At 58.7% G+C, this 111,689-nt stretch carries 113 protein-coding genes, 1 tRNA gene and 1 pseudogene (2 of these 115 running past the window's edge); 68 read left to right on the top strand and 47 right to left on the bottom strand.

The annotated features are described in order from the left end of the window. Positions 1–157, top strand: the end of a protein-coding gene (locus tag I9185_RS08510; RefSeq protein ID WP_152459074.1) for an ABC transporter ATP-binding protein. Its footprint begins 599 nt before the window's first position; 157 of the gene's 756 nt are visible here — the last part of the coding sequence; the start codon falls outside the window, past its left edge; the stop codon is at positions 155–157. Positions 158–166: 9 nt separating this feature from the next. Then, positions 167–922 (top strand): ABC transporter ATP-binding protein, encoded by a 756-nt coding sequence (locus I9185_RS08505; RefSeq protein ID WP_171634599.1) that lies wholly within the window; start codon positions 167–169, stop codon positions 920–922. A 492-nt stretch (positions 923–1,414) separates the two neighbouring features. On the opposite strand, the gene I9185_RS08500 is transcribed toward I9185_RS08505, so the two are convergent. The 4 genes from I9185_RS08500 to I9185_RS08485 are packed head-to-tail and all read right to left on the bottom strand — an operon-like array spanning position 1,415 to position 4,574. Next, complete coding sequence (locus I9185_RS08500) at positions 1,415–2,212, bottom strand: ABC transporter permease subunit (protein ID WP_209832236.1); 798 nt, start codon at positions 2,210–2,212, stop codon at positions 1,415–1,417. Further along, on the bottom strand, positions 2,209–2,961 hold the full coding sequence (locus I9185_RS08495) for an ABC transporter permease (RefSeq protein WP_152459071.1): 753 nt from the start codon (positions 2,959–2,961) through the stop codon (positions 2,209–2,211). The genes I9185_RS08500 and I9185_RS08495 overlap by 4 nt, the downstream gene beginning before the upstream one ends. A gap of 9 nt (positions 2,962–2,970) precedes the next feature. Beyond that, the gene (locus tag I9185_RS08490; RefSeq protein WP_171634594.1) at positions 2,971–3,735 is read right to left on the bottom strand and encodes a transporter substrate-binding domain-containing protein; all 765 of its coding nucleotides are present in this window, start codon (positions 3,733–3,735) and stop codon (positions 2,971–2,973) included. A gap of 41 nt (positions 3,736–3,776) precedes the next feature. Continuing rightward, entirely contained in the window at positions 3,777–4,574 is a 798-nt protein-coding gene (locus I9185_RS08485) for an ATP-binding cassette domain-containing protein (RefSeq protein WP_171634592.1), read from the bottom strand. 77 nt (positions 4,575–4,651) lie between these two features. On the opposite strand from I9185_RS08485, the gene I9185_RS08480 reads away from it, so the two are divergent. From I9185_RS08480 to I9185_RS08465, 4 genes are read left to right on the top strand one after another with little or no spacing between them, the layout of a single operon-like run. Then, entirely contained in the window at positions 4,652–5,308 is a 657-nt protein-coding gene (locus I9185_RS08480) for a TetR family transcriptional regulator C-terminal domain-containing protein (protein ID WP_216598219.1), read from the top strand. Further along, positions 5,305–6,489 (top strand): pyridoxal phosphate-dependent aminotransferase, encoded by a 1,185-nt coding sequence (locus tag I9185_RS08475; RefSeq protein ID WP_210092771.1) that lies wholly within the window; start codon positions 5,305–5,307, stop codon positions 6,487–6,489. The genes I9185_RS08480 and I9185_RS08475 overlap by 4 nt, the downstream gene beginning before the upstream one ends. Then, a complete protein-coding gene (locus I9185_RS08470; RefSeq protein ID WP_210092770.1) occupies positions 6,486–8,090 on the top strand; it encodes a 5-guanidino-2-oxopentanoate decarboxylase in 1,605 nt (534 codons plus the stop codon). The genes I9185_RS08475 and I9185_RS08470 overlap by 4 nt, the downstream gene beginning before the upstream one ends. 3 nt (positions 8,091–8,093) lie before the next feature. Then, complete coding sequence (locus I9185_RS08465; RefSeq protein ID WP_210092769.1) at positions 8,094–8,876, top strand: arginine deiminase family protein; 783 nt, start codon at positions 8,094–8,096, stop codon at positions 8,874–8,876. A 265-nt stretch (positions 8,877–9,141) separates the two neighbouring features. Here I9185_RS08465 and I9185_RS08460 read toward each other — a convergent pair whose 3' ends face one another. Genes I9185_RS08460 through I9185_RS08450 form a run of 3 tightly spaced genes read right to left on the bottom strand, consistent with a single transcriptional unit; the run spans position 9,142 to position 10,803 of the window. Further along, positions 9,142–10,017, bottom strand: a complete 876-nt coding sequence (locus tag I9185_RS08460; protein ID WP_210092768.1) for a CopD family protein — start codon at positions 10,015–10,017, stop codon at positions 9,142–9,144. A gap of 2 nt (positions 10,018–10,019) precedes the next feature. Next, complete coding sequence (locus tag I9185_RS08455) at positions 10,020–10,361, bottom strand: copper resistance CopC family protein (protein WP_210092767.1); 342 nt, start codon at positions 10,359–10,361, stop codon at positions 10,020–10,022. Between the two features lie 10 nt (positions 10,362–10,371). Beyond that, entirely contained in the window at positions 10,372–10,803 is a 432-nt protein-coding gene (locus I9185_RS08450) for a cytochrome c (RefSeq protein ID WP_210092766.1), read from the bottom strand. 1,606 nt (positions 10,804–12,409) lie between these two features. On the opposite strand from I9185_RS08450, the gene I9185_RS08445 reads away from it, so the two are divergent. Continuing rightward, positions 12,410–13,870, top strand: coding sequence for an RNA-directed DNA polymerase (locus I9185_RS08445; RefSeq protein WP_210092765.1), 1,461 nt, complete (start codon positions 12,410–12,412; stop codon positions 13,868–13,870). A gap of 27 nt (positions 13,871–13,897) precedes the next feature. Here I9185_RS08445 and I9185_RS08440 read toward each other — a convergent pair whose 3' ends face one another. The 3 genes from I9185_RS08440 to I9185_RS08430 form a co-directional block, all read right to left on the bottom strand. Then, positions 13,898–15,436 (bottom strand): site-specific integrase, encoded by a 1,539-nt coding sequence (locus I9185_RS08440; RefSeq protein WP_210092764.1) that lies wholly within the window; start codon positions 15,434–15,436, stop codon positions 13,898–13,900. 282 nt (positions 15,437–15,718) lie between these two features. Continuing rightward, positions 15,719–15,794, bottom strand: a tRNA-Ala gene (locus tag I9185_RS08435). A 143-nt stretch (positions 15,795–15,937) separates the two neighbouring features. Further along, on the bottom strand, positions 15,938–16,264 hold the full coding sequence (locus tag I9185_RS08430) for a TIGR02300 family protein (protein WP_171634574.1): 327 nt from the start codon (positions 16,262–16,264) through the stop codon (positions 15,938–15,940). A 100-nt stretch (positions 16,265–16,364) separates the two neighbouring features. Between I9185_RS08430 and I9185_RS08425 the strand changes: the two genes are divergently transcribed. The 3 genes from I9185_RS08425 (at position 16,365) to I9185_RS08415 (ending at position 18,982) form a co-directional block, all read left to right on the top strand. Then, positions 16,365–17,060, top strand: coding sequence for a SprT family zinc-dependent metalloprotease (locus I9185_RS08425; RefSeq protein ID WP_245217951.1), 696 nt, complete (start codon positions 16,365–16,367; stop codon positions 17,058–17,060). Positions 17,061–17,090: 30 nt separating this feature from the next. Next, positions 17,091–17,738: a GntR family transcriptional regulator gene (locus tag I9185_RS08420; protein ID WP_170346010.1), complete on the top strand. Its 648-nt coding sequence runs from the start codon at positions 17,091–17,093 to the stop codon at positions 17,736–17,738. 113 nt (positions 17,739–17,851) lie between these two features. Further along, positions 17,852–18,982 (top strand): lytic murein transglycosylase, encoded by a 1,131-nt coding sequence (locus I9185_RS08415; RefSeq protein ID WP_210092763.1) that lies wholly within the window; start codon positions 17,852–17,854, stop codon positions 18,980–18,982. 3 nt (positions 18,983–18,985) lie between these two features. Here I9185_RS08415 and I9185_RS08410 read toward each other — a convergent pair whose 3' ends face one another. Further along, positions 18,986–19,948, bottom strand: coding sequence for an acetyl-CoA carboxylase carboxyltransferase subunit alpha (locus tag I9185_RS08410; protein ID WP_210092762.1), 963 nt, complete (start codon positions 19,946–19,948; stop codon positions 18,986–18,988). 103 nt (positions 19,949–20,051) lie between these two features. Here I9185_RS08410 and I9185_RS08405 point away from each other — a divergent pair, with 103 nt between their 5' ends. Beyond that, positions 20,052–20,222, top strand: coding sequence for a hypothetical protein (locus I9185_RS08405; protein WP_210092761.1), 171 nt, complete (start codon positions 20,052–20,054; stop codon positions 20,220–20,222). On the opposite strand, the gene I9185_RS08400 is transcribed toward I9185_RS08405, so the two are convergent. Next, positions 20,198–20,794, bottom strand: coding sequence for a LysE family translocator (locus tag I9185_RS08400; protein WP_210092760.1), 597 nt, complete (start codon positions 20,792–20,794; stop codon positions 20,198–20,200). The two genes, I9185_RS08405 and I9185_RS08400, sit on opposite strands and share 25 nt — an antisense overlap. Before the next feature lie 73 nt (positions 20,795–20,867). Here I9185_RS08400 and I9185_RS08395 point away from each other — a divergent pair, with 73 nt between their 5' ends. Both I9185_RS08395 and I9185_RS08390 read left to right on the top strand, forming a co-directional pair. Then, complete coding sequence (locus I9185_RS08395; RefSeq protein ID WP_171634561.1) at positions 20,868–21,320, top strand: Lrp/AsnC family transcriptional regulator; 453 nt, start codon at positions 20,868–20,870, stop codon at positions 21,318–21,320. 119 nt (positions 21,321–21,439) lie between these two features. After that, entirely contained in the window at positions 21,440–22,018 is a 579-nt protein-coding gene (locus tag I9185_RS08390; protein WP_210092759.1) for a PA14 domain-containing protein, read from the top strand. Positions 22,019–22,060: 42 nt separating this feature from the next. On the opposite strand, the gene I9185_RS08385 is transcribed toward I9185_RS08390, so the two are convergent. Beyond that, positions 22,061–23,023: an L-malyl-CoA/beta-methylmalyl-CoA lyase gene (locus I9185_RS08385; protein WP_171722722.1), complete on the bottom strand. Its 963-nt coding sequence runs from the start codon at positions 23,021–23,023 to the stop codon at positions 22,061–22,063. A gap of 295 nt (positions 23,024–23,318) precedes the next feature. Between I9185_RS08385 and dgcN the strand changes: the two genes are divergently transcribed. The 3 genes from dgcN (at position 23,319) to I9185_RS08370 (ending at position 26,232) form a co-directional block, all read left to right on the top strand. Beyond that, positions 23,319–24,320, top strand: coding sequence for an N-acetyltransferase DgcN (gene dgcN / locus I9185_RS08380; protein ID WP_210092758.1), 1,002 nt, complete (start codon positions 23,319–23,321; stop codon positions 24,318–24,320). Between the two features lie 75 nt (positions 24,321–24,395). Further along, on the top strand, positions 24,396–25,361 hold the full coding sequence (dgcA, locus tag I9185_RS08375) for an N-acetyl-D-Glu racemase DgcA (RefSeq protein WP_210092757.1): 966 nt from the start codon (positions 24,396–24,398) through the stop codon (positions 25,359–25,361). Positions 25,362–25,371: 10 nt separating this feature from the next. After that, complete coding sequence (locus tag I9185_RS08370) at positions 25,372–26,232, top strand: D-amino-acid transaminase (protein WP_152459035.1); 861 nt, start codon at positions 25,372–25,374, stop codon at positions 26,230–26,232. A 223-nt stretch (positions 26,233–26,455) separates the two neighbouring features. On the opposite strand, the gene I9185_RS08365 is transcribed toward I9185_RS08370, so the two are convergent. Then, the gene (locus tag I9185_RS08365; protein WP_210092756.1) at positions 26,456–27,358 is read right to left on the bottom strand and encodes a LysR substrate-binding domain-containing protein; all 903 of its coding nucleotides are present in this window, start codon (positions 27,356–27,358) and stop codon (positions 26,456–26,458) included. A gap of 172 nt (positions 27,359–27,530) precedes the next feature. Here I9185_RS08365 and ugpB point away from each other — a divergent pair, with 172 nt between their 5' ends. The 7 genes from ugpB to rpsD all read left to right on the top strand — a co-directional run bounded on the left by ugpB (position 27,531) and on the right by rpsD (position 34,422). Continuing rightward, a complete protein-coding gene (ugpB, locus tag I9185_RS08360) occupies positions 27,531–28,841 on the top strand; it encodes a sn-glycerol-3-phosphate ABC transporter substrate-binding protein UgpB (RefSeq protein ID WP_171722726.1) in 1,311 nt (436 codons plus the stop codon). Between the two features lie 61 nt (positions 28,842–28,902). Further along, a complete protein-coding gene (gene ugpA, locus I9185_RS08355) occupies positions 28,903–29,784 on the top strand; it encodes a sn-glycerol-3-phosphate ABC transporter permease UgpA (protein ID WP_152459032.1) in 882 nt (293 codons plus the stop codon). A 20-nt stretch (positions 29,785–29,804) separates the two neighbouring features. Next, positions 29,805–30,641, top strand: coding sequence for a sn-glycerol-3-phosphate ABC transporter permease UgpE (gene ugpE / locus I9185_RS08350; protein WP_152459916.1), 837 nt, complete (start codon positions 29,805–29,807; stop codon positions 30,639–30,641). A gap of 3 nt (positions 30,642–30,644) precedes the next feature. Next, positions 30,645–31,700: a sn-glycerol-3-phosphate import ATP-binding protein UgpC gene (locus I9185_RS08345; protein ID WP_171722727.1), complete on the top strand. Its 1,056-nt coding sequence runs from the start codon at positions 30,645–30,647 to the stop codon at positions 31,698–31,700. Next, entirely contained in the window at positions 31,700–32,635 is a 936-nt protein-coding gene (locus I9185_RS08340) for a glycerophosphodiester phosphodiesterase family protein (RefSeq protein WP_210092755.1), read from the top strand. The genes I9185_RS08345 and I9185_RS08340 overlap by 1 nt, the downstream gene beginning before the upstream one ends. A 624-nt stretch (positions 32,636–33,259) precedes the next feature. Then, on the top strand, positions 33,260–33,580 hold the full coding sequence (locus I9185_RS08335; RefSeq protein ID WP_171634541.1) for a hypothetical protein: 321 nt from the start codon (positions 33,260–33,262) through the stop codon (positions 33,578–33,580). 221 nt (positions 33,581–33,801) lie between these two features. Continuing rightward, a complete protein-coding gene (gene rpsD, locus I9185_RS08330; protein WP_152459028.1) occupies positions 33,802–34,422 on the top strand; it encodes a 30S ribosomal protein S4 in 621 nt (206 codons plus the stop codon). Positions 34,423–34,551: 129 nt separating this feature from the next. Here rpsD and I9185_RS08325 read toward each other — a convergent pair whose 3' ends face one another. Continuing rightward, entirely contained in the window at positions 34,552–35,013 is a 462-nt protein-coding gene (locus tag I9185_RS08325) for an Lrp/AsnC family transcriptional regulator (protein ID WP_171634539.1), read from the bottom strand. Between the two features lie 102 nt (positions 35,014–35,115). Between I9185_RS08325 and I9185_RS08320 the strand changes: the two genes are divergently transcribed. From I9185_RS08320 to I9185_RS08305, 4 genes are all read left to right on the top strand, one after another. Then, positions 35,116–36,531 (top strand): aminotransferase class V-fold PLP-dependent enzyme, encoded by a 1,416-nt coding sequence (locus tag I9185_RS08320; protein WP_210092754.1) that lies wholly within the window; start codon positions 35,116–35,118, stop codon positions 36,529–36,531. A gap of 64 nt (positions 36,532–36,595) precedes the next feature. Further along, the gene (gene hisC / locus I9185_RS08315; protein ID WP_210092753.1) at positions 36,596–37,681 is read left to right on the top strand and encodes a histidinol-phosphate transaminase; all 1,086 of its coding nucleotides are present in this window, start codon (positions 36,596–36,598) and stop codon (positions 37,679–37,681) included. Next, positions 37,678–38,598, top strand: coding sequence for a prephenate/arogenate dehydrogenase family protein (locus tag I9185_RS08310; RefSeq protein ID WP_171634530.1), 921 nt, complete (start codon positions 37,678–37,680; stop codon positions 38,596–38,598). Before hisC ends, I9185_RS08310 begins: the two co-directional genes overlap by 4 nt. After that, positions 38,595–39,428: an extensin family protein gene (locus tag I9185_RS08305; protein WP_171634528.1), complete on the top strand. Its 834-nt coding sequence runs from the start codon at positions 38,595–38,597 to the stop codon at positions 39,426–39,428. Before I9185_RS08310 ends, I9185_RS08305 begins: the two co-directional genes overlap by 4 nt. Here the strand turns inward: I9185_RS08305 and I9185_RS08300 are convergent. After that, positions 39,425–40,423: a DUF2125 domain-containing protein gene (locus I9185_RS08300; protein ID WP_210092752.1), complete on the bottom strand. Its 999-nt coding sequence runs from the start codon at positions 40,421–40,423 to the stop codon at positions 39,425–39,427. The genes I9185_RS08305 and I9185_RS08300 overlap by 4 nt on opposite strands. Before the next feature lie 66 nt (positions 40,424–40,489). Between I9185_RS08300 and I9185_RS08295 the strand changes: the two genes are divergently transcribed. The 3 genes from I9185_RS08295 (at position 40,490) to I9185_RS08285 (ending at position 44,014) form a co-directional block, all read left to right on the top strand. Next, positions 40,490–41,020, top strand: a complete 531-nt coding sequence (locus I9185_RS08295; RefSeq protein ID WP_152459021.1) for a gamma-glutamylcyclotransferase — start codon at positions 40,490–40,492, stop codon at positions 41,018–41,020. A 69-nt stretch (positions 41,021–41,089) separates the two neighbouring features. Further along, complete coding sequence (locus I9185_RS08290) at positions 41,090–42,268, top strand: biopolymer transporter ExbB (protein ID WP_152459020.1); 1,179 nt, start codon at positions 41,090–41,092, stop codon at positions 42,266–42,268. A 3-nt stretch (positions 42,269–42,271) separates the two neighbouring features. Next, positions 42,272–44,014, top strand: a complete 1,743-nt coding sequence (locus I9185_RS08285) for a peptidoglycan -binding protein (RefSeq protein WP_210092751.1) — start codon at positions 42,272–42,274, stop codon at positions 44,012–44,014. Between the two features lie 48 nt (positions 44,015–44,062). Here the strand turns inward: I9185_RS08285 and I9185_RS20375 are convergent, their stop codons facing one another. The 3 genes from I9185_RS20375 to gloB all read right to left on the bottom strand — a co-directional run bounded on the left by I9185_RS20375 (position 44,063) and on the right by gloB (position 48,355). Further along, positions 44,063–44,950: a YHYH protein gene (locus I9185_RS20375; RefSeq protein WP_210092750.1), complete on the bottom strand. Its 888-nt coding sequence runs from the start codon at positions 44,948–44,950 to the stop codon at positions 44,063–44,065. Between the two features lie 138 nt (positions 44,951–45,088). Beyond that, positions 45,089–47,413, bottom strand: a complete 2,325-nt coding sequence (gene clpA, locus I9185_RS08275) for an ATP-dependent Clp protease ATP-binding subunit ClpA (protein ID WP_171168952.1) — start codon at positions 47,411–47,413, stop codon at positions 45,089–45,091. A 174-nt stretch (positions 47,414–47,587) separates the two neighbouring features. Beyond that, positions 47,588–48,355 (bottom strand): hydroxyacylglutathione hydrolase, encoded by a 768-nt coding sequence (gene gloB, locus I9185_RS08270; protein WP_210092749.1) that lies wholly within the window; start codon positions 48,353–48,355, stop codon positions 47,588–47,590. Positions 48,356–48,416: 61 nt separating this feature from the next. Here gloB and I9185_RS08265 point away from each other — a divergent pair, with 61 nt between their 5' ends. From I9185_RS08265 to I9185_RS08235, 7 genes are all read left to right on the top strand, one after another. Beyond that, entirely contained in the window at positions 48,417–49,151 is a 735-nt protein-coding gene (locus I9185_RS08265; protein ID WP_171634510.1) for a class I SAM-dependent methyltransferase, read from the top strand. Between the two features lie 300 nt (positions 49,152–49,451). After that, the gene (locus I9185_RS08260; protein ID WP_171722736.1) at positions 49,452–50,012 is read left to right on the top strand and encodes a F0F1 ATP synthase subunit delta; all 561 of its coding nucleotides are present in this window, start codon (positions 49,452–49,454) and stop codon (positions 50,010–50,012) included. After that, positions 50,013–51,551, top strand: a complete 1,539-nt coding sequence (gene atpA, locus I9185_RS08255; RefSeq protein WP_152459013.1) for a F0F1 ATP synthase subunit alpha — start codon at positions 50,013–50,015, stop codon at positions 51,549–51,551. A gap of 15 nt (positions 51,552–51,566) precedes the next feature. Continuing rightward, positions 51,567–52,445 carry a F0F1 ATP synthase subunit gamma gene (locus I9185_RS08250; protein ID WP_171634503.1) on the top strand — a complete coding sequence of 293 codons (879 nt, stop codon included), beginning with the start codon at positions 51,567–51,569 and terminating at the stop codon, positions 52,443–52,445. An 18-nt stretch (positions 52,446–52,463) separates the two neighbouring features. Continuing rightward, positions 52,464–53,888 carry a F0F1 ATP synthase subunit beta gene (gene atpD / locus I9185_RS08245; protein WP_152459011.1) on the top strand — a complete coding sequence of 475 codons (1,425 nt, stop codon included), beginning with the start codon at positions 52,464–52,466 and terminating at the stop codon, positions 53,886–53,888. A 12-nt stretch (positions 53,889–53,900) separates the two neighbouring features. Next, the gene (locus I9185_RS08240) at positions 53,901–54,311 is read left to right on the top strand and encodes a F0F1 ATP synthase subunit epsilon (protein ID WP_171168948.1); all 411 of its coding nucleotides are present in this window, start codon (positions 53,901–53,903) and stop codon (positions 54,309–54,311) included. 114 nt (positions 54,312–54,425) lie between these two features. Continuing rightward, on the top strand, positions 54,426–54,776 hold the full coding sequence (locus I9185_RS08235) for an H-type lectin domain-containing protein (RefSeq protein ID WP_171634501.1): 351 nt from the start codon (positions 54,426–54,428) through the stop codon (positions 54,774–54,776). A 44-nt stretch (positions 54,777–54,820) separates the two neighbouring features. On the opposite strand, the gene rpiB is transcribed toward I9185_RS08235, so the two are convergent. Both rpiB and I9185_RS08225 read right to left on the bottom strand, forming a co-directional pair. After that, entirely contained in the window at positions 54,821–55,270 is a 450-nt protein-coding gene (gene rpiB / locus I9185_RS08230; protein WP_171634498.1) for a ribose 5-phosphate isomerase B, read from the bottom strand. A gap of 103 nt (positions 55,271–55,373) precedes the next feature. Then, on the bottom strand, positions 55,374–56,393 hold the full coding sequence (locus tag I9185_RS08225; RefSeq protein WP_117872500.1) for a ribose-phosphate pyrophosphokinase: 1,020 nt from the start codon (positions 56,391–56,393) through the stop codon (positions 55,374–55,376). 107 nt (positions 56,394–56,500) lie between these two features. Here I9185_RS08225 and I9185_RS08220 point away from each other — a divergent pair, with 107 nt between their 5' ends. Both I9185_RS08220 and I9185_RS08215 read left to right on the top strand, forming a co-directional pair. Further along, complete coding sequence (locus I9185_RS08220; protein ID WP_210092748.1) at positions 56,501–57,103, top strand: 2-hydroxychromene-2-carboxylate isomerase; 603 nt, start codon at positions 56,501–56,503, stop codon at positions 57,101–57,103. Continuing rightward, positions 57,100–57,933, top strand: a complete 834-nt coding sequence (locus I9185_RS08215; RefSeq protein ID WP_210092747.1) for an alpha/beta hydrolase — start codon at positions 57,100–57,102, stop codon at positions 57,931–57,933. Before I9185_RS08220 ends, I9185_RS08215 begins: the two co-directional genes overlap by 4 nt. Here the strand turns inward: I9185_RS08215 and I9185_RS08210 are convergent. From I9185_RS08210 to I9185_RS08200, 3 genes are read right to left on the bottom strand one after another with little or no spacing between them, the layout of a single operon-like run. Next, positions 57,920–58,954: a beta-eliminating lyase-related protein gene (locus I9185_RS08210; RefSeq protein WP_210092746.1), complete on the bottom strand. Its 1,035-nt coding sequence runs from the start codon at positions 58,952–58,954 to the stop codon at positions 57,920–57,922. The two genes, I9185_RS08215 and I9185_RS08210, sit on opposite strands and share 14 nt — an antisense overlap. Beyond that, positions 58,954–59,427 carry a YcgN family cysteine cluster protein gene (locus I9185_RS08205; protein WP_210092745.1) on the bottom strand — a complete coding sequence of 158 codons (474 nt, stop codon included), beginning with the start codon at positions 59,425–59,427 and terminating at the stop codon, positions 58,954–58,956. The genes I9185_RS08210 and I9185_RS08205 overlap by 1 nt, the downstream gene beginning before the upstream one ends. Then, entirely contained in the window at positions 59,424–60,356 is a 933-nt protein-coding gene (locus tag I9185_RS08200) for a bifunctional riboflavin kinase/FAD synthetase (protein WP_210092744.1), read from the bottom strand. The genes I9185_RS08205 and I9185_RS08200 overlap by 4 nt, the downstream gene beginning before the upstream one ends. A 260-nt stretch (positions 60,357–60,616) precedes the next feature. Here I9185_RS08200 and I9185_RS08195 point away from each other — a divergent pair, with 260 nt between their 5' ends. Both I9185_RS08195 and I9185_RS08190 read left to right on the top strand, forming a co-directional pair. Next, the gene (locus tag I9185_RS08195) at positions 60,617–61,198 is read left to right on the top strand and encodes a methylenetetrahydrofolate reductase C-terminal domain-containing protein (protein WP_171634484.1); all 582 of its coding nucleotides are present in this window, start codon (positions 60,617–60,619) and stop codon (positions 61,196–61,198) included. Then, a complete protein-coding gene (locus I9185_RS08190) occupies positions 61,195–62,184 on the top strand; it encodes a methylenetetrahydrofolate reductase (RefSeq protein WP_152459000.1) in 990 nt (329 codons plus the stop codon). Before I9185_RS08195 ends, I9185_RS08190 begins: the two co-directional genes overlap by 4 nt. A 75-nt stretch (positions 62,185–62,259) precedes the next feature. Here I9185_RS08190 and I9185_RS08185 read toward each other — a convergent pair whose 3' ends face one another. The 5 genes from I9185_RS08185 to I9185_RS08165 form a co-directional block, all read right to left on the bottom strand. Beyond that, positions 62,260–62,703 (bottom strand): MaoC family dehydratase, encoded by a 444-nt coding sequence (locus tag I9185_RS08185; RefSeq protein ID WP_117872517.1) that lies wholly within the window; start codon positions 62,701–62,703, stop codon positions 62,260–62,262. Between the two features lie 101 nt (positions 62,704–62,804). After that, positions 62,805–63,680 carry a TIGR01459 family HAD-type hydrolase gene (locus I9185_RS08180; protein ID WP_210092743.1) on the bottom strand — a complete coding sequence of 292 codons (876 nt, stop codon included), beginning with the start codon at positions 63,678–63,680 and terminating at the stop codon, positions 62,805–62,807. Between the two features lie 102 nt (positions 63,681–63,782). Beyond that, complete coding sequence (locus I9185_RS08175) at positions 63,783–64,859, bottom strand: DUF389 domain-containing protein (protein ID WP_171634479.1); 1,077 nt, start codon at positions 64,857–64,859, stop codon at positions 63,783–63,785. A 132-nt stretch (positions 64,860–64,991) separates the two neighbouring features. Continuing rightward, a complete protein-coding gene (locus tag I9185_RS08170; protein WP_171634476.1) occupies positions 64,992–65,912 on the bottom strand; it encodes a manganese-dependent inorganic pyrophosphatase in 921 nt (306 codons plus the stop codon). 110 nt (positions 65,913–66,022) lie between these two features. Then, positions 66,023–67,003: a TraB/GumN family protein gene (locus I9185_RS08165; protein WP_171634473.1), complete on the bottom strand. Its 981-nt coding sequence runs from the start codon at positions 67,001–67,003 to the stop codon at positions 66,023–66,025. A 110-nt stretch (positions 67,004–67,113) separates the two neighbouring features. Here I9185_RS08165 and I9185_RS08160 point away from each other — a divergent pair, with 110 nt between their 5' ends. From I9185_RS08160 to I9185_RS08135, 6 genes are all read left to right on the top strand, one after another. Then, a complete protein-coding gene (locus tag I9185_RS08160; RefSeq protein ID WP_171118784.1) occupies positions 67,114–67,788 on the top strand; it encodes a DUF2161 family putative PD-(D/E)XK-type phosphodiesterase in 675 nt (224 codons plus the stop codon). Between the two features lie 152 nt (positions 67,789–67,940). After that, positions 67,941–68,228: a co-chaperone GroES gene (groES, locus tag I9185_RS08155; RefSeq protein ID WP_010441779.1), complete on the top strand. Its 288-nt coding sequence runs from the start codon at positions 67,941–67,943 to the stop codon at positions 68,226–68,228. A gap of 53 nt (positions 68,229–68,281) precedes the next feature. Then, a complete protein-coding gene (gene groL / locus I9185_RS08150; RefSeq protein ID WP_171634470.1) occupies positions 68,282–69,925 on the top strand; it encodes a chaperonin GroEL in 1,644 nt (547 codons plus the stop codon). 243 nt (positions 69,926–70,168) lie between these two features. Further along, on the top strand, positions 70,169–71,011 hold the full coding sequence (locus tag I9185_RS08145) for a DMT family transporter (protein ID WP_210092742.1): 843 nt from the start codon (positions 70,169–70,171) through the stop codon (positions 71,009–71,011). Positions 71,012–71,049: 38 nt separating this feature from the next. Beyond that, entirely contained in the window at positions 71,050–71,823 is a 774-nt protein-coding gene (locus tag I9185_RS08140; RefSeq protein WP_171722746.1) for an alpha/beta fold hydrolase, read from the top strand. Then, positions 71,820–72,971 carry an alpha-D-ribose 1-methylphosphonate 5-triphosphate diphosphatase gene (locus I9185_RS08135; RefSeq protein ID WP_210092741.1) on the top strand — a complete coding sequence of 384 codons (1,152 nt, stop codon included), beginning with the start codon at positions 71,820–71,822 and terminating at the stop codon, positions 72,969–72,971. The genes I9185_RS08140 and I9185_RS08135 overlap by 4 nt, the downstream gene beginning before the upstream one ends. Positions 72,972–73,038: 67 nt before the next feature. On the opposite strand, the gene I9185_RS08130 is transcribed toward I9185_RS08135, so the two are convergent. From I9185_RS08130 to I9185_RS08115, 4 genes are all read right to left on the bottom strand, one after another. Further along, positions 73,039–74,106 carry a 5-(carboxyamino)imidazole ribonucleotide synthase gene (locus tag I9185_RS08130; protein WP_210092740.1) on the bottom strand — a complete coding sequence of 356 codons (1,068 nt, stop codon included), beginning with the start codon at positions 74,104–74,106 and terminating at the stop codon, positions 73,039–73,041. A 2-nt stretch (positions 74,107–74,108) separates the two neighbouring features. Beyond that, positions 74,109–74,864, bottom strand: a complete 756-nt coding sequence (locus I9185_RS08125; protein ID WP_210092739.1) for an NAD(P)-binding domain-containing protein — start codon at positions 74,862–74,864, stop codon at positions 74,109–74,111. After that, positions 74,861–75,346 (bottom strand): 5-(carboxyamino)imidazole ribonucleotide mutase, encoded by a 486-nt coding sequence (gene purE, locus I9185_RS08120; protein ID WP_152458987.1) that lies wholly within the window; start codon positions 75,344–75,346, stop codon positions 74,861–74,863. Before purE ends, I9185_RS08125 begins: the two co-directional genes overlap by 4 nt. A gap of 76 nt (positions 75,347–75,422) precedes the next feature. Beyond that, positions 75,423–75,647 carry a DUF465 domain-containing protein gene (locus I9185_RS08115; protein WP_152458986.1) on the bottom strand — a complete coding sequence of 75 codons (225 nt, stop codon included), beginning with the start codon at positions 75,645–75,647 and terminating at the stop codon, positions 75,423–75,425. A 163-nt stretch (positions 75,648–75,810) separates the two neighbouring features. Between I9185_RS08115 and I9185_RS08110 the strand changes: the two genes are divergently transcribed. The 3 genes and pseudogenes from I9185_RS08110 to I9185_RS08100 all read left to right on the top strand — a co-directional run bounded on the left by I9185_RS08110 (position 75,811) and on the right by I9185_RS08100 (position 77,428). Continuing rightward, the gene (locus I9185_RS08110) at positions 75,811–76,224 is read left to right on the top strand and encodes an Hsp20 family protein (RefSeq protein WP_058275530.1); all 414 of its coding nucleotides are present in this window, start codon (positions 75,811–75,813) and stop codon (positions 76,222–76,224) included. Between the two features lie 5 nt (positions 76,225–76,229). Then, the gene (locus I9185_RS08105; protein ID WP_171168916.1) at positions 76,230–76,454 is read left to right on the top strand and encodes a DUF1150 family protein; all 225 of its coding nucleotides are present in this window, start codon (positions 76,230–76,232) and stop codon (positions 76,452–76,454) included. Between the two features lie 84 nt (positions 76,455–76,538). Beyond that, positions 76,539–77,428, top strand: a pseudogene (locus tag I9185_RS08100) (PhzF family phenazine biosynthesis protein). Between the two features lie 51 nt (positions 77,429–77,479). On the opposite strand, the gene I9185_RS08095 reads toward I9185_RS08100, so the two are convergent. The 4 genes from I9185_RS08095 to trxB all read right to left on the bottom strand — a co-directional run bounded on the left by I9185_RS08095 (position 77,480) and on the right by trxB (position 83,209). After that, a complete protein-coding gene (locus I9185_RS08095; RefSeq protein ID WP_210092738.1) occupies positions 77,480–78,316 on the bottom strand; it encodes a hypothetical protein in 837 nt (278 codons plus the stop codon). Between the two features lie 126 nt (positions 78,317–78,442). Beyond that, complete coding sequence (locus tag I9185_RS08090) at positions 78,443–80,164, bottom strand: bifunctional sulfate adenylyltransferase/adenylylsulfate kinase (protein WP_210092737.1); 1,722 nt, start codon at positions 80,162–80,164, stop codon at positions 78,443–78,445. 196 nt (positions 80,165–80,360) lie between these two features. Next, on the bottom strand, positions 80,361–82,052 hold the full coding sequence (locus I9185_RS08085; RefSeq protein WP_210092736.1) for an adenylate/guanylate cyclase domain-containing protein: 1,692 nt from the start codon (positions 82,050–82,052) through the stop codon (positions 80,361–80,363). Positions 82,053–82,267: 215 nt separating this feature from the next. Further along, on the bottom strand, positions 82,268–83,209 hold the full coding sequence (gene trxB, locus I9185_RS08080) for a thioredoxin-disulfide reductase (RefSeq protein WP_210092735.1): 942 nt from the start codon (positions 83,207–83,209) through the stop codon (positions 82,268–82,270). Between the two features lie 227 nt (positions 83,210–83,436). On the opposite strand from trxB, the gene I9185_RS08075 reads away from it, so the two are divergent. Beyond that, positions 83,437–83,937 (top strand): Lrp/AsnC family transcriptional regulator, encoded by a 501-nt coding sequence (locus I9185_RS08075; protein ID WP_152458979.1) that lies wholly within the window; start codon positions 83,437–83,439, stop codon positions 83,935–83,937. Positions 83,938–84,056: 119 nt separating this feature from the next. On the opposite strand, the gene I9185_RS08070 is transcribed toward I9185_RS08075, so the two are convergent. The 5 genes from I9185_RS08070 to lgt all read right to left on the bottom strand — a co-directional run bounded on the left by I9185_RS08070 (position 84,057) and on the right by lgt (position 88,278). Then, positions 84,057–84,839 (bottom strand): Hint domain-containing protein, encoded by a 783-nt coding sequence (locus tag I9185_RS08070; protein WP_171722752.1) that lies wholly within the window; start codon positions 84,837–84,839, stop codon positions 84,057–84,059. Between the two features lie 336 nt (positions 84,840–85,175). After that, entirely contained in the window at positions 85,176–85,304 is a 129-nt protein-coding gene (locus I9185_RS20540; RefSeq protein ID WP_256367481.1) for a hypothetical protein, read from the bottom strand. Between the two features lie 267 nt (positions 85,305–85,571). Continuing rightward, entirely contained in the window at positions 85,572–86,330 is a 759-nt protein-coding gene (pgeF, locus tag I9185_RS08065) for a peptidoglycan editing factor PgeF (RefSeq protein ID WP_171722753.1), read from the bottom strand. Further along, positions 86,327–87,394 (bottom strand): SAM-dependent methyltransferase, encoded by a 1,068-nt coding sequence (locus I9185_RS08060; protein ID WP_210092734.1) that lies wholly within the window; start codon positions 87,392–87,394, stop codon positions 86,327–86,329. The genes pgeF and I9185_RS08060 overlap by 4 nt, the downstream gene beginning before the upstream one ends. Continuing rightward, positions 87,391–88,278, bottom strand: a complete 888-nt coding sequence (gene lgt, locus I9185_RS08055; protein ID WP_210092733.1) for a prolipoprotein diacylglyceryl transferase — start codon at positions 88,276–88,278, stop codon at positions 87,391–87,393. Before lgt ends, I9185_RS08060 begins: the two co-directional genes overlap by 4 nt. Positions 88,279–88,375: 97 nt before the next feature. On the opposite strand from lgt, the gene I9185_RS08050 reads away from it, so the two are divergent. From I9185_RS08050 to I9185_RS08030, 5 genes are all read left to right on the top strand, one after another. Then, complete coding sequence (locus I9185_RS08050; protein WP_152458974.1) at positions 88,376–88,624, top strand: accessory factor UbiK family protein; 249 nt, start codon at positions 88,376–88,378, stop codon at positions 88,622–88,624. 321 nt (positions 88,625–88,945) lie between these two features. After that, the gene (locus I9185_RS08045) at positions 88,946–89,446 is read left to right on the top strand and encodes a YbjN domain-containing protein (protein WP_152458973.1); all 501 of its coding nucleotides are present in this window, start codon (positions 88,946–88,948) and stop codon (positions 89,444–89,446) included. Between the two features lie 39 nt (positions 89,447–89,485). Continuing rightward, positions 89,486–90,301, top strand: coding sequence for a pyrroline-5-carboxylate reductase (gene proC / locus I9185_RS08040; protein WP_209832278.1), 816 nt, complete (start codon positions 89,486–89,488; stop codon positions 90,299–90,301). After that, positions 90,294–90,632 carry a tRNA-binding protein gene (locus tag I9185_RS08035; protein ID WP_171634415.1) on the top strand — a complete coding sequence of 113 codons (339 nt, stop codon included), beginning with the start codon at positions 90,294–90,296 and terminating at the stop codon, positions 90,630–90,632. The genes proC and I9185_RS08035 overlap by 8 nt, the downstream gene beginning before the upstream one ends. Further along, positions 90,632–91,582, top strand: a complete 951-nt coding sequence (locus I9185_RS08030) for a D-glycerate dehydrogenase (protein ID WP_210092732.1) — start codon at positions 90,632–90,634, stop codon at positions 91,580–91,582. Before I9185_RS08035 ends, I9185_RS08030 begins: the two co-directional genes overlap by 1 nt. Here I9185_RS08030 and I9185_RS08025 read toward each other — a convergent pair. Next, on the bottom strand, positions 91,579–92,157 hold the full coding sequence (locus I9185_RS08025; protein ID WP_152458970.1) for a thymidine kinase: 579 nt from the start codon (positions 92,155–92,157) through the stop codon (positions 91,579–91,581). The genes I9185_RS08030 and I9185_RS08025 overlap by 4 nt on opposite strands. Before the next feature lie 354 nt (positions 92,158–92,511). Here I9185_RS08025 and I9185_RS08020 point away from each other — a divergent pair, with 354 nt between their 5' ends. Further along, a complete protein-coding gene (locus I9185_RS08020; RefSeq protein WP_152458969.1) occupies positions 92,512–92,973 on the top strand; it encodes a hypothetical protein in 462 nt (153 codons plus the stop codon). A gap of 166 nt (positions 92,974–93,139) precedes the next feature. Beyond that, positions 93,140–94,942: a hypothetical protein gene (locus I9185_RS08015; protein WP_210092731.1), complete on the top strand. Its 1,803-nt coding sequence runs from the start codon at positions 93,140–93,142 to the stop codon at positions 94,940–94,942. A gap of 18 nt (positions 94,943–94,960) precedes the next feature. On the opposite strand, the gene I9185_RS08010 is transcribed toward I9185_RS08015, so the two are convergent. Then, positions 94,961–96,085: a beta-ketoacyl-ACP synthase III gene (locus tag I9185_RS08010; protein WP_210092730.1), complete on the bottom strand. Its 1,125-nt coding sequence runs from the start codon at positions 96,083–96,085 to the stop codon at positions 94,961–94,963. Positions 96,086–96,244: 159 nt separating this feature from the next. On the opposite strand from I9185_RS08010, the gene I9185_RS08005 reads away from it, so the two are divergent. From I9185_RS08005 to I9185_RS07990, 4 genes are all read left to right on the top strand, one after another. Further along, positions 96,245–96,712, top strand: coding sequence for a MarR family transcriptional regulator (locus I9185_RS08005; RefSeq protein ID WP_171634400.1), 468 nt, complete (start codon positions 96,245–96,247; stop codon positions 96,710–96,712). Next, on the top strand, positions 96,709–97,746 hold the full coding sequence (locus tag I9185_RS08000; protein ID WP_210092729.1) for an efflux RND transporter periplasmic adaptor subunit: 1,038 nt from the start codon (positions 96,709–96,711) through the stop codon (positions 97,744–97,746). The genes I9185_RS08005 and I9185_RS08000 overlap by 4 nt, the downstream gene beginning before the upstream one ends. A gap of 11 nt (positions 97,747–97,757) precedes the next feature. Beyond that, positions 97,758–100,799 carry an efflux RND transporter permease subunit gene (locus tag I9185_RS07995; protein WP_210092728.1) on the top strand — a complete coding sequence of 1,014 codons (3,042 nt, stop codon included), beginning with the start codon at positions 97,758–97,760 and terminating at the stop codon, positions 100,797–100,799. A 248-nt stretch (positions 100,800–101,047) separates the two neighbouring features. Continuing rightward, on the top strand, positions 101,048–101,908 hold the full coding sequence (locus tag I9185_RS07990) for a hypothetical protein (RefSeq protein WP_171634393.1): 861 nt from the start codon (positions 101,048–101,050) through the stop codon (positions 101,906–101,908). 53 nt (positions 101,909–101,961) lie between these two features. On the opposite strand, the gene carB is transcribed toward I9185_RS07990, so the two are convergent. Then, complete coding sequence (gene carB / locus I9185_RS07985) at positions 101,962–105,306, bottom strand: carbamoyl-phosphate synthase large subunit (protein WP_171634390.1); 3,345 nt, start codon at positions 105,304–105,306, stop codon at positions 101,962–101,964. Positions 105,307–105,483: 177 nt separating this feature from the next. Between carB and I9185_RS07980 the strand changes: the two genes are divergently transcribed. The 4 genes from I9185_RS07980 (at position 105,484) to aspS (ending at position 109,737) form a co-directional block, all read left to right on the top strand. Then, positions 105,484–106,611 carry an aminodeoxychorismate synthase component I gene (locus I9185_RS07980; RefSeq protein ID WP_210092727.1) on the top strand — a complete coding sequence of 376 codons (1,128 nt, stop codon included), beginning with the start codon at positions 105,484–105,486 and terminating at the stop codon, positions 106,609–106,611. Continuing rightward, on the top strand, positions 106,566–107,213 hold the full coding sequence (locus I9185_RS07975) for an aminotransferase class IV family protein (RefSeq protein WP_171722764.1): 648 nt from the start codon (positions 106,566–106,568) through the stop codon (positions 107,211–107,213). Before I9185_RS07980 ends, I9185_RS07975 begins: the two co-directional genes overlap by 46 nt. Further along, positions 107,210–107,881: a CPBP family intramembrane glutamic endopeptidase gene (locus tag I9185_RS07970; protein WP_348539720.1), complete on the top strand. Its 672-nt coding sequence runs from the start codon at positions 107,210–107,212 to the stop codon at positions 107,879–107,881. The genes I9185_RS07975 and I9185_RS07970 overlap by 4 nt, the downstream gene beginning before the upstream one ends. A gap of 77 nt (positions 107,882–107,958) precedes the next feature. After that, the gene (gene aspS / locus I9185_RS07965) at positions 107,959–109,737 is read left to right on the top strand and encodes an aspartate--tRNA ligase (protein WP_209832290.1); all 1,779 of its coding nucleotides are present in this window, start codon (positions 107,959–107,961) and stop codon (positions 109,735–109,737) included. A gap of 172 nt (positions 109,738–109,909) precedes the next feature. Here the strand turns inward: aspS and I9185_RS07960 are convergent, their stop codons facing one another. Beyond that, positions 109,910–110,629, bottom strand: a complete 720-nt coding sequence (locus I9185_RS07960; protein ID WP_171634374.1) for a response regulator — start codon at positions 110,627–110,629, stop codon at positions 109,910–109,912. A gap of 136 nt (positions 110,630–110,765) precedes the next feature. On the opposite strand from I9185_RS07960, the gene mce reads away from it, so the two are divergent. Both mce and I9185_RS07950 read left to right on the top strand, forming a co-directional pair. Next, positions 110,766–111,170, top strand: a complete 405-nt coding sequence (gene mce, locus I9185_RS07955; RefSeq protein ID WP_170346086.1) for a methylmalonyl-CoA epimerase — start codon at positions 110,766–110,768, stop codon at positions 111,168–111,170. Between the two features lie 24 nt (positions 111,171–111,194). After that, the gene (locus I9185_RS07950) at positions 111,195–111,467 is read left to right on the top strand and encodes a DUF1467 family protein (RefSeq protein WP_117867937.1); all 273 of its coding nucleotides are present in this window, start codon (positions 111,195–111,197) and stop codon (positions 111,465–111,467) included. 6 nt (positions 111,468–111,473) lie between these two features. On the opposite strand, the gene I9185_RS07945 is transcribed toward I9185_RS07950, so the two are convergent. After that, positions 111,474–111,689 carry the final stretch of an EI24 domain-containing protein gene (locus I9185_RS07945; RefSeq protein ID WP_171634371.1) on the bottom strand. 483 nt of this gene lie beyond the right edge of the window, so the window shows 216 of its 699 coding nt (coding positions 484–699); the start codon falls outside the window, past its right edge — the gene reads right to left on this strand; the stop codon is at positions 111,474–111,476.

The following is a 111,689-nucleotide window of genomic DNA, read 5'->3' as shown; positions in this document are numbered from 1 at the left end:
CACCATCGCGATCATCGAGCATGACATGCATGTTGTCTTCAGCCTTGCCGAACGCATCACTGTTCTGGCCCAGGGGACACCCCTGGTTGAAGATACTCCTGAAAACATCCGCGGAAACCCAAAGGTTCGCGAAGCCTATCTGGGCGAGGCTGCGTAAGGAAACGCTATGAACGAGAAACCTGACTTTTCGAAAAACGCCAATCTGGCCAGCACCGCCCCTGCGTTTCTTTCCGTTTGGGATATGCACTCCTATTACGGAGAAAGCTATATCGTGCAGGGTGTCAGCTTCAATGTGCATGAAGGCGAGATTCTTGCTCTTCTTGGGCGAAACGGTGCGGGCAAAACCTCGACACTGCGCTCGATTGCAAGGGTCGCAGAACCCGAAGTAAGACATGGCGAAATCTGGTTGGACCACAAACCGCTGCACAACATGACAAGCTATGAAGCAGCAGCGGCTGGCCTTGGCCTTGTACCGGAAGACAGGCGCATTATTCCCGGCCTGACAGTCGAAGAAAATCTGCAACTTGCACAGATTGCTCCTCCGATCGGATGGTCCCTTGAACGGCTTTACGAGCTGTTTCCGCGTCTCGGTGAGCGCAGGAAGCAGGAAGGGATTACATTGTCGGGTGGCGAACAGCAGATGCTGTCAATCGCCAGAGCGCTTGCCAGGGACATCAAGGTACTGCTTTTGGATGAGCCGTATGAAGGTTTGGCGCCTGTCATCGTCGACGAAATCGAAAAAACCCTCATACATGTCAAGCAGCAGGGTATGACCACGATCATCGTTGAACAGAACGCTGTGCGCGCATTGGAACTGGCGGACCGCGCGATCATTCTTGACACCGGTACCATCGTGTTCGACGGAACGGCAAAAGAAGTGCTTGAGGACACCAGTCTTCGTGAGGAGTATCTGGCGATCTGAGCGTTGTTCTGATTGGCAAACAGACCCGATGGGTATGACCAGTTCGTGGCTCACCATGACCCGCGTTCAGGGCAGATACTGCCCATTCGCGCGATCAAAGGTGTTTCACCCCAAAAAATGATGATCGTCGGCTCAAACCCGAATGCGGGTTTGCGGCATTAGGTTCTGTCGGGCCTGCGCTGAATGCGCGCCTCATGCAACGCGCCCCAAAGGACGAGGGGGCAAGTTTGCAATGCTTCGCGACATCCGCCACTGCGCCGACCAGACGATTGCGCCGCGCTGTTCCAGGTTGTTGCGCAATGGATAAGAAAGTCAGGCTCTGCCCCTGGGCTGCCAGTGCCTTCGCCGCAGGGGCCTGCAAGCCGAACCTTCCCCAAATCATTTCGGGCAACCGTTTGATCGTGTGCCCATGGTTTCGATCGATCTGCAAACGCGCCGACGAAATCTGTGCCCGGAATAGGCCAGTGTGTCTCGCTTTACTTCCGGCTTGTACTATCCGGCTGGCCCATTTCGGCTTCCGGTTCCCAGCACCTTCACTTCCAGCCAGTGGAACATCAGGGCAATAATACCGGCAACGAGAATGTAGAATACGGCCAGCAGGATGAGCGGCTCGTAGATTATGAACGTGTCGGACCGCACCCGCGATGACACGGCATAGATATCAACCACCGTAATCGTGGCGACCAAGGGCGTCGCCTTCAACTGGAGGATGGTTTCACCGCCCAGGGTCGGCAGAACGTTGCGGATTGCCTGCGGCAGCCAGATGCGGCGGAACATTGTCAGCCTGGGCATGCCAAACGCCTTTGCCGCCTCCAGCTGACCTTTGGCGACGCCTTTGAAGGCTCCGCGCATTACCTCACCTTCGTAGCCGGCATAGGAAAGCGTTAGTGCCAGCACCGCATAAGGCCAGGCCTGACGCAGATACGGCCAAAGCTCGGACGATCGTATCCAGGGGAATTGAGGGAACAATGAGCCGAGGCCATAATACAGCAACCAAAGCTGCAAAAGCAGGGGTGTGCCCCGAATGATGGTGCAAAACGCCTTGGCGGGGGCCGCAAGGTACCAGGGTCCAACGGCTTGGGCCAACCCGAGTGGTACGGCCAGCAGAAATCCGAGAACGACGGTGACAACAAGCAGCCAGAGCGTGGTCCAGATTCCCTGCAAGGCAAGCGGGGCGTATTTTGGCAACCAGTCCCATCGCAAAGACATGGCACACCAGATCACGATCCCGGCAAAGATCAGCATCATCACGATGCGATGGGGTTGCATCAAAGACCTGAGATCGATCATCTGCCACCTCCTTTCAGAGAAGGTTGACCGCGACGCGCCCATTTTTCGATCCGCGCGAAGATGGCACCCGAAAACAGGGTGACCATGAGATAGAGAAAACCCGCCGCCAGAAAGAAGGTGAAATAGGCGCGTGTGCTGCTGGCGGCCTGCCGGGTTTCCAGTGTCAGTTCGTTGAATCCCACGACCGCGAGCAGGGCGGTGTCCTTGGTGGCGATCAGCCACAAGTTGGCCAGGCCGGGTACGGCAAAGCTCATCATGGCGGGGATCGTCACGCGGCGCATGGTCATGAAGGCGGGCATCCCGTAGGATTTGGCGGCCTCGATCTGTCCGGGTGGAACCGCCTGTATGGCTCCGCGCAGGATCTCGGTTGCATATGCGCCCTGTACAACGCCCAGAACCCAAATGCCCGCAGCGACGCCATTGACCTCGACCCGACCTCCGCCCATTGCAGCAGAGATTTTGTTGATGATGTCAGATCCCACGTAATACAGGATCAGGATCAGGACCAGTTCCGGCACGGCCCGGATCACGGTCGTGTAGATGGCAAGAAGATCGCGCGTGACCTTCCCGCCATAAAGCTTGCCATAGGCTCCGAACAATCCGATCACGAGGCCGAGCGCATATGCACCAAAAGCGATCTGCAATGAGTGGGACAATCCGCGCAGCAGATTGCCCCCCCAACCCGGTGGCGACAGCGACAGAAGCTCTGCGCTCTGCGCCAATCCAAGCGATTCCAACAGTCCGGTCACGGCAGCCGCTTAGTAGATGCTGGCCGAGAAATAGTTCGAAGTGATCTTCTCGTGCGTTCCATCGGCAAGAATTGCCGCGATGCCCTTGTTCAGCGCTGCAAGCAGGTCATCGTCGCCCTTGCGAACACCCGCACCAACACCCCGGCCCAGGATGGCCGGATCATCTGCGACGGCGCCTTTGATTTCACAGCATGCCCCGGCATCCGAGTTCACGAAGTCCGCCATGGCAATACTGTCGGCCTGAGTGGCGTCAATACGACCTGCGAACAGGTCCTGGTTGGCCTCATCCTGAGTTTGATAAACCTTCAGTTCGGAATCCTTGAAATATTCCTGCGCATAAGCCTGGTGGATGGTCGACGCCTGAACGCCGACAACCTTACCGGCCAGCGACTCGGGGGTCGCTTCGATATCCATCGATTTGTCCGCGACGATGACGGCAGGTGTGTTGTAGTAAGGATCGCTGAAATCAATGGTTTTCAGCCGCTCTTCGGTGATCGACATAGACGCCATGATGGCGTCGATCTGCTGTCCGGTCAGCGACGGGATGATACCGTCCCAGGCGACTGGCGTGATAACGCAGTCGAGTTCCGCGGCAGCGCAAACAGCGTTGATGACATCGATTTCCCAACCGACCCAGTTGCCGGAACTGTCCAGCGAGGCGAATGGCGGATAGGGCTCGGCTGCGATGCCGATCTTGACCTCTTCTGCACTGGCGATACCAGCCGAAAGGACAGCGGCGGCAAGGCCGGACGCGAGCAGTTTCTTGACGTTCATTTTGATACTCCCTTTTGGTTTATTTGTTTTGTTATTCCGATTCAGGCGACCGAGCTGAGGAACTGCTTCAGGCGCTCTGATTTTGGGTTTCCGAAGACCTCGGCAGGTGGGCCCTGCTCTTCGATGCGGCCCTCGAAGAGATAGACAACGTGGTCTGCGACTTCGCGTGCGAATTTCATTTCATGGGTGACAAGCAGCATTGTGCGCCCTTCGGCGGCAAGATCGCGGATCACGGTCAGAACTTCGCCAACAAGCTCGGGATCAAGCGCCGACGTCGGTTCATCGAAAAGCATCACCGAAGGATCGACCGCAAGCGCCCGGGCAATGGCGGCGCGCTGTTGCTGACCACCCGAAAGATAGGCCGGATAGGTGTCAGCCTTGTCGCCAAGGCCCACCCGCGTCAGCAATTCATGCGCCCGTGCGATCGCCTGGGCCTTTGGCACCCTGAGCACATGCACTGGCACTTCGATCACGTTTTCCAGAAGCGTGCGGTGTGTCCACAGATTGAACTGCTGGAAAACCATGGCCAGACGCGTGCGGATACGTTCGATCTGGCGGCGGTTGGAGGGGCTGCCATCGGTGTGCATTTCAACGGGTTCCCCGCCGATGGTTATCTTTCCGGAACTCGGCGTTTCCAAAAAGTTGATGCAGCGCAGCATGGTGGATTTTCCAGAGCCTGACCCCCCGATAATGGCAACAACATCCCCCTTGTTTGCGGTCAGGGATACGCCTTTCAAAACCTCCAGCGTGCCAAAGGACTTGTGCAGATCCTCAACCTTGATCGCTTCGTCGGGCGTGGTTGTTTCGGGTGCGGGTGAAACTGCTTTGGCTGTGTCCATATCCAAGAATCTTCTGATTTCAGCTTGCAGTAAGCCCCGAATCTCGCAATTATGCAAGTGTATAATAACTCCGTGCCATGGATGACACTGACGTGCAGGACGAAAGCCGCAAATTCAAACGTGAGTCTGCCGAGGTTCGCCGCGAGGCGCTGATTCTGGCGACTTTGGACCTGATCGCCGAGATGGGCGTTCGGGGTGCCACGGTGCGCGAGATCGCAGCCCGTGCGAATGTGACCCAAGGTTTGATCCGGCACTATTTCTCATCCAAGGACGAACTGGTTCAGGCGGCGTATGAGCACCACATGAATACGCTGACGGACCAGACAGCGGCGTCATCAGGAACCGGAAGCGCGGTTTCTCAGTTGACCAACTTCGTCGACGCGTCACTGCGACAGCCGATCGTCGATCCAAGCGCCGTGGCGTTGTGGGCGGGTTTCCTGAACAAGGTGCAGCATGACCCGAAAATGCAGCGCATTCACCAGCGAACCTATGACTATTTCCGGGATCACCTCGAGAAGCTGATCGTCGCGGCATTGCAGGAAGCCGGGCGTTCGGTTGACGCGTCAGAGGCAATGCAACTGGCCATCGCCTGCAACGCGGTGATCGACGGCCTGTGGCTGGAAGGGGGCGCGCTTCCGGATGCGTTTTCCGAAGGCCAGCTGGCGCGGATCGGTTTGGATTCCGTCAGCGCCATCGTCGGGATTCCATTGACCAAAGGGGTGGAGCAGTCATGAAGACCACATCGGTGACAGAACGGTTGGCGGGCTTGGGTGGCGCCAAATGGGGCGTACATCTGAAAGCCCGCGACCTTATCAAGGCCGGAGCGGACATCGTCGAAATGACGATAGGAGAACCGGACGTTCCGGTGCCGGACGTGCTGGTCGAAGCCACCGTTGCATCATTGCGGGCGCAGCGGACAGGGTACTCCAACGGGCGCGGTGAAGCAGGGCTGCTTGACGCTCTGGCTGCGCGCTATTCTGCCTCTCGCTGGCGGGCTTTCGAGCCCGGGAATTTTCTGTGCTTTCCCGGCACGCAAACCGCCCTTTTCGCAGCCATGGCCGGGGTCGCCGAGGCGGGCGACGAAGTTCTGGTCGGCGATCCGATGTACGCGACCTATGAAGGTGTCATTCGTGCATCCGGGGCCGAGATAGTACCCGTACCGCTGCGGCCCGAGAAAGGGTTTCGCATGCAGGCCGCAGATATCGCGGCCCGCATCACTCCGCGCAGCCGCGCCATTCTTCTGACAACACCGCATAACCCGACTGGCGCGATCCTGACCGCCGCGGACATTGCCGAGATCGGGCAGCTGGCGATTGCGCGTGATTTGTGGATCATCTCGGACGAGGTCTATGAAGAACTGATCTTTGACGGTGCACGATTTGTTTCACCATTGGCAGATCCGGAACTGGCGGATCGTGTCATTGGCGTATCATCCATCTCGAAGTCTCATGCCGCTCCGGGGTTCCGCAGTGGCTGGTGCGTCGGGCCCGCCGCGTTCTGCGAAGCGCTGCTGCCCTATTCCGAGACCATGCTTTTTGGCAATCAGCCGTTCATCGCGGACATGACCGAAAAAGCGATCCGTGACGGGTCCGAGGTTGCCCCCGGGATGGCCGCCCGCTTTTCTGGCCGCGCCACCCTGTTGGCCGATCGTCTTGAAGCTGAAACGGATCTGATTGTTCACCGGCCCGAAGCGGGAATGTTCGCACTCATCAATGTCTCTGCCACCGGGCTGGATGGCGAAGCCTATGCCTGGGATCTGCTACAGGCCGGGGTGGCCGTCATGCCGGGATCCGCCTTTGGTGACAGCCTGAAGGACTGGGTGCGGGTCGCTTTGACTATCAATGACACGGATTTTGGTACTGCGGTTTCCCGTATCATCGATCACGCCAACAGCAAATCACGCGAGGTCGCATGAGCAGTATGACAGTTGGCGAAGCTCTGGTTGCCGGGCTGCGCCAGCGGGATGTGACCTGCGTCTTCGGAATTCCGGGCGTTCACACGGTGGAACTGTACCGAGGGCTTGCGGCTTCGGGCATACGACATGTGACGCCCAGACACGAACAGGGGGCGGGTTTCATGGCCGATGGCTATGCCCGTGTGTCGGGCAAACCGGGTGTTGCCTTTGTGATCACCGGCCCCGGATTGACCAATACGCTGACGCCGATGGCGCAGGCGCGGGCCGATTCAATACCGATGCTGGTGGTGTCCGGCGTCAACAAAACCGGATCGCTTGGCAAGGGCTTGGGGCATCTGCACGAATTGCCGGACCAAATCGGGTTGGCGAAAACGGTTGCGTTGGTGTCCGAACAGGTCACCGGCCCCAGCGCTCTGGCCCCGGTTTTGGACCGCGTTTTTCACGGCCTCAGCAATGGTCGCCGCGGGCCGACGCATATCGAGGTTCCGTTGGATGTCGCAGCGGCGGACTATCAGGAAACAGCAGTCGAGACGCCTGACCCTGATCCTCCGGTCAGCCCGGAATTGATCAGACAGGCTGCAGGGCAATTGGCTGAGGCAAAGAAAGTCGTCATTCTGGCGGGCGGCGGCGCAAAACGTGCCGAGGCGGGATTGCAAGCACTGGCCGAAGCTCTGGGTGCCCCTGTTGTGCAAACCGTCAACGCGCGCGGCCTGATGCACGGACATGCCCTGACCGTTCCGGCCAGCCCCAGCCTGAACGCGGTGCGCGCATTGTTGGAAAGCGCCGATTGCGTTCTGGCCTTGGGAACCGAGCTGGGGCCGACCGATTATGACATGTATGCCACCGGCCAGTTTGCGAAACTGCCAAACCTGATACGGGTTGATCGGTGCAGCGATCAGCTTTCGCGGCACGAGGCAGCGATTGCCATTCAAGGTGACGTAGGCTTGGTTGTGCCAGCGCTGTGTAAGGCCTTGCCGCAGAGGGCACGGCACAGCGACGGTGCGGACCGTGCCAGAAAAACGCGCGATGCGGCCTGGCAGGAGATTGGTCCGGATTATCGCCAACAGGTGGAGATACTGAATGCGATGCGCTCGGCGTCTCCGGATGCTCTGATGGTCGGGGATTCCACCCAGCCAATTTATGCCGGCAATCTTTACTATGACCACGACCGGGCTGGCGGCTGGTTCAATGCGGCAACGGGCTATGGTGCGCTTGGTTATGGCATACCAGCAGCCATCGGTGCGTCGATTGCCGATCCAACGGCGCGGGTAATATGCATCGTCGGCGATGGCGGGGCGCAGTTTTCTATGCCGGAAGCAATGGCCGCAGTAGACGAAAACCTGCCGGTCACGTTCGTGATCTGGAACAATCGCGGGTACCGGGAAATCGCCACATCGATGCAGGATGCAGGCGTGACGGTCATAGGATGTGACCCCACACCCCCCGATTTTGCAGCAACGGCCAGATCCTTTGGCATTCCACACACCAGGGTTCCCGATAAGCCGCAGTCCATCGCGCAAGCGTTACGCGAAACGGCGTCCATGGGCGGGCCCGCGATGATCGAAGTCACCGCCCGAAAATTCGAACCTCAGAGAGATTAAAGCATGTCAGACCCAACTTTTGAGTTTTCCCGCGCCATCACCCGCCGCCCGGCCCCGACCATCGCTGACGGATTGCGCGCAGAAGATATCGGAAACCCGGATTTCGATGGGATGACGGCCGCGCATGGGGCATACGTGGCAGCACTGAAAAGCACCGGGGCCGAGGTGATCGAGCTTGATCCCCTGGATGCGTTCCCTGACGCGCAGTTTGTGGAAGATACGGCCCTGTGCCTGCCGCAGGGTGCTGTGTTGATGCGGCCGGGCGCGCCTTCGCGAATGGGGGAAGTGGCCGAGATCGCCCCGGCACTGCGGACCTGCTATGAAACGGTCACACAGATCAATGGTCCCGGCCATATCGAGGGTGGAGACATCCTTGTAACCGGCCGCGAAATTCTTGTGGGCCGGTCAGACCGCACTGACGCGGAAGGTGTTCAGGAACTGGCGAAAATCACCTCGGAATGGGGTCACAAACTGCGGGAAGTGTTCACACCCGAGGGCGTTTTGCACTTCAAAACGGATTGTTCGCTGATGGATGCCGAGACGATCCTTGCGACCCGGCGATTGGACGCTTCGGGCTGTTTTGAAGGCTACCGGGTGCTGCATGTAGCTGACGGCGAGGAGGCGGCGGCAAACGCGATTAGGTTCAACAACCTGGTGCTGATGGCCGCTGGGTTTCCGCGCACCGCAGAGATGCTGGACCGCGAAGGCTATGAGGTCGTTGAAATTGACAATACCGATTGTGCAAAGCTTGATGGTGGCATGTCCTGTCTTTCATTAAGGTTCTGAGGGGCAGCTGCAGGGTTCAGACCCCAGTGAATTCGGCAGGTCGCGTGTTGATGGTTCGAAAGACAGGCGGTGAGCAAGCTTGATTTCTTACGGTTGACAGGCGGGCAGGTGGCACTGTTTGAACCCTGTTTGCTAAAGCCCAATGGCTAGGCACCGCGGCAAGGGTCGGCGGGCCCTGAGTGGGATTGTCTTCCTTGTTCGCATCGGATCGTGCACCGCCGCTGCCGTTGCTGCACACTGCGCGCGCACCGGTGTCTGGCCCGCTCTAATGGCCCGAATTCGGAAGCGCCAGAACACTCGTGAGTGTTGCCGTTGTTGCCAGCACCACCAACACCATCAATGCCTCAACCTCGATAGAGCGGGCGAGGCGTTGCGCTGCCTTGACCTCTCCACCTTGCATGGCCGGAACAAATCGGAGCTTGTTTGCGGCGGCAAGAAACAACAGCAGCGCCACAAAAAACACTTTGAGCAACAACGCCTGCCCGTAGCCAGTGAACAGCAGCTCTTGGAGATTGCCGACAAGCAACCAGGCCATCCAAAGGCCCGCCACGATCAACGCCGGCACAAGCCAAGTGGCAGCTTGCCCAAAGACATGACCGAGTTCAGCAGCATCCTTCAGGTGTTCAGGAGCAAGGGCCATATTCCGCAGCGGGCTGAAGATGCCCACCCAGAAAGCTACACACAACAGGTGCAGCAGGAGCAGGAGCTGGATACCAAAGCTCTCTAGTTCCGGCACGTGCCCGATCTGCGCAAACGACCACAGAGCGATCGTGCCACCCAACAGCGCGATCCACTGACCAAAGCGAGGAACGGACAGCCCCACAAGGATCAACACTGCGCCAGAAAGGCGATAAACAAGTGCGTCGCCCACGGATGTCTGCCACAGCAGGCCAAGCATCTTCGGATCGACCATGCCGTCAAGCCCGCCTGTCAAGGCGGCCCCACGAAGCAAGAAGCCAACTGCTGTCGCGACAAGAGCAAGCCATGCCAAGGCCCTGGCCTGACGCGTCATCGCAAGGTTCACCGGCGCGACAAGGCCGGAATAGAGGCATCCAACAATCACAAGCCCGGCGGAGCCCGCAAAGCCGATGTAGAGCACCAGCTTTGCGAGGATCGCGCCAATCGCCCAGATGTCTGGCATGCTCAATCCACGGTAAAGGAAAACGCGCCCTGCATCGCATGGCCGTCTTCACCCAAACCGCGCCATTCGATGACATAGGTGCCCGTTCCATTGCTCGGCAGTGGGATCGTGAACGCCTGACCAAAATTTGTCTGGTCACCTAAATCCAAGCTTACTGCCGAGTGTTCTTCATGGGCCATCTCTATCCGTGTCAGCCGGATGTTTTTTGAGAAGTTGAGGCCAATTTCAGCAGGCACATCCGCTATTCTGGAGCCGTTGGCAGGGGTTGTTTCTTCGACCTTGGAATGCGCCAGTGCGCCGTTGGCAAGCGCAACCATAAGCGCAAATGTCATGATCTTCTTCATTGGGTTACCCTCAGTTTATTCCGTTGGCACGCTGGATTTCGCGAATGTAGGCGATCACCATGGCAACGTCACCTCGTGTCAGCCCCTCCACGGGCGGCATGTCGCCAAACTGCCAATGGTGGCTTCTTACACCTTGTGAAACCGCCCTCTGAAAGGCTTCATCCGCATGGTGACTGGGTTCGTATATTTTGTGGATCAGGGGCGGCCCCGCACCCTCTACACCGACCGCGTTGGCGCCGTGGCACGACGCGCAGGAGACCTCAAAAACACGCTGGCCGATTGCGGCATTGCCTTCGATGGTCGGCATCCGAATTGCGACCATGGCGTCGCCTATGGGTGTTTCATGCGGTGTGGCTTCTTCGATTCCGCCGGGGCGAAGAGTTATGAAAGCGGCGACCGCAGCGACAGCGCATGCGCCGATTAGAAAGTGACTTTTATTCATGGATTGGTCCTGACATTTAGGAAGCTGGTAACGCTGCGGCACATCGCGAACAGCCGCACGTGCTGGTCGCGTACATCCGCAGGGATTCGTGCTGCTTCAAAGGTCAGGGGGCCTGTAGATTGCGCCCGGTTCACTCAGCTTGACTTGGGTTCCAGCATGGAGCTCCGGGTCAGTATCACGCCGACCCTTGGCATCTTCACTGACTTGGAACGGCAATGCAACGGCTTGGCAGATAAAGGGATTGCACTCTCCGGTTTCGGAACTCTCCGGATCATGATGATGACCTGAAGCCGAGACGTCTTCGCTCGTTGCCAATGCAGAGTGTTCGGAAGGTTGCGTATGGTGCTCACAGTGAAGGCCCACGCAGCCCTTCGACAGCGCGTGCGCAACACCGCCAATGCCGGTCAGGATGACCAGAACGCCAACCAATAGAACAAGTGAATATCGCCGGATGACCATGGTGCAGGACGCTAATGCACGGGAGCGCCCGTGACAACGCCATACAGTTCATCCCCCCGGAACAAGATCGCTTACTGGTGGTCTGAGATGCAAAAAAGCAAACCGTGTCTGCGATGCGGTTTTGTGCGCTGCATTCTCACCTTAGTCTTCATGGCCCAATTCGCAGTATCGAATGGTATCAATCATGCGCTCCCTCTGAGACTCATTGAAAAGGCTGAATTTATCCCACGCGCCTTTGTCCTTGCCAAAGCACTCTTGAGCCCCCGGGCATCATTGTGCGTAGTTCATGCCCGACTGTTATTTGTGCTTTTTGTCTGACGTCAGCGCCAATGGGACAGTTTAGGTCGATTTGATAAGAGAGGGTTTCTGGCACATCGTAACCACCAAGGAGTGGAGATGAGACAGAAACCCGGAACCAAGCAAAGCCACGGTGAGAAGGTCGTCAAAGACATCCGTCGCGCCACACGCAAACAGTATTCAGCGGAGGAGAAGATCAGGGCCTAGCGAGACGATGGAGTTCTCCGCACGCCTTAGTGACTATGAATGCGTGACCAAGTTTTGCGACCGTGCCCACGCTAAGATACGGCGGCCATGGAGTGAGGCAACATGGGGGTGCGGGGGCAGTTCTTCTTGTTTAATAATTAGATAGGGGCAAACAAAAATTCGCTAAAAATTCTTGTTGGGCTTCACTGCGCTCCCTCTCAGGGCTACATTGCACCTATTACGGGTGAACGCATATTCGGTTTCCCTCAAATATTTTGCGAGCATTTAGATGCGATCACCTAAGTTTGTTTTCTCGGAGCCAAGTATTCAGAGCTGTACAAGCCCTAAATTGATAAAAAATGCTTGGAAAAAGAAGGTCAAACCTCAACTGAGAAAACAGGTTCTATGGGACCTCATTGAGTTTCGTGACATAGACGCGGACTTAGACAGCTTAGCTCAGCGAGCCTCAAGAGAGATCGCGGGTGCCGCGTATAGGCCAAGTAGACCACAAACCTACCTTGTCGAAAAGTCGCGTGGATTATGCAGGCAAATGATGGTGGTGCAGCCACAGGACCTGATTGTTCTTCAATGCCTTTCCACTCGACTGCACTCCCAGATTGTAAAAAGTTCACCCTCAAAAGCGGCCTTTTTTGAGCCCGGAGACATGAAGTGGTCTTCAGGCAAAATGACAATATCGGACAGCGACTATGGCGCGGTTGCATCATGGAAGAGGTTTCAGAAGCAGGTCCTGAAGTTTTCTCGTGAAAACAAATATGTAGTGGTTACAGACGTCGCAAACTTTTACGACTTCATCAACTTTAAGCACCTGAGGAACATAGTAGCCTCAATCTGCGATGTAGAAGAAGCGCTTCTCGATCTCCTAATCCATTTGTTGAATGAGTTGGCTTGGGTGCCGGACTATATGCCGCGCCAAGAAATGGGCATGCCACAAATAGAAACCGAAGCACCACGAGTATTGGCGAATGCAATGCTTTTTGAGCTCGACCGGGTGGTTGAGAAGCACTCGTACCGGAACTACGCGCGCTTCATGGACGATATAGATTTTGGTGTTAGAACAATCGTTGAGGCCAAAACGGTTGTGCGAGACATTGATTTGACCCTGCAAGCTAGACAGTTGCGGCTCAACTCAGCAAAGACAAAGATACTAACTCAACAGGACGCCTTTAAGCACTTTTGTGTGAAAGAGAATGGTGACCTCGACCGCTACGCTAGGCTCATCGAACTGACTGCATCGTTTAGCACACTTAAGCCGCGTATAGGCCAGTCAGTATTGAGGGTGTACGAAAAGTGGCTCAACCGTACACCGAAAGGCGGACCATCAAAGAGCTCGCCCTTCTCTCAAGGCAATGGATCGAAGATACACAAGCGAACATTCACTTTGCTGCGCAAGTGCGAGGTGCAGCCCCCAGTAGACGACTTAGTATGGTTGGTTAGAAATTCACCGGGAATGCGCTCCTCGGCGTTCAGAACGCTAGTACACACAAACCGTCCAAATGATGCTTTCAACAAGCTACTACGCATTCTCAAGGCGGGGGTTTTTGTGGACGATGTGGCATACATAGAGTTCGCCAACTTTTGCGTTCACGCTAAGCTGAAAAAGACCACTAAGCTAAACAATGGCATTCAAGAAGCTGTGGGCTTCATGAAGCAAAGAGGTATGATAGGAGCCTATGCGGCAACTCTGTTGTTTGGCAGGCATGGCACACCTGACCAGATATTGTCCCACGCAAAGGAGTTACTGCCAATGTGGAAGGGCGACTATTGGTTAGGGCGAACTTTTGCTGGGCTGTACCCCAGACTGCATGGAGCAGGAGGCACTACAGGAATAGAATATCTTCAATTGTTGCGGTCGACGGACAACAACGCATGTCAAAGCGTGTTGGATTATCATTTCGCGCTTATTCACGACGTGGCCTTTGTCAAACAGTGTTCTAACTACCTCAAAAACGACAACTTCTCTTTTCCATCAAAGCTATACTTCCCGAAAGCCCTGCAAATCCTGAGTGTTAGGCACAACACCGCCGCATCTAAGACTTACGCAGCTATAAAGAGTAAACATGCTGCGCTTACTAAAGACCCCTTTTTCAAAACTTGGGGTTTCTGACGTAGAGCGGATAACGTGAATTAAGTGTTAGGCACACTCGGCCTCAAATCCGGTGATGTGGCATAGCGAAAGGCTTGCGTGCGTTACCTTGCAATTGGCTTCGTGGAGCACCTGCAAAGGTACGTTTCCGTCGCCATAGCGCCCAGCCATACCGGGCAACGCATGACCCAAGAGGATGTCATTGATGTCAGGTTGTACACCGGCATTACGGCAAGCGTCTTTGAAGTTATGGCGGAAAGAGTGGAACGAGGTCTTGCCTGTCTTCGCACCAATTCTGTCGATGTAGCGACTTAAGTCTTTGCTGGCCTGATCTGAGTAGTAGCCTGTTGCTCCTAGCTTTAGTTCAGGGAATACCCGCTCTTGGCCTGCCTGCCGTTGCGCCTTTATGAAGTGTAGGAAGCCAACTTCGATTAACTCGGGGTGTATAGGAACAAGCCTGCTCTTACCAAACTTGACGCGCTGATCCTCATTGCCTTCGTGGACACGAATGAAGGGCACACCTTCCTCTTGGTCGATATCGTCAACGTGTAATTGGCACAGTTCGTTCAGTCTTGCGCCTGTCCATAGGCCAAGTAGAGGAAGCCAATACCAACTGGTATCGTTTAGGTTTGTATCTCCCGGCACTGTGCGGAGCCGCCTAGATTTGCACCCGGTGTACAGTGGGCTGTTAAAGATGGTGTGCAGTTGCTCTTTGCTAAACGGGTCGTGTTGGTTTCTGGCTTTATTGTTTTCATCTACCTTCATCGGTCCAAAGATGTCTGCGACCTCTACGTCCAGCTGTTTATCTGCCCACTTCCATATCCCCTGCAGCCTTCCCAAGGCTTTGTTAACTGTACCTGCAGATAAAGTAGGCAGGCAGTGGTCTTTGGCTGCTTTTATAGCGTCTCTGGGAGGTAGGCCAATCGTTTGCGGTAGTTTGTTCCTGTTACTGGGAAGCTCAAGCAGGACAGTCTTAAAGTCGCGTGCGTCAGCTTTTTTGTAGTCGAGAATTGGACGGTCGCCTTGCAATTCGGTGAACAGGTCTATCCAAGCCTGATAGTCGTTCAACAGCTTGGCTGACCATCGGCCTATCTGTTCCACCTCAGCTTTTTTCTCGGCAAACAGAACGGACAGTAGCGGACCAGAAGACGCCTCTGGGGGCTTCATTGGAACTTTGACTGGGGCACTGCTGGAAGTGGGTTGGGCGCTTTCTGGTGCGCTCACAGCCGCGCTGGGCTTCGTGCTGAAATCGTATTTCTCGAAGGTCTTGTCGTGTTCCAGTAGAGCGTTGTAAAAACTGGCTTGTGCTTTTCGAATTTCATCAAGGATAGCCCACCGTGTCTCGACAGGCTGGGCTTGGGCTACGTCAGTTGCATCGCAGAATTTTTGGTATTCCCGCGTGGCGTATTCCTTGCCCATCAAGTCCCAGTAGTCTTCATTATCCATCTCATAGTATTGGAGGGTATCAATAATGCGCTCTTTTTCACCCTCGGTGTATGGGCCGAGTTCATCCCTGCGCGCCTTTGCCCTTTCCAACACTCTCTTGAAATGCCCATGCACCTTTGTTCGTAGTTCGCCGTAGTTCATGCCCGATTGTTCTATGTGCTTTGTTATTGTGTCGCCGCACACTGCAAGACGCCGTGCCAGAGTACCAGCCTCTTTAGGGCATCTTGTACGCAACGACACCCGAAGGGTCCTACGTGTGGTGCTTGGTCTAGACCGGGGTTTTGGTGTTGTGTCGGGTAGGGGCCAACGGAAGTAGTAGATGCCATGTCGGGACAGTGAGAGATACGCATGCAGCTTCATTTTGTGTCACACCTGTGTGTCACACCGCTCTAATGCTTGCTATCTAGTTGTATTGTTAGGTTTTGGTGGAGCCTAGGGGAGTCGAACCCCTGACCTCTTGCATGCCATGCAAGCGCTCTCCCAACTGAGCTAAGGCCCCATCTAGGTACCGCTGATGCGGTGGACGGACGTTTAGGAGACAGTGACGACGAGTGCAAGTCCAAAAATGGAATCGAACGCGAATTTCCGCACTAAGCTGTCCGTGGAACGAAAAAGGCGACCCTGTGGTCGCCTTTGACTTGATCAGTTTTCGTCTTCCGAAGACATGTCGGTGATATCATCCAGCGACACGTCATCACTGGTGTCATCATCGTCATCCAGCAGATCGTCATCCAGTTCGACGTCGACAGAGTCGTCGTCATCCAGAACCAGGTCCTCTTCCGACGCGTTTTCACGCGCTTTGACCGAGGCGGCATCTTCTGCATCCGCCGCGATCATGCGGCTTTTGGATGTTTCAAGCTCCACGATCTCGCCAGTGTAGGGGCTGATGATCGGGTCCTTGTTCAGGTCGTAGAATCGCTTACCGGTGGTCGGGCAAACGCGCTTTACGCCCCATTCTTCCTTGGGCATGTCAAATCCCCTTGATATCAGGTGAGTCGTCTAAATGATTCAGCTCACCTGCCACAGGCAGAGAGCACTGTCAAAGTCTTTGCGCAAGAGAGGTCGCGATATGGGAGAGCATGCACTGCCAGGGACACCACCGGTGCCGCTGAGGCTGCGCAAATCCGCCCGGGCGCGGCGCATCAGTTTGCGAATTTCTCAACTGGATGGCAGGGTTACGCTGACCTATCCGGTCGGTGTGCCTGAATCCGAGGCGCTGAGTTTCGCACGTACCAAGGAAGAGTGGATTCGCCAGCATTTGCAGGACAGGCCGGAAACGGCCGTGGTGCAGTTCGGACAGAAGATACCGATTGAAGGCGTTGTCCGGCGAATCGTGCCCGCCAAGGGTCGGCGTGTTCAGTTGATGGCGGATGAGGTCGCAGTGCCCGAAGGGGCCGAGGCACGCAGATTGGCCCGGTTTCTGAAGGAATTGGCGCGGGACCGATTGATTGGCGCGTGTGATGATTACGCGGCAATGCTGGGGCGGTCGTACAGCACGCTCGGCCTGCGCGACACGCGGTCACGTTGGGGATCATGCAGTTCACAGGGTGGATTGATGTTCTCGTGGCGGCTCATTCTCGCGCCGTCCGAGGTGCTGCACTATGTGGCCGCGCATGAAGTGGCGCATCTTGTCGAGATGAACCACTCGCCCGCGTTCTGGGAACAGGTGGAAAGCATTTTCGGCCCCTGCCAGCAACCCCGCCGCTGGTTGCGTGACAATGGGGCAGAGCTGCATCGTTACAGGTTTGACGCAAAGCCGAGTTGACCTTGCACTGTTTTGTGATCACATAAGCGGATGTTGAGCACACGCCCGTCTGACACCCAAACTGCCACTCATGACCGGGTGTACCGAGCCCTGAGGTCTCGAATCATGCATGGTGAGATGGCGCCGGGACAGGCGCTGACCTTGCGTGGCATCGGCAAGGAATTCGGCGTCTCGATGACCCCGGCGCGAGAGGCCGTGCGCCGTCTGGCCGCCGAGGGGGCTTTGTTCCTGTCCAATTCCGGCCGAGTCTCGACACCTGAGTTGACCAACGACCGGATAGAAGAATTGGCGGCGTTGCGCGCGTTGCTGGAAGTCGAGCTGGCCAGCCGGGCTTTGCCCCGGGCGCATATTGCGCTGATCGACCGCTTGCAGACCATCAACATGACCGTTGCCGAGATGGTGACCAAGCGGGACGCGGTTGGGTACATCCGTTCAAATCTGGAATTTCACCGCACCCTTTACCTGCGCGCTCAGGCGCCCGCGATGTTGGCCATTGCCGAAACGGTCTGGCTGCAACTCGGGCCGACGATGAGGGCGCTTTACGGGCGTCTCAGGCGCACTGAGCCACCGCATTATCACAAGCTGATCATTGCGGCCCTCAAGGCCGGGGACGAACCGGGCTTGCGCCTGGCGGTCCGTTCGGACGTGACGCAGGGATTGCGCTTGCTGGTGAGCTGAGCGGCATCCCGCCGACATTCCCGCGCCTACTGCTCAAGGTTTCACCGTTCTGGCCTGTTCAGTCCGACTGGGTTACTCTTGAGGCAAATCACAAACAAGAGCAGACCACAGCCATGATCACTCGACGGACTTTTTCCATTTGCCTTGGATCAACATTGTTGGCCGCCTGCACGGGTGGCGGTGCGCCATCCAGCGCGCCTGCATCGCGTATGCGGGCTGTTCCCAATGCGGGTTGGGATGCCTGGGTTGCCGGGTTCAAGGGCAGGGCGGCATCGCAAGGTATTTCACAATCCACGATTGACCGCGCCTTTCAGGGGGCAGGGTATCTGCCCGATGTGATCGAGCGCGACCGCAATCAGGTAGAGTTCAAACGCTCGCTCGAAGACTACCTGGCCATTGCCGCCTCGGACGAGCGGATCAGCACCGGCCAGAAGATGCTGCGGCAATACAACGGGACGCTGTCGCAGATCGAGGCGCAGTACGGGGTGGACAAGGAAATCGTCGTTGCAGTGTGGGGGCTGGAAAGCCGCTATGGCGCGCGTCGCGGCGATGTGCCCGTTGTGTCAGCCCTGTCGACGCTGGCCTATGACGGGCGGCGTGGTCAGTTCTTTGAAAGCCAGTTGATCGCGGCGCTCAAGATCCTTCAGAATGGTGACACCACGCCAGACAGGATGACCGGCAGCTGGGCCGGTGCGATGGGGCACACGCAGTTCATTCCAACCTCTTACCTGGCCTATGCCGTGGATTTCACCGGCGACGGGCGGCGCGATATCTGGTCGGACGATCCGACGGATTCGCTGGCTTCGACTGCTGCTTACCTGTCGCGCGCAGGCTGGGTGCGGGGGCAGCCCTGGGGGGGCGAGGTCGGAACCGTTTCCGGCACGCCGGTCGCCGTGCTGCAACCGCAGAAACCCGGGCCGCGCATTGTCGTCTTCCGCAATTTTCAGGTCATCAAGCGCTATAACAATTCGGACAGTTACGCGATCGGGGTCGGTCATCTGGCGGACAGAATCGCCGGTGGCGCGCCGTTTCAGGCCTCGTTCGGGCCAGATGCAAACGGTCTGACATTGGACGACCGCAAGGAATTGCAACGGCGGCTGACATCCCAAGGGTATGATACGAAAGGCGCGGACGGGGTGATCGGCAAAAACACGACGTCTGCCATCAGCGCGTATCAAAGCGCCAATGGCCTGGCGGTCACCGGAGAACCCTCGGTTGCGTTGTTGCGCAGGTTGGGCGGCTGACGGTTACGCCGCCAACCCTTTCGAGCCGATATCGAGGAATTTTTGACGGCGGTCCTGTATCAGGGTCGCCGCGTCTTTGCCGTCCAGTTCCGCCAGCATATCGGTGAGAGCCGCGCGTACAGCCTCGACAGCGGCCGGACGATCGCGATGCGCGCCGCCCTTGGGTTCAGGGATGATCCGGTCGCAAACGCCAAGCTTGTGAAGATCCTGAGCGGTCAGACGCAGCGCCTCGGCCGCTTCACGCATCTTTTCTGCATCTTTCCAAAGAATCGATGCGCAACCTTCCGGCGAGATCACCGAATAGACCGAGTGTTCCAGCATTGCCACGCGGTTGGCGGAGGCAAAGGCCACGGCCCCGCCCGAGCCGCCTTCGCCGATGATGACCGACACCAGGGGCACGCCGATCTTCAGACACATCTGGGTCGAGCGGGCAATCGCTTCGGACTGACCGCGTTCCTCGGCGCCTTTGCCGGGATAAGCGCCCGCGGTGTCGATCAGGGTGATCACTGGCAGGCCGAACCGCCCGGCCATCTCCATCAGCCGGACCGCCTTGCGATAGCCTTCGGGGCGGGCCATGCCGAAATTTCGTTCGATCCGCGATTTGGTGTCGCTGCCTTTTTCATGGCCGATCACCATGACGGGTTGATCGTTGAAACGTGCAAGCCCGCCGATCACCGCCAGATCATCGGCAAAATTGCGATCTCCGGCCAGAGGGGTGAATTCGGTAAACAGGGCATTGACGTAATCGTTGCAATGCGGGCGTTCCGGGTGTCGGGCGACCTGGCATTTCCGCCATGGGGTCAGGTCGGCATAAAGCTCATCCAGAAGCTTGGCGGCTTTGGCGTCCAGCGCGGCGGCTTCTTCGGTTACGTCCATCTCTTCGTTGGTGCGGGCCAACGCACGCAGTTCTTCAGCCTTGCCTTCAATTTCAGCCAGCGGTTTTTCGAAATCCAGATACTGGGTCATGACGCCTCTCAACGCGAAAGTTCCATGCTATATGGCCTGACGGTGCTCCGGATGCAACTCGGCAAGATCCGAGTGGTGAAGATGTTCGATTTCAGATGGGTGAATGGAAAACCGGATACTGATGGCCACCGCCAAGAAAGACCCCGCGCTGCGCGCTCTGGCCTGCACCCACGACAAACTAACGCGGCGTCTGACCCTGTACCCACCCGACACCGCGCCCGAGGATGTGCTGGCCGAAACCTGTCTGGGTCAACTGGGCCAGAGAATGGGATAGAGCGAGGCCACAAGCAGCACCGCCATTGTCCAGTTGAACGCAACCAGCCTGCGCGGGTTCGTCAGCACCCGCGACATCTGCTGCCCGAGAAAGGTCCATGTGCTCACCGATGGCAGGTTGACCGCCCCGAAAACCAACGCCACAAGCGCAATCGCATGCAGGGTCTGACTGGGCGTGTAAGCGGTTGTGGCGGTCAGGGCCATGGCCCAGGCTTTGGGGTTCACCCACTGAAAGGCGGCGGCTTGCAGAAACGTCATGGGTGTCCCCGCTGCCAAATCGCCTGCGGCTGGCGCGGCATGCGCGATCTTCCATGCCAGATAAAGCAGATAGATCACCGATACGACCTTCAGCACTGAATAGCTGACCGGGTACCGGTCAAAGACCTGAACCAGCCCTGCACCGACCAGCAGCACCATGAGCGTGAAGCCAAGGCCAATGCCCAGCATATGCGGGATCGAACGCCGAAAGCCGAAATTCGCACCCGATGCCATCAGCATCAGATTGTTCGGCCCGGGCGTAATGGATGTCACGAAGGCAAAAGCGATGAGCGCCAGAAGGATGTCGTAAGTCATGCTGCGAAGTATCGTCTGACCGGCAGCAAATGAAATTGCTTTTTCGTGCGCATTTCCGCTATTTCTGCAACTTATGATGAAGAATGATCGGATAAATCGCCAGATATTGCACGAACTGACCCGTGATGGGCGCATCAGCAATCTGGAGTTGGCCGAACGGGTCGGGCTGTCTCCGTCCGCCTGCCTGCGTCGCGTTCAAGAGCTTGAGAAGGCCGGCGTAATCACAGGCTATCGTGCGGTTCTGAAACCGGCCGCGATGGGTGTCGGCTTTGTCGCCTATATCGGGGTCGGTCTTGGTGAACACACGAAAGCGGCGCAAGAGGGGTTCGAGCGGGCCCTGCAACAAGCCCCCGAAGTGGTCGAATGCCACAACATAACCGGTACAATCGAATACCTGCTGCGTGTCGAATGCGCCGATCTGCCGTCCTACAAGACCTTCCATACCGAGGTGCTGGGAACGCTGCCTCATGTCACGTCGATCACATCCTATGTGGTCATGGGGTCACCCAAGGATCTGCGTGCTTAACCACTGGAAATGTGAAGCCACACTCTCTTGCAGCGCAAATTTTCAGGGCCTAGTGTCATTGTAATGACGTTGCCAGGGGAAACGCCCAGCCAAAACGGTACGCAAACAGGGAGATTACGATGAAACTCGTTCGAACAGTGGCGATCGCAGTTGCCATCTCGGTCATTGCCGGGGCTGCTTTGTCTGCCCCGTTGAAACTGCAACCTGCCAATCCACAGCCATCTCCGAAGGCGGGGTTGAATGTCAAATACTCTGGTACAGGCAATCAACACAAGAAGATCCGGGATCTGAGTCAGGCAAAAAGCATGCTGTCTACGGCGAAGCCCGGAAAGCCGTTGCGCGGGTTGGACTACAGGGACACCAGCAAGGGTGAGGATGTCTTGACCTTCGACCAAGCCTACAACGTTGCCGCCGAGGTCACAGGCTATATGCGCTTTGACTCACCTGGCGTTTACGAGCTGGAAACCTGGTCGAATGACGGGATAGAGGCTTGGGTTGGCGGTCAGCAGATTGGCCGGGTAAATGGCATTCAGGGCTGTGAAGCCAATCAACGCACCGAAGTGGAAGTGCCCAAGGCGGGCTGGTATCCATTGAAGATCGTCTATTTCCAGAAACTGGGAACCTCTTGCCTGATGATGAAGTCAGGAAAGAAGGGGGAACGCTTCACATGGACGCCCAATGACGTTTTTGGCCGTTGAAGAATTTGAAAGGGGCGCTCGATGGAGCGCCCTTTTTATGGCTTAGCAGCCCGCCGCAATCAGTTCGGCCTGCGCCACGATGACTTCGGCCTGCTTGATTGAGGCGATGTCGACAAGGCGGCCTTTATAGACGGTTGCACCCTCACCGTTGGCTTTGGCCTGTTCCATTGCGGCCAGGATTTCGCGCGCCTCGGAAACGGCCTCATCCGACGGGGTAAAGACCTGATTGGCCAGTGCAATCTGCTTGGGGTGGATCGCCCATTTGCCGACCATGCCCAGCGTGGCCGAGCGTTTCGCCTGAGCGATGTATCCCTCATCATCGCTGAAATCCCCGAATGGCCCATCCACTGGCAGCACCCCATGGGTGCGGCAGGCGGCAACGATGGCGGCTTGGGCCCAGTGCCACGGATCGGACCAGTGTTTTTCACCCTCGCGCAGCATGTAATAGTTTTCCTGTGTGCCGCCGATGCCCGTGGTCTGCATTCCCATCGAGGCCGCAAAATCTGCGGCTCCAAGGCTCATGGCCTGCAAGCGGGGAGAGGAGGCTGCGATCTCTTCCACATGCGCGATACCGGCTGCGGATTCGATAATGACCTCGAAGCTGATCGGTTTGGTCCGGCCCCTGGCGCGTTCAATGGCGGTGACAAGGGCATCCACGGCATAGACATCCGATGCGCAGCCGACTTTGGGAATCATGATCTGGTCCAGACGGTCGCCTGCCTGCTCCAACACGTCGACAACGTCACGATACCAATAGGGGGTATCCAATCCGTTGATGCGAACGGACATGTATTTGTTGCCCCAATCAACAGTGTTCAGGGCTTCGATAACATTGGCGCGGGCTATGTCCTTGTCCGAAGGAGCAACCGAATCCTCAAGGTCAAGGTTGATCACATCCGCAGCAGAAGCTGCCATTTTCGGGAACAGTTTGGTATTCGATCCCGGACCAAACAGTTGGCAGCGATTGGGTCGTGCAGGCGCGGCGGGTTGGATGCGAAAGCTCATCTGGACCTCGTGTGGGTAATGAAATTGCGATATTCTCGCCCAATGAGGTATTAAATTGCGCAACCTGGCGCAAGGGAGATTGTGCATCTGCGGCAATGCGGGTGCAGAATGCTGCGTGTCAGCAGCTGGGAAGTGGTGATTAAAGTTTAATCATTTTAAAAACTTCGAAGAATTTTGCGTCTTTTGTGTCCGTGGCGCAAGAATGTCGCGTACCTGCCGTGTTTGGCGGACCAAAACGCGAAACGCTCGTTTAAACGCTTCTCTAGCTTAGGCCGGAATCAAAGGAGTGACCGCAATGATCGAGACACCGTACCTGCTGTTTTTGGGCGATGCGCCCGACCAATTGGCGGCCAAAGTGGCTGTGGGCATCAAGGATTGGCGCCCGGAAAACGCCGTCGGCCAATATCGTATGGACGGCTGCAAGGCTGATCTGGGTCTGAAGGATATGACCCTGACCGAGGCCAAAGCGGCCGGCGCTAAAACGCTGGTTATCGGTGTCGCCAACCGTGGCGGTGTGATCAGCAATGCCTGGAAAGAAGTTTTGATTGAAGCGCTGGAAATGGGCTTTGATCTGGCTTCGGGCTTGCACAACCTGCTGCGCGATGAAGGTGATCTTGTTGCCGCGGCACAAACGCATGGTTGCACCTTGCATGACGTGCGTGTGCCGACTGTCGGATACCCGATCGCAAATGGCCGCAAGCGCACTGGCAAGCGTTGCCTCGCAGTCGGAACCGATTGCTCGGCAGGCAAGATGTACACGGCGATGTCGATGGATGCCGAGATGCGCAAGCGCGGCATGAAATCCACATTCCGTGCCACAGGCCAGACAGGCATCTTGATCACCGGGCAGGGTGTTCCGCTGGACGCGGTCATTGCAGACTTCATGGCTGGCTCGGTCGAATATCTGACACCGGACAATGACGAGGATCACTGGGACCACATTGAAGGGCAGGGGTCGCTGTTCCATGTCTCTTATTCGGGTGTGACCATGGCGCTGATCCATGGCGGGCAGCCCGACGCACTGATCCTGTGCCACGAACCGACCCGGACCCATATGCGTGGTCTGCCCGAGTATTCCCTGCCGACACTGGCGCAATTGCGTGACACGGCCCTGCCGCTGGCGCGGATTGCAAATCCGGCCTGTCAGGTTGCGGGTGTGTCGGTCAACACGCAGAACCTGAGCGAAGACGACGCCAAGGCTTATCTGGCCAAGGTCGAGGAAGAGCTGGGTCTGCCCGCAACCGACCCGTTCCGCTTCGGTGCCGGTAAGCTGGTGGACGCGCTGGCCGCAATGTGATCTGAACAATGCGCCGGTGGCGGGGGTGTTTCGCCTCCGGCGTGAGTATTCCGGAAAAGATGAAGGAGCGGGTGCGTGCAGATAGAGGTCTCTCGCGATGTGTTTCCGTTGGCGCAGGTGTTTACCATCTCGCGCGGGTCACGGACCGAAGCAAAGGTGCTGACGGTGCAGGTGTCGGACGGAACGCATCAGGGCTGGGGCGAATGCGTCCCTTATGCGCGTTATGACGAAACGCTCGAGTCGGTCGAGGCCGAGATCGCCGGTCTGCCTGCTGAGTTTAGCCGTCGGTCGCTGATGGACCTGCTGCCTGCCGGTGCCGCCCGGAACGCCGTGGATTGTGCTTTGTGGGATCTGGAAAGCAAGCGCGCAGGAAAACGCGCCTGGGATTTGGCGGGCCTGCCGGTGCCCGGACCCGAGATCACGGCCTATACTCTGTCGTTGGATGCTCCGGAGGCAATGCAGTCTCAGGCGGCCGAGAACGCGCACCGCCCGCTTCTGAAGATCAAGCTGGGCACGCCAGATGACATGCCCCGGCTCGAGGCCGTGCGCGCAGGTGCTCCGAACGCCAGGATCATCGTGGATGCGAACGAAGGCTGGTCGGCCGAGGTTTACGCCGACCTCGCCCCGCATCTTGTGCGTTTGGGCGTGGCACTGGTCGAGCAGCCATTGCCGGCCGGTGACGACGACGCTTTGATCGGTATGGACCGCCCGGTGCCCGTCTGCGCCGACGAGTCCTGCCATGATCGCGCCAGCCTGCCCGGGCTTAAGGGGAAATACGATGTCATCAACATCAAACTCGACAAGACCGGTGGCCTGACCGAGGCGCTTGAACTGCGCAAAGCCGCAATCGCGGAAGGGTATGACATCATGGTCGGCTGCATGGTTGGCAGTTCGCTTGCCATGGCACCCGCGACACTGTTGGCGCAGGGTGCGGTGGTGACGGACCTTGACGGCCCGCTTCTGTTGGCCGAAGACCGCGACACCCCGCTGATTTTTGACGACGCCGGAGTTCACCCGCCCGAAGCGGCGCTCTGGGGCTGAGGAGACAAACATGACCCGAACCGTTTATGTAAATGGCGAATACCTGCCCGAGACCGAGGCCAAGGTATCCATCTTTGACCGTGGCTTCCTGTTTGCAGACGCGGTTTACGAAGTGACCAGTGTGCTGGATGGCAAGCTGATCGATTTCGAGGGTCACGCGGTGCGCCTGAAGCGGTCTCTGGACGAGCTGGAGATGGCCGAGCCCTGCACCAAGGAAGAGCTGCTGGAAATCCACCGCAAGCTGGTTGATCTGAATGGCATCGAAGAGGGCCTGGTTTACCTTCAGGTTTCGCGCGGCAGTGACGGCGACCGGGATTTTGTCTTCCCTTCGGCCGATACCAAGCCAAGCCTCGTTCTGTTCACCCAGAACAAGCCCGGGCTGGCTGACAGCCCGGCGGCACGGAAAGGTGCCAAGATCATCTCTATCGAGGACATCCGTTGGGGCCGCCGCGACATCAAAACCGTGCAACTGCTTTACCCTTCGATGGGCAAGATGATGGCCAAGAAAGCGGGGTGCGACGATGCATGGCTGGTCGAGGACGGCTTTGTAACCGAGGGCACCAGCAACAACGCCTATTTCGTCAAGAACGGCAAGATCGTGACTCGCCCGCTGTCCAACGACATCCTGCACGGGATCACTCGCAAGGCCGTGCTGCGCATGGCAGCCGAAGCACAGATGGAAGTTGAAGAGCGGCTGTTTACCATCGACGAAGCCAAAGAGGCTGATGAGGCCTTCACGACCTCGGCCAGTGCTTTCGTGATGCCGGTGGTTGAAATTGACGGAGTCACGCTGGGTGATGGTACACCCGGTCCGATTGCCAAACGCCTTCGTGAAATTTACCTGGATGAAAGCCGAAAGGCCGCGATCTGAAGAAATACCACGTTGGACGGCGTTGCGGTAAATTGCTGCGGCGCCGTGTCGACATCAGTCGGGTCCAAGGGGCCGTGAATTTCGCTGTAAATCCCGCCAAGCATGAGCAGTTCACATACGGCTTTCGGCCGAAAGGCAGGTCACTTACAAGGTTGAGCCGGAACACTGGTATTATCGTCGGACCAGTTCCTGCTGTGTCACAGGAATATGGTTGAAGGCGGGGTTACCCGACCTTGAAAGGGCTCAGGCTTTCCTGAAACTGTTCGATGAATTCCAGTGTTACCAATGACGGTTGCTTCAAAATTGGACGCACCAACGAGAGGGTATGCGTCAAGGACGGCTTGAACGGCCGATAACTCAATCCCCACGACGTGTATTGGACAGCATCCAGTTCGCTAACGACCGAGACACCAACACCTTCCAGCGCCAATTCACATGCTGCCGTGAACTGCCTGACCTCGATATGCGAGTTCAATTCGACATTGGCATGTTGAAACACTTTTGAAAGCCGCCCGAAAAAGTCGCTGTCGCGTCGGGTGTGGATGATTTTGCTGTGTGCAAGATCCGCCGGAGTAATTTCGGACAGGCCTTCCAACTCGTGCCCAGTGGGGAACACGCACACCGTGCGAACGTCGATGTTCCTGCTTTCTACGGCCGGATGACCGTGAAAGCTGTCAGTGATTCCGAAATCATACTGCTCGCCGATCATCCATTCCAGAATGCGTTCAGGTCTGTCAGGTTCGATCGTCAGGGTGACACCGGGCCGATCCTTCAGGAAACCGGCGACGACTTTGGGCAAATGGCTGGTGGCAAATCCCGGCAGGCACGCGACACGGATGTGCCCTGCTTTGCGTTGCGTGATATCCTGGCTGACATCCGAAATCTGTCTCATCAATTCGAGAACGCGCTCGACACTTGGCAAGAGATAGCGAACCTCCTGCGTTGGCACCAATCGGCCTTCCCGGCGGTCAAAAAGCTGAAACCCAAGCGATTTTTCAAGATCGGACAGCAATCTGCTGACAGCTGGCTGGGTCACGCCCAGATCAGCCGCTGCGGCCGTGACAGACCCGTTGGTGGTCACGGCCATCAGGGCCTCCAACTGCCGAACTCTCAGAATTTGACTCATTGCTGATCCCGATCTGCTGTGCCATTTCATAACACTATGTTATTTTTTCACCAAGTAGATAGGCCTTGAATTATATTTTTGTAACGTTAACGTCGTGAAATCGTCATGTGGGCCGTTTACGCGTTGCGGTCGGTATACAACGAAGCATCAACCCTGATGCATGGGAGGAATCATGAAAAAGAATCTGCTTGGCGCTCTTGCCATCACCACGGCCTTGTCCCCCTTGGCGGCAATGGCGCAAACCGAAGTCCAGTTCTGGCATGCCTTCACCGGTCGCCTTGGGGAACTTGTCAAAGGACAGGTTGAAGAATTCAACGCCAGTCAGGATGAGTTCGTCGTGGTCGAAAGCCACAAGGGCAACTACTCGGAAACCCTGAATGCCGGGATTGCTGCATTCCGGGCCGGTGAACAACCACATATTCTGATGGTGTTCGAAGTCGGCACAGCGACAATGATGTCAGCCAAAGGGGCGATCAAGCCGGTCTATGAAGTGATGGCCGAAAGCGGCGCGTCTTTTGATCCCGACGCGTATATTGGCGCCGTCAAAGGCTACTACACAACCACTGACGGAGAGATGCTGTCGCTTCCCTTCAACTCCTCGACGCCGGTCCTGTGGGTCAACCGCGATGCCATGCAAGCGGCAGGCGTTGATCCGGACACGGATCTGTCCACTTGGGAAAAAGTCGGCGAAGTGCTCGAGCAGCTGAAGGCAGGTGGCGCGGATTGCCCGCTGGTGACAGCATGGCAAAGCTGGATTCACCTTGAAAACCTTTCAGCCTATCACGATGTTCCCTTTGCCTCACGTGACAACGGATTTGCCGGTCTGGATACCGAGCTGATGCTGAACGGTCCGGTGCAGGTCGCACACCTGACCGCGATGGGTGACTGGGCCAAGGATGGCAAGTTCATCTATACCGGCCGCAGAAACGAAGGTGGTGCGAACTTCCGGTCAGGCGAGTGCGCATTGTTCACCGAAAGTTCGGCCGGATACGCCGGCATCAAGGCAGAGGCTGAGTTTGATTTCGACGTGCGTCCGCTGCCCTATTGGGAATCCGTAACCAGTGAGCCGCAAAACACCATCATCGGTGGCGCGTCTCTTTGGGTAATGGAGGGTCATGAGCCGGAAGAGTACAAGGGCGTCGGAGAGTTCCTGAGCTTCCTGTCATCACCTGACGTACAAGCGGCCTGGCACCAGAACACCGGTTACCTTCCAATCACGACAGAAGCGGGTGAGGTTACGCGTGCCGCCGGTTTTTATGACGAAAACCCGGGCACCGACGTCGCAGTGATCCAGATGACCACGAAAGAGCCGACCGCAAATTCGAAAGGCTTGCGCTTGGGATCGTTCGACCAGATCCGGGGCATCATCGACGAAGAGCTTGAGGCGATCTGGTCCGGTGAGAAGACCGCTCAGGAAGCGATGGACAGCGCGAAGGAGCGCGGCGATGCGTTGCTGCGCCGGTTCGAATCCGCCAATCAATAAGTCGTAACGTCATGCGGGCCCTTTCGGGGCCCGCATTTTCTTTCTTCGGTGGGTTTTCAGGATGGAAAAACGCGTCACCTTTCGCGGCTGGCTGTTGCCATTGGCGTTGATCGCCCCTCAGGTCATCATTTCCGCTGTTTTCTTTTTCTATCCCGCCGGTCAGGCCATCTGGCAGTCGCTGTTCATACCTGACCCGTTCGGGCTGTCGTCCCAGTTCGTGGGGCTCGGCAACTTTGAATTCCTGCTGAGTGACAAGTTTTATCGCGCCTCCTTCGTGACGACGGCGGTGTTTTCCACGCTGGTCACGTTGTGCTCGATGATCCCTGCCTTGTTTCTTGCGGTCATTGCGGATCGATTGATCAAAGGGTCCGGGGTCTATCGGACGTTGCTGATCTGGCCCTACGCTGTTGCCCCTGCGGTTGCGGGCGTTCTGTGGCTGTTCATGTTCAACACGCGCGTCGGCGTCGTGTCATGGTATCTTGGCCAGCTTGGATATGACTGGAACCACGTTCTGAACGGCACCGAAGCCATGGGGCTGGTGGTCGTTGCCTCTGCCTGGGGGCGCATAAGCTATAACTTCCTGTTCTTTTTCGCTGCCCTGCAATCCGTTCCAAGATCCGTGATCGAGGCGGCGGCGATTGACGGCGCGCATTTCTGGCGCCGATTCTTCACGATCGTGCTGCCGCTGCTGTCGCCGACGGCGTTCTTCTTGCTGGTGGTGAACGTCGTTTATGCCTTCTTCGAGACCTTTGGCGTGATCCACACGATCACCGGCGGCGGGCCGCAACAGTCGACAACAATTCTTGTCTACAAGGTATTCTCGGACGGGTTTGTGGGGCAGGACCTCGGCTCGTCTTCGGCGCAATCGGTCATCTTGCTGATCGTCGTCGGCCTGTTGACGGTCATCCAGTTCAAATACGTGGAAAAGAGGGTGCATTACTAATGGCGGCCCAACAGCACGGAATGGTCGAAAAACGCGGCGCGGGCATCTGGTTGTCCCATGCCCTCATGATCCTCGGTGTCCTGATCATATTTTTCCCGATATGGCTTGCCTTCGTGGCTTCGACCGTGACCCAGGCCGAGATCGTCTCGCCACCGATGCCTGTCGTGCCCGGCGATCAGTTCTGGGTGAACTACAAGGCGGCGCTGTTCTCGGGGGTAAATGTGCCCGTTGCCACGATGCTGTTCAACAGCCTGGTGATGGCAATCGGAATTGCAGTCGGCAAAATCATCATCTCTCTGCTGTCGGCTTTCGCGATTGTCTATTTCCGCTTTCCCGGGCGAACGACGTTCTTCTGGCTGATCTTCCTGACCCTGATGCTGCCGGTCGAAGTCCGCATCGTTCCGACGTTCGAAGTTGTCGCCGGGTTCGGCATGCTCAACAGCTATTACGGGCTGATCTTTCCCCTGATCGCCTCGGCCACGGCAACCTTCCTGTTCCGTCAGTTCTTTCTGACCATCCCCGATGAGCTTGCCGAGGCAGCCCGGGTCGACGGCGCGCGACCGATGCGGTTTTTCATCGATATCGTCGTCCCCATGAGCCGGACCAACATCGCCGCACTGTTCGTGATCCTGTTCATCTATGGGTGGAACCAATATCTTTGGCCGCTGCTGATCACGACCGATCCCGAAATGAATACCATCGTGATGGGTATCAAGCAGATGTTCCCGTCCGGTGACGACTTTGCGCATTGGCCGACGATCATGGCGACGTCCATTCTGGCGATGATCCCACCGGTCATCGTGGTGGTGTCGATGCAAAAGCTCTTTGTCCGTGGCCTTGTCGATAGCGAGAAGTAAGAAATGGCAACAGTTACCCTAGAGAATGTCAAAAAGAGCTTTGGCCCGACGGATGTGATCCACGGCGTTGATGTCGATATCGCCGATGGAGAGTTCATCGTGATCGTCGGCCCGTCAGGCTGCGGCAAGTCCACATTGTTGCGGATGGTGGCGGGGCTGGAAACGGTCACGTCCGGGGAAATCCGGATCGGCGGTGAACGCGCCAATGACAAAGAGCCCATGGATCGCGACATCGCCATGGTGTTCCAGAACTACGCGCTCTATCCACATATGTCCGTGCGTCAGAACATGGGGTATGGCCTGAAGATCGCGGGGCTGCCCAAGGCTCAGATCGATCAAAAGGTGACCCAGGCGGCCAAGCTGTTGCAGCTTGAACCTTTGCTGGATCGCAAGCCCAGGCAATTGTCCGGCGGTCAGCGCCAGAGGGTCGCGATGGGCCGGGCCATTGTCCGCGAGCCCGCTGTTTTCCTGTTTGACGAGCCGCTCTCGAATCTGGATGCCAAGCTTCGTGTTCAGATGCGTCTGGAAATACGCGAACTTCAGGAAAAACTTGGGATCACGTCACTTTACGTCACGCATGACCAGGTCGAAGCAATGACGATGGCGGACAGGATGATCGTGATGAACGGCGGCATCGCCGAACAGATAGGCACGCCGCTCGAGGTCTATGAAACTCCACAAACGCTGTTTGCCGCGCAATTCATCGGCAGCCCGGCAATGAACATATTCGAAGCACGGCGCCAAAACGGGGCGGTCAAGATCGGAGAAATCGAAGTCGGCCCCTCTGGGGGTCCGGACTGCGCCGTGAAGCTTGGCATAAGACCGGAGCACCTGTTGTCGGATGACAACGGCCCGCTTGAAGCCGCGATTCAGATGGCTGAACCGCTTGGGGCCAACACGTTGCTGCACGGTCACCTGTCGGGCTCTGAAAGCGCGATCACGGCAAGCCTTCCCGGTGTCCACCCGATCGAAGGACGCCATCCGATTATGCGGTTCTCGGTGGCACCTGAGAACATGCATTTGTTTGACCACGCGACAGGCAAAAGGCTGGAAGGCTGATGGCGTCTCAACAGGTTGAGGCCTTTCGCGGCGGGGAGAACCTGATCCGGGTCGTGGGGCATCGAGGGGCACGGGGCGTGTTGCCTGAAAACAGCATGATCGGCTTCGACTTTTCACTTTCCATCGGCGTCCCGCTTCTTGAATTTGACGTTGTCCTGACAGCCGATGATGTGCCGGTCATTACGCACAATCATCGTCTGCATTCGGCCAGTTTCCGTGATTGCAATGGCCTGTTTCTGACCGGGGAAGAGCCAAAAGTTTCCTCGCTGACTTACGAACAGATCCGACAATTCGATATTGGGCGTCTGGACGGCCATTCCGCCTATGGCCAACGCTTCCCGGATCAGGCGCAAATAGACGATGTTCGTGTTCCAAGGCTGTTGGATCTGCTCGATTTGGTCAATGACCCGAATTACAGTGATGCCCATTTGATGCTCGAGCTGAAGTCGGACCCCGACGTGGCCCATGATGCGCTTTACCGGGAAAACTTTGTCCGCAGAGTACTTCGGGATGTTCGCGGCAAGGGTTTATCTTCGCGCGCGGTGCTTCACAGTTTTGATTGGAACCTGTTGGCGGAGTGTCAGAGGCAAGCTCCGGAAATACCTTCATCCTACCTAACGCAACTTCCGGATAATGCCGACGATGTTGGCGAGGATTCCTCAAAATCCGTTTGCCCGGACTTTCGTGGCCGTCGCGACGAAATTCCAAACTTGGTAAAGCAGGCTGGCGGTTTGCTTTGGTGCCCGTACTTTGCGGATGTAACACCCGAAAACGTCAAGCGCGCAAAAGAGCTGGGCCTGTGCGTCGTCGTGTGGACAGTTAATGAACACGAAGATATCGGCAGGATGATCGATCTGGGAGTGGACGCAATCGTATCCGACTATCCCGGGCGGGTTCAAAGACAACTGTCGGAGTCAGGCTTCCGTTGGCAGTAGCGTACCGGTGATCCCGGCACCCCGAGGGTGACGTGGATGAATTTCTTGCGCCGATTGAAAATTGCCTCAAACAAAGGCCCTTCAGCCCGTTATCGCTCAGGATCAGTATGTTTTTTCAACATGATTTGATGAGAGCCTTTGCTCAGGACACCGTTCTTGGGCCCGCGGCTGACGGAAATCCGGAACGCTGCCCCCATTTCTCTGAGCGTCACGCTTGCGGTTGTCGGGATAGTGTTCCGTACCTTTGGGCGATGAAGAAGAATTGATACCTGCACATCAGTTCGTTCAATGCCATCAGGTTTTTTTGGTATTGGTTTCGGCCATCGCTGGTCACAACCGTCATCGACGGGCCGGCGCCCCTGACGAACAGCGCCAAAAATTGAGTCACATTAACAACAATCTTGGGTTTGCTACAGTTCTGTCTCTTTTCCGCCGGAATTTGTGCTGATAAGGAAAAAATTGAGTGTTGGGGTGTTGGTAAGTGCGAGTGGGCAGATGAGAGCCGGAACAAACGGTCAAATAGCTATTACTTGGTGTCAGACGGAAATTGATGGGCTAGAAGACGCGCCCCTTTCCTGTATGACGGTCGGAGCAGCATGGTCATGGCGTGGACAAGCAATCGTCATGAGTGAGACTGCCGAGCAAAGCATCGGAAAAATCGGAAATGTCGGGGGCGTTTCCAGCCCGGTGACCAGCCACTTTCCTATTGTCCGTGAGATTTCGGGCGATGTGACCGGAACCCTTACCCTTACCAACGGTGCGCAGAAGTTCTCTGCCAAGCTTGTTGCCGATGGCAACGATACGTCGCGGGCTCTTGTGTTCGAAGGCGCTTGCCCGCCACGGGACGAAGAGTTCTGGATTGTCGATGTGACCGAGCTTGCGATGATCCCAAACCCCGCCGCGAAAAGCGGCGCGACAGTAGTTTCTTTTCCGGCCTCAAACTAGGATTTCAAGGCGCCGCCTGGCGGTTTGGGTGCGGAGCCCGGTCCGCTGGTTGTCTGCCCTGATCGTTTTTCTGAACTTTGCGGGATGTTGTGTTGACTCCGCCAGCATTGCGGATATAAGCGCGGCTTCATTGGTGTTGGTGGCCCCCGCAAGGGGATGCCTGTCATGGGGGAGACCTCAAGAGGACAACGCCCTTCATAGTGTAACGAAGGAGATCAGCCGTGACCAAACGCACGTCTGCCAAGTACAAAATCGACCGCCGGATGGGCGAAAACATCTGGGGTCGTCCGAAATCCCCGGTCAACCGTCGCGAATACGGCCCCGGCCAGCATGGCCAGCGCCGCAAGGGCAAACTGTCTGACTTCGGTCTGCAACTGCGCGCCAAGCAGAAGCTGAAAGGCTACTATGGCGACCTAACCGAGAAGCAGTTCCGCCGCATCTACGCTGAAGCCGAGCGTGTGAAGGGCGACACTGGTGAGAACCTGATCGGCCTGCTGGAGCGCCGCCTGGACGCTGTGGTCTACCGCGCCAAGTTTGTCGCAACTGTTTTTGCCGCGCGCCAGTTCGTGAACCACGGCCACGTCAAAGTGAACGGCAAGCGTGTCAACATCCCGTCCTACCGCGTCAAAGAAGGTGACGTGATCGAGGTGCGTGACAAATCCAAACAACTGGCTGTTGTCCTGGAAGCCGTCGCACTGGCCGAGCGTGACGTTCCTGACTACATCGACGCCGATCACTCGAAAATGACCGCGACGTTCGTGCGCGCGCCGGGCCTCAGCGATGTGCCTTACCCGGTCGTCATGGAACCGAACCTGGTCGTCGAATTCTACGCGAAGAACTGATCTTCGCCGAAATCGAATTCCGAAAGGCCGCGCTTTTGCGCGGTCTTTTTTTGGTTTGCCCATGGCGCAGCCGTCATCGCGACATTGCCTGCGACTCCTTAGGGTGTTTTTGGGCAAATGTAGTGCGTGTCAGATCGGCAGGGGCCTGCCTTCGGCGATCGCTTCCATCGCGAAATACGAGGTCACGCTGTCCAGCTCGACCTTTTCGATCAATCGTTGATAGACCTTGTCATATGATGACATGTCCTGCGTTACGACTTTCAGCTGATAGTCGTAATCCCCTCCGATCCGATGAAAATCCACGACTTCCGGGATTGTCAGAACATGGCTCCGAAACGCCTGAAGCCACTGGGCAGAGTGGTGTCGGGTGCGGAGCATGACGAAGACCACAAGGCTCAACCCCAGTTCTTCTCGTGCTATGCGGGCCGTGGATCCGATCAGCACACCGTTTTCGTTCAGGGCCTTCAAGCGCCGCCAGCAGGCATTTTGGGACAGGCCAACCCGATCCGCCAATTCCCGCTGTGACAGGGTGGCGTCCTTTTGCAGCTCTTTCAGTATGCGTGTATCAATTTGATCTATTTTTGATGCCATAATTGATCATATGACACAAAAATTCAAAAATCCACGCAAAGATATGTGAAGTTTCCTCGGGTCAGAAATATCACATTGGTATGGCAGTAAGGAGCCAATGCCATGACCCTGTCCAAATTCCGTGCGGAACTCTGTTCCACCGCTCACAATTCAAATCTGCGCGATGGGCTGATCGGCGAGAACGTTCTGATCCCGGGTCTGCTTGGAGACGTGCCGCTTGTCTATGCGGATTACGTCGCTTCGGGCCGCGCGTTGCGGCAGGTCGAGGATTTTGTGGCGCAGGACGTTTTGCCGTTTTACGCAAACAGTCACACCGAGGCCTCCTACTGTGGGTCCTACATGACACGTCTGCGCCGCGAAGCGCGGGCGGAAATAGCCCGCATTGTTGGTGCTCGGGAAGAGGACGCGGTGATCTTTACCGGGTCCGGCGCCACTGCGGGGCTCAATCGGTTGGTCAGCCTGCTAGGGGTGGCAGAGGCTGACCAGCCGATTGTCTTGATCGGCCCGTATGAACATCACTCAAACATTCTGCCGTGGCGCGAAAGCAAGGCACGTGTCATCGAAATCCCCGAGGCCGAGGGCGGTGGCGTGGACTTGCATGCACTGAAAGCCGCGCTGGAGGCCCATGTGGATGCCGATTTGGTGGTCGGATCGTTTTCTGCCGCGTCCAACGTAACGGGCATTGTTACCGATCCTGATCCGGTCACGCGGATGCTCAAGGCGTATGGTGCCTTGGCCGTTTGGGACTATGCCGGTGGTGGGCCTTATCTGCCGATGGACATGGGGTCCGAAGGGGCCCGCAAGGACGCGATCGTGGTTTCGCCGCACAAGTTTCCCGGTGGCCCGGGCGCATCAGGCGTTTTGGTGGTGAGCCAATCGGCCGTTAAACGGACGTGCCCCAGCTGGCCCGGCGGTGGAACCGTAAGTTTCGTTTCACCGTGGCGGCATGACTACAGCACCGATCTGTCCACCCGGGAAGAGGCCGGGACGCCCAACGTGATCGGAGACATTCGTGCGGCGCTGGCCTTCATCGTCAAGGATGTCGTCGGAACGGACGAAATCGCCCGGCGTGAAGCGCAGTACAATCAAATGGCGCTGGACGGCTGGAAGAACAACCCGAACCTGACCCTGCTTGGGGTCGAAAAAGCGCACCGTCTGCCGATCTTTTCCTTCCTGGTGAGCGACAATGCGGGCCAGCCCGTGCACCAGCAGCTGTTTACGCGGATGCTCAGCGATATCTACGGCATTCAGGCGCGGGGCGGCTGTGCCTGTGCCGGACCCTACGCCCACCGCTTGCTGGGGATCGATCAGGCAACGTCAGAGGCGCTGCACGCTGCCTTGTCCGCTGGGGAAGAAATGAAAAAACCCGGCTGGGTGCGCCTGAATTTCTCATATCTGATGAGCGAAGAGACGGTTCAGTTCATCATCGACAGCGTCAATGACCTGTCGCACCGGACCGAAGAATTCACGCCTTACTACAACGCTGACCCGGCAACAGCGCGCTTCAAGGCCGCATGAGGGAATTGCCGCTTTTCTCAACCCTTTGAGACAGGTATGAGAGGCCCATTCAACGGAGCCTCTCATGACCAAGATCACCCCACAACCCGGCATTATGGACATCGCGCTGTATCAGGGCGGTCAGTCGCATGTGGCGGGAGTGGAGCATGTGATCAAGCTGAGCTCGAACGAGAACCCGTTTGGACCCAGCCCCAAGGCCATAGAGGCGGTGCGCGACAGCGCGGCCACTCTGCATCGTTATCCCAGCACCGACCACGCGAGCCTGCGCGCGGCCATCGGCGCACGCCATGGGCTGGACCCGGCGCGGATCATCTGCGGTGTCGGCAGCGACGAGGTATTGCAATTCGTCGCCCAGGCCTACGCGGGGCCGGGGGACGAGGTGATCTATACCGAGCACGGGTTTTCCATGTACCCGATCATCGCCCGCATGGCCGGCGCGACGCCGGTCATGGTGGCCGAACGTGACCGCAAGGTGGATGTGGATGCCATTCTCGCCGCGGTGACGGGGCGGACGCGGATCGTGTTTGTCACAAACCCCGGCAATCCAACCTCGACCATGATCCCGAACGACGAACTGGAACGTCTGGCGCTGGGTCTGCCCGACACCTGCCTGATGGTTCTTGATGGCGCTTATGCGGAGTTTGTCGATGGGTTCGATGGCGGGGCGTCGCTGGTTGACGCCCATGAGAATGCAATCATGACGCGCACCTTCTCAAAAGTGTACGGGCTGGGCGGTATGCGTGTCGGATGGGGCTATGCGCACCGCCCGATCATCGACGTGCTGAACCGGGTGCGCCAGCCCTTCAACCTGTCAATGACCGCATTGGCGGCGGCTGAAGCTGCGGTAAACGATGTGGAATTCCTGACCTTCTGTCAGGCCGAAAACGCGCGCCTTCGTGTGTGGCTGGCCGATCAATTGGCCAAGACAGGCGTGCCGTCGGACCCGTCCTGCACCAACTTCATCCTAGCGCGTTTCGCCGATCAGGCCGAGGCCGAGGCCTGCGATGACTACCTGAAAACGCAGGGTTTGATTGTCCGCCGGGTTGCAGGCTACAACCTGCCGAACGCCTTGCGGATCACCGTGGGCGACGAAGAAGCCTGCCGCCGTGTGGTTGCGGCGATCACTGCATTCAAAGAGGGCGCAGCATGAGCCAGATTTACGACCGCGTTGCGCTGATCGGGCTGGGCCTGATTGCTTCGTCCATGTTCTGGGCGATGAAACGTGCAGGGCTGGCCGGGGAAGTGACGGGTTATGCCCGGTCTGAAAAGTCCCGTGAAACCGCGCGCAGGATCGGATTGTGTGACCGTGTTTGCGACACGGCACGCGAGGCGGTTGAAGGCGCCGATCTTGTCGTGCTCTGCGTGCCTGTGGGGGCTATGGGCGCAGTTGCAGAAGAAATTGCACCCGTGCTGAAACCCGGTGCCACCGTTACGGATGTGGGTTCGGTCAAGCGGGGCGTCATTCGGGCGGTACAGCCTCATATCCCCGACGGAGTGCATTTCGTTCCCGCGCATCCCTTGGCAGGGACCGAGCATTCCGGCCCTGAATCCGGGTTTGCCGAACTGTTTGACAATCGCTGGTGCCTGTTGGTCCCGGTCGAGGGTTCGGACCCGGATGCCATTGCCCGTCTGCGCGCGCTCTGGGAGGGCATGGGGTCGAATGTCGATGAGATGGATGCGGATCACCACGATCTGGTCCTCGCCGTAACGTCCCATGCGCCGCACCTGATTGCCTACACGATGGTTGGCGTGGCCGACGATCTGCGACGGGTAACCGACAGCGAAGTCATCAAATATTCGGCCGCCGGCTTCCGCGACTTCACCCGGATTGCCGCGTCCGACCCGATCATGTGGCGGGATGTGTTCCTGTCCAACAAGGATGCGACGCTGGAAATCCTGGGCCGGTTCACCGAAGAGCTTTTTGCCCTGCAACGCGCCATACGCACTGGCGACGGCGATCATTTGTTTGACTACTTCACCCGCACCCGTGCTATTCGTCGCGGCATCATCGATGCCGGGCAGGATACGGATGCGCCGGACTTTGGGCGGGGAAAGGCAAGTTCATGAGACTGCGCTGGGGGCATATTCTGATCGGGGTCGTGGCTTTGAGCGCCGCGCCGGTTCATGCCGCGCCCCTTGACCAGTCTTTGGTGCCCCTCATGCGCCCTTTGACTGTTCAGCAGGCTGTCAGCGCGCCTGCCCCTTCTGACATTGCCAACCTGCGTCCGGTTTCGCGTCCGGTTTCGCCGCAAGTCACGGCTGCGGCGGCGCGCCCGTCGGAGCTGCCACTTCTGGGGCCGGACACATCCTTGATGCCTTATTTGCGACCCGAGTCTGTCGAGCAGCAGGTGTTGTTCAAAAGGCGCAAGCTGCGCAAAGGGTCTGTTTGCGGGGATATTGCCATTCAAGGCAAACCTGTTGGCCGTGTGGGCAGCAAGAATTCAGCCTGTGGTGTCAAGGATGCGGTGCAGATCACCTCGGTTTCGGGTGTGATGCTCAGCCGCCCCTCGACGATGGATTGCGGCACCGCCATTGCGTTGAACAAGTGGGTCGACAAGACCGTCAAACCCACCTTCAAACGCCGCGGGCCCGTGGTCGAGCTGCAAATCGCCGCCCATTATGCCTGCCGAACCCGCAACAACCGCAAAGGTGCGCGGATATCCGAACATGGCAAGGGTCGTGCGATCGATATCTCAGGTTTCAAAATGGCTGACGGTGAGGTGGTGACCGTCCTGAACGGGTGGCGCAAGAACCCGTCTCAGAAACAGCTCAAGAAGATCTGGCGCGGGGCGTGCGGCCCGTTTGGTACCGTGCTGGGGCCGAATTCCGATCGCTATCACAAGGATCATTTCCACCTTGATACGGCCCGCTATCGCAGCGGACCTTACTGCCGTTAACGCAGGATCAGGCGCGGGGCAGGGCCCAAAGGCAATGGCCCGAGCGCCACGAAACCATCGCGGAAATTCAGTTGCAGATCCAGCGCGTTGGGGTTTCCGCCCAGCCCTGCCAGAAAGTTCAGCCCTCGGGTGACGGGATCAACGGCCTGATCGGGCAGGGCACCCGCCGCGTTTGCCATTGCGATCATATCCCGCCAGTTTTCGGCTTTGACGGCAATCTCTCCGGTCGGGATACCTTGGGCGTCCACATCCAAATCGCCGGTCGCGAACAGGCGCAGCTCACCCCATTTGATCTCGGCCAGACGCAGATCGATGGCCACGGGCTGCGGACGGCTGTCTTCGAGGGCGGACCGGCTCCAAACCTTGTCGAAAGTGGTGACCATATCCAGTTCCAGCGTCTCAAAGCTCTGCGGTAACGAACTTGCGGAATGCATCAGGGCCCGCAGTTTTTCCCCCGGTGTAAACCCATCCGCGCGGGCCGTGATGGAATAGGCTTCTGAAATTGGCGTTTGTTCCATGATCAGGCTCAGCGTGTCGCCCGAGGCCAGCGTGGTGGAGTTTTCCGTCACCGACCAGGCCTCGGCCGTCAAAGCCATTTTCTCCAGCACGAGTGAGACGCCGGGCTGCAATTGCAGCTCGGCCAGCAATTCGTCGGCCACGATTGTTGATGTCTGGTCGAAATATGACAGGCGTTGCGGTGTGTCCGCGAACCGCAATATCTGACGGCCGGGCCAGATGGCGGGGCTTTTGAATTCGATCCAATCCGCGCTCCATGCCGTGCCGTTCACCGGATCCGCCAGCGCCGGATTGTTCAGACGGGTCATGTGGTGGGTCGGATAGCCCGCTGTCGCGACATTCGAGAAATCCGCTTGCCAGCCGCGCGCCTCCTGCTGTTCGAACCAGCCAGTGATCGCAGAGCGCAGGCCATACCCGGCCACGAACCAATAGGCGCTCCATGCCAGGGAAACAAAAATCAACACTCGTATTATACGCATTCGAAAGGCCCTTTTTCCCGCCTTGGAATTGATGTTTATAGGCCGAAACAGGCGAGGACCAGTGCAATGACGATGTGGGTATTCGGATATGGATCGCTGCTGTGGAATCCGGGCTTTCCGGTGGCACGCAGTGAACGCGCGACACTTCATGGTTATTCCCGCTCCTTCTGCATGAGCTCGATCCACCACCGCGGGACCGAAGAAAAACCGGGCCTGGTGCTGGCACTGGACGAACAGGAGAACGCAAGTTGCACCGGTTTGGCCCTTGCGGTCGAGGCGGGTCACGAAGACCGTACGCTGCACGAGCTGCGCGAGCGCGAGCTGATTTCCTCGGCCTATGTTGAACGTATGCTGGATGTGCACCTGGAAAACGGCGAAATCGTCAATGCCGTTACCTATGTGATCGATGCCGACCACGTCCAGTATTGCGGCGGGATGCCGTTGGAGGAACAGGCCCGGATCATCGCTCATGCGGTTGGCGGGCGCGGTCCGAATGATGAATATCTTTACAACACCGTAGAACATCTGGCCGAGATCGGGCTGCGTGACCATGATCTTGAGTGGTTGGCGCAACGGGTGCGCGACATTACCGCATAAACTCTTGGCGTCACGCGCGGAATCCCGCTAGATTCGACGCAAAGCAGGCAAATACCGGGAACCACGCGCATGGCGCAGGCACATCAGGGCGCGAGACCCCATTTCTCGCATCCCATTCGACAAATTCTGTTGATGTTGATGGCGATCGGCTTGTCCGGGCTGGGCGTGTTTCTGGCACTGCCTTACGTATTGCCGGTTTTCTATGCCAATCCGTATCTGAATGGTTTCATTCTGATCGTATTTCTTATCGGCGTCCTCGCTTGTTTTTATCAGGTCACGCAACTGATCGGGTCCGTGCGCTGGATCGAGGCCTTTGTCGGGGGCGTCGTTCGCGAAGATGCGCGTACACCGCAATTGCTGGCGCCTTTGGCTTCGCTGCTGCGGGAGAGAGGCGCGCGCTCACAGATCAGTTCCACCTCAACCCGGTCCATTCTGGACTCCGTGGCCGAGCGTGTCGAAGAAGAACGGGAAATCACGCGTTATATAACCAATGTTCTGATCTATTTGGGTCTGCTGGGTACGTTCTTTGGCCTGGCGACAACCGTTCCAGCCATTGTCGACACCATCCGCAGCCTGAACCCGCAAGAAGGCGAAGAGGGGCTGGCCGTCTTCAATCGCCTGATGACCGGACTCGAGGCGCAGTTGCAGGGGATGGGCGTTGCGTTCGGGTCCTCTCTGCTGGGTTTGGCGGGATCGCTGATCGTTGGTCTGCTCGAAGTGTTTGCCGGGCACGGGCAGAACCGCTTTTATCGCGAGCTCGAAGAATGGCTGTCCTCGATCACCCGCGTCGGATTTGCCGGTGGTGAAGAGGGCGGGGCAGAGATCGCCGTACTGACACCTGTGCTGGATGCCATGTCCGAACAGATGGATGCGTTGCAGGATCTGTTTGCCGCTCAGGAAAGCGAGCGGGCTGAGGTTTCGGCCAAGCTGGGGCAACTGGTCGATGTGATTGCCGAGATGAACAATCGCCAGGCCAATACCGAAAGCGTCACTTCGGCTCTGGAGCGTGTTGCGCTGGGGCAGGATGCGTTGCTTGACCACATGCGCGAACACGGTGCAGGCGATGGCATCGATGCCGAAAGCCGGATGCGCCTGCGCTCGATGGACGTGCAGTTGCTGCGCATTCTCGAAGAGATTTCGGCGGGTCGTCAGGAAAGCATGAACGAATTCCGCAAGGATATCGAACTGCTGGTCAAGGCCCTGACCCTGCCGCGGGGCGCGGTGCGCACCACGCCGGAAGGAGAGTAACCCATGGCGCTGTCCCGCCGCACCGGTCAACGCTTCCAGGGCTCGGTCTGGCCCGGATTCGTGGACGCGATGACCGGGCTGCTGATGGTGCTGACATTCGTTTTGACCATCTTCATGGTGATTCAGTTCGTTCTGCGCGAAACCATTTCGGGTCAGGAAGACGAACTGACGACGCTGGCAGACGAGGTTGCTGCGCTTGCGGGCGCGCTGGGTTTGGAAGAGCGTGAAAACAGCCGCTTGCAGGCAAGGCTGGGTGCGTTGAACACGACGCTGTCGCAGGCCGAAGACGATCTGGCGCAAGCGCAGTCGCTGATCGCCTCTCTGACCACCGAACGCGACCGTCAGGCCGCCGCGTTGGATCAGGCGCAGACCCGTATCACGAATTTCGAAGCACAGGTTGCGGCGCTGCTTGCCGAGCAGGAACAGGCTTTGGGCGACATCGCAGCGCTTGAGACTGTGCGCGAGCAATTGCTGACGGAACAAGAGGCGCTGAACCTTGCCCTTGCACAAAGTCGCGCGGAAATCGATGCGAAGACGGAAGCTGCCCGATTGGCAGCCGCCCGCCGCGAGGCACTGGAAGCATTGGTTGCGGATCTGGAGCAAAGCGGCGATGAACGCGCGGCGGAAATCGCCACCCTTGAACAGCAACTGAGCGATGAAGAAGCCGCCCGCCTGGCCGAAGCCGCTGCTGCCGAGGCATTGCGAAACCGCCTTCAGGATGCGGATGCCGAGCTGACGGCCATGACGCTCGCGTTGGAGGCACAACGCAAAGAGGCCGAAGATACGCTGACCCTTCTGGCCGCCGCGCAAGCCGCGCGGGCCGAGCTTGAGCGACAATTCGGCGACGTGAATCCTGATGAATTGCGCGCCGAACTTGAAGCCGCCCTGGAGGCGCAAACGCAAGCGCAGGCGGATGCTGATGAACAACGCACCCTGGCCGAACAAAGGCAGGCTTTGCTGGCTCTGGCAGAATCGACATTGTCGGAAGAGAAAGAAATCTCAGCCGAGGCCCAGCGTGAGGCGGCTCTTCTCAACCAGCAGATTGCCGCGCTGCGCGGGCAGTTGGGGTCCTTGCAGGCCCTGCTGGACGATTTCGAAGAGCGCAACGAGGCCGCCGAGATCCAAATCCAGACTTTGGGTCAGGACCTGAATGCCGCGCTGGCCCGTGCCGCTTCGGAAGAACGCCGCCGCCGCCTGCTGGAAGAAGCCGAGCGCCTGCGTCTCGAGGCCGAGGCCGAAGCACTGGCCGGTCAAAATGAGGAACTGGCAGCGCAGGCGGAAGATCTGCAACGCTATCGTTCGGAATTTTTCGGACGTCTCCGGGATGTCCTTGGCGATCAGGAAGGTGTGCGGATTGAAGGTGACCGCTTTGTCTTTTCATCCGAGGTTTTGTTTCCGACAGGATCAGCCGTGCTGTCCGCGGAAGGGCAGCAGGAGGTTGCGAAAGTTGCGAACATCCTGCGCAGTGTCGCCGCTGAAATTCCGCCCGGTCTGAACTGGGTGATCCGGGTCGACGGCCATACCGACAACGTTCCGCTGGCCGGTTCGGGCCGATACCGGGACAACTGGGAACTCAGCCAGGGTCGCGCGTTGTCTGTTGTGCGCTATATGGTCGACGCGCTGGGCATCCCACCCAATCGTCTGGCGGCAAACGGGTTTGGTGAATTCCAGCCGGTCAATCCGGCTGACACGCCCGAGGCGCGGGCACAGAACCGCCGGATCGAGCTGAAACTCACGGAAAGATAGCAAACCTTGCCTCTTGCCTCGGTAATCTGCGTGATGGGGTCAAACCGATTACCGTCTGCCAAAGCGAAAGCTTTGATCCGGAGTGCCCATGAAGCAGCGGGGTACCACGGGGTAATCTTCGGTCAGAAAATACGCATAGGTTCCTGAAGGGTATTCTGCTGAAACGGTGAAGGCGCCGTTGCATTGGTCCAAATTGCCGTGACCCTGAACAAAAACGTAGTCCTCGTTGAAGGTGCCGTCATGCCGCCCGCCCGGCGCAGCGCCACCCGGCCGGTTGCCGGGTTTCAGACGATAGGACGACGTCATTTCGGTCACTTTGCCCCCTACGACGCCAGTGACGGCATATATCGGGAAACCATCTGCGGCATAGCCGATCAAGGGTGAATGCTCGGACGGTGACCATCCCAGCAGCTTGACCAACCCTGTCGGTACACCGTGATAGTGATACTTTCCATTCGGCTGTACATGGGCATAATTGGCGTCCAACCCCAAGGAAACAGCGCCACCCAAGGCATTGTAGGACCACCCGGACCTGGGGTCGCCATGCCAGAACTCGGCCGCCTGCGGGTCGAACACAACCCCGTTGAGTGACACGCCAAAGTTCCACCCCATTTGCAGCGGCGTGATTGCACCTTTGGTCGTTGGATTTGCAGGCAATTTCAACTTGACCTTCTGCTGTTCGATCTGGTGCGGATTGCCTTGGTTTGGAAACCGGCCAACCAGATGATCAGGAATGCCGTTGCCCGTCACTTTGATTTTTCCGCCTTTTTCTTTCACCGAGGCGCTGCTTTTCCCGGGGTTTTCGGTTGCTGGCACCAACCTCAGCGTTTCTGCGGTCGTTTCGTCGTGATAGCGAAACCTGTGCTGTGCAGTTGCCACAGCGGCAACGGTGGATAGGGCAAAGGCGGCGCCCCAGAGAATTGAAATTTTGCTCACGTGTCGATCCCTGTCTTGCGTTCATCATTGAAGATGACACGCGGCAGAAGTCTTTTTCCGTCGCACTTTATGCTGTCAGCAGAGAAAAAGCCCGGCGATGGGGATCGCCGGGCTTTGAAGGAGTTGTCTGTATTTTGGTCAGTCTGCCGTCAACAGAGGTGGTTTGTCTCCTGAAATGCGCCGTTGGTCCGGGCCAAGAATTTCAAGATCCAGTTCGCCCTTCTTGACCGAGACACGAACCACGCCGCCCTTGGCCAGCTTGCCGAACAACAGCTCTTCGGCCAGCGGCTTCTTAATGTGCTCCTGAATCACGCGACCCAGCGGGCGTGCACCCATCTTGTCGTCATATCCCTTGTCGGCCAGCCACTCGGCAGCTTTTGGGGTCAGGTCGATGGTCACGCCACGATCCAGCAGTTGTGCCTCAAGCTGTAGGACGAATTTCTCGACCACCTGCAAAATGACCTCTTTCGGCAGCGGTGCGAAGGAGATCACGGCATCCAGACGGTTGCGGAATTCCGGTGTGAACATGCGTTCGATCGCGGCCGTGTCTTCGCCTTCGCGCCGATCGCGACCGAAGCCGATGGCGGCCTTGGCCTGTTCCTGCGCGCCCGCATTCGAGGTCATGATCAGCACTACGTTGCGGAAATTCACCGTGCGACCGTTGTGATCGGTCAGCTCGCCATGGTCCATCACCTGCAGCAGGATGTTGAACACGTCCGGGTGGGCCTTTTCTATCTCATCCAGCAACAACACGCAGTGCGGATGCTGGTCAACACCGTCGGTCAGCAAACCACCCTGATCAAACCCGACATAGCCCGGAGGGGCACCGATCAGGCGGCTGACGGCATGTTTCTCCATGTATTCCGACATGTCGAAACGCAGCAGTTCCACACCCAGGGTATCTGCAAGCTGTTTCGCCACCTCGGTCTTGCCAACCCCCGTCGGACCGGCAAACAGATAGTTGCCGATGGGTTTTTCAGGTTCGCGCAGACCGGCGCGGGCCAGTTTGATCGCGCTGGACAGCGCCTCGATTGCCAGATCCTGACCAAACACCACCCGTTTCAGCGATGCTTCGAGGTCTTTCAGCACCAACGCATCATCCTTGGTGACGTTCTTGGGCGGAATGCGCGCGATCTTGGCGACAACCGCCTCGATCTCTTTGACGCCAATGGTCTTGCGCCGCTTGCTTTCCGCGACCAGATGCTGCGCCGCGCCGGCCTCGTCGATCACATCGATGGCCTTGTCGGGCAGCTTGCGGTCGTTGATGTAACGCGCCGACAGTTCGACCGCCGTCTTGATCGCATCGGCGGTGTATTTGATGTCATGATGCTCTTCGAAATAAGGCTTCAGCCCGCGCAAGATCTTTACGCTGTCTTCTACCGAAGGCTCGTTCACGTCGATCTTCTGGAACCGGCGGCTCAGCGCACGGTCCTTCTCGAAGTGCTGACGGAACTCTTTGTAGGTGGTCGAGCCCATGGTGCGCAGTTTGCCGCCCTGAAGCGCAGGCTTCAGCAGGTTCGAGGCATCCATAGCCCCACCCGAGGTCGCCCCGGCACCGATCACGGTATGGATTTCGTCGATGAACAACACCGCGTCCGGGTGATCCTCCAGTTCGGTCACAACCGCTTTCAGACGTTCTTCGAAATCACCGCGATAGCGAGTTCCGGCCAGCAGCGCGCCCATGTCCAAGGAATAGATCGTGGTATTGGCCAGCACATCGGGGGCCTCGCCACCGACGATCTTGTGCGCAAGGCCTTCTGCGATGGCGGTCTTGCCCACACCTGGATCCCCCACCAGCAGCGGGTTGTTCTTGCGGCGGCGGCACAGCACCTGGATGCAGCGTTCCACCTCATCCGAGCGTCCGATCAGCGGATCGACATCGCCAGCTCGAGCCTTGGCGTTCAGATCCACGCAGTATTTTCCCAGCGCGCTTTCTTTCTGTTCCGCTTCGCCGGATGTGGTCTGGGCGTCTTCTTCCACCTGATCCGCACCGGATACCGAGCGGCTTTCGCCATAGGCAGGATCCTTGGCGACGCCATGCGCGATGAAATTGACCGCGTCGTAACGGGTCATGTCCTGCTCTTGCAGGAAATAGGCGGCATTGCTTTCGCGTTCGGCGAATATGGCAACCAGAACGTTGGCGCCGGTCACTTCGGTCCGGCCCGAGCTTTGAACGTGGATCGCGGCGCGCTGAATGACGCGCTGGAACGCTGCGGTGGGTACGGCTTCGGATCCGTCGATATCCGTGACCAGATTCGAAAGATCCTCGTCGATGAACTCCACCAAAGTGCTGCGCAGCTCGTCCAGATCGACACTGCACGCTTTCATGACGCGCACGGCATCGGGTTCTTCCAGAAGGGCCAGCAGCAAATGCTCCAGCGTTGCGAATTCATGGCGCCGTTCATTCGCAGCCGCCAGGGCCGCGTGTATGGCTTGTTCCAGTGTGCTCGAGAATGAAGGCACGCGGGTGCTCCTCTGTCTTGGGTCAGAAGGGGGCGGTTTCTTGGCCGGAACCCCATCCCAACCATGTCCTCATACTATTAGAGTTTGGTTGATCGTGGCCCGGCTTCAAGGGTTTTCTTTCACTTGACAGTCACATTTGTTGTGACCGTGGCCCTGAAGAGGAGCAAATAGGCATCAGAACCGGTCTTTTCTAGCCCGAATTTCGGCAAAAACGGCCTCGGGGTCAGCGCCCACCATACCCAATTTCGCCTGAATCGCCGGATCGGCGGCCCTCAGGAACGGATTTGTGGCCTTTTCAAGGGCCAGAGTCGAAGGAACAGTGGCTTTCCCGGCCGCACGCGCGCGGTCGATATCCGCAATGCGATCTTTCAAGGCTTGGTTTTCGGGATCGACTGTAATCGCGAATTTGGCGTTGGATTGTGTGTATTCGTGCCCTGAACAGACCAAAGTGTCGTCCGGCAGGGCGGCCAGCTTGTTCAAAGAGGCCCACATTTGCGCGGGTGTGCCCTCGAACAGGCGCCCACAACCCAGCGCCATCAGGCTGTCGGCGGTGAACACCGCGGAACTCTTCGGCATGTAGAATGCGATATGGCCATCCGTGTGCCCGGAAACGTCCAGAACCTGAACCGGTTCGCCGCCGATCTCGAAACTGTCGCCTTCTTTGACCTGCTGATCCAGCGGCGGCAGGCGATTTGCGTCAGCGGCGGCCCCGATGACCTTTGCCGGCTGTTTGGCCAATATTCCCACCAGCCCGTCCACGTGATCCCAGTGATGATGGGTCAACAGCACATATGACAGCGTCCACCCCCGGTCATCCAACGCCTTCAGGACCGGTGCGGTCTCGGGCGCGTCGATCAGGGCGGTCTGGCCAGTGACGGCGTCATGCGCCAGAAAGGCGTAATTGTCGCTCAGGCACGGGATTGTAACGATTTCAAGAGGCATGGCCTTTTGCCCTTTCATTGCTAGACTGCGCCCAGCTAAGCCGATTGACCGGATGTCCGCAATGCATCTTGATGTACAGGATCTGAGGAACTTCTATTACCGCAGCACGTTGGGGCGTGCGGCGCAGGCGGCTATTCGCGGGCGTCTGATCGAGCTTTGGCCCGAAGCAAAAGGCCAGACAGTGGCGGGATTCGGTTTCGCGGTGCCTTTGCTGCGCCCTTACCTGTCGGATGCGCGCCGGGTCATCGGGTTGATGCCGGGACCACAGGGCGTGATGCCATGGCCGGCAGGCATGCCCAACGTTTCGGTCCTGACCGAAGAAACCCTCTGGCCGATAGAGACCGGCCACGTGGACAAGCTTGTGGTGATGCATGGGCTGGAAACGTCGGAACGGCCAAACCAGTTGCTTGACGAATGTTGGCGCGTGCTGGGCCCCGGTGGCCGGGCCGTCTTCATCGTTCCAAACCGGGCGGGTCTGTGGTCACGGTCGGACAAAACCCCGTTCGGGTTCGGGCGCCCGTACTCTGCAACTCAGCTGGAAAACCAGCTTAAGGCGCATCACTTCCTGCCCGAGGTGCATTGCTCGGCCTTGTATATGCCTCCGTCGTTCCGGCGATTCTGGTTGAAATCCGGCAACCTGATCGAAAAGACCGGCCAGCGGATTCCGACGGTGATGGCGGGTGGGGTGCTGATGGTGGAAGTCAGCAAACATATCCGCCCGCCAAGCGGCAGCGTGACCAAAGACGCGGTCAAAAGACCGATCAAAGCGCTGGACGGCTTGCTGAAGCCCGCCTGAGACCCCGGGCAATTCCATGCGAAAAATTGAGGAAAAAAAGTCACAGGAATCGCAAAAACCTGCATATTCGTAACATTTTTCAACAGGGCCAATGTGTTCAAACCGTCGCACTTGCCGTAAGTTAATGAAAAATAACAATTTGTGGATAAATCCGTTACCGCTATAGCGTATTGCTTGGTTGGTTCGGCTCTGCTACATCCCCGGTGATTTTGATCCCCGACCGTCTGGCCGGGGTTTCTTCACGCCCCCGGGGTAGCTGCCGCACGCGAATTCGGGGCCCAAAATATCGGAAGGGTGGACGTGTCCGAACCAGCTTCGATTTCCACTGGCATCGCCGAGCGCTATGCCACCGCGGTCTTCGAGATCGCAAAAGAGAACAACGACCTTGCAGGTCTGGAATCCGGCATCAATGATCTGGCAGCCGCGCTGGACGACAGTGCAGAGCTGCGCGACCTGATCGCATCGCCGCTGGTTTCCCGCGCTGAACAGGAAGGCGCGATCACAGCGATCGCAGACAAGATGGGTCTGAACGCCATCCTGCGCAACACGCTGGGTCTGATGGCGCAGAAGCGTCGCCTGTTCGTCGTGCCGCAACTGCTGAAGGTTCTGCGCGACATGCTGGCTGATGAGCGTGGCGAAGTGACCGCGGATGTCGCCTCGGCCAAGGCGCTGACCAAGACGCAAATGGAAAAACTGTCCAAGACGCTGTCCGAGCGCGTGGGCAAGACCGTAACTATCAATGCGACCGTGGATGAAAGCCTCATCGGCGGTCTTGTCGTTAAAGTGGGCTCGAAAATGATCGACAGTTCGATCCGTTCGAAGCTGAACTCCCTACAGAATGCAATGAAAGAGGTCGGATAAATGGGAATCCAAGCTGCAGAGATTTCTGCAATCCTGAAGGACCAGATCAAGAATTTTGGTCAGGAAGCCGAAGTGGCCGAGATCGGTCGCGTGCTGAGCGTCGGTGACGGGATTGCCCGTGTATACGGTCTGGACAATGTGCAAGCCGGTGAGATGGTCGAATTCCCCGGCGGCATCATGGGCATGGCGCTGAACCTGGAAAGCGACAATGTCGGTGTCGTTATCTTCGGTTCCGACCGTGACATCAAAGAAGGTGACACCGTCAAGCGTACCAACTCGATCGTGGACGTTCCGATCGGTGACGAGCTGCTGGGCCGCGTTGTGGACGGTCTGGGCAACCCGCTGGACGGCAAAGGCCCGATCAACGCAACCAAGCGTGGCGTTGCAGACGTAAAAGCGCCCGGCATCATCCCGCGTAAATCGGTTCACGAGCCGATGGCAACCGGCCTGAAATCGGTTGACGCGATGATCCCGATCGGCCGTGGCCAGCGTGAGCTGATCATTGGTGACCGTCAGACCGGCAAAACCGCCGTTGCTCTGGACGCCATCCTGAACCAGAAAACCTACAACGACGCAGCAGGCGACGACGAGTCGAAGAAACTGTACTGCGTTTACGTAGCGATCGGTCAAAAGCGTTCGACCGTTGCGCAGCTGGTGAAGAAACTGGAAGAGTCCGGTGCGATTGAATACTCGATCGTTGTGGCCGCAACCGCTTCGGACCCGGCACCGATGCAGTTCCTGGCACCCTACGCCGCAACTGCGATGGCTGAATACTTCCGCGACAACGGCCGCCATGCGCTGATCATCTATGATGACCTGTCGAAACAGGCTGTGTCTTATCGTCAGATGTCGCTGCTGCTGCGTCGTCCGCCCGGACGTGAAGCCTATCCTGGCGACGTTTTCTACCTCCACTCCCGTCTGCTGGAACGTTCGGCGAAGCTGAACGAAGACTTCGGCGCGGGTTCGCTGACCGCTCTGCCGGTTATCGAAACTCAGGGTGGTGACGTTTCGGCGTTTATTCCAACCAACGTGATCTCGATCACCGACGGCCAGATCTTCCTGGAAACCGAACTGTTCTATCAGGGCATCCGTCCTGCCGTGAACACCGGTCTGTCGGTTTCGCGTGTGGGCTCTTCGGCCCAGACCAACTCGATGAAGTCGGTTGCGGGTCCGGTTAAACTGGAACTGGCTCAGTACCGCGAAATGGCGGCCTTTGCGCAGTTCGGTTCAGACCTCGACGCCGCAACCCAGCAGCTGCTGAACCGTGGTGCGCGTCTGACCGAGCTGATGAAACAGCCGCAGTACTCGCCGCTGACCAACGCTGAAATCGTCTGCGTCATCTTCGCAGGTACCAATGGTTACCTCGACAAGATCGATGTGTCCGACGTTGGCCGTTACGAAGCTGGCCTGCTGGCGCACCTGCGTGGCAAGCACGCGGATCTGCTTCAGTGGATCACGGACGAAGACCCCAAGATCAAGGGTGACGCTTCCGACAAGATCAAGGCTGCGCTGGACGAATACGCCGCAACCTTCGCTTAAGGGAGAGGCGGGCATATGCCAAATCTTAAGGACCTTAAAAACAGGATCGAGTCGGTCAAATCGACCCGCAAGATCACCAAGGCCATGCAGATGGTCGCGGCTGCAAAACTGCGCCGTGCCCAGGAATCTGCCGAAGCCTCGCGCCCCTATGCCGAACGGTTTAATGCCGTGATGGCAGGGCTGGCGGCTTCGGTCGGGGGCAGCGACAGCGCCCCCAAGCTGCTCCGTGGTACGGGCAGTGACGATGTCCATCTGCTGGTTGTCATGACAGCTGAACGCGGCCTCTGCGGCGGCTTCAACTCGAACATAGCCAAGCTGGCCCGCCAAAAGGCGGAAGAGCTGCGCCTGAAAGGCAAGACGGTCAAGGTTCTGACTGTCGGCAAGAAGGGCCGCGACGCGCTGAAGCGTGATTTTGGCGATCTGTTCGTTGGACATATCGACCTGAGCGAGGTCAAGCGCATTGGGTACAACAACGCGCAAGACATCGCCAAGGACGTCCTGTCTCGCTTTGACGCGGGTGAGTTCGACGTTGCCACGATCTTCTACTCGAAGTTCGTCAACGTCGTGACCCAGATCCCGACGGCGCAGCAGGTCATCCCCGCCTCGTTCGAGGGCGAAGCGGCGGGTGACGACAGCGGTGCCATCTTCGATTACGAGCCCAGCGAAGAAGCCATTCTGGCCGACCTGCTGCCCAAGGGGGTTGCGACTGCGATCTTCTCGGCTCTGCTCGAAAACGGAGCGTCTGAACAGGGTGCACGGATGTCCGCGATGGACAACGCGACACGCAACGCGGGTGAGATGATCGACAAGCTGACGATCCAGTTCAACCGCTCGCGTCAGGCCGTGATCACCAACGAGCTGATTGAAATTATTTCCGGCGCCGAAGCGCTGTAAGAAAACCGGAGACGAAACATGGCGAATGCAAAAGGCAAAGTCACACAGATCATCGGGGCCGTCGTCGACGTGCACTTCGAAGATCAGCTGCCTGAAATTCTGAACGCGCTGGAAACCACCAACAACGGCAAGCGCCTGGTGTTGGAAGTTGCTCAGCACCTGGGTGAAAACACTGTCCGCACCATCGCGATGGACGCGACCGAAGGTCTGGTCCGCGGCGAGGCCGTGACCGACACCGGCGCACCGATCTCGGTTCCGGTCGGCAACGCCACCCTGGGCCGCATCCTGAACGTGGTCGGCGAACCGATCGACGAAAAGGGCCCGGTCGAAGCCACCGAAACCCGCGCCATTCACCAGCCCGCGCCCGAGTTCGACGAACAGTCGACCGAGTCGGAAATTCTGGTGACCGGCATCAAGGTTGTTGACCTGCTGGCCCCCTACGCCAAAGGCGGTAAGATCGGCCTGTTCGGCGGTGCCGGCGTTGGTAAAACCGTTCTGATCATGGAACTGATCAACAACATCGCAAAAGTGCACTCGGGCTTCTCGGTGTTCGCGGGTGTTGGTGAACGGACCCGTGAAGGGAACGACCTGTACCACGAGATGATCGAATCGAACGTGATCAAGCCCGACAACCTGTCGGAAAGCCAAGTGGCCCTGGTGTACGGTCAGATGAACGAGCCTCCGGGTGCGCGTGCACGTGTCGCTCTGACCGGTCTGACCCTGGCGGAACAGTTCCGTGACCAGTCCGGTACCGACGTTCTGTTCTTCGTCGACAACATCTTCCGCTTTACGCAGGCGGGTTCCGAGGTGTCGGCTCTGCTAGGTCGTATTCCTTCGGCCGTGGGCTACCAGCCAACACTGGCCACGGACATGGGCGCTCTGCAGGAACGCATCACCTCGACCAAGTCGGGCTCGATCACGTCTGTTCAGGCGATCTACGTGCCCGCGGACGACCTGACCGACCCTGCGCCGGCAACCTCGTTTGCGCACCTCGACGCGACCACCGTTCTCAACCGTGCGATCTCGGAAAAGGGTATCTACCCGGCGGTTGACCCGCTCGACTCGACCTCGCGTCTGCTTGACCCGGCCATCGTTGGTGAAGAGCACTACAAGGTTGCGACCGACGTTCAGCAGATCCTCCAGCGCTACAAGTCGCTACAGGACATCATCGCCATCCTTGGCATGGACGAACTGTCGGAAGAGGACAAACTGACCGTGGCCCGTGCCCGTAAGATCGAACGCTTCCTGTCGCAGCCGTTCGACGTGGCCGAAGTCTTCACCGGTTCGCCCGGCGTTCAGGTTCCTCTGGATGTGACCATCGCGTCGTTCAAGGCCGTTGTGGCCGGCGAATACGATCACCTGCCCGAAGCGGCCTTCCTGATGGTTGGTGGCATCGACGAAGTGATCGCCAAAGCGGAGAAGATGGCCGCAGAAGCCGCCTAAGGAGTATCCCTGATGGCAAACACGATGCAATTCGACCTCGTCAGCCCCGAGCGGAGCCTTGCTTCGCTTCAGGCGAGCGCGGTCCAGATTCCCGGCGCGGACGGGGACATGACGGCGATGCCCGATCATGCCCCCACCATCACCACGCTGCGCCCCGGTCTGCTCAAGGTCGAGGCACCCGAAGGGTCCAGCGAATACCTGGTCACCGGCGGGTTTGCCCAGATCAACGGCGACAGCCTGTCGGTTCTGGCCGAAAAGGCCATCCCGGTGGCGGAAGTAACCCGCGCGCATCTGGACGAGCTGATCGCCGAGGCACGCGCCTCGCACGAAGTGGCGAAGGAAAACGGCGAACAGACCATTGTCGACGATGCAGCCAAGCTGCTGGCCGACATGGAAGCGCTTGGAACGCATATGAGCCTGTAACGGGCCCACTAGTGAAAAATTTGAGCGGCCTCGCAATTGCGGGGCCGTTTTTTTGTCGTGCTTTTGCCGAAATGCCGGGGTAAGTTGCGGGAATTCAAGAATAATGATGATAAGATGAAAAAGTTTCTAACCCATCCCATTGGAATTGAGCAGGGTGAAAATGTCCTGTTCTCGGAGTTTGCCGAAGGCGGCGATATGTGGACCGGGCAGGGGCCGCGTGAACGCCGCGCAAACATTCGGTTCAAAGAAGCATTTCGGACCCCGCCTATGGTGCAGATCGGGATCTCGCTGTGGGATGTCGACACGTCCTCGGCGCTGCGCGCAGAGGTTCAGGCCGAACATATCACTGCCGAGGGTTTTGACGCAGTATTCCGGACCTGGTCCGACACTCGGATTGCCCGCATCCGGGCAAGCTGGACCGCGATAGGAGAGGTGGCACACCCGGACGACTGGAATATTTCCTGATCCGGGTTCGCCATGTTTTCAGGCGTTTGAACGACTGATTGGGTTCAGTCGTCCTGCGCTTCGATCATGTCCACGCGTGTGGCGTGGCGGCCGCCTTCGAATTCGGCATTCAGAAACGCGTCAACGATGTCCAGCGCCAGACCCTCACCGACAACCCGCGCGCCAATCGACAGCATGTTGGCGTTGTTGTGCTGGCGGATCATGCGGGCCGAGAATGCGTCGGAACAAACGCCACAGCGAATGCCGGGCACTTTGTTCGCAGCCATCATGATACCCTGCCCAGTGCCGCAGAGGACGATACCCAAGCTGCAATCGCCCGAGGCAACGGCCTGCGCTGCGGCCTTGCCGTGCTTGGGGTAATGGGTGCTTTCCGGGGTTGTCGGGCCGATATCAACCACGTCCCAACCTTGCTGTGCGATGTGGTTGGCCACGGACTGGCGCAGCTCGATCGCCGCGTGATCGCTGGAAAGAACAATACGTTTGTTGGCAGTCATGGAGGTGATTCCACTTGTGTCGCCGATCGCGCCCCATGGTCAGATATCCGCGCAATCGGTATTTCAGATATCAGGGGGCGACATGTTTGGCCGCCCCTGTTGCTCAATCCATCTGATACATGGATTCGTAGATTGGGGTCAGCGTCTTGTCTTCGAACAGCGAAGACACACTGGTTCCGTTCCAGATGTTCAGGATCGCCTGGGTGAAGATCGGCGCAGTCGGAACGATGCGGATGTTCTTTGCCTTCAAAATCTCTTTGGTCGGCTGGATCGTGTCGGTCAACACCAGCGACTTCATAACCGAGTTCGTCACCCGCTCGACCGCGGGGCCGCTCATGACACCATGCGTGATGTACGAATGAACTTCCTTGGCGCCATTGTCCAACAGGACCTGCGCGGCCTTGCAAAGTGTTCCGGCGGTGTCACACATATCGTCGACGATCAGGCAGATCTTGTCCTTCACATCTCCGATAACGGTCATTTCAGCGACTTCGCCTGCTTTCTCGCGCCGCTTGTCAACGATCGACAAGGGGGCGTTGATGCGCTTGGCCAGTTCACGCGCGCGCGCCACGCCGCCCACGTCGGGTGAAACCACCATGATCTCATCCAGATTGTCCTTGAACTGGTTTTTGACATCCAGCGCAAAGATCGGCGAGGCGTACAGATTGTCGACGGGCATATCGAAAAACCCCTGAATCTGCGCGGCATGAAGATCCATCGTCAGAATCCGCTCGATCCCTGCGCCGGTCAGCATATTGGCCACCAGCTTGGCGCTGATGGGCGTGCGGGCCTTGGTGCGGCGATCCTGGCGGGCATAGCCGAAATAGGGGATCACGGCCGTGATCCGTTGCGCCGACGAGCGGCGCAGTGCGTCGGCGATGATCAGCAGCTCCATCAGGTTGTCGTTGGCCGGGTTCGAGGTCGGCTGGATAATGAACATATCCTCGCCGCGTACGTTCTCGAACACTTCGACGAAGATCTCGCCATCGTTGAACCGTTCGACGCGTGCATCGACCAATCCCTGGTCGACACCGCGATACAGGCTCATGCGACGGGCGATGGTTTTGGCAAGTGGAAGGTTGGCGTTCCCAGCGATAAGCTTGGGTTCGTGAAGTGTCGGCATCGGCTGAGGTCCCCGGGCAGCAATGGCAATGTGACAGATTCGTGATGTTGACACCGCTTAGCATGGCCTTACCGTCCCGCAAAGGTAACGCAGCGGAGAAAGTGAACATGACCCGGATTGACTACTTTTTTGCGACAATTTCGCCCTACAGCTATCTTGCGGGGAACCGGCTGGAAGAGATTGCGGCGAAACACGACGCAACGATTAACTACAAGCCGCTGGACATCATGGCCCTGTTCGCACGTACCGGGGGCACGCCGCCGAAAGACCGTCATGTATCGCGCATCGAATACCGCGCTCAAGAGTTGCTGCGCCAATCGAAGAATCTGGGGATGGAGTTCAACCTGCAACCGGCGCACTGGCCGACCAACATGGCGCCGTCTTCCTATGCGATCATCGCCGCGATCAAGGATGGTTCGGGCGACGTGGGCAAGTTGTGCCAGTTGATACTGCGCGCCTGCTGGGCCGAAGAAAAGGACGTCGCTCAGGATGATGTGATCTGGGACTGCCTGGCAAATGCCGGGTTTGACCCGGAACTGGCCAACAGCGGTCTGCTGGTCGGGGCCGAAACCTATGCCGCCAATCTGGAAGAAGCCGTGGATCGCGGCGTGTTCGGCGCGCCGTTCTACATCACGCCGGATGGTCAACGCTTCTGGGGGCAGGATCGCCTGGATGATCTGGATCGGCATCTGTCCGAGATCGATGGATGACAGCCCCGACGGCGATGCAATCCGGTTTCGTGAGACGATTGGGTGACGGAGGGCGCAATTTGCTTGCCCTTCATTGCACCATTGCACATTCCGGCGCGTGGTCCGGTCTGGCCAAGGCATTGGATGGCAGCGTGTGTCTTGTTGCACCGGACATGCTGTCTCATGGGCGCAGTCCGGATTGGGACGGTCAAAGCGATTTCTTTGACGCTGTGACAGAGCTGGCGGCGGTCGAATTGACCGAGCCCACGGATCTGGTCGGCCATTCCTTTGGGGCGATCGTTGCGCTCAGACTGGCCATCGAGCACCCGGACCGTATTCGAAGTTTGACCCTGATTGAGCCTGTGTTCTTTGCGGTGGCAAAACAGGACGCGCCCGGTTTCTACGATCAGCACCTGCGAGAGTCCCAGCCGATTGAAGCAGCGTTCCAAGCAGGCGACGAAGCGCTGGCCGCGCGGTTGTTCAACCGGATGTGGAGCTCTGGCATCAGCCCCAAATGGCCTGACCTGCCAGAGCGGACGCGCGCCAGCATGGTACGTGGGATTCATGTTGTTCCCGCGTCTTATCCCGTTCTGTACGATGACCGGGAAGGGTTGCTTGACCCCGACAGATGTAAGCGCGTATCGATGCCAACCCTGTTGCTGAGCGGATCAAAGACCCACCCGACGATCCCCGCAATCTGTAAAGGATTGCAGCGCCGTCTGCCGAACGCACGCCATGAGGTCGTTCAAGGTGCGGGGCACATGCTGCCCATTTCGCACCCTCGTGAAACCAGCGCGCTGCTTCAGGCGCTCTGGAAAGCTGGCCACGGGACGGGTGTTACAACAGGTTGAGAAACTGATCGATCTCGGCTGTTCCGATCGACCAGTCGCAGACCAGTCTGCACGCAAGGCTTTCATCGTCATCGTCACCTTCAAGCTCGGCCCCCCAAAGGTGGTAGATTGCCCCGGCCTCATGCAGCTGTTTGTGCTTTGCGCGTGAAAAAGCGGCAAAGATCATATTGGCCTGTGGTTCGTGCAGGAACTCGGCCCCTTTTGCACGCAAGCCATCGGCCAGCCGGGCACAGTTTGCATTGGCCTGACGCGCCAGCTTCAGCCACAGATCATCCTCAAGATAGGCCGCCATCTGAGCGGACAGGTAGCGATGCTTGGAAAACAGATGCGCCCCGCGTTTGCGCCGCAGCTCGAATTCCCAGGCCTTGCTCTCGTCAAAGAACACCACGGCCTCGACGCCCATCAGGCCGTTTTTGGTACCACCGAAGCTGACTGCATCCACCCCGGCTTTCCATGTCATGTCAGCCGGAGAGCAATTCAGGGCCACCAGGGCATTGCTGAACCGGGCCCCATCCAGATGGACGGGCAAGCCATATTCCTTTGCGACCCCGCACAACGCCTGCAACTCTTCCAGCGAATAGACCGATCCGCGCTCGGTGACCTGGGTGATCGACACCGGCCCGCGCTGCGGCCCGTGAACACCACGGGTTTCTTCGCCCAAGATGGACCCGCGCAGCGCGTCCGGCGCCATCTTGTCACCGCCGGGAACAAGGGTCAGCTTGGCCCCGGTGTAAAACTCGGGCGCGTTGCACTCGTCTTCGTGAATATGGGCAACCGGAGAGCAGAAGATCGTTTCCCAAGGGTTGGACAATGTGGCAAGAGCCAGAGAATTTGCCGCTGTCCCCGTCGCCACCAGATAGACGGCCGCCCCCGGAGCTTCAAAGATGCTGCGAATGCGGTCACGCACCTCGTTCATCATCGTGTCGGCGCCATAGGCCATCTGATAGCCCTGATTGGCCTCGGCCAGTTTGGCCATGACCTGAGGGTGAACCGGCCCGGAATTGTCAGATGCAAAATACATCAGCTAGGCTCCTCGATAATGTAGTCTTCCCACTCTTCCATGGGGGTTTCGAACTCGGACACCGTGCGTCCTCGGACCGACACGCCTGCGGCGTGCACGGTTTCCGGCGTACCAGACAACAATGGGTGCCAGTCGTAAAGCGGTTTGCCTTCCCAAAGCAGGCGATAGGCGCAGGTTTGGGGCAGCCAGTAGGCGTGTTCATCTATGTTGTCCGGCGTCATTACAATGCATTCCGGAACAAACTGATGCCTGATTTCGTACTGCGTGCAACGGCAGGATTCATCATCCAGCAAGCGGCAGGCGACGCAGGTCAGGGCAACCTCGCCGCTGTCCTCATCCTCCAACTTGTTCAGGCAACATTTGCCGCAACCGTCGCACAAAGCTTCCCATTCGCGCTGGTTCATCTTGCGCAGGGGTTTGCGTTCCCAGAACCGGGCGGGCAGGCCGGTGCGTTCAATCGGATCAGCGCTCATAGGGCGGCCAGAATGCCCCGGGCCTGTTCACAATCGGCATTCATCTGCGCGATCAGACCATCCAGCCCCTTAAATGTCATTTCAGGGCGCAGGAATTCGATCAGCCCCACCGACAAGGTCGCCCCGTACAGGTCGCCGGAAAAGTCGAACAGGAAGGTTTCGATATTTGGCACTTCGCCATGGAACATCGGGCGCACCCCAACCGAGGCCGCGCCGTTATAACTGCCCTTATGAGGGCCATCCAGCACGTCGACCAATACGGCGTAGACACCGAACTTGGGCGGGTGGAGCCCTTCGATGGACATGTTCGCGGTTGGGAAACCCAGCTCCCTCCCGCGCTGCTCGCCCCCGATCACCTCGCCTTCGATCCTGTGCCAATGGCCCAGCATCGCGGCGGCATCCTTTGGGCGACCCTCGCTCAACGCGGTTCGGATGGCGGTTGACGAGACCACGTTTTCCGACCGCTGCATCAAAGGGGCAATCGTCACGCCAAATCCCATCTCTTGCCCGAAGCGAACAAGATCGTCCGCCGTCCCACTGCGGCCTTTGCCAAAACAGAAATCGGCCCCGACCACGACATGGGACAGACCCAGACCGTCACAAATCACGTTGCGCGCGAATTCATCGGGGGAAAGCCCGGCCAGCGCCGCGTTGAACGGCAGCTCGTACAGTTTCTCCACACCCAGCTTCTCAAGCCGATGCGCCCGCGCATTGCCGCGCATCAGGCGGAACGGAGGAGAGTCCGGCGCAAAGTATTCACGTGGATGCGGCTCGAATGTCATGACCCCCAGTGGCGCATCCGGGGCCGCGTCGCGGGCCAGTTCGATCACCGACTGGTGCCCCAAATGGACGCCATCAAAATTCCCGATCGCAACGCTGGCGCCGCGATCTTCTGGCTCGACAAACTGGAAATCCCGGATGATGTGCATAGGCGATTGCGTAGCGTTGCGTTGCGATTTGTTCAAGCGGCAGTTTGAGTTCAAGGCGCGCGTTCTGGCGAAACACACCAAAACCATTTGCCGGACATGATTGCACACGGGGCATCCCTGGAATGCTGTACAACATTCGGTCAACTGCTTGATCCAAAAAAAATACTGGGTGTAGACTGGGTTTCCGGCCCTCGGACCACGCTGGGCGGCGGACGATGACCCGGCCAGGTTGAAATGAACCCAGCACAGGAGGCAGACCCATGTATCGATTGCGACTGTTCGCGATTCGCAACGCCCGTGCGTTCGAATGGATTTACAAATGTGTCGAACGGGGCATGGTCGCGATGGATCCGGTCTTTGCAAAGATCGGCTACAACCGCGTTGAACGCCCCATCGCGCTGGTCGAAAAAGGCGTCAAAAGTCTTTTGTTTGATTGCAAGATGTGCGGACAATGCGTTTTGTCTTCGACGGGTATGTCTTGCCCGATGAACTGCCCCAAGCAACTGCGCAACGGCCCGTGCGGCGGTGTACGTCCCGGTGAGTTCTGCGAGGTGAAGCCCGATATGAAATGCGTCTGGGCTTTGGCCTGGGACGGCGCCAGCCGCATGCAACACGGGGGCAACAAGATAAAAGAGGTTCTTCCGCCCGTGGAACACACGTTGAAGGGATCATCATCCTGGCTGCGGGTCAGCCGCGAGATCGCCGCACGGGAACGCGAGGCCCGGGACGCTGCCCGCGAAACGCTTGCGCAGGCGTTCCCGGAGGCGCGTGAAAACGAACCCTCTGCGGCACCTCTGGCTGCAGAACCCCCCAACGCGGTGAACCGGGAGCTGAAGAAATGAATGATGCCCATCGCAGCGAGGTCGAGCCGATCGGCTATGTGCCTGTTCCCGAAGGCTATGTCTCGCACAGTCGATTGGAAAGAGTTCTGCGTTCGGGTCGCTTTGCGGTGACTGCTGAACTTAACCCGCCAGACAGTGCTGACCCCGAGGATGTGTTTCAGGCGGCACAGCCGCTGGGCGAAGTGGCGGATGCGATCAATGCAACCGATGCGTCTGGTGCCAACTGCCACATGTCTTCGATAGGGATCTGTGCGTTGTTGACCCGCGCAGGGTATTCTCCGGTCTATCAGATTTCCTGCCGAGACCGGAACCGGATCGCCATTCAGGGGGATGTTCTGGGGGCTGCTGCGCTGGGCGTCAGCAACGTGCTGTGCCTGACGGGCGACGGTGTCGGGGTTGGGGATCAACCGGGCGCAAAACCTGTGTTTGACTTTGATTCCCTGACCTTGCTGCGGACGATCCGAACGATGCGCGATCAGGGAAAGTTTCTTTCCGGCCGCAAGATCACGCGCCCCCCTCAACTGTTTTTGGGTGCAGCGGAAAACCCCTGTATACCGCCCTATGACTGGCGCCCGGAACGTCTTGCAAAGAAGGTCGAGGCGGGGGCCGAGTTTATTCAGACCAACTATATCTACGACATTCCGCTCTTTGAAAGGTTCATGGACCGGGTTCGGGATGCCGGTCTGGACGAAAAAGTATTCATCATCGCGGGTGTCGGCCCAATCGCTTCGGCACGCGCGGCACGCTGGATGCGCAGCAATGTGCCCGGAATTCACATCCCGGATCATGTCATCGAGCGGATGGAAAAGGCCGAAAAGCCCGCGGAAGAGGGCAAGAAGATCTGTATCGAACTGATCCAGCAGATCCGGGACATCGCCGGTGTTTCCGGGGTTCACGTGATGGCCTACAGACGTGAACACGTAGTGTCGGAAATCATTCTGGAATCAGGTGCGCTGAAAGGGCGAAAAAGAACCCGTTCTTCCTGACGACCTTGTGTGCATTTGAGTGCCCAAACAAAAAAGGCGCCGGTCCGGCGCCTTTTGCGAGACTGTGTTTGCCAGTCAGTCGAACTTGCGCGACGGGGCAAGCACCATCGCTTCGCCGATCAGGACCTTCTTGCCCTCGACCGAACAATGGCAGTCCAGCTTGACGCGGCGCTTGGCAAAATCGATGTCGATCACTTTCACCTCGGCATAGACCATGTCACCCGGACGCACAGGTGCCAGGAACTTCAGTGACTGACCCATGTAAACGGTGCCATGACCCGGCAGTTGTTCACCAATCACGGCCGAGATCAGACCCGCCGTCAGCATTCCGTGGGCAATACGGCCTTCGAAGATCGTATCGCGGGCATAGTCGTCGTCCAGATGCACCGGATTCCGGTCGGTTGAGACCTGCGCGAACATTTCGATATCTTCATCCGTCACCACTTTGCGCAGGTGGCGGGACATGCCCATTTCGATGTCTTCGATACAGATCGTTCCGCGCGGAAGATTGTCCAACATGTTGCCCTCACTCGAAATCGGCCGTGAAAGAAAAAACCATCATTTGGCCAAGGTTGGCAACTTTATTACTTCGCAGTTGCAGAAAATCAAGTCTTTTCTTATTACCTCAAGCGCCCGATCGTGTAGGTTGGATTGATCTTTTCCCTTTCAATATAGGCGGTTAGAGATTCGTGGTGCGGATGATGCGACGTTTTTGTTTCTGCCGCGGCCAATCCGCCCGAGATGAACAGAGAATCAATGCCCTCTCCCATGCCGCCCAGAATGTCCGTGTGGGGGCCGTCGCCGATCACCAGAATGTCGCTGTCGGGGATGTCGTACCCCAGTTCCTGCAACCTGCGGCGGGCCAGATCATAGATCGGGGGATGCGGTTTGCCGAAATACAGGCTCTCGCCGCCCATTTCGGTGTACAGACTGGCCAAAGCACCGGCGCACCATTCGCGCACCTCGCCGCGGTCCACGACAATATCAGGGTTCGCACAAAGCAGTTTCATCCCCATCTGCTTGGCGTACAGGAAATCCGGCCGGTTCACATCCGGGTCGGCCATCGGGTCGAACGGACCGCAGCAGACAATACCCTCGGCTTCCTTCAGCGGCACACGCTCGATATGGATGGGGTGATCCAGCAGTTTCAGCGGTTCGAAAAAGCCCGCATCGCGCTGCCACTCGCCCATGAAGTAAACCTTGTGCCCCACAGCACCCCGGAACATCGCAGATCGCGCGGAATCCCCGCTGGTGGCGATGGTGTCATACGCGTCGGCAGGGACGTTGAATTGCACGAGCTGCTCTGCCACCCCGGCGCGAGGTTTGGGAGAGTTCGTGACCAAGACCACCAGTCCACCCTTGGCGCGATAGGCCTTCAGCGCTTCGACCGCCTCGGGGTAGGCCGTGATGCCGTTGTGAACACAGCCCCAAAGGTCGACGAACAATGCCTTGTAACGGTCCGAGATCTCGGAAAGCGAGGAAACGATCTGGGTCATGGGTGCCTCTGGGTCTGATATCGCGCTGGCGACAGCTATGGCAAAGCTTGGGCCCGAACACCATCCCGCATTCCCGTTTGCGCCAAGGAATGGGTGAATCTGCTACTCGTCTTCGGTAATTTTCGTGACATCCGGGGCCTGCTGAACGTTTTCCGTTCCCAGGATGATCTGGGCCCCGATACGCGGCTGATACCGGATAATGGCCAAGTATCCGGGTCCTAGTTCCTCCTCCAACACCCCGACCAGAGGGGTCTCACGCAGCTTGGGTGGCAGCAAACCGGCAATGGAAGAAACCTTGAACTGCGCTTCGGCCGGCAGATCGACGATCAGCCAAACCTCGGCCCGCTTGCGCTGAGCGTTGACGTCGATGCGGATGATTTCCACGGAAACCGGATCGGCCCATGCACGAATGGACTCGGCCAGTTGCGCCTCGGTCCGCGTTTCCAGATAACGGTTGTAGGTGGACTTCCCAAGCTGCAGGACGACGACGACCAGAAACGCGATCGCGACAAAGACGCTGGCGGTAAAGTTCAGTTTGCGCTTTCCCTTGCTGAAAACCACGGAGCGCGCGGCATAGACAAGATAAACCGCGCAGGCTGACAGAATGATCGCGCCAAGGTTCGTTGCGAAAAGCAGCCCTGCCTCATAGGCCTCGGCGGGTTCGTCAAAATATAAAAGAATGCCCGAGGCCGACAGCGGGGGAACAAGCGAAACACCGATGGCCGCGCCGGGTAGAAGGCTCAATTCGGACTTGTTGATCTGAACATAGGCCCCGGCCACACCGGCAGCGAGCGCGACGATCAGGTCTTCGGTGCCGGGATCGGTGCGCGCCAGGACCTGGTCGGGGATCAAAATGCCACGGGGAACATCTGCGACATAGACCAGAAACCATGCCATCATCACGCAGACAATGGCAGCCAGGCAAACCGTAAGCGCCAGCGTCACCGCGCGTTTCAACCATCCCATGACCATCGCGGCGGCCACCCCGAGGATCGGGGTCATCAGCGGCGCCACAAGCATGGCCGCGATCACGACAGCGCCTGAGTTGCGCAGCAAACCCATGGTGGCAATCACGACCGACAGCGTCAGCAACATTGCAAAACGTCGCCAATACGCCGCCTTGTCGGCACCTTCAAAAAGAAGGATGCTGCGGGTGGTGCTCAGTTTTCGTACGACCATTGCATTAACCTGACCTGGGATAGGCTTTTGACCCCCGGTCAGACTAACAACCGGCAACGCCTCCGCAAATGGCTGTCAGCAAAGAAAAAAGGCGCCCGAATTGGACGCCTTCATATTTGGGTCGCTTGAGGATCAGACCTTCAGGTTCGGAATGATCTGCTTTTTACGGCTCATGATACCGGGCAGAACTACGGCGTCGCCGTCCACGGTTGCGCCAAAGCTTTTCTCGGCCACGGTTTTGACCAGATCATTGGGGACCAGCAGCGTGGCCTCTTCGTTCAGGATATCAACCACGAACAGCAGCACCTGCTCGACGCCGTCTTCCTTGGCAACGGCCACCATCGAGTCCGCCAGGCTGGCCTTGCGGTCCAGAACGACGCCGGGAGCGGTGGTTTCCAGAACCGAGACCCGGAATTTGGTGCCGTCGACCTCGTATTCTTTACTGTCCATGCGGATCAACTCGGCGTCCGAAAAGGACGAGACATCCGATTTCGCCGCGAACATGTCTGCGGCATATGCCGAAATGTCCAGCTCGAGCTCGGCCGCCAGACGTTCTGCAACCTCGCGGTCATGCGCCGTGGTGGTGGGTGAGCGGAATTCCAGAGTATCCGACAGAATGCAGGTAAGCGCGGCGCCCTTGATGGCGTCGGGCATCTTGGCCGCATCTTCGCCCATCAGATCAACCATGATGGTGGCGGTGCAGGCCAGGGGGCGCACTGTGATGTCGATCGGGCCTTTGGTTTCCAGGCCACCGACCAGCTTGTGATGGTCGATGATGGCGCGGATGTCCGCGTCGTTGATGTTGGCCGGCAGTTCGGCGGGGTTGTTGGTGTCGACGATAACCACCGGCGTTTCCGCGGGCAGGTCCTCAAGGATCCGCGGCTTGGGCAGGTCCCAGTTTTCCAGCATGAATGTTGCTTCGGTGTTGGGTTCACCCAGCAGTACGGGTTCGGTCTGCTCACCCTTGACCTCGTTCAGGTACCACGACCACAGGATCGGCGAGCCTGTGGAATCTGTGTCGGGGGATTTGTGGCCAAATACTAGCGTCGTCATGTCAGTGTCCTGCGGAATGGAAATTTGCGCGCCTTATAGGGCGGCTAAAGGCCGTTGTCACGCCGCTGAGCACTGTCTGCGACGCTTGGTCTGAAAACCGCTGGGCCCGTTCAGAACTCGGCGCGTGTCAGAACGTATCCGGCTTCTTCCAGCTGATTCAGCAGGCCGTAATCATCGCTCAGGTGCCCCGCGCCGACTGCAATCACAACTGTCTGATCCCTGATGTCCAAAATCTGCGCCATCCAGTTGGCATTTCGCTGCACCAGCAATTGCTGCTCGAAATCCCGCCATTCCGCATCGAAAGCTTCGGGGCTCAGGCCCGACTGCTCCAGCCCTTGTAAACGGGCAAGCTGTATGATCTCGGCGTGCTTTTCTTCAAGATACGCGTTGGCCATGGTGGCCAACTGGTCTGCATTGCCCTGCATCGCCCCGGACAGGCGCACAAGCGACTCGACCTGTTTCTCAAGCGGATAACTGTCGAACATGGCCATCAGGTCTTCGATTCGTTCCAGCGAGTGCTGCGGGATACCTTTTTCAACGGCCAGATCGTTCAGGCGGGCGTCCATTCCATAAGTTGAATTCGGGTCTTCGATCATGCAGGGCGGAATGCTCAGCATCATGGTCAGGAACCACGGACGCATTTTCGCAGCCATCCAGCCGGGGATGCCGCGCTGGGCCAGGGCTGCGGACAGCGCATCCCAGTCGTCTTCCGCCATCAGGTCGATCAACGTAGGGCCTGAGGTAATCAATACCGCACTCAGGTCGTTGGCCATGGTCTTTTCGAAGGCGTCCATGTCGTGCTGAGTGACTTCGAAATAAAAGGCGTCCGCTTTGCTGAGTTCGGGCGACAGGCGGTCAATCACGTCTTCCATGCGCGGATCGTAACTGTGCAACGTGCCGATGATGTGCAAAACCGTGTCGCCCTTGCGTGCAATCCAGTGATTGCCTTCGGGATAAGCGATCTGGGCCACTGCACTTTGCAATTTTGTCCGGGTTTCCTCGGGCAGTTGTGGCCGCAGGTCCACCCCCTCGCACGCGGCCTGAGCCGAGATCGGAAGCAGAAGGAACGCAAGAAACGTGAGCAAACGCATGGTGCCAGCCTGAATGGTGTCAAGAAGTTGAACCCAGACTTAGCCACGCCACCTGCCGATGTTCAAGCCGCCCGTCTGGTATTCCCTGGCAATCTGCGTAGCATGGCCACATGAACCGCGAGCAGGATCTCTATCCCCCGGTCAAGGCGCTGCTGGAGCGTCAGGGATACACCGTCAAGGGTGAAGTCGGCGCAGCCGACATCGTGGCAGTGCGCGATGGGGATGCGCCGGTGATCGTCGAACTGAAACTGCGGTTCACGCTGTCCCTGTTTCATCAGGCGATCACCCGGCTGAAACTCACCGATCTGGTCTATGTTGCCGTCTGCAAACCCACCGGCCGAACGGCCCGGCGGGCGCTGAAAGATAATCTGGCACTGTGTCGTAGGCTCGGCCTGGGCCTGATCACCGTGCGGGCTGATGGTACGGTCGAGGTTCAGTGCGATCCCGGCCCCTACGCGCCCCGAAAGAACAAAGCCAGGGCCGCACGGTTGCTGCGCGAATTCGACCGGCTGCAAGGCGACCCGAACGCCGGGGGCGCGACGCGCCATGGTATCGTGACGGCGTATCGGCAGGATGCGCTGAAATGTGCGGCCTATCTGGCCGAGAATGGCCCGTCAAAGGGGGCGGACGTCGCCAGATCGGTCGCGGTCCCGGTCGCCACCCGGCTTATGCGGGAAAACCACTACGGGTGGTTCGAGAAGGTTGAAAAAGGCATCTATGGGCTTACGTCAGAGGGCGCAGAAGGGTTGAAGCATTGGGCCTATAGCTGGGAACAGGCTGACTGATCCATTTTGCAAAAAAATCTCTCACAAATTGTTGACTCGGACTTTTAGACTCCCTAGCTATGCGTCGTTATCACTCACACACCCCGAGTGCTAACGCCTCGTCGAAAGGCGGGGGGAGGATAGATAAACTTTGAGCCCAAGGAGCTACAAAGATGGCATTGAAACCGCTTCATGACCGTGTGCTGGTTCGCCGCGTAGAGAGCGAAGAGAAAACCGCAGGCGGCCTGATCATTCCTGACAGCGCAAAAGAAAAGCCAAGCGAAGGCGAAGTCGTCGCAACCGGCGAAGGTGCGCGCAAGGACAGCGGCGAACTGATCGCAATGGCTGTCAAGGCTGGCGACAAGATCCTGTTCGGCAAATGGTCGGGCACCGAGGTTCAGGTCAACGGCGAAGAGCTGCTGATGATGAAAGAAAGCGACATCATGGGGATCATCGAGTAAGCGCGCGCTTTCTCTGATCTTCATTTCAAATCAATTTCTCAAGGAGAAACGACATGGCTGCAAAGGACGTCAAATTCGACACCGATGCCCGCAACCGTATGCTGAAGGGTGTGAACATCCTGGCCGACGCGGTTAAAGTGACCCTGGGCCCCAAAGGCCGCAACGTGGTTCTGGACAAATCCTTCGGCGCGCCGCGCATCACCAAAGACGGTGTTTCGGTTGCCAAGGAAATCGAACTGGAAGACAAGTTCGAAAACATGGGCGCGCAGATGGTGAAAGAAGTCGCCAGCCGCACCAATGACGAAGCCGGCGACGGCACCACCACCGCAACCGTTCTGGCACAGGCGATCGTAAAAGAAGGCCTGAAGCAGGTTGCAGCTGGCCTGAACCCGATGGACCTGAAGCGCGGCATCGACCTGGCAACTGCCAAGGTTGTTGAAGGCATTAAAGCTGCTTCGCGCGAAGTCAAAGACTCGGCAGAAGTCGCTCAGGTTGGCACAATCTCGGCCAACGGCGAAGCGGAAATCGGCCAGCAAATCGCAGACGCGATGCAGAAGGTTGGCAACGAAGGCGTTATCACCGTCGAAGAAAACAAAGGTCTGGAAACCGAGACCGACGTTGTCGAAGGTATGCAGTTCGACCGCGGCTACCTGTCGCCTTACTTCGTCACCAACGCAGACAAGATGATTGCAGAGCTCGACGACTGCATGATCCTGCTGCACGAAAAGAAACTGTCCTCGTTGCAGCCGATGGTTCCGCTGCTGGAGCAAGTGATCCAGTCGCAGAAACCGCTGCTGATCATTGCCGAGGATGTTGAAGGCGAAGCGCTGGCAACTCTGGTTGTCAACAAACTGCGCGGCGGCCTGAAAATTGCTGCTGTCAAAGCACCTGGCTTCGGCGATCGCCGTAAGGCCATGTTGCAGGATATCGCAATCCTGACCGGCGGTCAGGTTATCAGCGAAGATCTGGGCATGAAGCTCGAGTCCGTGACCATGGACATGCTGGGCACCGCCAAGAAAATCGAAATCACCAAAGACGAAACCACCATCGTCGACGGTGCTGGCGAGAAAGCCGAGATCGAAGCACGTGTTGCTCAGATCCGCACCCAGATCGAAGAAACCACCAGCGACTACGACCGCGAGAAGCTGCAAGAGCGCGTTGCCAAACTGGCAGGCGGTGTTGCCGTTATCCGCGTCGGCGGCATGACCGAAGTCGAAGTGAAAGAGCGCAAAGACCGTGTGGACGATGCTCTGAACGCAACACGCGCTGCCGTTCAGGAAGGCGTTGTTGTGGGCGGTGGTGTTGCTCTGGTCCAGGCCGGTAAAGCACTGGAAGCTCTGAAAGGTGCAAACGCCGATCAGGACGCAGGTATCAACATCGTTCGCAAGGCAATCGAAGCGCCGCTGCGCCAGATCGCCGAGAACGCAGGTGTCGACGGCGCGGTTGTAGCCGGCAAGGTCCGCGAATCGTCGGACGCAGCATTCGGCTTCAACGCGCAGACCGAAGAATATGGCGACATGTTCTCGTTCGGTGTGATTGACCCGGCCAAAGTGGTTCGGACTGCTCTGGAAGACGCTGCATCGGTTGCTGGCCTGCTGGTCACCACCGAAGCAATGGTTGCCGACAAGCCGGCCAAGGAAGGCGCGGCACCTGCCGGCGGCATGCCCGACATGGGCGGTATGGGCGGCATGATGTAAGCACGTCGAATTCGCCCTGGCGAATTCTGACGACCCGACAGGCGCTTGGCGATATCGCCAAGCTGCCGATAGGGAAGCCGTATAGCTTAAGAACGGGGTCGCCTTCGGGCGGCCCCGTTTTGTGTTGACAGTTCTGTTTTCAAGGCGTGTTTAGACGCTGCTTTGTCCGGCGCCGGATGTCTGTTCCCACAACCTTCGCGAAAGTGAGTGTGCAAATCCCGCCCAAACGGCTATGCGGATGGCATGAGATTGTTTTTGCTCACCGCCCTGACCATGTGTGCCTTTGCGGCGAACTCCATTCTGAACCGGTTGGCCATCGACAGCGGAGCCAGCGATCCGACCGGATTTGCCATCGTTCGGGTTTTGGCGGGGGCCGTGGTCCTGGCCGCTCTTGTGCTGGCACGCGGAGGGCGCCTTCCGCTGCGCAATCGAAGGCGGATCATTGGCGCGGGGTCGTTGACGCTCTACATGATCGGATTTTCAATCGCCTACCTGACGCTGGATGCAGGCTTGGGTGCATTGATTCTGTTCGGCGTGGTGCAAATTACGATGTTTTCTGTCGGCGCATTGACGGGTGCTACTCCGACCGCCCGGCAGGTGGCAGGGGCAGGGGTTGCGCTTGCAGGTCTTGCCTATGTGCTGTGGCCGAATGGCGCCGTTCAGGTCGACTTGGCTGGCGCGGCTTTGATGGCCGCCGCCGGTATTGGTTGGGCCCTTTACTCGATAGCGGGCCGTTCTGAAACAAACCCGCTGGAGGGAACGGCCGCCAATTTCATCGTCGCATTGCCGTTGACTGCCCTGGCGATGCTTGCCGGCGGCAGCGTCTGGCAGATGAGCGGGGCGGGATATCTGCTGGCCGTCCTGTCCGGCGCGGTAACATCCGGGCTTGGCTATGCTTTGTGGTATCGTGTTATGCCTCAATTGGCCCCGTCCGTGGCGGCTGTCGTTCAACTCAGCGTGCCGGTGATCGCAATTCTCGGCGGTGTCGCCTTTCTGGGCGAGATTGCCGGAGTGCGGCTGATCATTGGCGCCACGCTTGTTTTGGGCGGTATCGCGCTGGCCGTGCTGCGACGTCACCGGGGCTAGGGCTTTCATCAAAGGCTGATAGGCTTTATCTGGCGGTTATGAAACTTTTGATTGCCTTGCTCTTCTGCCTCGTTCCTGCCGCAGCCAGTGCGAAATGCGTGATCCTTCTGCACGGCCTTGCGCGCACCGAGGCCTCGTTCACCGTGATGGAGCAGCTGTTCAAGGCGCATGACTATACCGTTGTGCGCCACGGGTATCCATCGACCGAAATCGGTATTCCGGAACTGGCAAGGCAAACCATACCGGACGCGCTTGCGGCATGTGGCGATGACAAAGCCAATGTCGTTGCGCATTCCATGGGCGGTATCCTGTTGCGCTATTGGCTCAAGGACCATCGGCCCGAAAACCTGGGTCGTGTCGTCATGCTCGGCCCGCCCAATCAGGGCAGCCAGTTGGTCGATGAGCTGAGCGCATGGGAAGTGTTCGGGTATCTGAACGGCCCGGCGGGCCTGCAATTGGGCACAGGTCCCGAAGGCATTCCGCGCCGCCTGCCGCCGGTGGATTTTGAACTGGGGGTGATCGCGGGTGAGAATTCGCTCAACCCGCTGTTTTCCTCGCTGATCGACGGGCCGGATGACGGCAAGGTTTCGGTTGAAACCACCAAGGTCGAAGGGATGAAGGATCATCTTGTTCTTCCGGTGACCCACACGTTCATGATGAACAACCCGCGGGTTATGGCACAGGCGCTGCATTTCATCGAATTTGGCCAATTCGATCGGCAGATCACCTGGCTGGACGGCGTGATGGAGATAATCGACGAGATCTGCATCGGGCAGGATTGCTCGGAACCTGACTCGGAGCCCACACAATGACTTTTCTGGATCTGACGTTGACCGGCGCAGAGGTTCTGTTGCCGGAGGATGGGCTGTTGCGCTGCGATCTCTCGATGGCGGAGGGCGTTATTCAGCAAGATCGGACCGGGCGCAGGGTTGACCTGACCGGTTATCTTGTCCTGCCCGGTATCGTCGATCTGCACGGGGACGGGTTCGAACGCCACATCGCCCCGCGCCGGGGCGCAATGAAGCAAATGAATGAAGGTATTCTGGCAGCCGAAGCCGAACTGGCCGCCAATGGCATCACCACCGCGGTGCTGGCGCAGTTCTACAGCTGGGAAGGTGGCGTGCGCGGCCCCGAGTTTGCCGCGCAGGTATTTCGGGCCATCGCTGCGGTCAAGAACAGCACCGTCACGGATCTGATCCCGCAATTGCGGTTCGAGACCAACATGCTGGAGAACTACGAAGGTCTGGCCCATCGTATCGCCGAATGGCAGGTGCCCTATGTGGTGTTCAATGATCACCTGCCGCATGATCGTTTGGCGCAGGGCAAAAAGCCGCCGCGCCTGACCGGGCAGGCGTTGAAGGCCGGACGCAATCCGGATGCGCATTTTGAGATGCTGCTCAATATGCATGCCCGCAGGAACGAGGTTCCCGCTGCCGTCGAAGCACTCAGCGCCGAACTTGTCTCAATGAGGGTGCGTTTGGGCAGCCATGATGACGCGACCGCCGAGACTAGGGCATGGTGGCGCGACCGGGGCGTGCGCATTGCCGAATTCCCCGAAACGCTTGAAGCCGCCGAAGTCGCGCGTTCTGCCGGGGATCACGTTATCCTCGGCTCTCCCAACGTTGTGCGGGGGGGATCACACAAGGGGAACGCAAGCGCCGTCGAACTGATCGCCATGGGGCTCTGTGATGCGTTGGCCTCGGATTATCACTATCCCAGTCCGCGCCGCGCGGCGCTGATGCTGGCCAAAACCGGTCTGCTGGATCTGGCCAGTGCCTGGGCGCTGGTCTCGTCCGGCCCCGCGCGGGTGCTGGACATGCAGGACAGGGGCACGCTCGCGCCGGGAAAACGCGCGGATCTGGTCATCCTGGATGCGGACACCCATCGCGTTGCAGCCACCCTGGCCGGTGGGCGCGTCAGTTACATGTCAGGCGACATCGCCGCCCGGTTTCTGGGTTAGGCCCCGCAAAACCTTCATCTTTTCCCAAATACTCTCGCCGAAGGCGTCGCGCGCAGGCGCGATATCCTCAACGTTTGATGCGGTTGAAGTGCCCCATTTTGCGCCCGGCCTTTACCTCGGCCTTGCCATAGAAATGCAGCGCCACATCCCGCTCGCGCGCCAGCTCAGGCACGCGGTCCATGTCGTCGCCGATCAGGTTCTCCATCACCACGTCGGAATGGCGCTGCCCGTCCCCCAAAGGCCAGCCCGCCACCGCGCGGATGTGCTGTTCGAACTGATCCACGGCGCAGCCGTTCTGCGTCCAGTGGCCCGAGTTATGCACGCGCGGCGCGATCTCGTTCACGATCAGTCCGCCGGGTGTCACGAACAACTCAACGCCCATCACGCCGACATATTCCAGCGCGTTCAGAATATTGGCCGCCAGCAGGATGGCATCGGTGCGCTGGGCGGGGGACAGGCGGGCAGGGATGGTGGTGGTGTGCAGGATACCGTCGCGATGCACATTCTCACCCGGATCGAAACAGGCGACCTGACCGTCCAGACCGCGGGCCGCGATGATCGACACCTCGTGCGAGAAATCCACAAACCCTTCCAGAATGGCCGGTGCCCCGGCCATATCGGCCAGAGCGGCCTCGGCATCCTCAGGCTTGCGTAGCCGGGCCTGCCCCTTGCCGTCATAGCCAAAGCGACGGGTTTTCAGGATGGCGGGTGTCCCGATCTGTTCGATCGCCGCATTCAGGCTGTTCAGGTCGGCGATATCCGCAAACGGGGCCGTCTTCAGGCCCAGCTCTTGCAGAAATGTCTTCTCGGTCAACCTGTCCTGGCTGACCCGCAAGGCCTCGCGCCCGGGGCGGATCGGGCGGTGCGCTTCCAGAATGTCCAGCGCTTCGGTCGGGATGTTCTCGAACTCGTAAGTGATGACATCGACCGCATCGGCAAAGGCTTTCAGCGCGTCTGCATCGTCATAGGCCGCAGTGGTGACGCGATCCGCAACCTGCCCCGCCGGCGGGTTCGCACCCGGCTCATAGATATGGCTGACAAAACCCAGCCTGGCGGCTGCCACGGACAGCATCCGGCCCAGCTGACCACCCCCCAGAATCCCGATCACTGCACCTTGGGCGAGCATTTCCGCCATCTTCAACTCTCCAAACGTTTGCCAATTGCCCCAAGCGCGGAACGCAGCGCCTCGTGCGCGCCCCCGTCTTTCAGGGCGTCCGTCATTTGCAGGCTCAGCGTGCCCTCCGTCGCCAGCGCGTCGCGTCCCTGCGCCAGCCGCCCTGCGGTGCCTTTTTCCATCGAGGCCAGAAAACCCGCCATCAACTGCGTTGTATAGAACTCGGCCCCGTCCGCATCACCGGTTGCGTCACCCAGCCATTCGGCACCCGTTGCCATCAGGTCCAGAATGCCGGGAACCATGGCACAAATGGCGAAATGCGCGTTCAGCGCGGCTTCATCCGCAACCTTGATCACCGGGTTCGCGGGCTCGAACAGGTCCGCCAGCAGGCGATCATTGCCAAAAGCCGCCATCGGGCAGCCGCCGGTTTCCAGAAAGCCCAGCGGGATGGTCTGCACGAAATCCGATGCCGGGGCGCAAAGCGTGGCCAGATGCTCGGCCGAAACCGCCGCCATGACCGACACGATCTGCTGATCGGCGCGGAATGTCAGCGGGTCCAGAGCCTCGGCCGCGATATGCGGGCGCAGGCACAGGAACACGATGTCCGAGGTGTCAATCACGGCCTGAGGCGCAGCGACGGTTGCACCCAGTTCCGTCTTCAAGGCGGATGAAACCTTGGCGTTGCGCTCGGTCACGCTGATCTGGTGCCCCTTGGCGGCCATCAGCCGCGCAATCGGCGCGGCGATATGGCCGGTGCCGATTAAGCCGATCCGGCTCATCCCTGCGGTTCCTGAGGGATCGAGGCTGACAACGCGTCACGCCAGCTGTCCAGCCGTTCGGCCAAAGCATCATCCTGCAATGCAAGAATGCCCGCCGCCATAAGGCCGGCATTGGCCCCGCCGGCGGACCCGATCGCCATGGTCGCCACCGGAAATCCCTTGGGCATCTGCACGATGGAATACAGCGAATCCACGCCCGACAAGGCACGGGTCTGCACCGGGACGCCAATCACAGGCACCCGCGTTTTCGACGCCATCATGCCCGGAAGATGCGCAGCCCCACCTGCACCTGCAATGATCACCTGCAACCCACGCGAAACAGCGGTTTTGCCATAGTCCCACAGCCGGTCCGGCGTGCGGTGGGCCGATACGATGCGTGCTTCGTAGGCGACGCCCAGTTCGTCCAGAATATCCGCGGCCTCCTTCATCGTGGGCCAGTCCGACTGGCTGCCCATGATGATCCCTACTTTCACATCGCTCATCCGCATACGTCCCCGCGCTCAGAAAGAGCGCGCACTATAGCCAAATCCGGTTGGCTGGCAATGCGGTACAGGGCGTTCAGGCGATGATATCGGGCGTCAGGCGGTCTTCGATCAGGCGAATGATGTCTTTCAGGCGCAGTTTCTCTTTTTTCAGGCGCCGCAAGGTCAGTTGGTCGGCCGTTCCCTTGTCATGCAATGCCTGAATCGCCTCGTCCAGATCGCGGTGCTGTCGGCGGAAGACCTCAAGCTCAACACGCAATACTTCATCTGTTTTCATCGAAAGATCGGTAGGCGCGTTCATTGGCGACTCGAGTTGGTTGTGGTGCTTGGCCAACAAGATAGTGTGTCAGACGTTATCGCGCCAGACCTTGTGGACATCCTGGTTTCTTCCCATATTCTATTGCAGGCGGTTGCCAGAACGGGGCCGCACACCACGTCGCTTTTACAAAGAAGGACGAAAATACGTGTCGAAACTTACTCTAGGCTCATACCCGCATCTTTTGGGGTTCGAGCAGTTGGAACGCCTTCTGGAACGGTCTGCAAAGGCCGGAAATGAAGGATACCCGCCCTATAACATCGAACAGACCTCGGATTTTTCCTATCGCATCACTCTTGCGGTGGCCGGGTTTGCCGAGGAGGATCTGTCAATCACGATCGAGGATCGCCAGTTGGTGATCCGGGGCCGTCAGCGCGACGACAGCGAGGGGCGCATCTTCCTGCATCGCGGCATTGCGGCGCGTCAGTTCCAGCGCATGTTCGTGCTGGCCGATGGCGTCGAAGTGGGCGAGGCGATCATGGAAAACGGTCTGCTGCATGTGGATCTGACCCGCGCCGTGCCGGAAACAGTGGTTCAGACGATCAACATACGGAAGGGGTAAGAGCAATGAATACACCGATTGAAATCAACGCCCAGGGCAACCGTATTGTCTATGTCAAAACGGTTGAAGTATCTGAATTGCCTCGGGAAGTTCGTGAACAGGCCGGCGATCTGGATCAGCTTTACGCCGTCCACGATTCCGACGGGCAGCAACTGGCGCTGGTCGCTGACCGCAAGCTGGCCTTTGTGCTGGCGCGCGAACATGACCTGTCTCCGGTGGCGGTTCACTAGGCGGCCTGAAACACTGCTGAAAAAACGTGACATTTTCCGCCTATGCAGTGATCGTGCCACAGATGCTAAAGCAGGAGTGGCTTCATGGGCTGGTTTGACTTTGACTGGGTGGACGCCTTCAGTGATCGCGCCTTCGGTGGCAACGGATGTGCCGTCGTCCATGAAGGTGCGCGCCTGACGCAAGAGGTCTGCATGGCCTATGTGCGCGAAACCTCTCTGGTCGAATGCACCTTTACCGGGCCGTCCGACGTGGCCGACATCCGCGTCCGCTACTTTCTGGCCAGCCGCGAAATTCCCTTTGCGGGGCATCCGACTATCGCCACCGTCGCGGCGATGCGATCCCGCGGTATGATCTCGGGCGATGGTCTGACGCTGGAAACCGGTGCCGGCCTGGTGTCGATCCGGTTGCAGGGGGATCAGATCGAAATGACTCAGGTCGCACCGCAATTCGGTACGCGCGTTCCCGCGGAACTGGTGGCGGCAGCGGTCAGTCTGCCAACGGGAGCCATCATTTCTCCGCCTCAAATGGTTTCGACCGGCTTGCCGTTCTGCATCACTGTTCTGCGGGATCATGCGGCCTTGCGGGCCGCTCAACTGGTTGAAGGCCCGTTGCGCAAAGTGGCTGAAACTGCTGGGTATTCCGGCTCGGACATGGCCGAGCCGTTTCTTGTCACGCTGCAAGGGGCAACCGATGAGGGGGATACGTTTTCGCGCCTTCTCATGGCACCGCCAGCCCGCCCGAAGATCCGTTTACCGGGTCTGCCACCGGTGCGATGGCCGCCTATTTGTGGAAACATGGCTTGATGCAAAAGGAAAGCTTCATCGCCCAGCAGGGTCACGATATGGGCCGCCCCGGGAAGGCCATCGTCACGCGTGTCGGCCCGCCTGATGCGATGACGGGCATCAGGGTTTCTGGTCAAGGGCATATCCTGATGCGCGGGCAGGTCGACCTGCCGGAAACGCCGACACACTAGGCGGGCGTTGACCAAGGGCTGACCCGCGAAACCCTGGCCGGATGCGACGGGCTACATCCAGGCCAACCGCAGAATCGGGGCCGTACTTGGTTCGATCCCATGTCGTTTGCACAACCTGTCCAGATATGACCCTGAAACCGGCAGCCCGCCCATCCGGTTGGCCATCAGTTTCTTTTGGTGGCCGTAGATGTGTACCGAATGCACGGTTTCGGTTTCGATTTCGTTCGTCGCGATGCGCGGATCGTGTAGCTTCCACAATTCCTCCTGCGCCAGTGGATAAAAGGTTTCAGCAGTCATGGCATGGCGGTCCTCTGCCGTCTGGCGCAGGAAATGGCCAAAGGCTTTGGGCCCCGAACTGGCCCAGGGCAGGGCTTCGATGCCCCAGCGTTCCCCTCTTGCGGTTCGTTCCCGATTTTGGCGCTGCAATCTGCGTCCACGCCAGGGTTGGGACGGGTTAGACGACATGACAAATTTCAGCATCTGTTCCAGGGTCGCCGATCTTGTGGGCAGGCGCAGCACACCCGTCGGGAAGTCGCCCCGCCTGGAGCGACCGAACACGAAATCCGTCGAAAAGTCGAACGCCCGTACGCAATAGGCATCCAGATCGACCCAGATCACCTCGCTTTGCCGCATCAAGTGCAGCCGGAAAATATCCGAGAAGACGGCAACGCCCTGCCTATCTTCGGCATCGACCACAAAAGGTGGCGGCCAGAAAACGTCGCTGGCAGGGCGGGTTTCGACACCTGCCGGAATGCCTTTTACCTCGTGCGCGACATAAAGGACGAAGCGGTGGCCATGATCCAGAAAGGACTGAAGGCAGAGTTGCTCCAACCAACTCAGATCGGATCCAAACCAGAAACTGGCAATGGTCGGAGACTTGTTCGTCATCTCAGTTTCACACCCGCCTTGAGGTCCTGAAAAGCATCAGGACCAGTGGCAATTGTCAATTGGCGACCAAAAAAGGAACGGCCCCCGGAATGACCGGGGACCGCCAAACAAGGTCAGATGAGACCGTTATCCGTTTGCTGCGATCAGGCCCATGCTTTCCAGTTTCAGCAGCACCTGATGGGCGCAGTTGTCGACCTCGACATTTTCGGTCTCGACCCGCAGCTCGGGGTTCTCCGGAACATCGTAAGGGTCCGAGATGCCGGTGAACTCTTTGATCTTGCCCTCGCGCGCCAGCTTGTACAGACCCTTGCGGTCGCGGCGTTCGCATTCCTCGATGCTGGTGGCCACATGCACCTCGCAGAAGGCACCGAACTGTTCGATCTCTTCCCGCACGGCACGGCGCGTGGTGGCATAGGGCGCGATCGGGGCGCAGATGGCGATGCCGCCGTTCTTGGTGATCTCGGACGCCACATATCCGATGCGGCGGATGTTCAGGTCGCGGTGTTCCTTCGAGAAGCCCAGTTCCGAGCTGAGATTCTTGCGCACGATGTCGCCATCCAGCAGCGTCACCGGGCGGTCGCCCATCTCCATCAGCTTGACCATCAGCGCGTTTGCGATGGTCGACTTGCCCGAGCCCGAAAAGCCGGTGAAGAACACGGTGAAACCCTGCTTGGAGCGCGGCGGGAAGCGGCGGCGCAGTTCCTCGACCACTTCGGGGAACGAGAACCACTCGGGGATTTCCAGCCCTTCGCGCAGGCGGCGGCGCAGTTCGGTGCCCGAGATGTTCAGGATCGTGACGTTGTCCTTGTCGAGAATCTCGTCATTCGGTTCGTACTGGGCGCGTTCCTGCACATAGACCATGTGCTTGAAGTCTACCATTTCAACGCCGATTTCGTCCTGGAACTGTCGGAACAGATCCTGCGCGTCATAGGGGCCGAAGAAATCCTCACCTTTGCTGTTCTTGCCGGGGCCCGCGTGGTCGCGGCCGACGATGAAGTGGGTGCAGCCGTGGTTGGCGCGGATCAGCCCGTGCCAGACGGCTTCGCGCGGGCCAGCCATGCGCATGGCCAGGTTCAACAAGCTCATAGAGGTGGTCGAAGCGGGGTACTTGTCCAGCACCGCCTCGTAACAGCGCACGCGGGTGAAATGATCGACGTCGCCCGGTTTGGTCATGCCCACGACCGGGTGGATCAGCAGGTTGGCCTGTGCCTCTTTGGCGGCGCGGAAGGTCAGCTCCTGATGCGCGCGGTGCAGCGGGTTGCGGGTCTGGAAGGCCACGATGCGGCGCCAGCCCAGCTTGCGGAAATAGGCGCGCAATTCGTTCGGGGTGTCGCGGCGCCCACGAAAATCGTAGTGCACGGGTTGTTGGATTCCGACCACCGGTCCGCCCAGATAGACCTTGCCGGCCACGTTGTGCAGATAGTTCACCGCCGGGTGGGCATCGTCATCGGCGCCAAAGACCTTCTCGGCCTCGCGGGACTTGTCCGGAGTCCAGCGGTCTGTCACGGTCATGGTGCCCAAGATCACGCCTTCCTGATCGCGCAGAGCGATATCCTGCCCAAGTTCGATCTGATCCGCGAAGTCTTCGCTGACATCCAATGTGATGGGCATTGGCCAAAGCGTTCCATCGGCCAGGCGCATATTCTCGACCACATTGTCGTAATCCGCTTCGCTCAGAAATCCCTTGAGCGGGTTGAACCCGCCATTCATCAGCAGTTCCAGGTCGCAGATCTGACGCGGGCTCAGATCCCAGCTGGTCAGGTCGGCCGCTTCCACCTTCAGCTTCTGCGCCGAATCGTATGACACATACAGTTCGGGGATCGGGGCCAGATTGCTTAACATCGTCATTGGAATTCTCTTGTCGCAGTGTTGATTTGCCAGTGGATATCAGGCGGTTTCGAGGCGTTTGCACCGACTGACAGGCGAAGTCCACAGGCGCGAATGTAACAAAGGAGGATATGCGCCGAATATTTTTGAATTGGAAGGAATTTCTAATTCACAAGTCAAATCGATGATCTGATCCTAACGATCAGAGGTTATTGCTTCATGCAGAGAATTCCTGTTCCTGTTTTGTGGCGTTCTGCTCAAGTGTGGATGCACGGGTGACGGGCAGGGCGGGAATCGGTTCAGACACGCCGCGCAGCTGGAACAATCTGATATCGCCCTGGGGCACGACGACACCGGCGGCCTCCAGCAACTCTTGCGAGACCAGCAGTTCGACCTTCAGCGCCTTGGTTTCGCTTTCCAGACGACTGGCGACATTGACGGCGTCGCCGATTATGGTTTTTGACGCATGGCCCGCGGCGCCGATCTCACCCACCACCAGATCCCCAAGATGCAGACCCATCCCGATGCGAATGCCGGGGCTGCCTTCGGCCTCGAGCTGTGCGTTGAATTCATCAAGGGCGTGACTGATGTCGATGGCGGCTTGCAACCCGGCACGGGCGGACGCCGCCGCATTCGGCTTTTCAAAAACGGCAAGCAGCCCGTCTCCCATATATTTGTCCACGACACCGCCTTCCTTGGTGATGGCAGGCACGACCGCATCGAAAAAACGGTTCAGCAGGAACACGATGTCATAAGGCAATTGGCCGGTCGTACGCGCAGTAAAGCTGCGCATGTCCAGAAACAAAACAGCCAACTGACGTTCCTGACCCTGGCTGGCATGCCCGCGTATGCGCCCGCCATCTGGCCTGAAAACCCGAAAAACGGTGGTGGGTTCCGTAGGGCGTATCTGGCAGGCCAGTCGCGTCTGCGGCGAGGCGCCCACAGCAGCAAGGCTGCGTGCTTCGACGTCGCCGGGCGGGGGCAGGGCGTCGTTGCCATCCTCTACGATGACTCGGCATGTGGTGCAGCGCCCCTTTCCACCGCACAGGGCGGCGTGCGGCACGCCGTTCACCTGCGAAATCTCAAGCAAAGTCATGCCTTTTTCCGCGACCACCTCGGGGCCTTTGGCGTAATTCACGCGCACCGAATGCCTGCGCCGCCACAGTTTGCGCCCGATGTAAACCAGACCCGTCGCCCCCAGAGCCAGCCAGAAGATCAAAAGGCCATAGTCTTTTACACTGAACAGGGTCTGGAAGGTCTCGGGCGATGGCCAATTGTAGTGCTCGATATATTGCTCGCGCAGGAATTCATCAGCAAAGTCGGCCCATATGCGTCGACCTTCGGTCAGCAATCCGGCCAACGCGAATAATGGCACGAAAACCGCAACGCCGATCAGATAGGGCACGACCTGCGACCACCACCGGGTCAGCCGCAACCACATATGCAAACCGATGCAGCCGTGTATCCAAACAATCAGCAGCAAGGCGCTTTGCATCCATACGGCGATACTGGGCCACATCAGGATGATGATATATCCCATCTCGTCATTGACGTCATAGACTTCGTGCGCGACCCGCGTCTGAACGATGTGCGAGATCAGTTGCAGCGGAATCAGCAAACCCAGAACGACCTGCAACGCCGTGCTGAATGGCATGCGCAGGGTTCTGCGTTGCGCGATCGATGTCAGGGCCAGACCTGCATGCGTGAACAGGGCAGCATAGAAAAGCACGCTCATGACATCGTGGCGTGTGACGGCCTTTCGACCGTCCTGCATCCCGTGCAGATAATCCGTGTGAAACAGGCCCAAGCCAATATTTATGAAATGAAAGAATGCGAACACAAACAACACAAGACCACTGACGATCCTGAGTCGGGTTGACCACCCGCCGCGCCAAAGAGCGTTGTTCAAATGTTCACCTGTTTTTCGCTTTTCCCTCAGCAATCCTGATACGCCGCTGGCTGGGGGTCAAGGGATTGGCAGGTGGCATCGGCTGCCGATCAGTGATTGCAGCGCAGCGTATGCTTTGCAGTGCCCCCTTAAACCCCGGGGGCACTGTACTGAAAAGGCTGACGGCCTTCGGATCTGAATTCACCGGGGCAGCCCTGCAAAATTCAGAATTCGCGTTATTCGGTTTCCGCCAGGAACCGTTCGGCATCCAGTGCCGCCATGCAGCCCATACCGGCGCTTGTGACCGCCTGACGATAGACGTGATCGGTCAGATCGCCCGCTGCGAACACGCCCGGAACCGAGGTTTCCGTGCTGCCCGGTTTGGTGACGACATAGCCACCCATATGCGTTTCAAGCGTGTCCTTGACCAACTCGTTCGCGGGTGCGTGGCCGATGGCAACAAACACGCCTTTACAGGGGATTTCAGTGATCTCTCCGGTTTTGACATGCTTGACGCGAACGCCCTCGACGCCCAGCGGCGCGTCGGTGCCGATCACTGCTTCCAACTCGTGGAACCACAGTGGCTCGATTTTGTCGTTCTTCATCAGCCGGTCTTGCAGGATCTTTTCCGCGCGCAGCTCATCGCGGCGATGGATCAGAGTCACCTTGCTGGCGAAATTGGTCAGGAACAGGGCCTCTTCCACGGCCGTATTGCCGCCGCCGATCACCACGATTTCCTGTCCACGATAGAAGAACCCGTCGCAGGTGGCGCAGGCTGAAACGCCAAAGCCCTTGAACTTCTCTTCCGACGGCAGGCCCAGCCACTTGGCGCGCGCGCCGGTCGCCAGAATGACGGCGTCCGCCGTATAGGTGGTGCCGCTGTCGCCCTTGGCGGTGAAGGGGCGCTGGCTGAGGTCCAGATCGTTGATGATGTCTCCGATCACTTCGCAACCCATGGCCTTGGCATGATCCTGCATCCGGACCATCAGGTCGGGGCCCTGTACCTCGGTGTCGCCGGGCCAATTCTCGACCTCGGTCGTTGTCGTCAGCTGGCCGCCGGGCTCGATACCCTGCACCAGGATGGGTTCCAGCATGGCGCGGCTTGCGTAAACGCCCGCAGTGTATCCTGCTGGCCCCGATCCGATGATCAGAACCTTGGTGTGTCGTGTGTCGGCCATGGTAACTCCGCTCGAATTGCCTGAATTGGGCTTTTGGCCCGTCGCCCCGATATAGCGACCGACAGACCCGGCTTAAAGCCCCTTACTGTTCAAGCCCATTCAAGCCACCTTGCGCAGGGTGAGGGCGAAATGAGAGATTTGAAAACAAAGAAAATTGCGCATGTACGAAACATTATTGCGCGCGCGTGGGGGGCTGATATAAGAACCGCAAAAATCAGGAGCATTTGATGGTCACGACTCGGCTGGATGATATCGACCGCAAGATTCTGGCGGAACTACAGGCAGACGGTCGGATGACCAATGTGGAACTTGCCAAACGGGTCGGAATTTCGGCGCCGCCCTGTCTGCGCCGGGTGCGCACCCTGGAAGAATCCGGTTATATCACCGGTTACCACGCCGAGGTGAATTCCCGCGAGCTGGGATTTGAAGTGCAGGTGTTCGCCATGGTCGGTCTTGACAGTCAGGCCGAGACCGAGCTGCGCGCGTTCGAAGAACGCTGCCGCGAATGGCCTCTGGTCCGTGAATGCCACATGCTGAACGGCGAGGTGGACTTCATCCTCAAATGCGTCGCACCCGATCTCAGCAGTTTTCAGCAGTTCTTGACCGGTGAACTGCTGACCACGCCAAATGTGGCCAGCGTCAAGACATCGCTTGTTATCCGCGGCGCAAAAGACGAGCCAGGCGTGCCGTTCGACGTTCTGGAAGAACGAATGAACCGGACGGCGTAACCCCCAGACGTTTTGCAGGTGCGGTGTTCGGTGGCAGCATGGCAGCCACCGCCAAGGATAGAATCCAACTTAGTAACAGCTGCATGATGCCCCCCATAATGCAGTAATCGCTATCGTACTCAGGCTGTCATCGCGTCGATTTCTCCGTCCCCGGCGCGCGGCATCAGCAGCGGACCAAAATCGTTGAGCGACTCGATATGCGCAAACAGGTTCAGATAAACCGACCGCAAAGAGTGGCTGATCATCCGGACCGCGTTCACACCTGGGTGATACGTTTCGAACTGTAAACCATCTACCCGAATAACGGAATGCCGTTTCAGACAAATGTGAAACAGTTCAACTGGCGTCGGCGGCATTGTTTCAATCACACCCGTTCCATCCTGAAATTCGGACACAGGTGTCAGAATCGGGTCATTTCCATACAAATGCCGTAAATGCGTCGGTGTGCCCACGATCCGTGCCGCAGGCCCGGCGATTACACCCGACATCGGCTTTTGGATCCCGAATGTATCTGCCGTGACGCGCGTAAGCGGCCGCGTGCGGCCCCGCGAATCCGGACGTCCCGGGATCAGAGTGACAGATCCCTTCCACAGCACGGTTTCCGACGCGCCATCCTGAGTAAGGACAGTATCCCCCGGCATCAGGTCTTCGATGGCCATGGGCCCATGTTCCGTTTCAACCAGCGATCCGCGCGTGAAGGCACAAAAGGCGTCTTCGAACATTGGCAGGGCAGGCGCTATGTGTCTGGTCTGAACCACGTTTCCGTTTTTCAACAGGGTGCTGACTTCATACCGGCGCAGCTGGGCCTTTGGTTTCGCAACCGGTCGCGGTGCGTCCCGCAGCATGGCTGTCGTTTCGATCGCATTTCTGGCCGCACGGGCCAGTGAACTAGGAATAGTCATAAATATTCCTTCCCCTCAAATTGTCCGGTCAGGCGCGGCGTAACCCCGTACAGGCCAACCTGGCGAACTGGTTCTTTGTCTTGAAACAAATGGGTGACCCTTGGGCGGCGGTCGGTCGGACCCCGCATTGCGACAAAATCTCGCTTTCCAATGGTCAACACATTGACCCCCCAGACAAACTCGTACTTCACGGGCGAAAATTACCCGCACACACACACAACTCCTGAATCCGTCTCGATCCCCTCAGATCGCGACGCACCACACATCGGGCAGGAGCAAGCCCGAAGCGCGTTCACCCAATCGAGACCGGCAGCTTGGCCTCGGGGTGTTTCTGTCTCAGCGTCGTGCCGCGATGCGGCTGGCGACCCTGACAGAATGGCTTGATACCCGCTTCCACGGCATTTCCAGCTTCTGGCTCCGCGTGGCGGCAACCATGGCTTTGAGAAAGCGAGATTTGGTTTTCATTTTCTGGTCCTGCTCCGAACGGGTTTGTTTCCCGCATCCGTTATGAACCTTTTGTGACGCACGTTTGCGGCATGGATAAGGCTTATCCGGGATGTTTTGCAGACAAGAAATTTATACTCGGTCCATCCTTCCACTCAACACGCCAGCGTCCGAAACAAGGACGTCAGAAGACCATCTGATAGCTGGCAAAACTCGTTACGATTCTGAGTCCGGTAAACACAACAAATGTGGCGGAAAAGTGGCGCAGCGCCTAAATCTGGGCCAAAATCACAATCTTATGACCGAGATCAACCGCCCGTAATCGGCCTCGTTTGCGTGTGTTGTGCGGCGATATGAATAGAACCGGTCCGGGTCGGAATATGTGCAGTGCCGGGTCCATTCCGCCTGCCCGACACCGGCCTGCCGCAATCGGTGCAAACCAAAGGCGGGCAGGTCGAATTGCAGCCGGTCATCCTGTCCGTTCGCAAAGAACCGGGTGTTGTCTGGAGAATCGGCGATAAATGCGTCCAGAAACTCGGGGCCCACTTCGTAGGCGCGTTGTGAAATGCTGGGGCCGATGACGGCGTTGATATTCCGGCGTGCTGCGCCAAGCGCTTCCATGGCGTCCAGAGTCGCCTCAAGCACACCGTCGAGTGCGCCGCGCCAGCCCGCATGCGCTGCTCCGATCACATTGGCTGCGGGATCGGCAAACAGAACTGGCTGGCAATCTGCCGTCAAAATTGTCAGCGCCAGACCAGGTGTCGCCGTCACGACCGCGTCCGCGCGTGGTTTTTCACCTTCCAAGGGCTGTTCAACCGTCAGAACTGTTGGGGAATGAACTTGATGCACGCCGATCATCGCCTCGGGCGCGACGCCCATCGCATCGGCAACCCGCCGACGGTTCAGTGCGACAATTTCGGTTTGATCAGACGATCCATAACCGCAATTCAACCCGTTGAAGATACCAGAGGACGCCCCGCCGCGACGGGTGAAGAACCCGTGACGAAATGGGGAAAGCAAGTCCGAAGTCAGAATTTCCAGTGTCATGGCTCTAATCCCGGCGGTGGTGCAGCATAGGCCGGATAGAGGCCCATCACCTTGAACAGATTTCCCATTTCGGCCGGATGCGTCAACCGGCGATGCGCGGCAGCCAGCGCGTCCAGCTCGGAACCGCTCAGCGACCGGGACAAAGCCTGCGCCCTGGCGGTTATGCCAAGCCGTTCCAGAAACACGCCCTGCGGTGTCAGGCGTGTGTGCCTGGCTCCACAGGCGCGGGTCGCAATGGCCAGAGGCTCAAAATCCACATGTGCCGTCAGGTCGGCCTGACCGGGTGACGCCAGCGGATCGGCGGGCTTGTGGTTTTGCAGGGCTTGCAGTGTATCGCCCAAAGAATGCCAGTCGCCATAATCGACGATCAGCGCGGCACCTCCGTGGCTGGCGATCCGACCGGCAATCACGGTCAGAATGGGGATCGCAGCCGCGCACAGCTCGACCAGATCACCATCCTTGGTGTCCGAAAGCCTGTCCGCCAGCGCCACTTGTGGCCCATTGGGGCCCCGTCCAAACAGCAATTCGCCGTCGCGCTCGCCGACCAGGCGTTCACTCCAGCCGTCACCGTCGCGCAGGAACTGCCGGACAGGCAGCGCGTCGAAGAACTCATTCGCCACCAGCAGCAGTGGCTGGTCCGGCAACTCTGCGACACTGTCAGCCCAGTTCGGTGTGTAACCCTTCAGGGTGTCCGCCTGCACCTGCTTCAGGGCAGGCGAGGCCTCGACCAGCACAATCCGGGCAGCATCGTGAAATCCCTGCACGGTTCGGGTGGCACGCAATATGTCACTCATCAGAGTGCCGCGCCCGGGCCCCAATTCGCACAGGGTGAATGGCGCGGGACGGCCCTGATCCATCCAGCATTGCGCAAGGCACAGCCCGATCAGTTCGCCAAACATCTGGCTGATTTCCGGTGCCGTGGTGAAATCCCCGTCAGCACCCAGCGGATCGCGCGTTGTGTAATAGCCCAGCGTGGGATGCAGAAGGCATTCGGCCATGTAGTCGGCCACGCTCATCGGGCCATCCTGTCGGATGCGGGCGATCAGGTGATCGGTCAGGCTCATTTTGCCCGCCCTGCGCGCAAGACAAACCACAGGCCAAGCGCGATCATGGGCAATGACAGGATCTGGCCCATGGTCAGGCCATATCCGCCCACATGCCAGGCCAATCCCAGCGGATTGCCGGGCGACACGAACTGCGCATCCGGCTGGCGGAAGAATTCAACAATAAAGCGCGATGCGCCGTAACCGGCCAGAAACGTGCCCATGATCAGGCCGGGTTGCTGAAAGGCTCCCCGGCGATAGACCAGCCACAGCAACAACGCGCCCAGCAACACGCCTTCCAACGCCGCTTCGTACAGCTGCGAGGGGTGCCGGGCACACATTCCCGCAACCACGCCGGGGCAGTCCTGCGCGGCAAAACCGGGAAAGATGACAGCCCAGGGCAGCTCGCTCGGGCGGCCCCACAGCTCGGCATTGACGAAATTGGCAAGCCGCCCCAACAGAAGGCCGGGTGGCACGGTGTAGGCAACCAGGTCGCCCAGCGACAGGGCCGGAATCCGATGGTGCCGGGCAAACAGATACGAGGCCAGAATCACGCCCAGCAGCCCCCCATGAAACGCCATACCGCCCTGCCAGACCTTCACGATCTCAAGCGGATGCGACAGGTAATAGCCAGGTTGGTAAAACAGCACGAAACCAAGCCGCCCGCCCAGGATCACGCCCAGAATGATCCAGGTGACCAGATCCTCCAGTTGGCCCGGTTTCATCGGCGGGCCGTCCGCAGGCCACAGGGCAGGGCGGCGCAACGCCACGACTGCCAGCCGCCACGCAATCAGGATACCCGCGATATAGGCCAGCGCATACCACCTCAACGCGAACTCCATCCCGAACAGCGAGATCGAGAACAATTCGGGCGACAGATCGGGGAAATTCAGAACAGCCTGCATGTGCGTCTCATTGCCCGGGGTTTGCAGGGCAAGTCAACCTTGAGCCTGCGGCAATCTTTCCCCATATAGAGATCAACCGCGATACCGGAGTAAAGATATGCAAACCCGCAACAAGATACTGGACGACATGTCCCAGCTGATGACCAACGCCATGGGTGTCGCGCAGGGCGCGCGGGAAGAGGCCGAGAACGCGATGAAGTCGATGATCGACCGCTGGCTGGCCGACCGTGATTTCGTCACCCGCGAAGAATTCGATGCCGTCCGCGCCATGGCCCAGAAAGCGCGCGAAGAAAACGCCGCACTCGAAGCCCGCATTGCCGCACTCGAGGCGAAACTGGACAAGTAACGCCGCGGGCGTTCCCTGATTTCACAGTTTTGGACAAACTCTGCCGCCGCGCAATCCGACCGGGATTGTGCGGTGTCGTGCATTCTGACGTATTGCGGGATTTAATCAAGACAAAGCTGACCCGACAGCCAATATTTTGATCCACGTTGCCTTCTGTCCACAACTTATTGCTGTTATCCCCAACAAATAGGGTTGCCAGAACCCACGCCACATCGCACCATATTTAGTACAGGCCTATGGGGGAAGCCCGGTTTGTAGAGCAGGCAACTAGCGCTGGGGCGCTGCCAGCCCCAAGATGCTAGAGATTAGTGAGGTGGCATTATGGCCCTTTCCGAGCAGTATCTCGAAGAAGACATTCATCCGATCGACATTGTTGAACATCTGGCCGAACACCACGACTGGGATTTTGACCGCATTGGGGACGATCAGATCGCCATGGCTGTCGAGGGCCAGTGGCGGACGTATTCGATCACCCTCGCCTGGTCCAACTATGACGAAACGCTGCGGATGGTGTGTTCGTTCGAAATGGAACCACCGGCCGAGCGGGAAATGCAGCTCTATGAGCTGCTCAACAAGATGAATGATCAGTGCTGGGCAGGTGCCTTTACCTATTGGGCGAACCAGAAGCTGATGGTGTACCGGTACGGGTTGGTCCTTGCCGGGGGGCAGACAGCCAGCGCCGAACAGATCGACACGATGATCACCGCTGCCGTCATGAGCGCGGAACGGTACTATCCGGCGATTCAACTGGTCACCTGGGGCAATCGAGAGCCAGAAGAAGCCATGCAAGTGGCCATTGCAGAGGCCTACGGCCGGGCGTAAAGCTTTGCCCCGAACCGACATGTAACGCGGGAGGGGCAAATGGACATGACGCGTGTGGCCGAACAGGGGCTTGTGCTTCTGGGGTGCGGAAAGATGGGGTCCGCAATGCTGGCGGGGTGGCTGGAACACGGCCTCCCGCCAGCGTCCGTTTGGGTGATCGATCCGCACCCGTCCGACTGGCTGAAGGCGCAGGGCGTCAACATCAACACACCCTTGCCCGAAGCCCCTGCCGTGGTTTTGGTCGCGGTCAAGCCGCAGATGATGGGCGAGGCCTTGCCCGCCATTCAGGCGCTGGGCGGTGGCAGCACGCTGTTTGTTTCGGTCGCGGCGGGCACCTCGCTTGCCACGTTCGAATCCGTTCTGGGCAGCGATACGCCGATCATTCGCGCCATGCCCAACACCCCCGCCGCCATCCGTCAGGGCATCACCGCGCTGATCGGCAACAGCCACGCCTCGGCCGAGGATCTGGCTCTGGCCGAAAACCTGCTGTCGGCGGTGGGTGAGACGGTTCGTCTTGAAGATGAGACGCAGATGGATGCGGTCACCGGCCTCAGCGGATCCGGTCCTGCCTATGTGTTCCATCTGATTGAAACACTTGCCAAAGCCGGCGAGGCGCAGGGCCTGCCGCATGACCTTGCGATGAAACTGGCCAAATCGACGGTGGCCGGGGCCGGCGCACTGGCGATGGCCGCTGACGAGGATCCGTCTCAACTGCGGATCAATGTAACGTCGCCGAACGGCACGACCCAGGCCGCGCTTGAGGTGCTGATGCATGAAGAACGCGGCTTCCCTGACCTGCTGCACCGTGCCGTCAAGGCCGCAACCGACCGATCCAAGGAGCTGTCACGTGAGTGAGATTTCTTTCGACGATTTTCTCAAGGTCGATATTCGTGTGGGCGAGGTGATCCGCGCCGAACCCTATCCCGAAGCCCGCAAACCCGCGATCAAGATGTGGATAGACTTTGGTGATGAGATTGGCGAACGCAAGACCTCGGCCCAGATCACCGCGCATTATGATCCGTCGACCTTGGTGGGCAAACAGGTCATGGCAGTGGTCAATTTCCCCCCTCGCCAGATCGGCAAGTTCATGTCCGAGGTTCTGGTGCTTGGCCTGCCCGATGACAGCGGCGAGATCGTTTTGATCGGCCCTGACGGTAAGGTTCCTACAGGCGGGCGGATGCACTGATGAAACTGCTGATCACGCGCCCGATGACTCCGGCAGTCGAATCGCGCGCCCGCGCCGATTTCGATGTCACCATCCGGGAAAACACCCTGCCCATGGCGCGGCAGGAGATGCTGGCCGCTCTGGCCGATTACGACGTGGTTGTCCCGACGCTGGGCGATCAGTTCTCGGCTCAGATCTTTGCCGAGGCCGGTCAGCCGCGCTGCAAGCTGCTGGCCAATTTCGGTGTTGGCTTCAACCATATCGACGTGGATGCTGCACGCACGGCCGGGATTGATGTAACCAACACCCCTGGCGCTGTCACCGACGCCACGGCCGATATCGCCATGACCCTGCTGCTGATCACAGCCCGGCGCGCCGGTGAGGGTGAGCGGCTGGTGCGGTCGGGTCAGTGGCAGGGCTGGCACCCGACGCAGATGTTGGGCCAACATGTGACCGGCAAGCGCGTGGGCATCGTCGGCATGGGCCGCATCGGGCAGGCCATCGCGCGCCGCTGTCATTTCGGGTTTGCTATGCAGGTGGCCTATCAGTCCCGCAATGCAAAAGATCTGGATTTCCCGGCGGAATTTACACCTGACCTTGAAGCCCTTGTCGCCTCGGTCGATTTCCTTGTGCTTGCGGTTCCCGGCGGTGCGGAAACCCGCCACCTGATCAATGCGCAGATTCTTCAGGCGATGAATCCTTCGGCCATTCTGGTCAATATCGCGCGGGGTGAGGTCGTGGACGAAGCGGCCCTGATCGCAGCGCTGCAATCGGGTCAGATTGCCGGGGCCGGGCTGGATGTCTATGAGTTCGAGCCCAAAGTGCCCCGGGCCCTTTGTGAAATGGAAAACGTCACCCTGCTGCCCCATCTGGGCACGGCCACCGAAGAGGTGCGCAGCAGCATGGGGCACATGGCACTGGATAACGTGGCGGCATTTGTGGCGGGCGAGGCGTTGCCCAACCCGGTCTAGTCGCCCACCGCCTCGCGCCAGTGTTTGCGGCACAGCGAAACATAGGTCTCGTTGCCGCCGATCTGAACCTGGGCACCTTCGGTGATGGCGTTGCCGTTTTCGTCCTGACGTATCACCATCGTGGCCTTGCGTCCGCATTTGCAGATGGTGCGGACCTCGCGCATCTCATCAGCCAGAGCCAGCAGCGCGGCTGATCCGGGAAACAGCTTGCCCTGAAAATCCACCCGCAGCCCGTAGGCCAGCACCGGTACGTCCAGATCGTCGACGGCCCGGGCCAGCTGCCAGACCTGCGCTTCGGACAGGAACTGGGCCTCATCGATGAACACGCAGGTTACCGGACCGTCGTCCAGTCTGTTTCGGATCATCGCGAAGACGTCGTCGCCGGGCGTGAAGGTATCGGCCTCCTCCGAGATGCCGATGCGAGATGCGATCCGTCCGGCACCCGCCCTTCCGTCAATGGCCGCGGTCATCAGGTATGTCTGCATCCCACGCTCGCGGTAGTTGTGCGAGGCTTGCAGCAATACGGTCGATTTCCCCGCGTTCATGGTTGAATAGTTGAAATACAGCTTTGCCATGACGCGGGTCTAAAACGCTTGGGGAAAAGGAACAAGATACCAATCTTTTTGATGGAGCGACGTCGCCGTTGCGTTCGCAGAGGCCGAGCTACGCTCTAGGGGATGGAACCCCCACATCTGCAACAGCGACGCCGTCGGCCAACATGTGGCCAAAACGCAGCAAGGCTTAACAATATCACCCCGCAATCACTCATTACCGGCTTGAACTGCCGCCACTCACTCACAAAATCCCCCGCATATCTGAGGGATAGCCAATGTATGACATTTCAATTATGACTTGGTTATGGGAAATTTACCCACGCTTTCCCCCGTTTGGACATCGGGCAGGCGTTTGCAGGTTACAAAGGTAAAACAATGGCAGATATCGGGGCCTATCTGAAAAAACACACAGAAGCGCTGGTCAAAGATGTTGGAATCGAAGCCGCGTGTGAAATTACGGGGAAATCCAAGGCCACTTTGGGACGATACTATTCCGACAATGCTGAGCACGAGGACAGGTTCATGCCTGTGGACGCGGTGGCCCGCCTTGAAAACGCGGCGACTTACCCGCACGTGACGTCGGCTTTGGCGGATCTGAAGAACATCACCTTGTCCTATAGCGACCGCAACACCTCTACCCCCCGCACCGGTGGCGTCAATTCGGATGTCATTGCGCTGAGCCAGCGGTTTGCGATGTTGATGACCGAGTATCAGGCCGCAATCGAAGACGGAATCATCACCGTCAACGAAGCCAAACGGTTGCTGAAAGAAACCAGTTTGCTGCAACAGGTTCTGATCGAGATGAAGCTGCATCTGGAAGAAGAAAGCGTCAGCTAGCCGAGGTCAGGAACCGTTGCGCTCATGACCGGCCAGTTTTCGCCTGTGCGGCTTACCTGTTTTCATGCTCGAAAAGTCAGAAACGCTGACTGTGCCTGTTGCCTCAATTCAGTCACGTCTGTCTTGTAAGGTCCGTCGCGGGCAAGATCGTCAAGGGCAGAGAACCATGCAGAAATCGCAGGGAACATACAGGATTTTCGCAGACCGGTTGGTTCTGCGATTTTTTGTATGCGCCTATGTGGCACTTCTGGTTCTGATGACCCTGAGTGGTCATCAGGATGGCTCTGACGACGTGATGCGCTGGGTGGTCGTGCAGGATCTGTTGCAGGGGCAGGGCTGGTTCGACAACCATCAGTATCGGCTGGGTCCCGAGGGCGGTACATTGATGCATTGGTCCCGATTGATCGACGCGCCGATCGCCTTGCTCTACGGAACATTCGGTTTGGTTTTGCCGCCCGATACGGCCCTTCAGGTGACGGCATTCGCCTGGCCCTCACTTTTGGCCGGCTTGGCCTTGTGGGCCTTTGCGGTGACGGGAAGCGTTTTGGGCGCGCGGGAAGGCGCTGTTTCGGCACTGGTTGTGGGTGTGCTGGCGCTCGAACACTCCAGGAAGTTCGACTATTTTTCGTTTGATCACCACAATGCTCAGATTCTTCTGTTCGCCACGGCCCTGATGCTGTTTGCGTTGCGCAGGGACAAACCATATGCCGGATGGCTGCTGGGTGCCTGCCTGGCGCTTTCGGTGTCGATAGGCACCGAATCGATATTGCAGATAGCACTTGTCGCCGTGTTTTTTGCCATTGACTGGATCGTCAACGGTGAACCGACCCGTCGCCGGACCATGGCATTCGGTATCGGGCTGGTCGTGACGCTTTTACTGACCAGCCTTGCAACAACGGGACACGAGGCCTTTCTGTTTCCAAGCTGTGACGCCCTGACTCTCAGCGTGGCATTGCCGGCGAGCGTTGCCGCGGCAGGGCTTTGCTTTGTGGCCTGGATCGGGTCTGGCTGGTCACTTTGGGGCCGGGTCGGCGCATGTGTTGCAATTGGCGTGGTGACATTGGCCTGCGCTTACCATTTCGCCCCGCATTGTCTCAGCAATCCGATCGAAGCCCTGCCTCAGGACATGCGCGACTATTGGCTGAGCCAGGTGGCGGAAGCCCAGAAAATCAACGTCACTCTGCAACGGCACAGGGGCGAAGCGCTGGCCCTGATCGCGATGTCGATCCTGTGCGTGGCAGCCGCCCTGATCTTCGCAGTCAGATCGCCCTTCAGACTGGAATACGCCCTGTTTCTGGCCCTGATCGTGACCGGCCTGGTGGTGTTCCTCTATCAGTCCAGAATGATGACATTCCTGGGCGTTTCGCTGGTGGCTGTCCAGGCGCAGATCCTGCGTGTCCTGTACACCTCTTATTCAAGCAGTCGCCGCGCGATGTCAGGGCTTGCGATGGTTGCTTTCATCCTCTGCATCTCGCCGAAAACCGGCGCCAGCATCGATGAGCAGTTGGGGCGCTTTGCCGAGCCGTCCTTTGCCGCATCCGCGATGCCGGCCCGACAGTCACAGCAAAATTCGGGGGCATCCTGCAAAACGCCCGAAGCCTATGCAGCCCTGCATGGCCTGCCAGCCGGCAGAGTTCTTGTTGATTTCGACTTTGCCGCGAACGTGCTGCGCCATACCGACCATTCCGTATTGGCGGGCAATTATCACCGGAATCAGGCTGGAATTCTGGCGCAGATCGAACTGTTCCGATCGGACGCCGACCAGATCGGATCACGCCTGACCGAGCTGGACGTGGATTACGTCATGCTCTGCACGTCCGCACCGCGCGCCGAATTCTGGTCCTGGGCGTCACAGGGCCGTGGTTTGCAACCGCGATTGATTGCGGGTGAAATCCCGGCCTATCTCAGACGGATACAAGCTGCGGAAGGTACAGCCTTTCAGGTCTTTCAGGTGAGTGGGGCAGGCTAGGCCACACAAGATCAACCGTCAGGCGTGGCGCTTCACGATCACCGAACCGACGGAATACCCGGCGCCGAAGGAACAGATCAGGCCCAGATCACCTTCCTGCAAGTCGTCGGAATACTTAGAAAACGCGATGATCGACCCCGCAGAAGACGTGTTGGCATAATCCTGAAGGATGTTGGGTTGCTCGCCCGGCTCGGGTTCGCGGCCCAGAACTTTCTTGCCGATGAAGTCGTTCATCGTCTTGTTGGCCTGATGCAGCCACAGGCGTTTCAGATCAGAGTTTCTGACCCCTTCGGCATCCATGTGGTCGCTGATATGCTTGCTGACCATCGGCAGTACTTCCTTGAATACTTTCCGACCGTTCTGCATGAACTGCATGTCGCGCCGGTCGGTCAGCCCGTCAGGGCGCGAGCGGCGCAGAAAGCCGTTGTTGTTGCGGATATTGTTGGAAAACGCAGTAGCACAGCGGGTCGACAGGATTTCGAAATGCGGGCCTTTGGCGTCTTCGATCCGCTCGATCAGCGTTGCCGTCGCCACATCGCCAAAGATGAAATGACAATCCCGGTCGCGCCATTCCAGATGGCCCGAGCAGATCTCGGGGTTGACCACCAGCGCCGCTCGCACCGATCCAGACCTCACCATATCCGCCGCGGCCTGAATGCCGAACGTGGCCGAAGAACAGGCTACGTTCATGTCAAAGCCGAACCCGTTGATCCCCAGTTCCTGCTGAATTTCGATCGCAATCGCCGGATAGGCGCGCTCGTGGTTCGAGGCCGCGCAGATTACCAGATCGACATCCGCCGCTGTGCGCCCCGCCTGCGCCAGCGCCTTCCTGCAGGCATCCACTGCCATCTCGGTCATGATCCCGGGCTCGTCATCGCTGCGCTGGCGCAGCGTCGGGTGCATCACGTCCGGGTTCAGCACCCCGGCCTTGTCCATCACGTAGCGGTTTTCGATCCCCGACGCCTTGACGATGAACTTTTCCGAGGAATGCTGCATCGCCTCCATCTGCCCGGCGGCGATGGCTTCGGCATTCTTCGCGTTCTGTTTGTCGGCATAAGCGTTGAATGCTTCGACAAGCTCGGCATTGGTGATGACGTTTTCCGGCGTGAAGACACCGGTACCGGTGATGGCGGGGGTATACATGGCTAGCCCTGAGTGTTTCGGATTTGCCCAAAATGCAGTCACGGTGTGATTTGATCAAGGTATGTTGACCTAAGGGAATGTGCATAAAGCTGTAGCTTCATATCTTGAATAGTTCAGAAACTGAAGTATATGACCGCTCCAAACGCGCGGAGATCCCCGATGCCCGACGATATCAGCACCAGGCTTGGCCGCCTCAGCCCCGAGATTCAGGCGATCATGGGCGTCTATGCCCTGTACTGGAAACTGGAAGAGACCTTCGACTGTATCGAAACAGACCTGAGCCACCCCGAATGCCATATGCTGATCAAGCTGGATCAGCCGAAACGCATGGGGGTTCTGGCTGCAGATATGCTGAGTGTACCGTCCACAATCACCGCCACCGCGGATTCGCTGGAAAAAGCCGGCTATCTCATGCGCGAGCGTGACCCCGAAGACCGCCGCGCCTGGTTGCTGGTGCTGACCGAGCGTGGCGAAGAAGCCCGCAACATGCTGGTGGCCGAGGCCGGAGACCTTTTTCACAGGGCCTCGGGCCTGAACGACGAAGAAACAGCCGAATTCGCGCGACTGGCGCGCAAAATCCGTGACAACGTTTTGAAAACGGGAATTCCCGAGGGACTGAAGAAATGAAACTCCTGACCTCTCTGGGCCTTGCACTGGCCGTTCTGGCAACTCCGATTACCGCTCAAGATACTCCGAAACCGGTCAAGCTGATGCAGGTGCACGAAACAACGCCCGGCTTCACCCGCCAGTTCTTCGGTCGTGTTGCCGCGCGGCAGACGGTCGATCTTGCCTTTCAGGTTGCCGGTCAGATCGTCGAAATGCCGGTCAACGAAGGGTTTGTCATCCCCAAAGGCGGCCTGATTGCGCGACTGGATCAGGAGCCGTTCGAACTGCGGCTTGAGCGGGCGCAGCTGCAAAAGGAACAGGCCGACCGAACCGTCGCACGCCTGTCGCGTTTGCGGGGCACCACGGCCAGCCAGGTGGCGGTCGATGACGCGGAGACCGAAGCGCAACTGGCCGCGATCGCACTGCGCGATGCCGAATACGAACTGGAACACGCGACTCTGACCGCACCATTTGACGCGCTGGTCTCCAGCCGCGCGGTCGAGGCTTTCACCACCGTATCGGCGGGCACGCCGATCGTCCGCATCCACGACATGTCCGAACTGCGCATCGAGGTGGACGTGCCCGAGATCCTGTTTCAACGCTCGGGCCAGAACGACGATATCACCATCACCGCCAAATTCCCCGTAAGTGATGAAGTCTTCCCGCTGGAAATCCGTGAATTCGACGCTGAAACCTCAAGTGTCGGGCAGACCTTCCGCATTCAGTTCGGCCTGACCCCGCCCGAGGGGCTGCAAATTCTTCCCGGCTCGTCCGTCACCGTCAACGTAAAGGTCCGGGATGAGCGCACAGGCATCGTCGTGCCGGCGACGGCCGTCATTGCGGATGCAACAGGTGAGCTTAGCGTCATGGTGTTCTCTCCCGCTGGCGCGGATGAAGGCACGGTCCGCCGCGTTCCGGTGACAATCGAACCCACGCAGTCGGGCGATGTTCGGGTGTTGAAAGGCTTGTCCGACGGTGACGAAGTTGTTGTGGCTGGCGGTGCTGTGCTGACAGACGGTCAGTCCGTGCGCCGGTTCACCGGCTTCGCGAACTGAGGGGCAGACAGATGAACATCGCGCGCGCCTCGATTGATCGACCGCTTTACACATGGCTGATCATCCTCATTGCCCTCTTTGGTGGCATCTGGGGATTCACGTCGCTTGGTCGCTTGGAAGACCCGGCTTTCACCATCAAGAACGCGGTCATCGCCACCCAATATCCCGGTGCCACGGCGGAACAGGTGGCGCTTGAAGTGTCCGAACCCCTTGAATCCGCGATCCAGCAGATGGGCGAGGTGGATGTCATCACCTCGGTCAACCAACCCGGACAATCGCTGATCGAAGTAGAGATCAAGTCGACCTACGACGGCACCGAACTGCCCGATATCTGGACCCGCCTGCGGGCCAAGGTGCGCGATGCCGCCCGCGGGCTTCCGTCGGGTGTCAGCCAACCCTATGTGAATGACGGGTTCGGAGATGTGTTCGGCCTGTTCTATGCGGTGACTGCCGAAGGGTTTTCGGACGCCGAAATGCATGAACTGGCAACGTTTCTGCGTCGCGAACTGCTGACCGTGGACGGCGTCGCCGATGTCGAGGTTCAGGGCCTGCCGGACGAGGCGATTTTTGTAGAGCCCGATCTGGCGATCTCGGTGAACCAGAACGTCCCGCTGCAAGCGATCAACGAAGCCATAGCCAACGCGGATTCGGTGAATTCCTCGGGGTCTTTGCGGTCTGAAGATGCCCGCACCACCATTCTGACGGCCGAGGGTTCGGACAGTGTCTCGGCCATTGCGGGCCTGTCTGTCGGTTCGCAAGGGCAGGTGATCAACCTGTTCGACATGTCCGATGTCTATCGCGCCCGTCAGAACGATCCGGACATCATGATCCGCTATAACGGGACCGAAGCCTTTACCCTCGGTATCGCCGGTCTGGCGACGGAAAACATCGTCGAGGTCGGCAAGCGGGCTGACGCCAAATTCGCCGAGCTGGATGCGAATATCCCCTTCGGTGTCGATATTCTGCCGATCTATCAGCAACATGTGGTGGTCGAACAGGCCTCGAACGACTTTCTCGTGAACCTTGCCATGTCGGTGGCCATCGTGGTCGCCGTTCTGGGCATCTTCATGGGCTGGCGCGCGGCCATTGTTGTCGGTTCGACCCTGTTGCTGACCGTAGTCGGCACGCTTCTGTTCATGTCACTATTCTCGATCGAGATGGAACGGATTTCCCTGGGTGCGCTGATCATTGCCATGGGTATGCTTGTGGACAATGCCATCGTGGTGGCCGAAGGGATGCAGATCGCGATGTTGCGTGGCCAATCCTCGCGCGATGCGGCTGAGGATGTGGCGTCCAAAACCCAGATCCCCCTGCTTGGGGCCACCGTGATCGGCATCATGGCCTTTGCCGGGATCGGGCTCAGCCCGGATGCGACGGGCGAGTTTCTGTTTTCCCTGTTTGCGGTGATCGGCATTTCGCTGCTGCTCAGCTGGATACTTGCCATCACGGTCACGCCTTTGCTGGGGCACTATTTCTTCAAGCAGGGCAAGGAGGGTGAGATCGACGCCTACGGGGGCATCCTGTTCCGCACATATGGCGCGATCCTGCGGTTTGCGCTCCGCTTCCGGTGGCTGGTTGTTGCGGGTCTCATCGGCGTAACCGTTGCGTGCTATGCCGGGTTCGGGTTGATGAAACAACAATTCTTCCCCAACTCGAACACGCCTTTGTTCTTTGTGCATTACAAGCTGCCTCAGGGCACGCCGATTGCCCGCACGGCTCAGGACATGGCGGTGTTCGAAGATTGGCTGACCCAACGCGATGACGTGGTTTCGGTCACGACATTCGTCGGTCAGGGGGCAACCCGGTTCATGCTGACCTATTCGGCGGAAAAACCGAACCCGAGCTATGGTCACATGATCATCCGCACGGAAAGTCTGGATAACATCCCGGCCTTGCAGGCGGATCTGGAAGCGTTCGGGTCGGTCCAGTTCCCCGAAGGCGAGTTCGGAACCAAGCGCCTGGTGTTTGGCCCCGGTGGCGGTGATCCGATCCAGGCCCGGTTCTCGGGCAGCGATCCGGTGGTCCTGCGTCAACTTGCGGATGAGGCCGTGCAGCGCATGGCGGCGGCGTCGCCCAACGCGCTGCTCGTTCATCATGACTGGCGCGAACAGGAACTGGCGGTGCAGCCGATCTATGCCACAGAACGGGCCCAGACCGCGGGTGTTACGCGCGAAGACATTGCGGCCACGCTGCAATTTTCGACCGATGGCATCACGGGCGGTGTGCTGCGGGAACGTGACCGCCTGATCCCCATCATCTTGCGTCGTCCGGCGGACGGAGATTATTCCATCGTCGATCAGGTGGTGTATTCGGACCAATCCGGGAAATTTGTACCAATCGAACAGATGGTCGATGGATTCGAGTACAAATCCCTCAATACGCTGGTTCATCGCCGCGATCGTGTTCTGACCATCACCGTCGGCGCGGACATCCCGACCGACCTGACGGCGGCTCAGGTACACGCCGAAGTTCGGGACGCCATCGAGGCAATCGAATTACCCCCCGGATACAAGATGGAGTGGGGCGGTGAGTTCGAAAACTCGCGTGACGCGCAGGAAAGCCTGGGCAAACAGTTGCCGTTGAGCCTGCTGATCATGGTGCTGATCTCGGTTCTGCTGTTCAACGCGATCCGACAGCCGATCATCATCTGGCTGCTGGTTCCGATGTCGGTCAACGGCGTGGTCATCGGCCTGTTGGGCACAGGGCTGCCCTTTACCTTCACGGCCCTTCTGGGCCTGCTCAGCCTGTCGGGCATGCTGATCAAGAACGGCATCGTTCTGGTGGAAGAGATCGACCTGGTTCGCGCCACGGGCAAACCCTTGCGCGCATCCATCGTCGAAGCCTCGGTCTCGCGTTTGCGTCCTGTGATGCTGGCTGCGATCACCACTATTCTGGGCATGGCGCCGCTGCTGACCGATGCGTTCTTCGTCTCGATGGCGGTGACGATCATGGGCGGGCTGGCTTTTGCGACCGTCCTAACAATGGTCGCCGCGCCGGTGTTCTACCTGCTTTTCTTCGCGGGCGATGAAAAACGCGAACTTGCAACGGTGTGATCCCTTTTCAAGATTGCAATAGAATCCCAGCTAAAACACACCGATCCTTGTGTGCCAGTTTAATCGTACCGAACCATTCAAAGTGACTCAGATCAGAAGGCGTCGGGAGGGTCGTAGAATGGTCGCCTGAGGGGCGGCCTTCATGGAACTCGTTGCTTGACGATGGTCGCCGCTCATCGAGAAACGCAAGGCTTGCCAGGCTCTTCTTCATTTGCTTCAGTGTGTTAGGAATTTGCACGAGGAATTCAATGGATAACAAAATTGGCGTGGCGGGCGTCGCTGGGGGGTTGGTCGGTATAGGGACCTTGTTATACACATACATTGATGGGGAACGAGCCAACGCGCGTGAGCAGGATTTGGGATTTAGCCAGTTTGCTGCAAAAATTTCTCGTCTCGAGGCAGATCTTGAACAAATAGACGAAGAACTCACTTTAAAGGATCAGGAGATATCTTCGTTGCGCGACGCGTTGAGTGCCATCGGCGAACGAGCACCGGTTGATCTTACGTTGCTGGAAAAACGCCTTAGCGATCTTGAGGAACAGCCTGTCGGGCAAGGACAAGCCGCTTCTGTAGAGGCTGTGGCAGCTTTTTTAGTACAGAACCACTTGGATGAGCTGCGCGGACCACAGGGACTGGCAGGTCCGCAAGGCCCGGTGGGTCCAAAGGGGGAAGCCGGGGCTGCTGGTAGCTCGGCGGCACTGAATCCGCGCGCTCCTATCGAAGTCACTGGCGACTTTTCGACAGATTTTGAACCGCAGTATTTCGGGTCGACCAAAGCGAACCTCGTGGGATGTGCAGGAAAGGGCGTGCGGGTTTCCTGCACCATGCTTTTGGAACCGGAAGATGCCGCGTCATATCACTTTCAGGCCAGAGGAGACAAAATTCGCCTAGCATTGCCGACGGCGGAATGGGTCCAGGCGAAAGAATTCAAAGTTGGTTCACAAAAAAACTGGGTTGTCGGGGGCAATTTGTCCGCGGGTATCCCCCAGCGTGTAGATATTGCTTTCGACCTGCCGAGCGGTGGGCACAAAGGATTTCTGGCATTGGAAGTTTTTGAAGGTCAAAGCAGATCAACCGCCGTTTGGAAAGACATCCCTTTGGCAGAATGATGAGGAAGCTCTGGAGCATATCCAGAGCTTCTAAACGCTGATAGCCACGGCGCTTATCCCTGTAGCGACTTCACCTCGACATCCCCTTCGGCCTGCGCCTTGATCGCCAGAGCGGCAGCATGGCTTGCAGCGGCCGTAGTGTAATACGGGATCTTGTCATAAAGCGCGATGGACCGGATGGCCTTGCTGTCCTCGACCGCCTGCGCGCCTTCGGTGGTGTTCATCAGCAGTTGAACCTGACCGTCTTTCAGCATGTCGACCACGTCCGGGCGGCCCTCATAGACCTTGTTGACCACGTCGCATGGCACACCCTGTTCCGCCAGCCAGCTTTGCGTGCCGCGGGTGGCGACCAGCGTGAAGCCTTGTTCGACCAGAACCTGGGCGGCCTCGAGCATCGCCGCGCCCTTGTCGGCATCCTTGATCGAAATAAAGGCCCGGCCCGAAGTCGGCAGCACCATGCCCGCGCCCATCTGCGCCTTGAGGAAGGCGCGCGGGAAATCGCGGTCCCAGCCCATGACCTCGCCGGTCGAGCGCATTTCCGGGCCAAGGATGGTATCGACGCCCGGGAAACGGGCGAAGGGCAGGACCGCCTCTTTCACCGAGAACCATGGCATGTCCGGGTCGGCCAGCGTCATCTGATCCGCGATCTTTGTGTCGTCCACGGTCTTGTAGGGCGGACGCTGCGGGAAGCTCGCCAGCTTTTCGCCTGCCATGACGCGCGCGGCGATGGACGCAATCGCGCTGTCGGTGGCCTTTGCCACGAACGGCACGGTGCGCGAGGCGCGCGGGTTGACCTCGATCAGGTAGATCTCATCATCCTTGATCGCGAACTGAACATTCATCAGGCCGACAACGTTCAGCGCCTTGGCCAGCTTGAACGCCTGATCCTTGATCTGCGCGATGATCTCTTTCGACAGCGAATAGGGCGGCAGCGAACAGGCGCTATCGCCCGAGTGCACGCCGGCCTCTTCGATATGCTGCATGATGCCTGCCACATGCACATCGGTGCCGTCGCACAGCGCGTCCACGTCCAGCTCGACCGCGCCAGCCAGATAGCTGTCCAGCAGAACGGGGCTGTCGCCCGAGACCACCACGGCCTCGTTGATGTAGCGTCGCAGCTGGTCCATGTCGCGAACGATCTCCATCGCGCGGCCGCCCAGAACGTAGGACGGGCGGATCACCAGCGGAAAACCGATTTCCTCGGCGATTTCCAGCGCCTGCGCGTCGGTCGAGGCGATGCCGTTCTTGGGCTGTTTCAGCCCCAGTTCATTGACCAGCGCCTGAAAACGCTCGCGGTCTTCGGCCAGGTCAATCGCGTCAGGCGTGGTGCCCAGGATCGGGATGCCCTCGGCCTCGAGCGCGTTGGCCAGTTTCAGCGGTGTCTGTCCACCGAACTGAACAATGACGCCGTGCAGCGTGCCGTTTTCCTGTTCCTTCGTCAGGATTTCCATGACGTGTTCAAAGGTCAGCGGCTCGAAATACAAGCGATCCGAAGTGTCATAATCGGTCGAAACCGTCTCGGGGTTGCAGTTGATCATGATGGTTTCATAGCCCGCTTCGGTCAGCGCGAAGCAGGCGTGGCAGCAACAATAGTCGAACTCGATGCCCTGACCGATGCGGTTTGGGCCGCCGCCAAGAATGACGACCTTTTTGCGGTCGCTCGGGCGCGCCTCGCATTCGACCTCGCCCATCATGGGCGCTTCGTAGGTTGAGTACATGTAAGGTGTCTGCGCCTCGAACTCGGCGGCGCAGGTGTCGATGCGTTTGAACACCGCTGAAACGCCCAGATTGCGGCGCGCTCGGCGGACGTTGTCTTCGTCACGGCCCGTCAGCTTGCCCAGACGCGCATCGGTGAATCCCAGCATTTTCAGCTTGCGGATGCCGTCCTCGGTGACGGGCAGGCCGTCCTTGCGGAGTTGACGTTCGGCCTCGACGATCTCGCGGATACGGGCCAGGAACCAAGGGTCGAACTTGGTGACGCCGAAAATCTCGTCATCGCTCAGGCCATGGCGCATCGCTTGCGCAATGGTGCGCAGGCGGTCAGGTGTCTGCTGGCTGATCGCCTTGATCACGGCGGCCTTGTCGTCGGCCTCGTCCCAGAGGCCCACGTTCAGGCCGGGGATTTCGACCTCATCAAAGCCGGTTAGGCCCGATTCCATCGAGGCCAGTGCCTTTTGCATCGATTCGTGGATCGTACGGCCAATCGACATCGCCTCGCCCACTGACTTCATCGCGGTGGTCAGATAGGGTTCGGAACCGGGGAATTTCTCGAAGGCGAATTTCGGAATTTTTGTCACGACATAGTCGATGGTCGGCTCGAACGAGGCCGGGGTGACCTTGGTGATGTCGTTGTCCAGTTCGTCAAGCGTGTAACCCACGGCCAGCTTTGCCGCGATCTTCGCGATCGGGAAACCGGTGGCCTTCGACGCCAGCGCCGACGAGCGCGACACGCGCGGGTTCATCTCGATCACGACCATGCGACCATCGACCGGGTTGATCGCCCATTGCACGTTTGAGCCGCCGGTTTCGACACCGATTTCACGCAGCACTGCAATCGAGTGATTGCGCATGATCTGGTATTCTTTGTCGGTTAGCGTAAGGGCAGGGGCCACGGTGATCGAGTCACCCGTATGCACGCCCATCGGATCGACGTTTTCGATGGAACACACGATTATGGCGTTGTCGGCAGTGTCGCGCACCACCTCCATTTCGTATTCTTTCCAGCCCAGAAGGCTTTCGTCGATCAGGATTTGACCCACGGGCGAGGCATCCATACCCGAGCGGCAAATATGGATGTAATCCTCACGGTTATACGCCACGCCGCCACCGGTGCCGCCCAGTGTAAAGGCCGGGCGGATGATGGCAGGAAGCCCCACGGTTTCAAGGGTTTCAAGCGCCAGCGCCACGCCAGCGTCCAGGTCTTTCTTGCCGCTCTCGTCCTTGGGGGCGGTCACAATCTCGGCCTTGGGGTTTTCGATGCCCAGCCGGTCCATCGCCTCGCGGAACAGGGCGCGGTCTTCGGCCATTTCGATGGCATCGCGCTTGGCGCCGATCATCTCGACGCCGAACTTGTCCAGCACGCCCATTTCTTCCAGTGCCAGAGAGGTGTTCAGGCCGGTCTGTCCGCCCATGGTGGGCAACAGGGCGTCAGGGCGTTCTTTCTCGATGATCTTGGCGACCACTTCGGGTGTAATCGGCTCGATATAGGTGGCGTCGGCCAGACCGGGGTCGGTCATGATCGTCGCCGGGTTCGAGTTCACCAGAATGACCCGGTATCCTTCCTCGCGCAGGGCCTTGCAGGCCTGAGCACCGGAATAGTCGAATTCACAGGCCTGACCGATAACAATGGGGCCCGCCCCAATGATCATGATCGACTGGATGTCGGTTCTTCTCGGCATGGCCTTGTTCCTTCGATTGTCCGCGAGTCAGGGCACCGCCCCAGCGCCCAAATTGTCCTGCGTTATAGGGACCGCGCAAAAAGGTGCAAGAGGTATCGGAAACAGGGACGAAATTGCCGCTTTCCCCTCTTTCACTTGGCAGAGTATTCTCTATATGGCCCCTCACGGCAAATGAGGATGCAAGTGCGTATTCGTTTCGATCAGGGACCGGCCGGGCGAGGAACCCGGTTTCAGCGTCCGTCTCAGGTGATCCGCGCGGATGTGGCGGAGGACGTGCCCCAGGCTCTGGCGGCGCTGGACGAGGCGCGCGCAGGCGGTGCCTGGCTGGCAGGGTATGCCAGTTACGAGCTGGGCTATGCGCTTGAACCCCGGCTCAATGGTCTATTGCCGGAAGAACGACGCCTGCCTTTGTTGTGCTTTGGGGTCTATGATGCACCGGATCGTGTCGCCCTTCCGTCGCCTGCGGGTGAAGTGGGCGCATTCCGGCCGCGCTGGGATGAAGCGCGCTACGGCAAGGCCTTCAGGGCCGTGCATGACGCCATCGGTGCCGGCGACATCTATCAGGCCAATCTGACATTTCCGATTGATCTGTCCGTCTCGGGCAACAGCGAAACGCTCTATGCCGCGCTGGCGGTGGGGCAGCCAGTGGGCCACGGAGCACTGGTGCAGCAGGATGGGCTGCCCGATCTGCTCAGCCGCTCGCCGGAGTTGTTTTTCCGCACCGATGAGGGTGGGCGGATCGAAACCCGGCCGATGAAGGGCACGCAACCGCGCAGTGAAGACCCGGATGAGGATGCGCGCCGCCGAGCTTTTCTGAGCGCGGACGAAAAGAATCGGGCCGAGAACCTGATGATTGTTGATTTGCTGCGCAACGATATCAGCCGCGTCGCGCTGCCCGGATCCGTTCATGTGCCTGGCCTGTTCCGGGTGGAAACCTATGCCACCGTACATCAGATGGTCTCGCTGGTGCGGGCGCAGCTGCACAAATGCGTGGGGTTGGGTGAAATACTGACCGCCCTGTTTCCCTGCGGGTCGATCACCGGAGCCCCCAAGATTCGCGCGATGGAAATTCTTGCGGAACTGGAGCCATGGGCGCGCGACATCTATTGCGGGACGATTGGCTGGGCCGCGCCTGATGGTCGGTCCGAGTTCAACGTGGCCATCCGCACCTTGATGCTTGAGGATGATCAGGCCACTCTGAACGTAGGTGGCGGTGTCGTTTGGGACAGCACCGCCCCGTCAGAGTATGAGGAGGCGTTATGGAAAGCCCGCTTCGCCCGCCAGCTGAACCTGATTTCAGCCTGATTGAAACACTGGCCTTCCGCCCAGATCAGGGCTTTGTCAGGCTGGACCGCCATCTTGCACGAATGGCCCGTACTGCGCGGGTGTTCGAGATTCCTTTCAACCCCGATGAAGCAACCGCCCGACTGAATGGCGCTGCTTGTGACACCCCGCTGCGTTGCCGCCTTACGCTGGATGTGTCGGGATCGTTCGATCTGTCGACCGGCGAACTGGTGGACAATCCCAGAATCTGGCGCGTCGCTCTGTCGGATCAGCGTCTGGCTTCGAATGACCTGTGGTTGCGTCACAAGACCACGCGCCGTGCGCTCTATGATGCCGCGCGCGCAGCGCTGCCCGAGGGGGTGGACGAACTGTTGTTTCTGAATGAACTGGATGAGCTTTGTGAAGGCACCATTACGAACCTGTTTCTGGAAATGCCTGATGGCCGGGTTCTGACGCCCGCTCTGTCCTGTGGGCTCTTGCCGGGGATACTGCGCGAAGAACTGTTGGAAAATAAAGCGGTCACCGAAGCTGTGCTGACCTTGACCGACCTGAAAAATGCGCAAACTGTGCGGATCGGAAATTCACTGCGCGGACTGATCGAGGTGGAGCTGATAGACGGGTGACAAAAAACAGCATGATGATCGGACCGCCGGTTGCATTGCGACAGCTGCGGCTGGAATTTGGCCTGTTCTATATTGGCTTGCCGCTGCTGATCGCTGTTCTTTTCCCTCCGAACTGGATGTTTCCGGCGCTTTTTGCGCTGACCGGGCTTGGTATCGTGCTATTGCACCGGACGCCCGGGTTTCAATGGGCCGAACTTCGTTATGACTGGGCCAACTGGACCCTGCGCGAGGTGGCTTTGTTCTCTGCCATCGTGGCTGCCTTTTGTGTTGGGCTGATTCAGATCACGCGCCCGGATGCCGCGTTCTTCCTGCTTGTGCAGCGCCCCGAAATGCTGGCCTTCATCTGGGTCGGCTACCCACTTTTGTCAGCGCTGCCGCAAGAGCTGCTGTTCCGTCCTCTGTTTTTTCGCCGCTATCACGCGATCCTTCCGGATGGGCGTGCGGCCTATCTGCTGAACGCGGCCATATTCTCGTTCGCGCACCTGATGTACTGGAGCTGGATCGTCGCGCTGATGACATTCGCCGGCGGCCTGCTGTTCACATGGGCCTACCGGCAGCGAGGGTCATTCTTCTATGCGGTGTTGCTGCACGCGATTGCGGGCAATATCATTTTTGCGGTGGGGCTGGGCGTATATTTCTACTCGGGCAATGTGCAAAGGCCGTTTTGAAGGGGCAACCCGCCTTGACTTTCCGGGGCTGACAGGGTGTATCGGCGCGACGAATTCTGCGCCCGAAGGGATATTCCATGCACGCCTATCGCAGCCACACCTGCGCCGCCTTGACCGCCGCCAATGTCGGAGAAACCGTTCGCCTGTCCGGTTGGGTGCATCGGGTTCGAGATCATGGGGGCGTGCTGTTCATCGATCTTCGCGACCATTTCGGTGTAACCCAGATCCTGTGCGACGGCGACAGCGCCGCCTTTGCCGAGCTTGAAAAGGTGCGGTCCGAATGGTGCATCCGTATCGACGGCACCGTCAAAGCCCGTGACCCGGACTTGGTGAACCCGAAACTGCCCACCGGCGAGATCGAGGTTTACGTGCGCGAACTGGAAGTTCTGGGGGCCGCCGACGAATTGCCGCTGATGGTCTTCGGCGATCAGGAATACCCCGAGGAAACGCGTCTGCGCTATCGCTATCTGGACCTGCGCCGCGAGGCGATGCAGCGGAACATGACCCTGCGCTCGGACGTGGTAGCCTCCATGCGCAAGCGTATGTGGGATCAGGGCTTCCGCGAGTATCAGACGCCGATCATCACCGCCTCGTCGCCCGAAGGCGCGCGTGACTTCCTGGTGCCGTCGCGTCTGCACCCGGGCAAATTCTACGCGCTGCCACAGGCACCTCAGCAGTTCAAACAGCTGATCATGGTGTCGGGCTTCGACAAATACTTCCAGATCGCACCATGCTTCCGTGACGAAGACCCGCGCGCCGACCGCTCGCCCACCGATTTCTATCAGCTCGACCTCGAGATGTCCTTTGTTGAACAGCAGGACGTGTTCGACACGATCCAGCCCGTTCTGACCGGCGTGTTCGAAGAGTTTGGCGGTGGCCGCAAGGTTGATCAGGACTGGCCGCAAATTTCCTACAAGGACGCGGCGCTGTGGTACGGCACAGACAAGCCGGACCTGCGGAACCCCATCAAGATGCAGGTGGTCTCCGAGCATTTCCGCGGTTCCGGTTTCGCGATCTTCGCCAAGCTGCTTGAACAGGAAGGCACCGAGATCCGCGCGATCCCCGCGCCGACCGGTGGCAGCCGGAAGTTCTGTGACCGCATGAACGCCTTTGCCCAGAAGGAAGGTCTGCCCGGCATGGGCTATATCTTCTGGCGCGATCAGGGTGAGGGGATGGAGGCTGCGGGACCGCTGGCCAAGAACATCGGCCCCGAACGCACCGAGGCAATCCGTCAGCAACTGGGTCTGGGCGTTGGCGATGCGGCGTTTTTCCTGGGCGGCAAGCCAAAAGCCTTTGAAAAGGTTGCCGGCAAGGCGCGTGACGTGATCGGTGAGGAATTGAACCTGACCGAAAAAGACCGTTTTGCCTTTGCCTGGATCGTCGATTTCCCGATCTATGAGCAAGACGAGGAAACCGGCGCGATCGATTTCGAACACAACCCGTTCTCGATGCCGCAGGGCGGTATGGAGGCGTTGCAGGGCAACCCGCTGGATGTGCGCGGCTACCAGTATGATCTGGCGTGCAACGGGTACGAGCTGGTTTCAGGCGCGATCCGGAACCACAAGCCGGAAATCATGCTGAAGGCCTTTGAACTGGCGGGCTATGGCGAGGATGAAGTGAAATCCCGCTTTGGTGCCCTGTTCAATGCCTTCCACTACGGCGCCCCGCCACACGGTGGGTGCGCGGCTGGTATCGACCGGATCGTGATGCTGTTGGCAGATGAGGCCAATATCCGCGAAGTCATGATGTTCCCGATGAACCAGCGAGCCGAAGATCTGATGATGGACGCACCTTCGGACCCGACCTCGGATCAGTTGATGGAGCTGGGTCTTCGCATTATCCCTCAGGACCAGTAAAAAAACCGCCCGCTTGTCGCGGGCGGTTTTTTTGCACGCAGGCAGTCTGTGTCAGTCCAGCGGGTCTTTCAGATTGGTTCGGTTGACGCGGATGGAACGCGCGGCCTGCCGTGTTTGGCGGTACAGCCAGATGCACAAAAGGGTTGCAGTGATGAAATACGCTGTCACCATTTCAAATCGCCTCTCGCTGTTCCAGTCGGTTCTGCACCATCCCGGCAACCTGCGCCGCCTGCGCCATGATCGGCGTCCCATTCGCGCGTGACAATGCCAGCTTTCGCGCTGCTTCCGCCAAGGGCCTGTCATTTGCTTCGCGCGCGACGCCGTGCAGGAACTGTGCGGCGTAGTCCAATGTACGGTGATCGTTGGGACCTGCGAGCACATCGGCGATATGGGCCATGTCGTCCTGATAGGCCAGAGGGTCCGGGCGGATGATTTCATCGCGCACGGCATGAAGCCCGCTGGGGCGCCGGTCCTCTGGCAGGCGTTCCAGAATGGATTTCTGAAAATGGGACATTGATTTTAGCGGCTTGGACAAAAAACCATCCGCGCCGGCCGCAAGAGCCATGTCTTCGCTGCCGTCATCGCCCGAAAGGCCCATGATGACACTGATACGGGGCGTGGCCTCGGCCAATTCGGCGATCAGGTCGGCGCCGGAACCGTCCGGCAGGCCCATATCGACCAGGATAACCGAAGGCCGATAGATCTGTAGGTGCCTTCGGGCCGATTTCAGGCAATCCGCACGGCGAATGCGCGCGCCGCTGTGCAGGCACATCAGGCGGATGGCATCGCAAGCGTACCGGCTGTCTTCGACAACCAATATGGTCTGACCCAGCAAGGGTCTAGTCGCGGTAGGCGCGGCGGCGGTGGTGGCAAGTAGGCCCGAATCGTCCATGGCAGCTCTCCTATGCAGCAGATGCTTCACGCTAGGAACTTCTGGCTAACACGACGTTAACGCGCGATTTGGCGCACTTGTCCTTTGGCGGATCAGCCCCCATAACCCATGCAACGCAGGACAGCAGGAGTGAGACATGATTGGACGTCTGAACCACGTCGCCATCGCCGTACCGGATCTTGAGGCGGCGTCTGAGCAATACCGCAACGCGCTGGGCGCCAAAGTCGGCGCGCCGCAGGACGAGCCGGATCATGGTGTCACGGTCGTGTTCATCGAACTGCCCAACACCAAGATCGAACTTCTGTATCCACTGGGTGACGACAGCCCGATCAACGGGTTCTTGGAAAAGAACCCGGCCGGCGGCATCCACCATGTATGTTACGAGGTCGAGGATATCATCGCGGCCCGTGATCATCTGAAAGCGACCGGAGCCCGGGTTTTGGGATCAGGTGAGCCCAAGATCGGTGCGCATGGCAAACCGGTTCTGTTTCTGCACCCCAAGGATTTCAACGGCTGCCTGGTCGAGCTGGAGCAGGTATAACCCCCCAGCCCCGGAGGGCCTGAAATGACCATTACTGCCGCGCTGGTGTTGTTCGCCGTCATCTGGTTCATGACGTTATTGGTGGTGCTGCCCATTCGCATCAAAACCCAGGGCGATCTGGGCGACATCGTTCCCGGCACGCATGCGGGCGCGCCGGAAGTGCATCACATGAAAAGAAAGATGTGGATCACCACCGGTATCTCTGTGGTTCTGTGGGCGATCATCGCCGGGATCATCCTGTCGGGCGTGATCTCGGTGCGGGATTTCGATTGGCTGAACCAGTTGGAGCCAAGGTAATCCCCGTCAGGCCTTTTGGCCTGACAAGGCATGATAGATATGGGTGAACGTGGCGGCTCCGATGATCGGGATCACGAGGTTCACCAGCGGCACTGAAAGCGGAATGGCCATCAGTGTGCCCGCCACCCAGATCGTCGTTGAATGTTTGGCCCGCAGTTTGCGCGCGCCGTCGCGCCCGATCCTTCGCATCGCGGCAAGGGTAAAATATTCACGCCCCAGCAA

Origin of the sequence: Ruegeria sp. HKCCSP346 (assembly GCF_017872595.1) — a bacterium.
In the GTDB taxonomy this organism is placed as follows: Bacteria; Pseudomonadota; Alphaproteobacteria; order Rhodobacterales; family Rhodobacteraceae; genus Ruegeria.
This window is presented reverse-complemented; position numbering and strand designations above follow the sequence as displayed.

Excerpts from the sequence above, each read along its gene's own strand:
- I9185_RS08505 (WP_171634599.1), top strand. The coding sequence starts at position 167 with ATGAACGAGAAACCTGACTTTTCGAAAAACGCCAATCTGGCCAGCACC.
- I9185_RS08500 (WP_209832236.1), bottom strand. The coding sequence starts at position 2,212 with ATGATCGATCTCAGGTCTTTGATGCAACCCCATCGCATCGTGATGATG.
- I9185_RS08490 (WP_171634594.1), bottom strand. The coding sequence starts at position 3,735 with ATGAACGTCAAGAAACTGCTCGCGTCCGGCCTTGCCGCCGCTGTCCTT.
- I9185_RS08485 (WP_171634592.1), bottom strand. The coding sequence starts at position 4,574 with ATGGACACAGCCAAAGCAGTTTCACCCGCACCCGAAACAACCACGCCC.
- I9185_RS08480 (WP_216598219.1), top strand. The coding sequence starts at position 4,652 with ATGGATGACACTGACGTGCAGGACGAAAGCCGCAAATTCAAACGTGAG.
- I9185_RS08475 (WP_210092771.1), top strand. The coding sequence starts at position 5,305 with ATGAAGACCACATCGGTGACAGAACGGTTGGCGGGCTTGGGTGGCGCC.
- I9185_RS08470 (WP_210092770.1), top strand. The coding sequence starts at position 6,486 with ATGAGCAGTATGACAGTTGGCGAAGCTCTGGTTGCCGGGCTGCGCCAG.
- I9185_RS08465 (WP_210092769.1), top strand. The coding sequence starts at position 8,094 with ATGTCAGACCCAACTTTTGAGTTTTCCCGCGCCATCACCCGCCGCCCG.
- I9185_RS08460 (WP_210092768.1), bottom strand. The coding sequence starts at position 10,017 with ATGCCAGACATCTGGGCGATTGGCGCGATCCTCGCAAAGCTGGTGCTC.
- I9185_RS08455 (WP_210092767.1), bottom strand. The coding sequence starts at position 10,361 with ATGAAGAAGATCATGACATTTGCGCTTATGGTTGCGCTTGCCAACGGC.
- I9185_RS08450 (WP_210092766.1), bottom strand. The coding sequence starts at position 10,803 with ATGAATAAAAGTCACTTTCTAATCGGCGCATGCGCTGTCGCTGCGGTC.
- I9185_RS08445 (WP_210092765.1), top strand. The coding sequence starts at position 12,410 with ATGAAGTGGTCTTCAGGCAAAATGACAATATCGGACAGCGACTATGGC.
- I9185_RS08440 (WP_210092764.1), bottom strand. The coding sequence starts at position 15,436 with ATGAACTACGGCGAACTACGAACAAAGGTGCATGGGCATTTCAAGAGA.
- I9185_RS08430 (WP_171634574.1), bottom strand. The coding sequence starts at position 16,264 with ATGCCCAAGGAAGAATGGGGCGTAAAGCGCGTTTGCCCGACCACCGGT.
- I9185_RS08425 (WP_245217951.1), top strand. The coding sequence starts at position 16,365 with ATGGGAGAGCATGCACTGCCAGGGACACCACCGGTGCCGCTGAGGCTG.
- I9185_RS08420 (WP_170346010.1), top strand. The coding sequence starts at position 17,091 with ATGTTGAGCACACGCCCGTCTGACACCCAAACTGCCACTCATGACCGG.
- I9185_RS08415 (WP_210092763.1), top strand. The coding sequence starts at position 17,852 with ATGATCACTCGACGGACTTTTTCCATTTGCCTTGGATCAACATTGTTG.
- I9185_RS08410 (WP_210092762.1), bottom strand. The coding sequence starts at position 19,948 with ATGACCCAGTATCTGGATTTCGAAAAACCGCTGGCTGAAATTGAAGGC.
- I9185_RS08405 (WP_210092761.1), top strand. The coding sequence starts at position 20,052 with ATGGAAAACCGGATACTGATGGCCACCGCCAAGAAAGACCCCGCGCTG.
- I9185_RS08400 (WP_210092760.1), bottom strand. The coding sequence starts at position 20,794 with ATGACTTACGACATCCTTCTGGCGCTCATCGCTTTTGCCTTCGTGACA.
- I9185_RS08395 (WP_171634561.1), top strand. The coding sequence starts at position 20,868 with ATGATGAAGAATGATCGGATAAATCGCCAGATATTGCACGAACTGACC.
- I9185_RS08390 (WP_210092759.1), top strand. The coding sequence starts at position 21,440 with ATGAAACTCGTTCGAACAGTGGCGATCGCAGTTGCCATCTCGGTCATT.
- I9185_RS08385 (WP_171722722.1), bottom strand. The coding sequence starts at position 23,023 with ATGAGCTTTCGCATCCAACCCGCCGCGCCTGCACGACCCAATCGCTGC.
- dgcN (WP_210092758.1), top strand. The coding sequence starts at position 23,319 with ATGATCGAGACACCGTACCTGCTGTTTTTGGGCGATGCGCCCGACCAA.
- I9185_RS08370 (WP_152459035.1), top strand. The coding sequence starts at position 25,372 with ATGACCCGAACCGTTTATGTAAATGGCGAATACCTGCCCGAGACCGAG.
- I9185_RS08365 (WP_210092756.1), bottom strand. The coding sequence starts at position 27,358 with ATGAGTCAAATTCTGAGAGTTCGGCAGTTGGAGGCCCTGATGGCCGTG.
- ugpB (WP_171722726.1), top strand. The coding sequence starts at position 27,531 with ATGAAAAAGAATCTGCTTGGCGCTCTTGCCATCACCACGGCCTTGTCC.
- ugpA (WP_152459032.1), top strand. The coding sequence starts at position 28,903 with ATGGAAAAACGCGTCACCTTTCGCGGCTGGCTGTTGCCATTGGCGTTG.
- ugpE (WP_152459916.1), top strand. The coding sequence starts at position 29,805 with ATGGTCGAAAAACGCGGCGCGGGCATCTGGTTGTCCCATGCCCTCATG.
- I9185_RS08345 (WP_171722727.1), top strand. The coding sequence starts at position 30,645 with ATGGCAACAGTTACCCTAGAGAATGTCAAAAAGAGCTTTGGCCCGACG.
- I9185_RS08340 (WP_210092755.1), top strand. The coding sequence starts at position 31,700 with ATGGCGTCTCAACAGGTTGAGGCCTTTCGCGGCGGGGAGAACCTGATC.
- I9185_RS08335 (WP_171634541.1), top strand. The coding sequence starts at position 33,260 with ATGAGTGAGACTGCCGAGCAAAGCATCGGAAAAATCGGAAATGTCGGG.
- I9185_RS08325 (WP_171634539.1), bottom strand. The coding sequence starts at position 35,013 with ATGGCATCAAAAATAGATCAAATTGATACACGCATACTGAAAGAGCTG.
- I9185_RS08320 (WP_210092754.1), top strand. The coding sequence starts at position 35,116 with ATGACCCTGTCCAAATTCCGTGCGGAACTCTGTTCCACCGCTCACAAT.
- hisC (WP_210092753.1), top strand. The coding sequence starts at position 36,596 with ATGACCAAGATCACCCCACAACCCGGCATTATGGACATCGCGCTGTAT.
- I9185_RS08310 (WP_171634530.1), top strand. The coding sequence starts at position 37,678 with ATGAGCCAGATTTACGACCGCGTTGCGCTGATCGGGCTGGGCCTGATT.
- I9185_RS08305 (WP_171634528.1), top strand. The coding sequence starts at position 38,595 with ATGAGACTGCGCTGGGGGCATATTCTGATCGGGGTCGTGGCTTTGAGC.
- I9185_RS08300 (WP_210092752.1), bottom strand. The coding sequence starts at position 40,423 with ATGCGTATAATACGAGTGTTGATTTTTGTTTCCCTGGCATGGAGCGCC.
- I9185_RS08295 (WP_152459021.1), top strand. The coding sequence starts at position 40,490 with ATGACGATGTGGGTATTCGGATATGGATCGCTGCTGTGGAATCCGGGC.
- I9185_RS08290 (WP_152459020.1), top strand. The coding sequence starts at position 41,090 with ATGGCGCAGGCACATCAGGGCGCGAGACCCCATTTCTCGCATCCCATT.
- I9185_RS08285 (WP_210092751.1), top strand. The coding sequence starts at position 42,272 with ATGGCGCTGTCCCGCCGCACCGGTCAACGCTTCCAGGGCTCGGTCTGG.
- gloB (WP_210092749.1), bottom strand. The coding sequence starts at position 48,355 with ATGCCTCTTGAAATCGTTACAATCCCGTGCCTGAGCGACAATTACGCC.
- I9185_RS08265 (WP_171634510.1), top strand. The coding sequence starts at position 48,417 with ATGCATCTTGATGTACAGGATCTGAGGAACTTCTATTACCGCAGCACG.
- atpA (WP_152459013.1), top strand. The coding sequence starts at position 50,013 with ATGGGAATCCAAGCTGCAGAGATTTCTGCAATCCTGAAGGACCAGATC.
- I9185_RS08250 (WP_171634503.1), top strand. The coding sequence starts at position 51,567 with ATGCCAAATCTTAAGGACCTTAAAAACAGGATCGAGTCGGTCAAATCG.
- atpD (WP_152459011.1), top strand. The coding sequence starts at position 52,464 with ATGGCGAATGCAAAAGGCAAAGTCACACAGATCATCGGGGCCGTCGTC.
- I9185_RS08240 (WP_171168948.1), top strand. The coding sequence starts at position 53,901 with ATGGCAAACACGATGCAATTCGACCTCGTCAGCCCCGAGCGGAGCCTT.
- I9185_RS08235 (WP_171634501.1), top strand. The coding sequence starts at position 54,426 with ATGAAAAAGTTTCTAACCCATCCCATTGGAATTGAGCAGGGTGAAAAT.
- rpiB (WP_171634498.1), bottom strand. The coding sequence starts at position 55,270 with ATGACTGCCAACAAACGTATTGTTCTTTCCAGCGATCACGCGGCGATC.
- I9185_RS08225 (WP_117872500.1), bottom strand. The coding sequence starts at position 56,393 with ATGCCGACACTTCACGAACCCAAGCTTATCGCTGGGAACGCCAACCTT.
- I9185_RS08220 (WP_210092748.1), top strand. The coding sequence starts at position 56,501 with ATGACCCGGATTGACTACTTTTTTGCGACAATTTCGCCCTACAGCTAT.
- I9185_RS08215 (WP_210092747.1), top strand. The coding sequence starts at position 57,100 with ATGACAGCCCCGACGGCGATGCAATCCGGTTTCGTGAGACGATTGGGT.
- I9185_RS08210 (WP_210092746.1), bottom strand. The coding sequence starts at position 58,954 with ATGTATTTTGCATCTGACAATTCCGGGCCGGTTCACCCTCAGGTCATG.
- I9185_RS08205 (WP_210092745.1), bottom strand. The coding sequence starts at position 59,427 with ATGAGCGCTGATCCGATTGAACGCACCGGCCTGCCCGCCCGGTTCTGG.
- I9185_RS08200 (WP_210092744.1), bottom strand. The coding sequence starts at position 60,356 with ATGCACATCATCCGGGATTTCCAGTTTGTCGAGCCAGAAGATCGCGGC.
- I9185_RS08195 (WP_171634484.1), top strand. The coding sequence starts at position 60,617 with ATGTATCGATTGCGACTGTTCGCGATTCGCAACGCCCGTGCGTTCGAA.
- I9185_RS08190 (WP_152459000.1), top strand. The coding sequence starts at position 61,195 with ATGAATGATGCCCATCGCAGCGAGGTCGAGCCGATCGGCTATGTGCCT.
- I9185_RS08185 (WP_117872517.1), bottom strand. The coding sequence starts at position 62,703 with ATGTTGGACAATCTTCCGCGCGGAACGATCTGTATCGAAGACATCGAA.
- I9185_RS08180 (WP_210092743.1), bottom strand. The coding sequence starts at position 63,680 with ATGACCCAGATCGTTTCCTCGCTTTCCGAGATCTCGGACCGTTACAAG.
- I9185_RS08175 (WP_171634479.1), bottom strand. The coding sequence starts at position 64,859 with ATGGTCGTACGAAAACTGAGCACCACCCGCAGCATCCTTCTTTTTGAA.
- I9185_RS08170 (WP_171634476.1), bottom strand. The coding sequence starts at position 65,912 with ATGACGACGCTAGTATTTGGCCACAAATCCCCCGACACAGATTCCACA.
- I9185_RS08165 (WP_171634473.1), bottom strand. The coding sequence starts at position 67,003 with ATGCGTTTGCTCACGTTTCTTGCGTTCCTTCTGCTTCCGATCTCGGCT.
- I9185_RS08160 (WP_171118784.1), top strand. The coding sequence starts at position 67,114 with ATGAACCGCGAGCAGGATCTCTATCCCCCGGTCAAGGCGCTGCTGGAG.
- groES (WP_010441779.1), top strand. The coding sequence starts at position 67,941 with ATGGCATTGAAACCGCTTCATGACCGTGTGCTGGTTCGCCGCGTAGAG.
- groL (WP_171634470.1), top strand. The coding sequence starts at position 68,282 with ATGGCTGCAAAGGACGTCAAATTCGACACCGATGCCCGCAACCGTATG.
- I9185_RS08145 (WP_210092742.1), top strand. The coding sequence starts at position 70,169 with ATGAGATTGTTTTTGCTCACCGCCCTGACCATGTGTGCCTTTGCGGCG.
- I9185_RS08140 (WP_171722746.1), top strand. The coding sequence starts at position 71,050 with ATGAAACTTTTGATTGCCTTGCTCTTCTGCCTCGTTCCTGCCGCAGCC.
- I9185_RS08135 (WP_210092741.1), top strand. The coding sequence starts at position 71,820 with ATGACTTTTCTGGATCTGACGTTGACCGGCGCAGAGGTTCTGTTGCCG.
- I9185_RS08130 (WP_210092740.1), bottom strand. The coding sequence starts at position 74,106 with ATGGCGGAAATGCTCGCCCAAGGTGCAGTGATCGGGATTCTGGGGGGT.
- I9185_RS08125 (WP_210092739.1), bottom strand. The coding sequence starts at position 74,864 with ATGAGCCGGATCGGCTTAATCGGCACCGGCCATATCGCCGCGCCGATT.
- purE (WP_152458987.1), bottom strand. The coding sequence starts at position 75,346 with ATGAGCGATGTGAAAGTAGGGATCATCATGGGCAGCCAGTCGGACTGG.
- I9185_RS08115 (WP_152458986.1), bottom strand. The coding sequence starts at position 75,647 with ATGAACGCGCCTACCGATCTTTCGATGAAAACAGATGAAGTATTGCGT.
- I9185_RS08105 (WP_171168916.1), top strand. The coding sequence starts at position 76,230 with ATGAATACACCGATTGAAATCAACGCCCAGGGCAACCGTATTGTCTAT.
- I9185_RS08095 (WP_210092738.1), bottom strand. The coding sequence starts at position 78,316 with ATGACGAACAAGTCTCCGACCATTGCCAGTTTCTGGTTTGGATCCGAT.
- I9185_RS08090 (WP_210092737.1), bottom strand. The coding sequence starts at position 80,164 with ATGACGATGTTAAGCAATCTGGCCCCGATCCCCGAACTGTATGTGTCA.
- trxB (WP_210092735.1), bottom strand. The coding sequence starts at position 83,209 with ATGGCCGACACACGACACACCAAGGTTCTGATCATCGGATCGGGGCCA.
- I9185_RS08075 (WP_152458979.1), top strand. The coding sequence starts at position 83,437 with ATGGTCACGACTCGGCTGGATGATATCGACCGCAAGATTCTGGCGGAA.
- I9185_RS08070 (WP_171722752.1), bottom strand. The coding sequence starts at position 84,839 with ATGACTATTCCTAGTTCACTGGCCCGTGCGGCCAGAAATGCGATCGAA.
- I9185_RS20540 (WP_256367481.1), bottom strand. The coding sequence starts at position 85,304 with ATGAAAACCAAATCTCGCTTTCTCAAAGCCATGGTTGCCGCCACGCGG.
- pgeF (WP_171722753.1), bottom strand. The coding sequence starts at position 86,330 with ATGACACTGGAAATTCTGACTTCGGACTTGCTTTCCCCATTTCGTCAC.
- I9185_RS08060 (WP_210092734.1), bottom strand. The coding sequence starts at position 87,394 with ATGAGCCTGACCGATCACCTGATCGCCCGCATCCGACAGGATGGCCCG.
- lgt (WP_210092733.1), bottom strand. The coding sequence starts at position 88,278 with ATGCAGGCTGTTCTGAATTTCCCCGATCTGTCGCCCGAATTGTTCTCG.
- I9185_RS08050 (WP_152458974.1), top strand. The coding sequence starts at position 88,376 with ATGCAAACCCGCAACAAGATACTGGACGACATGTCCCAGCTGATGACC.
- I9185_RS08045 (WP_152458973.1), top strand. The coding sequence starts at position 88,946 with ATGGCCCTTTCCGAGCAGTATCTCGAAGAAGACATTCATCCGATCGAC.
- proC (WP_209832278.1), top strand. The coding sequence starts at position 89,486 with ATGGACATGACGCGTGTGGCCGAACAGGGGCTTGTGCTTCTGGGGTGC.
- I9185_RS08030 (WP_210092732.1), top strand. The coding sequence starts at position 90,632 with ATGAAACTGCTGATCACGCGCCCGATGACTCCGGCAGTCGAATCGCGC.
- I9185_RS08025 (WP_152458970.1), bottom strand. The coding sequence starts at position 92,157 with ATGGCAAAGCTGTATTTCAACTATTCAACCATGAACGCGGGGAAATCG.
- I9185_RS08020 (WP_152458969.1), top strand. The coding sequence starts at position 92,512 with ATGGCAGATATCGGGGCCTATCTGAAAAAACACACAGAAGCGCTGGTC.
- I9185_RS08015 (WP_210092731.1), top strand. The coding sequence starts at position 93,140 with ATGCAGAAATCGCAGGGAACATACAGGATTTTCGCAGACCGGTTGGTT.
- I9185_RS08010 (WP_210092730.1), bottom strand. The coding sequence starts at position 96,085 with ATGTATACCCCCGCCATCACCGGTACCGGTGTCTTCACGCCGGAAAAC.
- I9185_RS08005 (WP_171634400.1), top strand. The coding sequence starts at position 96,245 with ATGCCCGACGATATCAGCACCAGGCTTGGCCGCCTCAGCCCCGAGATT.
- I9185_RS08000 (WP_210092729.1), top strand. The coding sequence starts at position 96,709 with ATGAAACTCCTGACCTCTCTGGGCCTTGCACTGGCCGTTCTGGCAACT.
- I9185_RS07995 (WP_210092728.1), top strand. The coding sequence starts at position 97,758 with ATGAACATCGCGCGCGCCTCGATTGATCGACCGCTTTACACATGGCTG.
- I9185_RS07990 (WP_171634393.1), top strand. The coding sequence starts at position 101,048 with ATGGATAACAAAATTGGCGTGGCGGGCGTCGCTGGGGGGTTGGTCGGT.
- carB (WP_171634390.1), bottom strand. The coding sequence starts at position 105,306 with ATGCCGAGAAGAACCGACATCCAGTCGATCATGATCATTGGGGCGGGC.
- I9185_RS07980 (WP_210092727.1), top strand. The coding sequence starts at position 105,484 with ATGCAAGTGCGTATTCGTTTCGATCAGGGACCGGCCGGGCGAGGAACC.
- I9185_RS07975 (WP_171722764.1), top strand. The coding sequence starts at position 106,566 with ATGGAAAGCCCGCTTCGCCCGCCAGCTGAACCTGATTTCAGCCTGATT.
- aspS (WP_209832290.1), top strand. The coding sequence starts at position 107,959 with ATGCACGCCTATCGCAGCCACACCTGCGCCGCCTTGACCGCCGCCAAT.
- I9185_RS07960 (WP_171634374.1), bottom strand. The coding sequence starts at position 110,629 with ATGGACGATTCGGGCCTACTTGCCACCACCGCCGCCGCGCCTACCGCG.
- mce (WP_170346086.1), top strand. The coding sequence starts at position 110,766 with ATGATTGGACGTCTGAACCACGTCGCCATCGCCGTACCGGATCTTGAG.
- I9185_RS07950 (WP_117867937.1), top strand. The coding sequence starts at position 111,195 with ATGACCATTACTGCCGCGCTGGTGTTGTTCGCCGTCATCTGGTTCATG.